Here is a 113472-nt window from a genome sequence, read left to right as displayed (position 1 = left end):
GGAGTTACGGTGACCTCTTTTTCTTTCTCTGTGCTGTCCGGCCCGGACGGGTCTACCGTCACATCGCTCACCTCGGAGCTTTGGGACGGGAGGGGCGCATCCACCGGATTGGGTGTCTGGAACCGCTGCCCGATCAGCACCATCAGTATCACGCAGAGGGCAAGTCCCCCGGCGACAGCCAGCCACTTCTTCATTTTGGGATTCATATTTTTCATAAGAGCATCCTCCTATTTACCATATTTTGATAAGCCTCTTGTTATTTCACACCCTACCATGAACGTTTCCGGAAGTCTACTGTTATTATAGAAAACTTTTTGATAACAGTCAAAATTTAGGCGTGTATCCGGCGCTGGTCTTGACCTTGATGGTCATGGGCGGCAGCAGCTTCCCGCCAAAGGATACGGGAACCTCCAGCAGAATGGTGCTGTCCGCTTCAAAACGGGCGGAAGCTTGGTCACCCGATGCAAGAGGCGCGTTTCGGATGTCCACCTCCAGATTCCAGACCTTAAACTCCAGCTTGCCGTCCGGCGTGCGCTTTTCATGGTATCCGCTGCTATAAGAGAGTCCAAGGATGTTGTCCAGCCGGTCATAAATATCGCCGTAATCGAGACTTTCCTCGAAATCTCCGGCATAGGGCTGGTAAGCGCCCGAATAGCCCTCCCGCACACCGTGGTACACATCATCGTAATTCTCCACCACGGTGGAGATGACGGCGGCCTGCACTGCATCCCGCACACCCTGCGCCACAATCATCAGACGGAAGTATTCTGAAATGCCCGTGAAGATCATGACCAGCGACAGGGTAATTGCGATAATGAGAGGAAAGCCCGCACCGTCTTTTCTCCGTAAAATTTGCTTGATTTTATCCGTCATTTCCAGTAAACCTCGCTCTTTCCCGCCGCATCTGCTCTCAGCGTAATCGGGAACGAGCCGAAGCCGCCAAACAGCCCGATGTTGGTTTGGTAGGTGACCGTTACCGTGACTTCCTCATTGAGCTGGATTCTGCCGGTTTCAGACCATTCCACGCTGGGAGAAAGCCCTGTCTTTTCCCGCAGAAGCTGCTCACGGCGGCTGGTTTCGCTGCCCACCTGTCCGGCAATTTCGGCCTCCCGGATGAGCTCCGTGGCGAAGGTGTCCAGCTGCTGCTTTTGGATGTAGACGGGGAACACCTTCACGGCAAGGGCAATAACCAGCATGGCGCACAGCACCAGCACGGCCACGTCGATATAGCCCTCGCCGCGCTTGTTTTTCAGGATTTTTCTCAGCACATGGTCACCCCCCGCTCAAAGGGCCCCTGCTCCTGCCGGGGTTCCGGGTTGTGGTCACTTAAGATACGCCATGCGCCCTTGCTGAAATCAGCAGTGCAAATCTCCTGCTCCAGCAGTTCATCCGCGGGGACATCTCTGGCAAATTCAGCGCTGCCGGGGTTTCCTTTCACACTCTGGCCGGAGAGCAGAAGCTGTGCAGTTTCCGGCGTCAGGTACACATAACCGCCGGGCGTCATCATGTCAAACGCTGCGTTCGGGTGCGCTTCAATAAATTCCCGCACCGTGATTCTCACTTCCTCCGCAGAAACAGGCGCATATTCCGGGTCGAGGGTATACTCTGCTTCCGATTCGCCCTTGTCCCACAGCGTCCAAAGGGCATGGGTGAGTTCCTCGCTGAAATCCACGGTCTGCTCGGATATCCACTGATCCTTTACCACCTCCAGCGGGTTTTCGAAGCGCAGGAGGTATTCCATATAGTCAGCCGAATAGCTGCTGCCGGATAATTCTCCGTACACAAACTTCACAGCGGCAATTTCACTCGCCAGCTCTACCAGCTCAGAGGCCGGTTTCTGCTGCCATTCCTTTCGATACTGCGCCATGCCTCTGTCCAGCTTTTTCCGCAGAAGCGTCATCATTTCCTGTTCTGTCATCTGGTTTACACCTCCCTGTTAGAACATCCCGGAAAGGGATGTGATGATTTCATAGACAATAATCGCCATGTAGGTCATGAGAAAGCACATGAGCATGGCAAAGGAGAACACCCGGATTTTCGGCGGGATCTTCATGGCCTGCGCTTTCAGCCGCTGAAGCTCCAGCTGTTTCATATCGTGGGCCAGCATCTGAAAATACATCCCGCCGTCGTCCCCGCGCAGTACGCCGATCAGCCCTCTGGTAATATCCGAGAGCATGGGCGAATTGAACCTTGCCTCAAAGCGGGTTAACGCCGCCTCATAGCTGGAGGAACGCATATCCGCCGTGAGGATGTCCAGCTCCGCCGCAAAGTCCTCGCCTGCGTTTTTCTTGAAATTCTCCAGCATGGACAGCACATCCCGGCTGGCTTTCAACTCCTGAGTGACGGTCTCAACGAAACGGGGCAGCTCCTGTTCGATTTTTCCGCGCTTGGCTGCCAGCGCCTCGTCCGCCTTGCGGATTTCCTTGAAATAGACCAGCACGGCGGTAAACAGTACAATGGGCGCCAGCAATGGCAGAACCATCAGGCAGGGAATGATACACAGCCCGATAGCCGCCGCCTTCACAATAGCCGTTGCGGTGAACAGCTCCGGTGAGTCGGAAAGCCCCGCCGCCGACAGCACATTTGTCATCCGGCTTCTCTTGTACGCATCCATGCGGATATACCGGGAGAGCCGGACGGCGGCGTTCCGCAGCAGGGCATCGGTGGTTTTGGGCTTGGCCTTGGCCTGCTTTCCTGCTGACAGCATCGCCTTTTGGGTTGCAAGGGTGGGCAGATGCAGCAGATCGGCGGCAATGAAAAAGAGTCCCGCCGACAGGAGGACTCCAAATAAAAACAGATAGATTGTCATGGGTTCCTCCTTATCTTCGATATTCGATGGGCTGGGTGAGCTTGATCACAAACGCCGTGGAAATGAAAATCACGGCAGCGCAGATGGTCAGGATTACCTGCCCCAGCGGGGTATGCATCAGGGTGTGGTACCAGTCCTGATTCAAAAAATACAGGAGCGGAATGTTGCCTATGACAAGGACCACCATGGTGATGAATTCCTTTCTCGGTTCGAACACCATGGTTTCCAGCTCACCGTTGACCACCCGCATATCACTAAGCTTGCTGACAATAGGCGTCAGGGTGGTTTTCAGGCTGCGGTCGTGCTGACAGGCAATGAGGGCGTCGCACCATTCCTGAAACACCGTGTTGTCAATTCTCATTTTCACATCATGGAGCGCCGCCGTCACATCGGGGTCAACCAGCCGCACACGGGACACAAAGCTCTGAAATACCGACAGCACCGGCGGGTTCAGGTACGGGAGATTTTCCTCCACCGCCGTCAGAATGTCCTCGTTTCGGAGGTAGGCCGTGGTGATGATACTGAGCGCCGTTTCCAGCTCCGCCGCAATGTCCTTTTTGAAGTGGCTGGCCGTGAGCTTCACCCACCAGAACGGCAGGAGCATACAGCCCGCCGCCATGACAGGAACCAGAAAAAAGTTCGAGAGCATCACGGCCACGGACGCGCCCACGGCAAAGAACAGCAGGGACAAGGCACAGAGCATGGGAAAGCGTGCCGATCTGCCGGTGACCTTGAGGATAGACTGCACCTCGGCAAGCTCCCGGCGCAGATAGGATTTCTTTTTCCTGCGGATGGTTTCATTGACCTCATCCCGGAGGGCTTTGGGCTGATCAGTCAGCCTGCCGAAGATGGCGGTTGTAAACGCCATGGGTGTCAGCCCAAGCAAAATAAAAGAGCCTGCAATCATTCCAATGCAGGCGATTAACAGTACCGTCATCATGCGATTTGTGCCTCCTTTCTCCTCAGGCTCTCAATGACCGCCTGCGGCATACCGTTTTCCAGAAGCCGCTTGGCAAGGCTGTCCGAGATGGTATTGACTTGCTCGTGGTGCCCCTCAATGATGAATTTGCCGTCCTCCATGCGGTTTTCGGTGATGACATACTGGAACAGCGGGCGGAAACGCCTTGTGCCGTCGGGCAGGATTTCGCATTCCTGAATCTCCATCATGCGGCGCTGCTTGTTTTCCAGCTGCTTGCAGAACACCACAATGGGATAGGCTTCGGTGACATAGTCCATGAGGGTCGCATCGGACATATCCACGGCGCGCTTGCACAGGGACACCATGCGGCGATAGGTGGCTTCGCAGGAATTGGAGTGGATGGTGGTCAGCACCGCCACGCCGGTTCGGGCGGCCTCCTGCGCCGCGTTTGCCTCCGCGCCGCGCATCTCGCCCACCACGATGATGTCCGGGTTGAAACGGAGGGCATAGTCTAAAAGGTTGGTCTGGTCGATGCGCTGGCGGTCATTGTCGCTGTCACGAGTCAGGGTGTGGATGACCGAATTGACCACCTTTCCGTCCTTTTCTCTGACGAGAGCCAGCTCACGGGAGCCGTTTTCAATGGTATAGATTCTCTTGTTGTCCGGTACGGTGGTCAGCACCCAGCCTGCCACGGTGGTTTTACCGGAGCTGGTGGCGCCCGCCACGCAGACCGAGATGCCGTAACGGACACAAAGGGATAAAAAGTCCAGCATAGGGTCTGTCGCCGTGCCGCTTCGGACAAAGTCCTCTTTTTTCATGCTCTGCGGGTTTACGATACGGATGGAGGCCGCCACACCCACATCCTCGTCCACAATGGGGCTTTTCAAGACGGCAATACGGATATTTTTACTGAGATGCCCCAACACGATGGGGCTGACGTTATCCAAAACCATGCCGCTGATGTGGAGCATCCTTCGAATCACATTGACAGCGTGCTGGGGGCTTTCAAAGCGTTCCTCCAGCTTGACGGTGCGGCCGTCGGAATACTGCACCTCAATGTCTTTCCACGAATTGATGTCAATTTCCTCAATGCCGCTCCCGAAGATGTATTTGGTCAGAAATCCAAACTCCGCCATTTCGGTGTAGAGGGCGTCCGCCAGCTTGCCGCCGCTCATGCCGTTTACCGAGACACGGCGGTCCTGGACGTACTTGGTGATGTAGCGTTTGAGCTGCGCCTTGGCATCCTCGCCGCCTGCGGTGATGAGGGTGCTGTAATGTTCGGAGATGTACTCCTGCACCTCGGCAAGCACCGAGGAGAAATCCTTTCCCTCCGTTTCCGGGGTAAAGAACAGACCATGCGCACGCAGCGTGCGGTTGTCACGCAACGGCGCGGCTTCCTGCTCATCCGGCGGATTCAAAACATCCACATCGGAACCGAACTGCAAGTTTGCAAACCTCTCAGCCGTGGGTTCGGAGGTATTTCCGACTTCGGTGATCAGCTCTGGTTCTGTGGATAACGGATGACTGCCGTTTTTTTCTGTGCGTGCCGCCTTATTCTGAAATGCCGGTGCGCTTCGTTTTTTGCCCAACTTCATATGCCGAACACCTCCTTTTGGCGCGCGCAGCTTTTGCGAAAGCTGCATGGTTCGCTTTGCTCACAGTGCGCCTCACGGGTGGGAACCAGTTCCCCCCGTGTGCCCCCCATGCTCTCCGAGGGGGATTTGGAACGATAGCTTTTCATATACCAAATACCTCCCTTGTAATTTTTTCTATTTCCTTGCGGAATTGGCGGCTGTCCTTTAAGGACAAATCTGCCAGCAGATTCCCGGCAAGGTACTGTTCCTCCAGCTCCGGCGAGTGGGTCAGGGTAAAGGCTACGGAGCCCAGCGCCTGTCCGATCTGCTCCCCGGCCTGCCGGGGCTTCACGTTCCCGGCAACCTTGTACTGCTTCTCCGCATCCCATTTGGAATCCCGGAGCAATGGGAGCTGACTGGAAAGATAGCTTACGGATTTCAGATCGGCGTTTGCAAGGCGCAGGACGCTGTCGGCCTCCATGAGCGCCACGGCGGAAAGGATGTCGTTGGCGATATAGCTGCCGCAGTCCGCCACCACGAAAGGGGCGATTTTTCGCAGATTATCCAGAAGTTCTTGTGCCTGAGTCTGCTCATAGGGCGGGTAGGTGTACTCGTTCTCACCCTTTTTCATGCCGAGGACGGTGAGGTATTTGTGCTTTTTCAGCGTCACCAGATTGTGCTTGATGAGCGGCTCCGTCACATGGGCGGCGGCAAGAATACTGCCCAGCGAATGCTCGCCCTGAAGCTCCGAGGGCGGGCAGATGCAGGGCAGCATGGGGGCGGTCATATCGCAGAGAAGAAGCACCACGTTTTTCTTCCGGTCGGCAAGGTGCTTTGCAAGCTTCACGGCAGTGACGGTCTTTCCGCTGCCGGGGGAGCCCCAAACGGCAAGGATTCCTTCCTGCGGCTCCTGCTCCGGCGAGGCATCCTCCTTTGGCACTTGGCGGGTGAAGATGCCCTTTTTCTTAAAGTTCAGCATCACTGCACCTCGCTTTCCGCAGGCGCTTCGGATGCAGTGCTTTCCTCCGGTTCCTGAGATTCAGGAGCGCTGTCCTGCACCGGCTCCGCGGGATACAGTGCCGCAACGACCTTGTCCTGCGCCTCGATAAACTTGGCGCTGTTGGCGGGTGTGCCGCGGTAAACAAGGGACAGGTGGAGCTTGCCGTCCGATTCCAGCTCTGCCAGCACCTTGCTCTGTTCGGGGGATACCAGCAGGGTCACGGTTGCAGGAAGTTCTTTTTCATTCTCCGCCGAAGGCGAATCGGGTCCAGCGTCACGCTGGTTGGCGTCATAGCCGCTGCCTGCGGTGACGGCGATGACCTCCACATATTTCAGCTCGGCGGGGATCACGGTGGAGCCCTGCTTTTTGTAATCCGGGGCGATCACCGACACAATATCGCCGCTTTCCAGCTTGCCGGACAGTCCGTTGGCAAAGCTCTTGATGGTGACCGACATGGCCTGCTTGGTGCCGTCCAGGTTGTACAGGTAGGTATTTTCTGCCGCCGGGGTGTCGGATAGCTTGGTGTTTAAGATATAGTCACCAACGGAAAGATCGGCGGTGGCGTACTTGCCCACAACGGATTCGCTCTGGCGAAGAACATTTTCGGGCAGTCCGAAGCCGCCCACTTCCGCGGTCTGCACCATCTCCTTGGTGATTTCCTCGCCTGCCTTGATTTCCTTCACGACGCGGACGATTTCGGTTTTCTGGCTGACCGACTGGTTAAACAGCGGCGTCACGCCGAAGCAGATAAGCAGGGACAAAAGAATGCAGATCACTCCGACCACCGTGCGGTTTTTGAAAAGGCTCATAGATTTTTCCTCCTTGATTTCATGGTGATTTTAGAAACTGGAGCTGTATCTGCGGTGTTTCACTGCTTTCACAGCCTTGGGGATCAGGGCGGCGGCCAGCGTAACGGCGGCGATACCGGCAGCGACGAGGGCCTTTTTTCTGCTGATATGGATTTTTTTCATGAGACAATTCCTCCTAAAATTTTTGAAATGGTTACGGCAAGAAAGCCGAGGGACAAAAACGGCGCCATAGGCAGAGATGCCTGTGACGCTTTCTGCGGCTCCAGCTTGCGAAGCCGTCTGATGAGCTGGTTTATGAGATAAAAAAAGAGGGATGCCGTCAGGCCGAGCAGCAGCCCGGCCGTGCATCCCACAAAGCCCAGCACCATGCCTGCGGCGGCTGTGAGCTTGATATCCCCGCCACCGATGCCCTCCGGCTTGTACAGGGCGGCAAGCAGCAGGGGCAGTGCCGCAAGGACGCCTAAAAGATTGACGGGGCTGAAATCAATCAGCCCCGTCAGTGCAATCAGGAGGCAGATGCTGTCCGGGATAATCCGCTTGCGGAGATCCCACACAGAAGCCGCCAGCAGCAGACAGAAAAAAAGCACCGCCTGAAGGGTGCTATCAGCCTGCATAGTTGAACATTTCCTTAATGCGCTGCACAAGGGTGGGCAGCACCGTTTCCCCGAACAGAGCATACAGCCCCGCAAGGAGCAGAGCGCCCAAGACCACGGCAATCAGGATTTTGATGGCGGTGTCAATGTATCCGTCCCCGCGGCTGCCGGAAAGGACGCGGCGGGTTCTGGCGGCGGTCATGACCGCCTTGCTTTTCAGCTTGCAAATGAGATGCTTCATGGATGTTCCCCCTTATTCAAAGTGGTACGTCACCGAGTAGGTGATGTTGGATTTGTTGTACATGCACGAGTGGTTGGTATAATAATAAAACTCCAGCTGCGTGTATACGCCTGCGCCGAGGGTACGGGTGAAGGTGATGCCGTTGGAGGTGGTGCCGTAGTCCAGCTGATCCCACTGGCCGGTCAGCTTGTTGTAGCCGCGCACCCTGCCGAAGTCGGAGCCGCTGTGCCCGCTGACGGGCGGCACCGTAAAGGTGTATTCGGTGATGGTGGCGCCTTCGATGCCGTTTTCCATGATCACGGAATCCGGGCCTGTGAGCGTCATGCCACCGCCGCCGTTGGAATCCGCCACAAAGAAAACGATAGCGGCCCACGGGGACTCGGCGCCTGCGGAATCCACCGCCTTGACACGCACCACGTTCTTTCCGCGGGGGTAGGTCTGGGTTTCGGCGTTTCTGCCCTCCCAAATCAGGGTGACTGGGTCGCCGTCCGGGTCGGAGCTGGCTGCCGTGATGGTGACCGGCGTTCCCGGTGCCACACTGTTGCCGTTCGGCGTTCGGGTAATCATCGGCGCTGTCGGGGCGGAGTTTGCCACGGTAAAGGTCTTGGATACCCAATCGGAATACAGCCCGGTAGCATCTTTGGCGCGAACACGGACGGTGTGCGTGCCAACGGCATAGTAGCCGTCCGCCGCCTTGTTGTCCCATTCCAGTGTAGTGGGATCGCCATCCGAGTCAGAGGCTGTTGCGCTGATATTCACAAGGAATTTGCCGCTTTGGGCTGTACGGGTCGGAGTGGCAGTCAAGGTAACCGTAGGCGCGGAGCTGGTGATGGTGAAGGTCTTTTCCGTCCAAGGGGAATATGCTCCGGCAATGTCCTTGGCACGGACTTTTACGGTATGGGTGCCGGGCGCATAGTAGTTGTCTGCCGCCTTGTTATCCCATTCCAGCATGGTGGTATCGCCGTCCGCATCCGCTGCCTTTGCACTGATATTGACGAGGAATTTGCCATCTTTCACCGTGCGGGTCGGCTCGACAGTCAGGGTTACGGTGGGCGCGGCATTGGTCACGGTGAAGGTCTTTTCCGTCCATGGGGAATACGCCCCGGCGATATCCTTGGCACGAACTTTTACGGTATGGGTACCGGGCGCATAGTAGCCATCCGCCGCCTTGTTGTCCCATTCCAGCGTGGTGGCGTCACCGTCCGTATCCGCTGCCTTTGCACTGATATTGACGAGGAATTTGCCATCTTTCGCCGTGCGGGTCGGCTCGGCGGTCAGGATAACGGTTGGCGCGGCATTGGTCACGGTGAAGGTCTTTTCCGTCCACGCAGAATACGCCCCGGCAATGTCTTTGGCACGAACTTTTATGGTGTGAGTACCCGGCGCATAATAGCTGTCGGCCGCAGTATCCGCATACTCCAAGGTCACCGCATCCCCATCGGGGTCTGTGGCACTGGCGGTGATGTTCACAAGAAACTTGCCGGCCTTGGCGGTACGGGTGGGTACGGCTTCTACCACAGGGACATTCGGCGCGGTGTTGGTGACCGTGATGCGTTCCGAATGGGTGGTGACACGCGCTTCGCTGTCGGTGATAGAGGCGGTCAGGGTAAATGTGCCGGTGTCATGGATAGCGATTTTGCCGCCGTCATTGCCGAGGGTGCCCTGATACTGTGAGGGATTGCCGTCCTTTTGTAGTGTCCATACAACGGAATAGCTGCCGAGGTGCCGGACATCCTTTGCGGCAACTTCAAACTCCGTGCCGTAGTGAACAGCCTGCGGCATGGTAAATGCATATTGCACCACAGGGTGGATGCGAATGTTTTCGCTGTGGGAATATCTGCGTTTCAGGTAATCGGTCATGGCAGCGGTGAGAACATACTCGCCGTCGCCCTTAAAGGTAATCTTGCCGCCCTGGGGGGTGAGGCTGCCGTCAAACGCCTCGGAGAGCGGAATGCTCTTGCCGTCCTTGCTGACGGACCACTCCACCGGCAGAACCTGATTGTTGCCGTGGGTTCTGAGGTCGATGGCGGTATCGGTATAGGCAAATTCGGGAAGCTCAAAGCCGATGGTCAGCACAGGCAGAACCTCGCATTTGTCATGGCTTTCGTACAGAAATACACGGCCGGTTTCATCGGTGACTCTGGCTGCCAGCTCATAGACACCGGCCCGTTTGAAGCGGATCGTGCCGCCGCCGTTTGTGAGCGTTCCGTCCACATAGGTCGGCCAGTCCTGAAATCCGTAGGTGTTGTCCACCAGCCATTCGACGGTGAGGCCGTCCAAATCAGTGGTTTCGGTTTTGACCGCAATATCCGTATCGGTGTGAACATACTCCGGCAGGCTGTAGCTGACGGCAGGCACAGGATACACCTTGAAGCCCTGCTCGTAGCGGTAGGTTCTGCCACCGTCGTCGGTGAATTCCGCTTTCAGAACATAGCTGCCCTTGGCATGAAACTTCAGCTCACCGCCGCTGTTGCCCAGCGTACCCTCCACCGCATCGGTGAGGGATACTTCTTTTCCGTCACGGAGCAGCGTCCAATTTGCGGTATGGCTGCCGATTTCCCCGAACACTGCCTCCACCATCACGGTGCTGTCGGTGTGGAAGATTTCCGGCAGATAGAAGCCCGCCGAACCTACCGGGTAGACGGTAATATGGGCGGTATCGGAAAACACTCTGCCGGTATCGTCGGTGACAGAGGCGGTCAGCGCATACACACCTTTTTCCTTGAATCGGATGCTACCGTCAGCAGGATTTCCTTCGATCCATGTGTCGGTTTCGGCAGGCTCGCCGTTCCGGGTCAGGGTGTAGGCCACTGTGAGGCCGTCCGTTTCTTTTGTTTCTGTCTTGAGCGCCACGGTTTTATCCGTATGAGAAACGGTTGGGAGTGTCAGCTTGACCTCCGCTACCGGGTAGACCGTGATGCTATCCTGTGCGGTGATAACCTTGCCCAGCTCATCCGTAATCGAGGCGGTCAGCTTGTATACGCCCTTTTCCTTGAACAGCACCGTGCCGCCGGTGGAATCCAGCGTTCCGGTGAGAGCCGTTTCGATATCGACGGCAGTGCCATCCTTTTCGAGCGACCATACCACCGCATTGGTACCGAGGTTTTCGGTCATCAGCTTCACCGCCACGGATTTGTCGGTATGGGTGGTTTCGGGCAGAGCGAACGCCGCCGTCACAACCGGGTAGATGCTGATGGTCTGCTCATGGGTCACCGTGACGCCCCGGCTGTTTTTGGCCGTGGCAATCAGGGTGATGCTGCCGGTCTGCATAAATTTCACTTTACCGCCGTTGTGGTCAAGGGTACCGTCTGTCAGCTCTGAAAGCTCGGCAGGCAGATCGTTTTTCAGGGCTGACCATGTCAAATCGCTTACATACCGGCTTTCCGGCTTGATTTCAATTTCATCGGCAGTATACGCGGTTTTGGGCAGTGTAAATGAAAACTGCGGGGCGGGAACATAGGAAGAACCGCCACCGGAACTGCTGCCGCCAGAACTGCCCCCGCCGGAATTCCCATCGGAGGGCTTATCCTCCGGCTTGGTGGGAACAGTCGGCTTGGGCGGTTCTTCCTTCTTGATTTTTTCTTTGGCCTTTTCCGTATCCACCAGCATTTCAAAGGCTTCGGCGCGGGTGGCCTTTCCGTCCGGCTTGACCGTGCCGTCCGGGTAGCCGTCTACGATACCGTATTCCTTGCCGGTGCAGATGCTGGATTTGTCCGATTCGGAAAGCGTATCGTCGTCGGAAAAGCCGGTGACGCAGGAGCAGGAGGCGTCATGCTCGCCCTTGCCGATGGCACGCACCAGCATGCGGATCATCTCCATGCGGGTGATGGGCTGATCCGGTAAAAACTTCGTGCCGAAATCGTCCTTTTGGATGATTCCCGCAATAATGAGCGCCTCAACATCCTGCTCCGACCAATGTCCGGCAATGTCGGTGAAGCGAAGGGTGACCTCGCTTTCCTCCGGCTCCGGCAGCTCCATGGTTCTGGCAACCAAGGCGGCGAATTCCCCTCTGGTGATGATTTCATCCGGGTGCGCCAGCCCGTCGGGGTAGCCGCTGATGACGCCTTTTTCCGTCAGGATCTGAATGGCTTCCTCCGCCCAATGCCCCTTGGCATCCTCAAAATACCGGTTTACCGCATAGGCGCTGCCCGCAAGCAGGGAAAGCACAAGGCAGACAGTGAGGGCAAGGCACAGCGGCCGTTTCATTTTCTTATTCATAAGCGCCTCCTACATTCCGCCCATGACGGGCTGACCTTGCTCCTGCTGGGCGGAGGATTCCTGTTTCTGCGCGGCGGTCTGCCCCTGGGTCAGCGTCTGCTGATAAGCGCCGAGGACCGCCTTGTCAAACTCTGCCTTGGCCTCCTTGGTGCAGGGAAAGCAGATATCCTTGTACTCGCCGTTTCCGGCCTTATAGCTTGGCATGGAGATAAACAGCCCTTTAGAGCCCTCCATAATTTTGATGCCCCGCACGGCAAAATCGCCGTAGACATTGACCGAGGCGGTGGCCTTGCAGCTGCCCTCCGGACGGATGGAGTGGATTTTCACATCGTACTTGGGTGCGGCCGGTGTCGTGTTCTTAGGCATGGTTTTTTCCTCCTTCACAAGATTTCCGGCACAGTTAACCGGCGTAGTTGAACATCTCCTTGATGCGCTCGGTCAGGGTGGGGAGCACCGTTTCCCCGAACAGGGCATACAGCCCCGCGAGGAGCAAAGCGCCCAAAACCACTGCAATCAGGATTTTGATCGCGGTGTCAATGTAGCCGTCCCCGGCATTCCCTGCGAGAATGGAGCGGCTTTTCACAGCAGCCGCACCGAGCTTGTTCTTCAGCTTGCAAAATAGACTTTTCATTTTGGCCTCCTTCATAAAATGAGGGCATGAAAAAAACAGCTTCTGGCTGTCTACATGCTCATGCCCATGGTTTGGGTTTGCTCCGGTTCCCCGAAGCTGATTTGTTGAAATCCGAAGCGGTCACAGTAGTGGAATTCGCTGCCCTCTGCGTCATACAGCTCCACCACATCGGACATGGACAGGGAGTGTCCGTCATAGCCAGGCGGGTGATTCACGTTGCACCTTGTGTAGATGGCTTCGAGATCGTTGGTGTCAAGCTGCCCGTCATAGGCGACCCGGTAATGCTCCCGGGACGGCTCTCCAAACTGCCGCACCGTTTCCTCATAAGAGATAAACTTCCTATACACATCCGTTTCCGGCTTCAGCTGCCAGACGCGCACATTTTTCAGCGGTGCGGCGGACTCATTCATGCCGCCCATTCGTTCCCCCGCGGCAAGCCGTTCCATCACGCCGTCCGTCCACTGCGGGGTCAGGCTGCGGCTTTTGAGCCATGCGGTCAGCTCGTCATTTTGAAAGATGCTGTCCACCACCGCTTTTTCTTTTTCTGTATATCCGGCCGGGTTTCCGTAGTAGGAAATGAGGCCGTTCTTCAGGGTGATTCCCGGCATATGCTCACCTCCCGGATTGTGTGTTGGGAATCCAAGACAGGTTAGTTGCCGTAGATGATGCTGTCCAGCATAATCAGCTCATCCAGCTCCGCAAGGCACACGCCGCTTTGGGCCAGCACGGCGAGAATACCGGGCGGCACATCGGTAATATCCTGCTGGATATCGGCCTCCACCACCGTGATTTCGCCGCTGTCCTCGTCCGTATAGGCTTCCAGCTTGGCGTCGGCGGGGATACCCGCTTCCTCCAGCAGATAGCCGGGGATGCGGACAGTCTGGCTTTCATCCAGCAGATCATGGCAGAGAGAGCAAGCGGAAACGCATCCGGCAGGGCAGTCATCTGCGCAGCCCTCGCCGCAGTTGTCGCACAGTCCGCAGGCGGAGGCGAGAACGACGGTCAGATCGGCGGCAAGGGCGCTGAGACTCTGGATGGCGTTCGCCACCTCCAGCGCCGTCATTTTGTCCTTCATAAATACAAGGGCGTTCTGTCCGGCATGAAGCTCCAGCGTATCCTTGTCGGTGAAGCCGGACCGTTCACAGGCATCGGCCGGTAGGCCGATTTGGGGCATTTGATTCTTTTTCATAAAAAAGGGTTCCTCCAATCAAGTATTAATTTTGTTTTTCACGCAAGGCTGTGCCAAGGGCGCTTTTTCTACTCCATGAAGCCTCCTTCCCCAAACAGATTCAGCTGTGATGGGGCGTTTTTCTCACGCTCATGCAGATCGTAGTTGGCAATGAGGATTTCAGGAAACTGCGCCCCATTGTCATAACGCTGCTTGATGTTGTTAATGCGGGTAAAGGCTTCCGTCTGGATGCCCGGTGCGTCATAGAGGCTGCGGATAAATTCACAGTCGTTGTAGGACAGCAGAAATTTGCCGCCGATCTGCAGCAGGGCATCCCGCAGGCGGATATGGTCTTTTTCCGTGAAGCCGTCCTCGCCCACGTTTTTGTAATAGCTTTCGGTTTCAAAATACGGCGGGTCGCAGTAGAAAAAGCTGACAGGGCGGTCATACTGCCCGATGAGCTTCTCAAAGTCCTTGTTTTCGATGACCACCTTGGCAAGCCGCCGGTGGGCTTGCTCGATGAGAGGGAAATTGCTGCGGATATCATGGGGCTGGCTACCGTAGCTGGTCAGCCCCGAGGCATAGCTGTAACGGATGAGCTGGTAAAACCATGCCGCCCTTTGCACATCGGATGCGGGGCTGTCACGGGCGAGGGCGTTTTTCACAAGCTCGAAATCCGCGCGGGAGTTGAGGCAGTAGGCAAGCGCCGCCATTAGCTCCTGCGGCTTCTCCCGCACACAGCGGTAGAGGTTCACCAGCAGACCGTTGAAGTCATTGTAGACCTCAAAATCGTTGCCGGGCAGCTTGTGGAAAAGCACCCAGCCGCCTCCGCCGAACACCTCAATGTACCGCTCATAATAGAGGGGAAACAGGGTGACAATCAGCTCACGCAAGGATTTCTTGCCGCCGATCCAGGACATGAAGCTGTTCAGGAGTCATCACCTCCTTCCAGCGGCAGACGTATCTGCGTATCGTCAAAGGCTGCAAGGGAACGCCGAAGGCCGGTGATGGCAGCACTGATTCCGCTGATGCGGTTTCTCATATGCCGGATGGTCAGGCGTACCTCGGCTTCGGTTTTCGCGTAAAAGTACCCGTTCTGGTCGCTGGCAATGGGAACACCCTCCCGGCGCAGGGCATTGACCTGATCCCGCAGCTCCTTGCCGGAAACGTGGAAGGTACATTCCAGCTCACGGCTGATGACCGCGTTTTCCGCACCGCGGTGATACCGGCGCAGATGCTCTGCAAGCTGTTCTTTCTGCATGGGTCCTCCTTTCCGGCCGTTTCCCCAGAAAGGCAAAAAAGGGCGCAAAAAAACAGGGCCGCCTCCTGTTGGGGAAACGGCCCTGTTTTAATGTGGGGTCTAAAAAAGCGCAGGCGTCTCTGCCTGCGCTACTTGATTACGCCAAGCTCTCTTAACACTGCCACGCAGTCCTTGGCGCCCTGAATGTACAGATGCTTTTGAAACGTTACCTCTAAATCCGAATTTTGACTCAGATAATACTCAATTCTGTCTTTTATACCTTGACTGATTTCAAAGCTGTTCTGGATGCTGTCACTGAGCGAAATTAGTTCCTGTGCCAGTTTCTCCGCCTGAGGGTCTGATTCACGCAGGGCGGAATATACAAGCTGAAACCGCTCCGCCAGAGCCATATCCAGCAAGTCCATGAGCTTCTCATCCATCTTCTTCGCCTCCCTTCAGCACAACACAATGCCACAGCTTCATGAGAATAGCTATACCAAAACCCAACAAAGATTTGCTATTTCATTTCCATGCCAAGACTCTGTCCGGGGCGGTTGAGGCATTGGTCCACCGTCATGCCGTTCTGCGGCTCCAGCAGCCCGTATTCGGTTTCGGCAGTGGCACGCTGCTCCAAAAGATACCGCCCGTAGTTATCCAGATTACAGAACAGGCTCAGTCCGTTATCACCTGCCAAAGAAAGCATTCGCTGGATTTCCACTTTTGCGTACTCAGCGGGAGAGGCAGTATCAGTCAAAAGCTCAAATTCCTCTGTCATAAACGCAAGGTCAAGGGCTTCTTCCAAAGATATATCACCGGGAGCTTCCGCCAGCATTGCCTTGTAGGTCAGCAGATGGTTGTCCGTTTCAAGCTGCCGGAGCTGCTCTGCCAGCTCATTCACCAGCCCATAGCAGTCGCCCTCAGATGCATACAGAACGTCGCTGATTTTTTCAGTGAGGCTTGGCGCCATGCAGTCCTCCGCCGAAAATGCACATTCCTCCGGGGAGGCGGCTCCGACAGCATCAACCGCCTGCAAAAGCGCCGCATCCCCGGCAGGGAGCTTGAGGAAGACAACCGTTTCGTTGTCATAGGCGGGATCATTAAAATGCCCCTTGGTTACTTGGAGAAGCACGGCATAATCCGGCTTGTCAAGGGTTCTGGTATCGACGCTGTGGTATTCGGAGGCAATCTCGCCGTTCTGCACTACATAGCCATGGGGCGTGAACACGCCGCCCTCACCCTCGCGCATCTCTCTGCCGATTTTGGCGAAGTCCAGATATTCGTAGACTTCATCCGATACCCTTTCCAGTGCCGGTACAAAATCATTATCCGCATAAAATTTGCCGAGAGACGGATCGTCATGAGCTTCATAGGCAATCTGGCAATGCTCGGTGCTGTGTGTCATATTGATGAGCCGCTCCACTGATATGGGAGCGTATTGAGTCTGAACGGCATCCATCATCACCATGCCCTCGAAGCAGTCCAGTTCCCATGCACTTAGGGAAGACAGCCGCTGGGCGAGGTGATTCAGCTCATACAGATTGATATCGGGGGCGATAAATTGCGGCAGATAGTCCAGCTTGCAGCTTAAAACCTCCGCGGAATAGACGGTATCTCCGGTAATTCTTGCTTTTTCCAACGCATCCGCCAGCTCATAGGGTGTGGCGGGGAGTGCGATTTGTGCCGACGGATTTGCACCGGAAGGGTTCCACCGGCTGAGTTCTACTTCAAAGATTTTTCCTTTATCCAAGTGTCATTCCTCCCATCTTCACGCCTGACTCATCTGGATTGGATAATTCGGATGCGAGAGTGATTTTGTGCTCATCACAGAAGTCTGCGAGAGTCAGGGACTCACCGAGGAAATTGATGTTGTCCCGCAGCCTGCGGAAACCCTCCTTGGAGATAGTGACCGGCTCCGGTGTCAAAACGGCTCCGGCGTGGTTAACGGTAACCTTATTTTCTATGCTCACCGGCCTGCCTGGATCATAGTCGGAGCCGCGCAAATCGTAGCAGTAAAAGCCCACCGGCACCGTGGTTCGGTCGATGCGGGAATTGGTGAAAAGTGCTGGCTTTCCAAACAATTCTATGTGTTCATATTCTTCTTTTCTGGCGTTAACGCTCATTTGAATACCTCCCTGTAAATATTGGTTTGTGATTACACAAAAACAGCTCCGTCGCACCACTTTTTCATGGCGTTATACAGCAGCAGTACCTTGATTTGATCGGATACCTCTTTGTTAAATCAGTTTCCATGTTTCATCTTGCACCTTCCTTGCGTTTTGCAGTTTTTTGCATATCCGTTCTAAGGCAATCTCCCTCAGCGCTGTAGCAGATGAAGCCGTGGGACGGGTATGGGCAGCCGCCACAGCTTTGAAATGGACCGCATGGCCGTTCAGCCGGGGGTATTCTACCTACAGTGGAGAGATTGTTTGAATCGTAGCAGGCGGTTTGTTTATTTCTTTTATAGTGTACCAGCATGACCTTTCCTTTCCAGAAAACAAAAAAGCCGGAGAATAAAAGTGCATTCCTGCACTCCGATTCTCCGGCCTTCTAATGCTTTCAAATTTAATGTGATTTTGGTGTATATATAAAAAAAGGGCGCTAACTTTATCGGCTTTCATTCAGCCTTAAAAATCGGAGCCCTTTTTGATTTCAGCTTGTTCATCTGATTGTATTTTGAGTGGCGCCCTTTTTCATTTCGCTCTGTACTAAAAAGGGCGCTGCTCATGAATGTTTTTACTTGTAGGTTTGAGTCCTGTCAGAGTGAAGCTTTTACCCCAATAAATCTACGAAAAAAGAGCTTCCACTTTTCATCGTGGAAGCTCTTGAAAGGCTTGGATTTACTGGCTTTGTAAGCAATAAATCTTTTTTACCTTTTGTTTTTGGTCCGAGTGGCGAGACTTGAACTCAATTAAAACGTAGGTGTATAGCGGAGTCTCGTATACACGCCACACTTATGCCACAGCACCCTCATTCCTGGCCGGGAGATGAGGGTGCTTCTTTACTTAAATTAATCAGCCCATAAATCCTGCATCATACTCTGAATTTTCTTTCGTCTTTCAGTAGTTTCTTCGGTATCTATCAATACCGATATTATGTCGCCCTCTTTTGCCTCGGAAGGTAAAGCAGAAATTGGAATATTAACAAAACTTCTATTCTCCAGCTCAACTACAGCAAAATTTTCCTCAAAACGATCAATTGTATACTTCATATAATCTCCTTACTTCTACGGATTGCATACGGAACAAGGACTATATCCTTGAGACTGCGCATCGCTTAAAGATATAGCTATTTTACTTTTTTTCAGGTATCTGCAACCTCCTGTATGATACTTTCCTCCGGTTTTTGTTATATATACTGTATAGCTTTTGTTTTCCGTTGCCGGCGCGGTTACTTCGGGAGCTTTTTCCACAGGGGCTGTTTTTTGCGGCGCAACGGCTGCCGCGACAGGAGCTGAAGACGGGGGAGCCTGCTCTTTAATGCTAGACGACTTTTTGTTTACAGTGATTGTTTTTGAGTCAGATGTAAATATTATAGTGCCGTCTTTATCAGTGCGGTATATTGTTGCACCGATTTTTTCAAGTTTTGCTAATGCAGCAGCGGTAGGGTGGCCATATGAATTATCTTTTCCAACTTCGATAACCGCATATTTAGGATTAACCCTGTTGAGAAATTCTTGTGATGTTGATGTTTTACTGCCATGGTGGCCTACCTTTAGCACATCAGACTTTACATCAGCAGTTATTTGCTTTTCAGATTCTACCCCCGCATCACCGGTAAATAAAAACTTACTATCACCATAAGTCAGCATAGTAACCGCTGAATACTGGTTAAGATCATCGCCGGTAACGTTTACAGGGGCAATTATATCAATATTGAGATTTCCAGCCTTTAAAATATTTACTCCGTACTTTGCTGTATTGATCTTTAGACCTTTTTTCTGGATTGATTTAAGTAAATCTTCAAAAGTCCTGGTATTGGAAGATGCTTTGGGCATATAAACTTTTCCGATATCAACGCCATTTACGACTGTTGCCATGCCGCCAATATGGTCTGCGTGCGGATGCGTCGCGATTAAATAATCAATCTTGCTGTACCCAAGGCCTTTTATGTAGTCTACTATTTGCTTGCCGTTATCCGGATTACCGGCATCGATTAGCATCGTCTGGCCATTTGGGAGCTCCAAAAACTCAGAATCACCTTGTCCAACATCGATATAGTGTACGTTGAGCTTTGCACCTTCCTTTGGTGCTGGGGTGGGCTGCTCCACCGGTGTTGCTGGCACGCCGCTTGTGGACACTAATTTCTTGTCTGCCTGTGAACTAACTACTGATATAGAGCTTGATACAGATGAAGTCGCTAGAGTACTAGCGCCCGTTGCATCTGGTACCGCAGGTGTGACGGCGCTATAAATGAGTAATGGTATTACTGCAGCAGATATTTGAACCCATTTATTACTGCTAAATTTGAATCTTTCGTGCAAGTTATTGCTTATTGCTGGATTGAGAAGTACTGCTGGCACAATAAAAAATACTGCTGCCCATGACGTTGAAAACATAATAAAAGTACTTAAAAAGAAAAACACTGATAAAATCCATAATAGAACATTGAATCCTTTTCTTTTCATATTCTTCCCTCCTTATTACAGAATAACCAATATTAACCAATCATTCAATATGTTTTGCTAATTTTATTCAATTTATAAGAATATTCCCGCATCATATTAAAGATGCGGGAACACTTTACTCATTTTTTTCTTTTTTAACTTCTTCGTGTAACAACTCAAGTTTTTGGTACATTAGAATCTGATTCTTAATAATAGTATTGAGGTTATAATTTATTTGCTCGAGTAACAGATTTAGATTGTCCATGACAATTACTCCTTTTCTTTTATATTACCATACAACTTATTTCGTAATATATATTCGTGAAAAGGTTTTACATTTCTTGTTATTAAACCATGTAAGCGGATAATAGAATCTTATTTTTATTTGTTAAAAAGTTAAAATTTGCACTAGTTTGTACGATAAATAATTATATAAGAAATTATTAGAAGTTGGGAAGTTGTTTTATTGAAAGATTCTTCAAATATAGAACAAATTTTATCAAAAATTAATAAATGCTTCGAGTCTGCTTATCTGAATTATAAGAATAATATATGTCCATATGATGAAGTATTTAGTGTAATAAAACCTTATAAAGATAGTCCTATATTAAACGATATACTTATAGCAATACAGGAAAAAATCGAATATAATGAGAATGTAGTATCATATGAAAAGTCCTTATGGTCAATCATGTTTATGATTTTGCCTATATACATTTCCTTAGGTACCCTTATAAATGGGTTCAATCAAAGATATGCACTTATTTATATCCTTTTCGAATTATTATTATTTCTTATAATTTTGATATTGTTTATATGTGCTTTTAAAGCGGGAAGAAAAATGCTGAAAGCTAAAAGTTTTTATCAAATGGTTTATAACATTCTTACTCAGCCTGAGTGCATAAGTTCTACTGATCCTACTAAAATAAAAGTAGCACAATATAAAAATGGTAAAAATAAACATAGAGTAAGTATCAGAAAAATATTACCATAACAAAAAGACCGTTCTGTATTTTTACAGAGCGGTCTTTTTTACCTTAATTTACTTAATTAAACGGATAATTACTGTTATCCAAAATAGACTGTGTAATTGCAGTTAAGTCCTTATCATCTATTACACCGTCAGGAATAACATCTGTATCGAACCGTGTAGTATCGGTTTGGTCTGCTTGCAATCCGTAGTAATAAGCGTCAATACCTAAGTCTAAAAGGGTGTATTCTCCAGTGCGGTTGACATCTTTATTGGCCTCAACTTCAATAGTATCTTCACCGCAATTTTCCTCTGCAACATCCATTTCCAGAACGTCGTTATCGGCGATTCGTCCCTTCGTAATATCTACTTTTCCGATTCCCACAGACTTTGCTCTAAACGTGAGCTCAATCAAATCTTTGTCTCCGGTTGCACCGCTATCTTTTCCTAAGTGAGCGACAATGAATCTCACGGAGCCAGGCGTCGAAGTATCTTCTTTATAGATTTTTAGGACCTCTTTCGCAGAGGCTCCCAAATATTCAAATCGTTCCGCATCATAGTCGATTTTAATATCCTCTGCGTAGATGTTGCTGACGTTGTGAATAGCAACAGTCGTTGTAAACCGATTGCCTACTTTTACTTTGTTTGAGGAGGCGGTAACGGTGAGAGTGGGTGAATTTCGAGACACATTATATGCTTCAACTGAAGATAGATTGCCTGACGAATTACGACCACCAATTATGTATACTGTATTGGAAATTATTTCAGTTTGAAAATAATATCTTGCAACGTTAATTGGTGCTTTTGGAGTCCAAGTTTGTAAAATAGAGTCATATTCTTCAACTGAAGACAAATATCCATTACCGAGACCACCACCAATTGCTAAAACTTTATCGTTAATATTTGCTGTTCCTAAATGATATCTTGAGGTGGACATTTCTGAAATACTTTCCCATTTATTATTTCCTATCAAATATTTAAAAACGGACTTTTCCCCACCACCAAAGCAGTAAATATCACCATCAATAATTTCCGAACGGAAGCCCGACCTACTATCAGCCATAGGTGCTATTGCAGTCCACACATTGTTTTGTATGTCATAAGATTCCGAGAGTGAAGAATTAGCACCCCCACCCAGAACATATATTTTATTGTCAATAATCTCCGACTGAAAATTAGATCGGGCAGATAACATAGATGCTTTCTGTACCCAAGTATCTGAAACCGGATCGTATAATTCTACTGACGATAACTTATCACCATTAGTTCCGCCAATAGCATATATCTTTCCGTTCATTACAACAGTTTGAAAATTATTTCTAGCAGTATTTAAAGGGGCTTTTGCAGCCCAAGTATTGGTAGCAGGATCATACATTTCTACAGACGCTAACCTGCCTTCATTATTGCTTCCTCCAATAACATATATTTTACCATTGATTACTTCTGTGCAAAAGTCCATTCTAGAATTTTTCATAGAAGCCACTATTGTCCACTTATCTGATTGAGGGTCATATTTTTCAATTGAATTAAGAGCTCCTACAGTATTACTTGCCCCACCAATAGCATAAATATATCCATTTATAACTTCCGTACAAAATGAGTATCTGGGTGTACTCATCGAGGCTTTTAATTCCCATTTTTCTCCACTCTGCTCCGCAAATGCAAAGGGTATAACGGATGACATTAGTGTTAATATCAATAAAAACACTAAGCCTCTTTTCATATTTAATTTCATTTCTATTTCTCCATTCTTTTCATAGAGCATTAATGCTTTTAGTTAAATATAAACAATTGTTCCATATTTATATCGGTCTGTATTGTTGATAATTTAGCATAAAATAAGAATCCCCCGCTAGAAGATTTCTTCTGGCGGGGGATAGTCATCTTTATTCGGTTTTTTCAGCTTTGCTCTTAATCGCAGCAAAAGCATCTTTCACCTGCTCTGGCATTGGAACACCCATGATGCCAAAGTTTTCTATGATGCTGAATCCCTCATTTGCGATAAAGAACAGAATCACGGCTGTGCGCAGATACCCGCCGGTATTGGCTACGGTGTCGAGCTGCACTGCAACGTACACAATCAGCAGCACACTGAATTTGCGAAGCAGTCCCTTAAGACTGGCATTGCTTTCAAAGGTGCCGTCTGCGGTCTTTTGACTCTTATGCCAAACCAAGGCAATCAGGACACCCAGAAGGTAATCTACGGCCATGATACCGATTAAAAATTGCAGGCTATCGTCCCAGCCGCCCAAAGCAGATAAAATAGCGGCGCCGGCCGCGGAAATTGCGGTCAGCGCCGAAAAGTACATAGATTTTGCTGATAGAAGCATTATGTTATCCTCCTCACAATACATTAAAATTGCACTGCTGCGTTACACCGTCGGCAGTTACTTTGATATGTGCGTGCCTTGCAATCGGCTCTGGAGGCAAGCTCTGTACATCAATCAGCCAGCCGCGACCTTTAGAGTCTTTGTACGGCTCAGATACCGCTATTACATCTCGCCCGGTTGTGTCCACGTTAGGCTTGTCCTTGCACTTTGCAAGTACTGTGTATTTGTCCCCAGCTGCCATGTCTTTGTTGCTAGTGTCGAGTGTTAGGCCAGTAACTGCAGGCAGTTGGGTATTATGCGAGGTAAAATCTTTTAAACAGTAATTGAGGTCAACCCGCGTACTAAGTCCCGGAAGATTCCCGTCGCTCGAATACTGCCACATATCATAATTGCCTGCGTATGTCACTTTGCTATTATACTGTGCTAGCCAGAATGTCCACTTGGAGAGCTGCTGCATATCGAGTCGGTTGACCGCCCAATCCTTATTTGCGTACACTCCGGCAATAAAACCCGCAGCGGAGATACGCTCGCAGAAGATACGGCAGATATCTGTTGCAGCCTGCTTGCTAATTCCGCCGCGTTTTGCTTTGTAGGCGTCGGCATCTTCCATATCAATGTACACGGGATATGTGGGCTTTAAACCCTTAAGTAATCGTAAGGCATGTGCCGCCTCGCTCTCTGCATCCGCAGTTGACATAGCATAGCTGTACAGGTACACCCCCCACGGGATGCCCAGCCGAATGCACTCGGCTACATTCCGCGCCCATTGCTTGTCGTCTTGACTAACCATATCACTGCCATACCCGCAGCGTAGGATGGCAAAATTAATCTTACTCTTGAGCTTGTCCCAATCAGCGCGCCCGTTGGCGTTGCTAACGTCTATACCTTTAAGCAATATAATCCTCCTTGGCTTGTGGATTCATGAGATTCTCAAGTTCCTGCTCCGTTGCTTGAGCCAGCACAACATAGTGTCTAGTCTCTTGCCCGATAATTCCCCCTGTTTCCATGTCTGTTATGCTTACAACTTTTGTATCAACGGCAATACGTAATACATATCGCTCATATAAAAACCACTCATCAGCAGCAGACAAGGAAAAGGAGATTAAATTATTAATATTTGATGTAATTAAATCCAATTCCTCCAATGTAATACTACCTTCTACCATTTGAAATTCAATTACATCCCGAAAGGCTTCTTCGTACCATTTTCTTTCTCCATTGGCTACGGCTAATTGCAACACCTCACCATTTGCTAACACCATTTGTTGTGACATAATTATCCTCCTTATACTTGTATATAATCATTCTTGAGGTATATCCATTTATTAAACAAATAGATATCGCCTGCACCGAATGAAACATCAATATATCCGTCAGTTTTATTAGAAGTTACTATTTCGGCATAAAGCACCAGCCTGATCTGTGAGATATAGGTTAGAGCAGCAGCAGTGGTATTCATGTCTGCAAAATTAAAAGATATTCTTCCGCTGCCGCTGTCAGCATCAGTGCCTAAAAACAGGGTTTTGTTCCCTGCCATTGCATTTGTGTTACCGTTAAACACCAAATAAGCCGCAGCACCTCTATTGGTTACTTTTAATTTATCGTATACAAAGTCTAGCCAGAGCAAAGCATTACCAGTTAAATTTGATTTTAAAATGGGTTCTTTGAAGTCAATGAACAGATTAAAAACAGCGTTGGTAGAATACGGATAGATTACATTAGCGTGCATTCTGCCCGATGCGTTATCTGCCAGCGAAAAGGTAGAGCCTGCCCAATCAGAGCTGGTACTATGAGAAACTGACATGCTGTACTCTATTCCACCAGAGAAAATCTTCCTGTTTGCACCTCCAGAAACAGTATAAGCTTCTTTAATCTTTCGATTTATTCCACTGTTCGGAATATATAGTTCTTTGATTTTGCGGTTCGCACCCCCGCTAGGTATCCACAATTCAGGCATATCAATATACCCCGTGAATTGTCCCAGTAGGCAAAACTCCGCTTGGCGCAGAGGAACTTACTACGAGCTTTGGGATTGTTATTGATACTGAAGCCGAACCGGTATATGTTGTACTCGCCCCGCCGTTACCCACGCCAATCGTTAATGCGCGCATTGTACCTTTGCCTGTAAAGGTAAGCTGTGTCTCTTCATCATTCAACCTAACTCCGCTCACCCAGCAGCCCGCCTTAAACAACTCACCGGGAAGTGGCTCTCCATTTTGCAGCACCGCCGTCACTGGTTGTCCGTTGACCGTCCAAGTGTCGCCATTGGCAACCGTCGCAGTAGCTAAAAACGAGAGGTTTTTTGCACCGTCTGGAATATTAAGGTTGTTTACCGTGCCGGTGCGGGTGTGTAGGGCGGTAGAAACAGAACTCTCAGCGATGCCATTTGCAATACGCTCTTCCAGGTCGTTCATGCTTTCTTCAGCAAAGGGGTCACCTGTTACGGTCACGTTGCCCTCCGCTCGTACCACGTCATAGGTGTTTTCAATACCAGTCGGTTCCAAACGGCGCCGATTCGGAAATTCGGACAGTCTGTTTTTCCAGACCTTTTTTTGATATGCCATATTTCAAATCACTCCAATCATTTGCCCGGCGTAAGGCTCACCGGAATACATAACAGCTCGCCTGTTATCCTCATAAATGGTGTATAGGTCATGCAGAATGCGTTCAATATCGTTTGCCTTGTGATATTCATTCACAGGATTCTGCGGGGTAGAGGGTGTTGTCTGATACACAAAATAAGCTGTTTTTAGGGTGTTGAGGTTTGAGAGTATTCTCTCAAATTCACATGGTGCTGGAAAATCAGTGCGATTCCAAGCCCGGGTACTAATCGCCACCTCAAAAATACCAGCCAGATATTTACAATCCTGTTCAATGCGGTTTAAATCGTCTGCGTTGTAGTGTCCTTTTACTGTTCTGCCGTCAATATCTGCTTGGGTGCGGCCGTAAACTGGCGTAATCCACATTACAGCACCCCCATATTCTGGCCGGTATAAAGTTCGCCCGTATGATATGCCATTACGATATCCAGACCGTTTCCGATGAAGGTCGCACTAGCCACAAAGCCCCCAGTCAGGTCAATATCCATCATTTCAATGGTGTCCATCGTGTATCCGTTGCCGTCCGTATGCTGGAGTGCAACCTTTTCTCCTGCACGCTCACGCTCTAAAATGATGGGCGCAGTCGTCTGGTAGCGGAGCTGATAATAATCATAAAGCCGCTGTGCAATCATCGGAGCATTCGTACCGGAAATGAGCGTGGCGGCTTCAAATTTAATCGTATTGCGTGCGGCTCCGGCAGGGAGTTTTTCAGTAGCGCGCAGGCAGATTATAGGATGGTCTTCATACTTTTTGCCGGTAATTGTGATTTCTCCGTCTGCATCTACGGATACGACCACATAATTGGCGTGCTGCTCGACGATGGTCCCGCCGGTAATGGCCAGCTCTGCACATGCCGCATCAAACTGGATTTCATGTTGGCCGGTTGCAAGTGTGCCTTGAAATATCTGCTCCGCATCGGATTTGAGTACATAATTATGCGCTGTGAGCGACACGTCCGAGATGTAGGACAGCAACTTGACGTTACCGCCGGAAAACTTCCGGGAACGAGGGATAAGGTTGTTATAGGTGGACGGCTGGGAGTAAATGCGTATTGTGCTGCCACGGCTGTCGTCAACGATGGCACCTGCCGCAAATGCTACCTGTTGCAAAGCAGTTCGGTGTTTGGCAATCGGTAGCCAGCCAGAGAGAGGTGTATTGCGGATTATGTCCTCGACGATGTAATCTGTCCAGCCAGCCGAATCCATAATTGCGTCGATAATGTTGCCAGCGGGTTCGTTTACATAAACTCTCCCGAGTTTGAAATCGGTCTTATCCAGTTCACCTACGCTCGCATTTGCGGTAAACTGTCCAGTCGACGCATCGGCGCTCTGCCAAGTGGCCAAGCGATATGTTCCCATTTGCACAGGTCCAGTGTCGAGAAAATGCCTAATGTGCACCTTTTGCCCCTGCTGAAAGAGCTTGAATACTCCCTGTGGATTCATGAGGTTGAAATCATCTGTGGGGCTGTGCAGCGTGAAATTTGCCATGTTGATGGACAGTGTATTGGAAATCAGGTCGACTTCCTCGGTGATTTTTGCGCTGACAACATCGGTATCTGAATAAGTAAGGAAGGTGCCATAATCGATGGCGTGCAGCTTGATATACCGGTAAGGCTTCGCGGTGCATTTAAAGGTAATAATGAGCTTCCCAAAATTTTCGACCGGACACTCGCAAAAGTAGTCCAAGGCGTCCGGCTGAAAATCCTTACTTATCATCAAGATACCATCGAGGGCCAACCACTGGATATTAAGCACGGCGGGGAAGTCAGGCAGAAAGTGAAGCGTTAGGCCTGCACTGGTATGCTGTTCGGTGAAAGAAATTTTCAAGGTTGGCGGATTCTCAAAATAGCCGCCTGCACCGGACATGCTCTGACTCCAATATCCAAAATTCATACCGGCAGGAGAGTCAGGGAACAACGGTTTGCTGCCGTCCAACAGAAAGAAGTTTTCTTCCAAGGTTGCATAATCCGGTACGGTCAAATCGTCACGCTTGAGCTGGACGGTATCCGCGAAAGGCTGAATGTCAGACGCTACAGGAGTGCTGTCAGCCTTTGCGGTTACGTCAATTAAATCCAGTGTAATTTCTGTGTACTCCAAGCAATCACTTCCTTATGACGGTTTCCGTGCTGGCGCCTTGGCGGTGAAGTTCACGGTAAGATTCTTCCAATAATTTTCACTGCCTTGTTGTGTCAACATTTCGTCTCCAACATTTGCGAAATAGGCCGTGAAAGTGTAGTTCCCTGATTCGTCTGGCACGACCACCGTGTGAAATTCTACCGGCTCCGTAAGCTTATCCCACAGCTTTTGGTATACCTTTTTTCCAACGGCGGTGCTACGAGCAAGTTTGAGCTGATAATTTAAATACACACCGATTAGCTTACGCTGCAGGTTACCGTCCTCTGTACGCTTTGCATACTTATCTAAAAATTCGGCGGTGCGCTTCAGGCTGACGATAGGGATATCAAATTTTACTTCGTCGATTATAATCATTAGCGACCGCCTCCTGTTGCAAATGCAGGTCCTGTCCTGCGATTTTCCTGTTCTACTTCAAACTTGACCCAGCGAATGAATCCAGTATCATCACCTGAAGCAATAACATTAACTTGTGGCTGAATATTGAGCTTGTCAATTTCACTTGCTACAATGCTGCGAATCAAGTCTGCTGGGGCTTCAATGTTCGTACCACTGCGCTGGTCTCCAAGGATGGCCGCAAACTCGGCGCGCGGAGGAATGACCGCACCAGTAGCAAGACGAGGGATAGCTACTTTGCCGACTGTTGGAATATTAAAGCCAAACTTAATGCCGCCGATTTTGGGTATTTCTTTCGGGACATCGATATGGATACTATTCAACGCCTCAATAATTTTATTGACACCGCCAATAAAGCTATTCACAAACCCCTCAACCATTCCAATCATAGCGTTAATGGAGCCCTTGAAGCCTTTTTCTATGGGATCAATTACATGTTCAGAAAACCACTTGGAAACATTCTGCCATACTCCGGAGATTGACTTCCAAGCGTTCCCTGCTGCAGTGGAGATTCCTGTCCACAAGCCAGCAAAAAACTTGCTGATGGGCTGTACGACGTTGGTATTAAACCACACGCTTGCAACAGCCCACGCGTTTTTAATCCAGTCCCATGCGGCAGCACCAGCAGATTTGACCTGGTCCCAGTGAGTGACGAGCAGGTATACAATAGCAATCAGTGCTGCAATTGCAGCCACGACAAGCGTGATGGGTGAGGTAAGCACAGCCAGTGCAGCGTTAAAGAGCCACGTCGCTGCCGTAGCGGCAACAGTGGCCGCTTGAGATGCCCATGTCGCAATAGTGTCGGCCGCTTTTGCAGCAGTTGTAATGACCCACTCAGCAGCCTGTTTTACCAGTGCGCCGGTGGTATTGACAAGACTGACAAAAAAGTCTTTTGCGTATAATCCTGCAAGATAAATGGTTTCTACCTTGTCCGCGGCTTTTGCACCCGTGACTGCCCACAAGCCTTCTTTCATCTTTCCGAGGATTCCGACCACGCCGCCAGCGTTTGTGACAAACGCTAATAGGTCTGCCACCTTCCACGCTGCGAAAAACAGTCCAACTGTTACAGTCATGTCTTGCACGAGTCCTTGATTTTTGTTGATCCAATCTGATATGCCCAGCAAAGCGTTTTTAATATCTGTCAGTACTGCAACGATAACACCGCCGGTCCATTCGGCGAGAGTTTTTAGAAAATTGTCAAATAGCCAGAGCACTCCGGGCTTTAAGGCATCAATAATGCTGTTTAGTACATCAATTGCCGCCGCCAGACCCTCCAAGAACAGCGGAACCACGTTGTTTGCCGTCCATGTTCCCAGCGGTACGAGGACGTTAGTCCAGAACCACAATAACCCTTTGCCTACATTTATTGCAAACGGCGCCAGCGCTATCCAAAGGTTACGCAGAGACGCATTGATATTGCCCCAGTTGATTTTTGACATGCCGTCACGCATAGCATTTATAAAACCAGGCAATCCCGTGCCAAGCGTCCAGCGTCCAACCGGTACCAAGAATGTGTTGTAAAAATCCTGCAGGGCTGCCCATGAAAAACTGCCAAGCCGCTGAAATTCACCCCACACCCCCGTAAGGGCAACCTTTGTCGGGATAAGTGCTGTATTTAGGTCTGCAAAAATCCCCTTGATGGTATCCGCTGCAGCTTGCACAGATGGACTGACAGTAACACCTGTGCCAATCTCCTGCACACCGATGGGGTCTATCGCTGCACCGCCGGGAACGTCCGGAGTAGAGGCATCTGACGCCGAACTGCCGGACGCTGTGTCCTGCTGCAGAACATTTAATTCATCAAATCCCGCAAGCGCCCCATCCGCAGCCTTACCAGCCTTTTTAGTCGCGTCGGCAAGCTTGTTCTGTGCCTTCGCTGCGTCATTTGAGGATGTGGCGATATTAGTGGCCGTATTGGCAACCGCTTGCTGCTGTGATGCCTGACGACCAAACAGTGCCGTTGTAACCTGTGCGAAAAGGTTTGCCACACGGGTAAGGGCTGAGATGATAGCGTTCAGACCGGGGAGCACGGCGCTGGCTATCGGGATTAAGGCTTTGCCGACCGCAACCTTCAGGTTATTAAAATTAAAGCCTAGCTGTTGGACTTGCCCGGAATAATTACCGGTAAGTTTTGCGGCATCGCCCACCTGAAAGCGGGTTTCTTCCATGATACCGAGATATTCCGCTTGGATTTTCTGCTGTTTTGTAAGGTTGTTGGTAGTTACGCCGATACTCTTGGCGTAGTCCTCCCACATCTTAGCAACGTTTTTCGTGACGCCAGCATTATCGACCAGGATTGAGTTTTCGTTTTTCAGACCTTCCGTCGCCGTGGAAACCGCATCGCCGAGGGAATAACTGGCCTGCCGTCCGAATGCAGCGGAATCCTTTAATGCCTGTAAGGTGTCCTGAATCTGCGGGTCGGTGTAACCGCGGGACGCCAGATTTTTGTACGCTGTGATGGCGTTCGTGGCCGGAATTAGGCCGTCGGCCGTGTACTGCTGAATGAATTTTTGAGCCTCTTTAAAGCTGCGTCCTTGCCCCTCAAGAATACTTTGCAATCCCAATAAAGCATTAGAAAGTTCAGTGGCAGCACTTACCGAAGACTTGCCAAAATTAACAATTGAGGCAATACCAAAGGCGATACCGACAGCCGCAGCAAGTTTTTTTAAGGAAGCAGTGATTCCGTCCAGACCGTTGCTGATGCCCTTAATTCCTTGGTTAAATCCAGCGCTGTCTATTTTGGTATTAATATTAATGCTGCCATCGTAGCCCATTGCCAAAGCGTATCACCTACCTTTACAAATAAAACAGCCCGAGCGTCACTGCCCGAGCTGTGCCATAAAATTATTGATTGTCGCCTGTTCTTCCGTGGTGTAAATCTCCGGCAGGTCAACAACTTCCCGCATAGAGTAGTACCACTCTTTTTCTTCTTTGGTGAGTTTACCTTTTGCTTTTTGCTTGCGTAGGTAAATCAGCCGACTGAAAAAGCATTCTTCCGGCAAATCCAGAAACATATAGGAAAAGCGCCACCAGTGTAAATCTGCTGAGGATAGGTCTATGTGATAGGCTTGTTCAATGGCTGCCATGATGTACCGCGCATCTTGTGACCAGCTGTAATACCGGGTGCTGTCTTCATCACCGGAGTCATTGCCAGTGGATTCTTGCCCGCAATTCAGAAACTTCACGGCCAGCTCGGAGGCGCGACGAGCATCCGGCGGAACAATGGGGTATAGTAGCTGTAACATAACGGTTTGCTTTTCAAATCCGGTTAATTCGGGGTCTTCGAATGCCGTCATAATTTGCAAACAAGTGCGGTAATCAGTGTTTAGTTCGTATTCCTGCCCGCCGATTTCCACAGCGGTCGGTAGGCCGTCGATTAGGACGTTCATTTCAGCACGTTCCGGTAGGACGCAGGCGGTGCGGTATACTTGCTAACCTGCTTTTCCCGCGCTTTCTGCACAAATGGCGTAATTCCCTCGAAAAACTGCTCGAACATATCCAGTGTATTAGCCTCGCCAAAAGCAGCCTGACTGGTTCCGGCTCCAAATACATTATCAATCTTTTCCCGTAGAAAGGCAGAGGTTTCACGCAGCAGGCCGAGAGCGCTTCCGAGATTTTTCGGAATGTCGAACGCACCCACCTCGGTGTTCTCCTGCAAAGCCTCTGCTTTCTGCCGGTACTCTTTTTCTTTTTCCTCAAATTCTCCCAATAAGTTATAGAAGCGTTCGACAAAGGAAATGTCGGTGGGATTAAAAGTAATCACCCGGTTTGTGTCGTCGTTAATGCACAAACGTATTTCTCCGGTATTAATGTGCAAACTTTGCATTATTCTCCACCTCCGGATACGGTAGCCGTAAAGGTTTTTGTGGTTGGGTCAAAAGTTCCAATAACCGGGTCCCCGACCATGTTCACGGTGTAGTTGATTTCGACCGATTTACCGCCATCGCCACCAAAGTCATCAACCTGAATAGATACAGTGTTTTTCTCTGCGGGATACTTTCCGCCTACGGGCGTTTCATACAGGTCTACCATAACAATATCGGTACGAGCGGCATCAAGCACCGCACGCTTTTTACGGAGGCCATTTACATAGTCAAACACCGGGTCGCCTAAGATTGCGGTCTGTTGAGTAGGAATGGTGGGTTTGTAGCTTTCTACATCGGTAGTGCCGCTATCTTGGCTTACATAGGTTTCATCGGAGGTTTCAGGGTTATAATCCACTTTATGGCTGGTAATGCCTTCGCCCATTAGAGCGTAAGTAGCAGTTTCTTTTGGGGTTGTATTCAAGAAGATTGCAAATAGCGATCTTTTGATTTTTCCTGCCATGTATATCATCCTTTCGTTTGGGTGTAAGTCATCTTACAAATAATCTGGTATATTGCGGTCTGGTCGTTTTCGTCGCGCTGGTAAAGGTAGCCCCACGAGGTCGCTTCAATGGATTCTGCTATCTTTTTTGTTCCGAGGTCCGGCAGAGTATCATTGTCCGACTGGTCCTCAAGCCAGTCGGCAAAATCTTCATAAAATCCAGTGTTAGCGATTCGGGTAATATCATCGATGGACGCCTCGCGAGAAAGCAACATGAAAGGAAACTCACGCGTTTTATTCCCGGCTAAATCCTGCGATAGAATACGGGTGCCGGGCAGAGTGTCGATGCTGTAGTTGACTGCGCTGGGCTCCAGCCCATCAACGTGCAAACCTGCGAAAGCATTGAGAGCGGGGCAGGTGGCAATGAAGTTTTGTAAAGATTCAATGATGCTCATTTGCCGCCACCTCCTGCAATTCTTTTTGCGCCGTTTATAATCTGCGTGCTGTGAACCGCTCTCATACGCTCGAACCAGAACGCTCCTCGCCGGGGATCATATGGCCGGGAGTTCGCAGTGTTATAATACCGATTTCGAGCATAAGGGGCAATCCAGCTAACATGACCACTACCGACTACAGTACCAAGCTGGCCAGACTTAATCAGCATGCTAGACCGTATAGGGATAAGTGGGGTGGAGAGGCGCAGTACCTCACTGTCAACGTACTGCTGAGCGCGAGAATACTGCCCCGGCCATTTGTTTTTAAAACTTGTACTCCATACAAGCCTTGCTTTACCGGCTTTCGTGACAATGATTTCCCCGCGCGGGGTCTTAATCTCAGGACCATCCATCATTTCCCACCCACTTCCCAGTGTTTCAGTCCGCCGTAGTCAAATGTGGCCACGCTTGTGATGGTCAAAGCATCGTAATTCTGTGTCAGTTCGGCAATCGAACCGCCGGGGGCCGGAATAAAAGGACATTCACCTTTTACAATAAAGTCCTTGGCCTTGGCTTGCATCGTCCATAAACCGGCAGGTGCTGTCTGATAGTCTGCGGGCAGCTTATATACTACGCCACCGGAATCAACATCAAGCGGAATGAATACCTGCACGCTATCCACGGCAGCCGAGCCGCTCTTATTGACGTTCTTTGACTTGGTATCTTCCCAGAGGACGCCGCGCAGGACGGTACGATTGTACCCGGCCTTGGTGTAGTTGTAGAGCGTCACTGTGTGAGGCCAGATCATCGGTAGCGCCCCCCAACTGACCGGTCCATCAGACCGGTAAAAATTAGGTAATTCGCCGCGGTGTCAGACATTGCAGAATTGAGCGCTTCTCGGATGACGCCGGGATCCTGATAAGCCACGCTCCAGTTTCCGACGGTTTCACTTTTTATACCCACTGCTGAAATGGCTTTTTGCTGGGTCTGCTCATGCGTCTTGATACTTTCCGCTACCGCGCACACTGCCATCTTCACTGCATCAGTTACCTGCCAGCCTTGATTTAACCGGTTATAGGTCAGCTGATCGATAAAGAGGGACGCCTTCCGAGCCAGGGCGGGGAAGGCGTCCTCATCGATTGCAGACCCGTGAAATACATTGCCGTAATACTCAAAGTCTGCGTATGTCATAGCTGCTCCTTACTGCACGATGGGTAGCGTGATATCTTGCGATACTGCTGTATTGGTGACTGTTACTGTTACACTTTGGCTCGCAAACCCAGATTTTTTAATTACCGCGGGATAAGTACCAGGGCGCAGGTGAAATACCGCTACGCCGTTAGCATTTGTAGTTTTACGTGCTCCATTTACGTCAATTCGTGCGCCTACTACCGCTTCTGGAGTCTCTTTGTTATCCTCTACAGTGAAAGTTACAGCATAATCAGTAGCAGGAGTAGCAGTCTCAATATACGCAAAAGGTACGTTAGTACGACCATCGTTCATGCGGGTTGCAGGGTTAGGCAGAGCCCAGCCAAGGCGCATCACCACACGAATTGCAATCATATCCTGCTGAGCAAGGTTATAAACAATTTCTTTCGTAACTGGGTCTTGAATTACGCCTTGGTCTAGGATTTTAACGGTAATGTCCTGCCGAATGGAGTAAACTGCTTGATTCCATGCTCCGGCAACCATCTGCGCTACAGATTGGTCGAAGCTGCCGTTTTGAGGGAACGTCATCGGAGAGCCATCCAGCGCGTATGGTGTAGAACCTTTCATATCAGTTACAAACAGAGGACGTCCGTCATTGTCTTTAAGTCCGCGTAGAGCGGCACGGGTTTTCATTGAAGCCAGAATGCCGTTTACCATGTAACCAGAATCTTCGACCTTTGCAATCAGACCTTCAGTGCCCATAATACTGTCATAAGTAATACCGCCCGAAACGTTGTTTCCTGCCTGACGAGCTAGGGTAATGATGTCAGACTGCCATTCAACAGGGCGGTTTATACCAAAAGCAATAGCTTGGTCTGCTCTTAACCCCATGGCCTCGTGGATTCTGGGAGTGGTTTCTCCAATGATATCAAAAGATGCGTCATCCAGTACTGCTTCTGGAATCGGCACGATAACGGCCAACTCGGCGGCAGTTAAATATACATTGTCCCAAGCCTGTTGGCTGGTCTGCTTTGTACCTGTATCCCCGTTTACCCAGTAGGCCATAGGCAGCATATCCAAAACTGGGATTTTGGTTTGCTTGCTGGTCATGTTAGGTAGCTTACGCATCATAGACAGGACGGCTGACTGTTTTGGTACATCCTGAAATATGGTGTTTACAAGTTGCTCACGAATAAGAGCCTCGGCTTTTTCTCTACTAATAATATTAGGCATTGTTTAATCTTCCTTTCGTCCAAATAATTCTCTAAGAGCGCTGTTAGCAGCGTCCTTACCTGTGTCTGTGCCAGGTTTTACACCGGGAGTAGAAGCGGAAAATATAGGCGGTTTTTCATCGCTCTCGAAAAGAAACCCTTTTTCGGTTTTGAGCGTTTCAAGCTGTTCTTTCAGTCCGAGAATCGACTCTCCATCCAGCCTCATTGCGTCGGTTTTAAGATGAGCTTTGACCGATACGGCGTCACGCACCTTGGCGGCTTTCAAAGCATCATTTAGTGTATAATCAAATTTCAGTGCATCGAGTTGCTTCTGTGCGGTCTGCTGGGCGGCGTCGGCTTTGGTTTTCCAGTCGGGATCATATCCGGCTAGTTTTCCATTAGCTTCGCCAAGCTGTGTCTTAAGCCCGTCTCGTTCGGTAGTAAGAGTGCTAACGCTGTTTTGCAGTTTGGTAAGTTCTTTGCCGTGCATTTCAAACACCTTTGTAGCCTGTTCCTCACTAAGACCGAGAGCGGTCAATTCCTCTGTTTTCATACTTTCTCCATACAGCTAAGCGTTTTAGGTGGTCGCTGTCACCCGCCGCCATGCAGATATAGGCCGGCATGGTAGGCCAATTTGGGTATAAAAATAGCACCCATGAAAATTCACAGGCGCTAAGATTATGAAATAGGTATAAGAAAACCGCCGGCACAATAGCACAGGCGGTTTAGATATTGAAGTTGTCATAAAACTTATCAATGATAGATTCATATATTCGGCCGGATTCTTTAGGACCGTCATCACCATACTCATAGGGAAATTCATCAGCGATTTTCTCATGAATCTCAATTAATTCATTGTCCGAATAATCGTGGTCAGAATCAAATAATATTCCGATTTCTTGCAGCTCTCTCAGCTCTTCATCGGTGAAAAGCTTGCTTATATTTTTCAAGACGTACCTCCTTCTTTCAGCTTCTTTGCAGTTTTAGTTCCGGTAGGCCACACAGTAATCAATTTCCCAGTTTCGGTATTGATAACCACCGTGGCGCGTTCGCCCTTAAACTGTTGACTCTTATCTGCTCTTATTTTACCTGTTTTTAACGGGCTTATCAAGGCGTCGCTTACATCTTTTTCGACTACACCTCTTGATATCATACGAGCGCTAAGATGTGGAGATACTGTGCCAACGCTAACGCCTGTCGAGGTTTTGATACAGGACAAAGATAAGGAAAGAGATTCGATTCTTTTATTCGCCCACACCGCTTTTTGTGCTTGACTGCGACTAAATCCAAGCACCTGCTCGCGCTCACCTTGCCGAAGCATACCGGTCTGGTCGAGAAAATCTTCCATCTGTGATTTATGCTGGGATAGCTTCACCGATGTAGCTTGAAAACGTTCAGTCAAGGCATTTTTCAGTTCCTCGCTATCGGAGCTTTTGATTCCGGCATCATACCCAGCCAGTTCACGCTTGGTGGCTCTAATTTGGCGTTCCATGGCTCGTTGCATCTGGGTCGCATCGTAATACTTGATGGTTTCGCCATTGTACTGGACGCTCTGGCTTTCATATTCTTGCAGCGTTTTACGAGGATAAGCTGACGATGAAATGCCCTCGAAAAAAGGAAAGAAGCTGTGTCGGCAGTTCCATCCGCAGAGACCCTCTCCTGAACCGTAGCCAGTAGATTCAACAAAATCAGGATAGTCTTTGTTCTTGCCTGACCGGCTAAAAACCTGGCCTTGCCACGCTTGATGCTCCGGCCGAGCTCCGGGGTGTGCTGTTGTTTCCACTAGATCGCATCCCATGTCGTCAGCGTAGCGTTCGGAGATTTGTGCAGCCGTCTGCGTGACTCCGGTCAGCGTTGCCCGACGAATCGCTACGTCCAATTTATCGCGGTGACCAGTAGGGTAAAGCACCTCTGCGCCAGATTCAGCTGCAGAGCGTACAGCGTTTCGGATAGCGGTTACATAATCAAAAGCACCGCTCTCCACTTGCATTTCCGCAAGGGTAACGGCGTTGATGTATGATTGCTGGGTTGCAACAGCGGTGGTCATGGAGAGGTTTTTTAGGTGGCCGGCAGTTTTTTGTATTCCTGCTTGTAAGACCTGCATGGCTCCCAGTGACTGGCGCAAGGGCGGGGGAGAAAGCCCAGCGGCTTGATAGATTCCCCGGTCAATTTCTAAGGCCTGAATCCCAGCATCTTCAAACAGCACTCGTACCTGCTGGTCGCTGGCGTCGGTCATTTGTGAGACAGCGCGAATAATATCATCCAGCAGCAGGCCGGATTCTTGGAGCCTTTGAATCTGCCAGTCAGCTGTAGCAGAAACGCCGCCAGTCTTTACCAAGCGGCGCACAATGTCACGGGTGATGGTTTCATCCAGCTTTGAGTAGAGTTCAAGTAAATCATCAGCAGCATAGTCAAAGTAATCAGGTGGGAGCATTAGGCATCACGCTCCCCGAATCCAAACGGATTACTGAGATTTGCTTGCTGTTCTGCCGCGATAGCCTTTGCGTCCTCCTCGGAATATCCCTCGAATTCGACTAGGTATCGCCAGAATGGGAACTTGCCGGACGCAACATACTGCCAAAACATCTGCTTACGCTGCGCTGGGTCATTGACCACACTGTCATCCCAGTCATACGCTGTCGTGTACGTCCCCTGCGGGGCGATATTGTACAGCGTGGTGAGCTTGTCCATCGCATACAGCAAATCATCTATGGCACTCTGGAGTGCTTTTTGCAAATCGTGAACCGTAGAATAGCTGCGCTGCCGGCTGGCTGTAATCTCCGTGGCGGTTTTGGCAACATCTTGTGGGTCGGACAAAGTTCCGTAAGCAAGTCCGCAGGCAAATTCAATGCGCTGCAGAATGGTGTTAAGTCCGGCGCGGTAGCTTGCGTCTCGGAGCTGCGGGGCAAATATCTGGTAGAAGTTTTGGTCTTTGCTTGGCACATTCCGGCGCCGATAGAGCCGCTTTTGTAGCTTCGGAACCGTGATTTCACCGTCCAATTTGTGTTCCAACAGGTCCTCTGCCACGTCCACAGCCATCTGGCCACCGTCAAACTCCCACAGATACTTTCCATATTGTTCATCGGCGTCGCGGATTAGGTAAGCAGCCTCTGCATACACTGAAACACCGAGAGGGCTATGTCTGTCCTGACGATTGGCTTGTGGAATACGGAAATATGCAAATAAAGGCCGGTCAACATTGGATATGTTGGCCTCCGGTTCCAGATCCGCCCATTCGGGGACACTCGCAAGCTCAACCGGGGAGCCCAAAGAGAAGCTACTACGACTTGCAAACGCTTTGTTAGTAATGATATGAACGCCTGCGCTATACTCGTGATGCTCTGCACGGGTATAAATTACACCCTTACGCTTGATCTGCTGCACGAAGATAGCACCAGTCATACGGTTGCTTGTATCAAATGTGGTAGGGAAGAAGGCATCTCCCTGTACCATATCAACGCAAAGCCCTTGCTGTGTCACATAAGGCTTGAACACCGCACCGCCCAGTGCGCAAGCCAATTCTGTATGCTGCCGGATAGAATTGAGGAACGGTGACAGTTGCTGCTGCAAAAAGGTTGCTCTGGCGCTCCCAGATAAGGAGACCTGCATTTCCAGCGTAACCAGCCGGGCAAACTCGGAGGCAATCGCTGCGGGTAAACGCAAACTGTGAATATCCTTTCCGCACCATGGGCCGCCGTCCTCGTACATTTGGGCCCACAGTGCAATCGCGGTGCTCATTTTATCAGAGATTACGATATCTGCATTGTCACTTTGACCGAACGCCTGCGATAGCATGGAGCGCAGCCACTTTAATAGCTTTTCGAACAATTTTTCACCTCCAGTCAGCCCATCTGAATTCACGGGCTAGAACGGTATAACAAAAATAGCGCAGAGCATCCATCGCGTGGTCATTTTCTTTCAGTACGGTATCACTGTTCTTTTTCTCATCCCACCGATAAAGACCAAATTCGCGAATAGTGTCTTTGCAGGATTCGTGGACTTTCAGCATACCTGCGTTGAGTAGGGTAGCAGTTACGCGGATACCGTCCAGCACAGCGTTGCCAGCCTCCCATACACGGAAATTCCCGTGTCGGCGAATTGTCTCAATGAATGATGCAGCGGACGGGTCAACGATTACCCGGCGAATGTAGTAGCCTCGCGTTAACTCTTCCAGCGCGTTGTAATGCTCCTCATCCGTTTTCTGTCGGCCCTCTTTGCGACTATCAAAATAAGATTCGCGAAGCATAATAGCCTCTTTCCCACGAATGCACCAGAGCTGCATAGCGGTTGGGTTAACCGTACCATAGTCGATACTGACATAAAATTGACCGTCCATTCCAGCGGTTGTGCCGCGCAGAATGAAGCGGTCGGGGCTATCGGTAAACATTGGGTAAACACGGCCTTCTGCCACTACCCAGAGACCACGAATATATCGGTCGTAGAACACACCGATATATTGCTTACGATAGCGCTCTTTGATTTCTTCTGACAAAGAAAGGTTATCGTCCATTGTAAAATGCAGGTATAAAATTTTGCGGGTCCTGCACTTTTTAATCCAGTTAGTGTAAAACCAATGTTGCGGCCCTTGCGGGTTACAGTTGAACCAGAACTTGGAGCCAGTCACAGAGCAGCGCGCCGTCGCTTGGTTAACAAACGATTCAGGCATCAAGGCGACTTCATCGAACAAGACGCCAGCTAAAGTAATGCCCTGTATTAAGTCCTGTGACCTTTCGTCCTTACCGCCAAACTGGTAAAAGTAGTTGATTACATTGCCCCTGCGAACAACCATAAGATTTTCAGAACGTCGGTCTTGTACTGTATATCCTCGGGATTTAAGCATCAATTTAAGCCAAAACATAACGTTTCGACGTAAGCTGCCTATTGTCTTACCGGCAATAGCAAAGTTTTGACCGTCAAAGCTGTTCATTGCCCACATGACAAACGATAAGGACATGCAGACAGTCTTACCAGAACGAATGGACCCGTCTGCTATGATACCCTCTGATTCCTTTACGGGGCTGCTAGGGCACCACCAAGTAAGCACCATTTTTTGTTTTATAGAAAACGGCTTAAATTGGAAAAATCCTTGGCTTACCTGCTGCCGTAGTTTGGCAACGTTATCAGACAAGGACTTTTTCAGTTTCGCGATACCCTCGTCAATCTTCTTCCACATTGTCGGGCGCTCTCCAATCCGGGTCGGAGTTATCACCATCTACCCATATTGTTTCAGCTTGACTATCCATTGCAGTATTGAACCCATCGTCTGGTATAGTCTGTTCGCCTGTTTCCTTTATGGAGGCTTGCGCTTTCAGTAGATCAATTTCTAGCCTGCGTTGGTCGTATTCACGACGGTGACGGTCAGAAGGATTCGCCTCAAAGTAATTTCCAAGCCATTCAAGCGCCTTCATACGGTCGGCAAGCTTCACACTGGCACCGTCCTTGCCTTGCTTTACTTCAGACAGGAGAGTGCCGTCAACCTCAAACGACTCCTTGAAACGCACCTCGTTGATTTCTTTTGTTAAGGCAATCTTTGCATCGCTGCCTGGCACAGGAATCTGAATAGGCCCGAATGGCCCCATAACCGGAACCAAAGCGCGGCCGAATTCTAAAAAGTCAGTGATGTCCGCAAAGGCGATGTGCATGTATTTTTCGACCACATCTTCAACAGAGGCGAGCAGGGCAGCGGAGCGGATTTCTTTAAGCCGGGTGATTTCGGCGCGGATACTGTGTTTTACTAGGGCGCGTGGCCCTTCTGCATTTGCAGTCTCATAGCTGCACCCATACGCTTTTTTATAGGCCATCGTAGCATTAAAAGTTTTGGAATAATACAGACAAAATGCCTTTTGTGCGTCAGTCAGTTCGTTGTTATCTTCAACAGCTTTAACCGTCTTAATATCAGCAAGTGCTGTGTTGCAACGCTCTTTTGCAACGTTGCGTTGCGTTGCAGCATTATCGCCCCAGCCCCCACGGCTTTTCCAGCTGCGTACGGTACCCGGGGATACGCCTAAAAGCTCGGCAATTTCAGACGGGGTTTTGCCCTCTTGGTAAAGGGCCTTTGCTTGTTCCATTAATTCTATTCTTGGCACACCTGTCCTCACCTCGTTTCTCATATAAACACCTTGGCAGCATGCAGTACGGCACACCCGCCTTGTGGTAATCGTTCCATGGGCAATTGATGCACTTCATGCTGCACCTCCAAAAAATGGGTATAAAAAGACGCCCCGTGAAAGGCGCTTAAACTTAGATTTGATTTTCAACTCTTTCCACCGCATTTCGGTAATACTGCTTATCCCACTCAAACCCGGTATAATCGCGCCCAGAGTTAATACATGCAACTGCCGTTGTACCACTGCCCATACAGTTATCTAGCACCAGATCACCCGGATTGGTGTATGTTCGGATGAGGTATTCAAATAAAGCAACTGGCTTTTGCGTTGGATGAAGACCTCTCTCGCATTTTACATCCAGTAGCTGGCGTGGATAATGTACAACACAGGTTTCTGTATCGCGAGACAAGCTGCCGTCTGCTGCATAAACAAAATCTCCGTGTGCTGGTGCCTTTTTCCCTCGCTGAATAATAGGCTTATCCAGTACAATGATTCCTTGCGGGTTGTATGTGGGTAAATGCTTGTAGAAAACACAAACTTCTTCCACGCACCGCAGCGGCTGCCTCTTAGCGTTTGCAAACCCAGTTATCATGTTTTTGCTCCAATACCAGCAATACCGGAATAGCTTCGGTTGGCTACTGATTAATCTTGTGGTAAATGGCTGGCAAGCTGTTAAGACAATAGCTCCATTGTCCTTGATGATGCGTAGGTACTGCTGCCACAGCTGGTCAAATGGAAGCAAGCTATCCCATCTGCAGTCCGTTATACCATAAGGCAAATCACAAAGTATCATATCGATACTTTTATCGGGATACATGCTCATACCGGCTAAGCAATCCATATTAAATATTTTATTGATGTAGTCCATACGGCTCCTTTCATAGGACCCGCACAAAGGTATGAAAAAACGCCCGGCTATGTGCCAAGCGTTTGATACAAAATTCCCATAATATTATTTTACAGGATACAATCCGGAATTACCGGAATTTAATAAATATTTTTCAATCTTTTTCCTTGGGGTTCCTTCGTCACGACACCCAATACGGTAAGCTACTTGGGGCCATGTTAGCCCTTGTATGTAGTACAGAGTGATAATCTGACGAATCTTGCTGTCCTCAATACTTTCGATAAATCGGTCAAGCTTGTCGTATTCCTCTTGGCGCCGGCGCTCACGTTCAGCAATTGCCAACTTGATTTTTTGAAGTCGGGCATCTTCATCGTGAAATGCAGCGGTTTCGGTAGGAGAAACTCCACAAACCGTAACGCTGTGCTTTTGGTATGGCGGGTATTTGCTTGATGCCTCAACACAGTTTGGCGTTTTCATACTGCGCATATTGTTTCGAATTACTGCGCGCTGCTCTTTTAGTAGTTGTATCTCACGCTTTAAATCGCGCAGCTGGGATAGTTCTTTTTTGGTCATCCCCGACGCCCCCTTAATAACCAAGATTCACATTGTTTAAAAGTTTCAAATTCTTCAGTCCACGCATCACCAGTGGAGTTGTCTATTCCTATAAATTTACTTCCATCGATACACCAAAATAGGCCTCTAGGCGAATACCTAGCTATGATTTTTGAAGCTTCTTGTTTACTTACATTGGTAATTAGATTATTAGTCGCTACATCCATTCTCTGCAATGATAAAATGCACCAGTCAAGATTCAACCCAAACACTGGCCCATATAGCACATACGACACATACCGTGTAAGCTCCCGGCCTGTGTATCCGCTTTCCAGCGTCCATTCCTGCAGCACCAGCATATCGCCAGGATGGTAATCACGGTCGTTTCGACGCAGCTCGAATGTTTTAGTGCCGAATTCCACGTCCTTGAAATACTCCGGCAGAATTTTAAGATAATGGGTCATAACCTTTCCCTCCCATCCAATATCCTCATAATCTTTTTGCACCTCTCGCAATCACCTTGCTCAACCTCTTTTGATAAGCCTCCAAGCTTTACCTGTGCTTGGCAGGTGTCCTTAAATATCTCATGCAATCGTATTGCCTTATCGTATTCAGATAGCAGCTCGTGCTTCTCTGACTGTGCCTGCTCCCGGGTAATCGTCCCGGCTCGGTAGCTGGAGTACAGACACCGGAACGACATGTAAAGGAATTGCTCGGGCTGAGTAAGGCCAACAGGGAGAGTGTCGTTGTGCATTGCGGAGCGTTCAATATCTACCGGCGTCATAGTGCAAGATACCATTCCAAAACTCGAACAGCTGATTCCCACCCATGGCATACCTCACAGAAATAGCCTTGTTCCCGGAGCTCTCCGAGCCACCAGTCTTGCTCAATCGACGTACGCCCGGTGTCGTCCTTCATCTCAATGCGCAGACCATGATATTTGCCGCGCGCGACAGGGAGGTCGAGGTCTGGTATTCCAGGCTTTACACCCTGTTGCTTCATGTGCGCTGCCTCTATCTTGTCACGCTTACCGCCGTTCGGAACATGGTGGAGCAATTTCAGGCAAGGCCATTTTGAGCGAATAGAAGGCTGTGCAGCCCATTTAAATACGCAGGTTTGATGTTGCGCTTCGGTCATGATTCTTCCCTCCAATACTCAACAAAAGCAACTGTTTTACCAGTTCCATGGTTTTTATCACGGCCTTGCCGTACGGTATACCCATTCCGGGCAAGGATGACAATCACGGACTCGCGGTCATCTGGTTTTGTAATATGAATACGTTCTTTGCTCATGCTGACCGCCTCCCGCCACTCATAACACGGTTCAAAATCTGACTGGCCTGCAGCTTTGTCAGCCCTGCCGGGTCAAATCCTTTGCACCGGCGCTGGATTAGCTGGAGCTGTTTATCACTGGCGGGAGCTTTTCCCCAATGCTTGGCCTTTTCAAGATTCCAGATATATTCCTGGTCTTTGTAATTTGTAGTCAGCTTAATGTACGCAAAATCCAGAGCGCTTTGCATCGGCATCAGGCGGCCATTGAAAAGAACGCGCCCCAATTCATCTTGGCAGGGAATTGCTATCTTCTCGCGATTCATCAAGCTACATACCATAGAGCCGTCAGGCATCTTAAAGAAGTTCACGCCATGGGTGTTATATTTCTGCTCCTGTGCCCACAGGTCAACAATCTGAATGTTCTTAATCCAGCTCTCCGGGCAATCTGCAGCACACTCTATCTTCTCGGGCAGTTCAAAGAGTAGACCATCCATTTCAGATAGTCGGCGTTCAGGCACATCTTTCAGGTCGATTCCGAGTAGTGAAGGTGCAGTGCAAAGAGAAGCTTTACCGGATACACCAACGCAATCAATCAGATTGAGCCGTTCTTTACCAGGATATAACCTCAAGCCACGTCCAACCATCTGTGTGTATAAACTATCTGATTGTGTGGGCCGCGCTACAATTACCGTTTCTACACGGGGAATATCGGTTCCCTCGGTAAATACCATGCAGTTAACAATACACGGGATTTTCCCGTCAGTGAACGCCTGAATAATGCTTGCTCGGTCTTTTGTTTCGCCAGTCACCACCACAGCACCCGGTATCTTCGCAGCGATATCATTCGCATGCTGAACCGACACAGCAAATACCAGAGTAGCACCGGATGCCATAGTGCGATATGTTTCTGCAATGGCGTCCGCGGTACCGTCCATTGCTTTTTCGAGCTCACGCGGAGCGTAATCACCACCGCGGGAATGTACACCTCTTAGGTCATATCCGATATTCACCCGCCGGCAATAGATGTCGGAGAGGTAACCGTTTTTGATACCCCATTTCAAATCGCGTTGGAAAATGATGTCGCTGTACACATCGTTCAACTTGGCATTATCCGAGCGATTCGGCGTAGCAGTGAAGCCGAGAAGTAGACGCGGAGTAAAGTAATCAAATATTCTGCGGTATGTTCTCGCAGCGCTGTGGTGAGCTTCATCGCACACGATAATATCGAATTCATCCGGTGAAAATCGTTCCAGGCGGTGCGTCATGGTTTGAACCGATGCGGAAACAACCTCGTCCATCGGTGAAGCATGATTACCTGCCATTTCTACGCCGGTCAGGCAATCGAAATATTTCAACGGCTGCCGTACCAACTCTTCGCGGTGCGAGAGGATTAGCATTTTGCCTTTCCGCTGGATATTTGCAAATGTAACAGTCTTTCCGAGTCCCGTTGCCATCTGAATGAGATATGCTCCGGGACCTATGTTATTGATGATATCAGTGCATTCGTGCTGATAATCACGTAGTTTAATTTCTTTCAAAGATTTATAACCTCCTTATGTGGGAATTTTATTGTCTTGTGGGACAGCGTGGGACAGCCTGTCCCACAAAAAAATCTAGTATTTATGCGGTTTTGCAGTGCATTGTGGGACTGTGGGACAGATTTGCACATTTTCTCTTACGCGAGAGAAGTGTGTACTCTATTCCTATTAATTCAGGGTATATACACTTTATATATAGGGATGTGTTTTTGCGTCCCACTTGTCCCACAGTCCCACACACTAGTATTTATGCGGGTTTGCGGGGTGTTATCGTGTGGGACGTGTCCCACAAAATCAAAGCGTATCATCATCAAACGACAGATCGTCGGCGGCAGTAACGGAATCTTGTGCGCCATCAATCAGCGGCATTTTAAGAGCTACACACTCCACATTTACGCCGTTGATGCGCTTTCCTCGGGTATTGTTGCGACCTCTGATAAGGATTAAATTGTTTTCACGTAAAAAGCTCAGGAGCGCCGTTGAAGAAAATCCGGCATCCTCTACCGCACGTCGAAATGTGGAATTGATGATATAAGCAATATCTCGTCCGGTCCGCACGGAGCCGACCGTTTCTTCCTCGATTGTTCCGTACACATCGCCTTGTTTGGCATCCATGCTAAACTTGTTGCTGTTCTGTGCCACCCAGTCGCACATATACTGATAACCGCGGCTGCCACTTGATACCGCAGCCCGCGAAGCAAGAAATTTGGAGAGGTCTTCTACAGTTAGGGCGTGATCATCTTGAAAGAGCCATTTCGTCGCAAGCCAATCCGCAGTTATGATGACTGCTGCGGCCATGGCTTGTTTTTCTGTGGTATCGTTCTCAGTAAATTTCTTAAAATACTCTTTGTACAGCTGCGCGGCAAGCTCGGTGTTTGCGTCATTCTCATACAGTTTCAAAACAAAATCCCGCCCTGCATGGCCGTAATTCTTTTTGACGATGCTGCTTACGGTATGACCATCCTCAATGATTTTATCCGCAGATTTACATTCTATCTCAATAACACGATTCACAGCGCCTGCGCCAGCTCCCGCACTCGTGATAGGCGTTTCTCCCGTCGTAAGGATGGTGTTGGCCCATGTGGGAGTTCGCTCCACACCTCCGGTCTTGGTGCCTCTGGTGCGGCCTACACCCTCGGCCAGCGAGTAGACATCGAACATCAGCTTTCCGCGCGAATCCCGAGCGAGCTGCAGCTCATCAACCATTAAAGGCAAATTGTTTAAGAACGACGCTAGTTTTTCGCGGCCGACCACAGTACTGTTGAAAGTTTGTATGTACCGGCCCATTTCAGGGTTTCCCCAAACGGACGCGGCCAGCATAAGTGCGACGGTTTTACCGGTACCGGACTCGCCGCCCCACAGATGAACAAAGAATGGGAGTGCGCCGGTTGGAGCGACCAGGGCAGATGCAAATGAGGCGGCCAGCACAATGCGAGCCATAACTGTTCCGCAGCGAATCTGCTGAGCCAAGGTAAGCCAAGTCTTTTGGCTACCTGCACTTTTGATACTATCAAACGTTGCGCGGAAATTTGCGTCACCGTCGAAAATTAGACCATCAACATAAGGGGAGAAGCCCTCTCCATCGATGTATCCCAGACGGGAGACGCTCTTTTTCTCTGGGATTTTGTCATAGTTGAGATTCTCAACATCAGAAATATACTTGACTAGAGCTTTTGCATTTTCACTTGTCACGGCGACACCTTGATCTGCAAGGGCTAAGATGCTGTTATTGCTGGCAAGGGTCTTTTTATCTGCAATTAGCTCCCGCCATCGCTTTCCCTTGGAATAAGCAATCTTGAGTTTTTCGGCGCCGGTATCAATATTGACGAGTCGTTCCACCGGCATAATCGGATGGCAGCAGGCGACCTCTTCGCCGAACGGCCCATTTTTTGATACTCCGAGGTCGTCTGCTTGCCACTCACCGGCATCAAGCTCAATCGGTTGATTCTGAAAGTTAGTGCTGTTCTCGACGTAGATTTCTGACGAGCTGCGCTTTAAGCTTTTCACATACTCATTAAAAAGCTTTTTGAAATTCAATACTCCAACTTGACGGGCTTGAATCGACATAATGGTCAACTGACGTTCCATCTGGAATGGGTTTTCATGATAGGAGTAAACCTCTTCATATGGAGCAGTGCTTTCGAAATATTCCTCTTGGGTGTATTTTGGCGGGGGTGCGGCGAGTCTTGATTTGTCTTGCTTATCCGTGCCTGTCACCTCCAATGATTTTGAATAAAATAGTAATTGTCTAAGTAATCCAATCTCCCCAGCAGTGCCGCGTATTCGCCCCACAACGGGCTGTTTGGCGTCGGCTTCTGCATAGAGCGAATCAGGTACGCCTCACGGCATTTTGCGTCATATTCGGCGCGGTAGGCGTCGAGAGCCGCCTGCTTCTCTCGCTGTTCCCGAACCCACCGGTCAACCTCGCGCCGGTCAGGCTTTTCGGTGGACAGCCCCAGCCGAAAATCATTGTCCAACCGGATAGCGGCCTGCCGGACGTTGAGGTGAAACAGTTTGGCCACAAAGTCAATTACTGAACCACCTGCATCACAAACAAAGCAGTGCCAGCCACGGGAGCCAGGATAGACTTTTAAAGATGGGTGCGAATCGCTATGGAAAGGGCAGAGCATCACACCGTGCTTTATTTCAAACCCGTATTGTTCTGCAACGGCCTGCATGGGGACAGTTTCTTTAATTTGTGAAAAAATGTCACCATACATGGCTTAGAAAGGTAAATCATCGTCCGTGGGAATCTCTTCAAATTCTCCCGGACCAGGGTTGACGTTCGGTGCTGGACCGGTGGCGGGTTGATAACTGCGCGTGGGGCTATCGGTACTATCCGATTTGTTTCCGCAAAAACTCACCTTGTCCGCGACGATTTCAAAAGCCTTGCGTTTGTTTCCATCCTTGTCCTGATACATGCGAGTTTGAATTGAGCCCTGAACTGCAATTAGCTGTCCTTTGCGGAAGTATTTGCAGATGAACTCGGCGGAAGAACGCCATGCGACGATATCGATAAAATCCGCCTGACGCTCAGCGCCGGTCTTTTGATAGTCACGGTCAACCGCAATCGTAAAGCTAGTGACGGCTATGTCGCTGGATGTGTGCCGCAGCTCAGGGTCTGCAACCAGGCGCCCCATAAGTACCGATGCGTTTAGCATGAGGAGGCCTCCTGATACTCAACAATCTCACTCAACACAGCCGTTTCTGCGCAATAGTCGCATTCTTCGCACCGCTCTGGTTCAATCTCCCCGCACTTAATAGCGGCGAATCGGGGCGCTTCGTGCTTTACAATATCCAAACAATAATCAAGACGTTCAGGAACAATCTGGCCAATTTGCAGCCGGGTTGTTTTTTGTTTTGTAGCTGCCGCAATCATAAATGGCAGTATGTCGCCAGTGTTCTGCCGGACAATTTCACGGTAAATTGCGCCTTGGTAGTCATAACCCCAGTTCTGCCAATACGGAACACGGCGGCCTTCTGTGGGATTCCAGGTTGTTTCAAAATCTTTCATGATTTTCTGGTCAACAATCGCCTTGCTGGGGTGATAGCTGTCAATTTTAATTTTAAACGGCACGCCAGCGATTTCGCCAGTCATAATGACCTGCTTCTCTCCTGCCATATAGCGCATCATCATAGGGTCGCGCTCAATGCGCTGTATGATCTGCTCCGCTTGTACATATTCGGATTTCAACCCGCCGTCCTTTTTAAACAGTGCCGGGTGTTGTGCCTTAAATAAATCAAGCGTTCCCTCAAAATAAGCGTCAACGTAGGAGCCGACGAGTAGCGCCGTGGTTTCTTCCTGCCGGTATTCGCCGCGGATTTCGGCGAGCGCGGCAGCCGGGCAAGCTAAAAAAGTTTTGAACTGCGATGCTCCCATGTAGGCGAGCTGGTTTTCGGGGGCGAAGTAGTTTTCAGCGGTCAGAATCATATCAGCTCACCGTCCTTTTCAGCTGGGGCAAGAGGGTCAGCAATTACGCGTTTATCCGGCTGAATGTCGTCCATTTCTCCCTCAACATATACGCCCATAAGCCTTTCAGGGCAATGCACACGGGCGAAGAAAGCGGATGCACGGTAAGCAAGCATCAATTCCGGCATATTACGCCACTTGGCATTTGACGTCCAGCCCTCGGCCTTTGCCATCTGCATACTTACCTCGACGCCCTGAACCAATTCCCCGTTTGAAATGCGTACAGCCTCAACATGGCAAGCGCGATTTTCTGCGCCAATGGTACCGGTGTAAACGGGGCGAACGTCGCGAAACTTCCCGCAGCCTTGAATTAGGCTCATGCAGGCTTGCCCACTCCACGATGGTTTCCCTTTGACAACATACAGATTCTGCATGACCATTAGTGGGGAAACGCCCATGCGGTTTGCCATATCAATAGCGACCATGCAATCCTCTGGTTTGCCGCGGTAGTTGTCGGGCACAATAGAAGTCTTAGCGAAGGCTGCCGCTGCACGGGCGAGTTGGTTAAAGGATTCTTTATCGGTAAAGGCACTCAAAGCACCAGATTGTGTGATAGGGGCCAATTCATCCATTTGGATTCCTCCTTAAAATCTCGGCGGCGGAGTGAGCCGCCGCCGTTCGTTTTCTCTTACGCCAAAATGATTACATCTTCCGGCAAACTGCTCTTCAGGAAATCCTTGATTTCGAGAATCGCCTCATTCTTCCAAGCTGCACCGTCCGCTTCAAATAAAGCTGCCGTTACGCCATAACGTTCATCCTTGCGAACGCGGAATACAAATGCACTCTCAGGCTGCTCAATCTCCGTGAATGTACGGAAGGGGCGCAGGTCTACCGGATTTGGTACAATGGCGCTTACCGCGAGCGATACACCGCTGTTTGCAACAACCTTCTGCGTTACGCCATCGTCCTTCTGCTGGACACTTGTGTCATCCTTAACGGAGCTGATAAATTTCAGCAATTTTGCCGTGTTATCATCCTGAACAAACATAGCCTGAAGGTTAATGATGAACTGCTCTGTGCTCATAAACTGTCCGAACTGAAATTTACAACCGTCAATGCTGGCAGAAATCAACGAATCACGCATCTTGTCAGCATTCAGTTCCTTGTATAACTTCACGCAACCGTGACCCACAACATGCACGATAAACTTACCAGCGCCCTGCAACGCTTCGGCATCCGCTTGACTTGTTATGTAGTCGACAACAGATGTGAGGGTACTGGTGTTAAGAGCAGAAGCTGTAACGGTCTGTGGCAAAGCATCCATATGCCTATCTACAAACTTCCGCCCGGCATAATCAATCTCATGGGGTGCAGCGTTATCCAAAATTCCGTTCAAAAAATCTCTTGTCATATCCATAATAGAAATCTCCTCTTTAATTTAATTAAGCGTTTTTAACGATACGTAGGGCGGGCGGTTCGGCTTGTTCGCTTCCGTCGATGGAGCGCTGGCCGGGAACCTGTGGAACCATTTCATAAGCCGCGGCATCTTCACCCTCACCAGTGAGGAACAGGGTGGTCGTGACCGGGTTGGTTGGTTCCAGCTTGGATTTTGCTACCACATTCACGCTGATTTGCTGGCGCTCGGTATCCGGGGTAAACTCTACCGTCAGAGTGAGCGTGCGCTTCTTGGTGGGGCTGGTGTTGACGTCCTGAATATTTTCAATGACTTTCGCCATTTCATAGTCAGCACGTTCCATGATGGCACCGCGCGCCATTTCGAGGATAGATTTCTGATTTTCCATATTAATTTTCCTCCTTAATTTCGATACTCATAATTTGGCCAAGGAAATTCATTCCCTCTCGCGAAACTTGATAGGCCTTGGGATTTTTGCCGCAACCTTGCGGAAAATCTTGCTTTGTTGCAAGCCCTTGCTCAACGAGATTATCCCAGTCGGAGTCATCATTTGCGGTAGTGAAATAATTTCGCCAGGCTGTGTATTTGCGGTGCTTCGTGCCAGTAGCTCTATCGTTCCTGAAACCGATGCAGTGTTTCATGTCATCAATCTGGATGGACGTGACAGTATAACTTTTCATAACTCCGTCACCTGCAATTCGTCATCAGACTCAAACGGATTAGGCGGCTCAAGATGGTCACGCATCCTTTCGGCAAAATCAAGGCCGTAATCGTCAGGCATCATCCCGCAGCCTCCATTTCCTCCAAATGAGCCCGCATTTCCATAATCTCGCGGTCAATATTGGCTCGCTTCTCGTTGTACCGCTTGTCGATTAGCTCGATGTGAGACAAATCAATAAATCGGCATTCCTTGAGCATGGCTATGGTGGTGAGCTGCTCGTCCCGCACCTGATTGCGCCGTGCGGTGAGGTTCTCAATTGCTCGCTTTATGTTATCTTGCATCTTGACAAATCCTCTCTTTCAGATTAGTATTTTGGTATAGTTATTTTCTAATGCGCCGCTTCCTGACTGCAATCAGGGGCGGTTTTTCCTTTGTTCAGGGCATTTTCAGTTATTTGAAATCCCGCTTTGACTTGCTTCTTAAGCTGGCGAATCTGAATCTGCTGTACCAGCGCTACTAAAGCAAGCGCTGCAAAGGATGCTGCTAGAGCTGTTGTAATAGGCATGGGCTAGTCCTCCTTTCACGGCGATCTGCCGAATTTATATTTTGTACTGAGATCACGATTTGTGCGACCGGGGCGGTTTTCCCAACTGCCATTTTTGCTCTTAGTTTCAGAGATCTTAAACCAGTTGTCGGCAAGGTAAATTGTGCCTTTGTGCTTCTCGGCAGTTGAGGAGTAAGCGATCACGCCAGTGATCTGCGGGTAATGCTTGCGTATGTACTTACGAGCCATACCGAGCGCACGGCTTTCCACGAAACGGTCGGTGTCGTTAATAAAGTACATCCGCGAAAGCTCTAAAATATGTTGCTGGTCAATCTTCGGGCTGGTTGGTCTACACCACATCATGGCACCGATACGCCGCCGTTGGATATCATCTAAAAATTCCAGTCGAAGCACAGCACCCGCAGGTGTGGAATGTAGATAGTGGTTTTCTTTTATCCAACGGTCAATTTCGATTGTGCGAACTTCTCGCAGTAAGATTCTTTTCACTTCCTTTCCACCACCCCACCCCACTCACGCACCCATGCGATACCACGCAGAGAGCGCAGCGTTTCGGTTTTTATGGACCTTATCGTGCATCTTCTTACCGTTGCCGAGTTTGACAAGCAATTGAGCAGTGCCGTCAAGCTTGTCTGTGATTGAGGCTGTGCAACCGTAGCTGTCCTTGTGATATGTTTTCATTTGATTAACTCCTTTCTGCTCCTGTAGGGCTTGTCCTGATGCCGCCTGCAGCAGGTGCAGGTGGCGGTTATGCAAACACCCTCGCTATCTGCTCTGCGGTGATGAATGTGCCACACAAACCTCTGCGGTAAAGTGTTTTGGTTGAAACCCCAATAATTTGAGCGGCTTCGTGCTGACTGTACACCAGCTTGTCCGGGAAAAGCTGGTCGGCTCTTGCTCGGATGCGCTCTAGCGTATCACGGTATAGTTCTTTTTCGCGAGGCACTATAATCACCTTCCTTTCTTGTAAATATTTCCTCTCTGGGGTAAGATGGTGGTGAGAGGAGGTGATGTAAATGTATATCCAAGCTACAATAAATTGCGAATGCGGTTGTATCTTTCAAATCGAATTTCAAGAAGGCAAAGAAGCCCCGGTTTGCCCCCAGTGTGAAAAACAGATGAGCGAACAATCGTGGAAAGCTCTGCGCGAAGTGATGGCCGGATTTGGCGATTTCAACCATCATATTTTGAAATGGAACTCTGAGCACAAAGAACCAAGAATGCAAGTCCCGGCGCTCACTGTGTGTACTCAGAAAGATTCAGTTTAGCGAGATGTAAGGTTTCGAGAGTGTGGCAAAATACATCTAAGGCTGTCAAAGGCATTAAATCAATGTTGTGGTCCTTCAGCACGGCGGTAATGGCATCTACCGCACCGTCAAGACGGTCCTCACCGTTGAGCGCTTGAGACAGCCTTTCTTTTTCTCTAAGATAGCGCTGAGCGTCCATCTTTTTCACCTGCTTTCTAATGATTCACTGTCCCTTAAATTGGACAGCTATTTTCCACCCTCTTGAAATAGAGGAAAGGGATGGTATACTGGGATTAAGAAACTCTCCCGAGCAGCCAATCGGTAGAAACCCCAAAATAATCAGCTACTTTTTCCAGCCGTTCTACGCTTGGCGATGCGATCTCCCATTTTCGTACTGTGCCGTTTCCAAATTCGAGTTTTCTCTCAAGATGTGCAAACGTAATATTGTTTTTCTTACAAAGATTTTTTACATTTTCGTACAGCATCGAAAAATCACCTCCAATATTAGATTATTTGCTATTGACACAGATTAGGAATTATGCTATTCTATAGGCATAGAAATTCCCTAATGGTCAGAATAAGATGATTTAGATAGCGTGGAAGCGGTCGTCATCTCATTCTGTTTGCTCTTGTCTTTAGCTTGTAAGCTAATATTAGCATGGACGCTAATTAAAGTCAATAGCAAATTTGCGAATTTCTAAAATATTTTTAAGGCGGTTCGCTGAGATGCTAGTTGATAAAATAAAAAAACTTTGTGATGAGCGAGGAGAGACTTTAGCTTCATTGGAAAGAGAACTAGGCTTCGGAAATGGTACAATTCGAAGATGGGATGTTACTGTTCCGTCTGGAGATAAGCTGACAAAAGTCGCTGATTTCTTTTCTGTTTCTATTGACTTTTTACTTAATAGAGAACAAAAAGAAATGCCCGTCCTTACAAAAGAGGACGAGCGTGATATCAAAAATAAAATTGATGAAATTATGGTAATGATGGAAAGGCAAAAAGGATTAATGTTTGATGGCGATCCTTTAACGCCGGAAGCTTTAGATAGTATTCGTAGCGCAATGGAGCTTGGTATGGCTGCCGCTAAAGCAAAAAATAAGAAAAAATAGCAAAAGGAAATTTCGCATGAACGAAATGGAAATTGTGAATAACTTAATTAAAAAATACTCAACAAATAACCCTTATGAAATATGTGACTGTCTGGATTATATTATTATGCAGGTTCCCCTTGTAGGGGTGCGGGGTTTCTATCAGTTCTATGATGGGCAAGACATCGTTTATCTTGATAGCGGATTACCGGATCAGGTGAAAAAGTTTGTTTGTGCGCATGAGCTGGGTCACTCACTGATGCATAAGGATATTAATGCCATATTTCTTGATACGCGTACATATCTCAAGGCAGGACGTTATGAGCGACAGGCGAACCAATTCGCAATTAATTTATTGTACCCTCACGATTCTGATTTTGATGATTATAGAGATTTAACCATTCAACAAACCGCAAGGTGCCTAAATGTAAGCGAAGACTTAGTAGAGTACCGGCTTAAAGAAATTAAAAGGCTAACAGAGCAATAAAAAAAGCCCCACACACTACTGCAAATAGCATGCGGGGCAAGGTGGAGGCTCCTGGGATAAGAAACTCTCCGAAGATATTGTAACATGTTGGAATAATATGTCAATTAGGAGGGGCTCTATGGAAGCATCGATTAAGGGTCTTTTTAAGACTATAACAGTGACAGAAAGATCAATTGCATTTTCGAAAAATAGTGGAAAACCCTTGTTAGAAATTCCGCTTTCTCAGGTGACAAATTTCATTTTAGTAGAGGGTACAACCTTTAAATACGGTTATTTTACCGTTTGTACATCTGACGGAAGGGGCTATGGGGTTAACCATGGAAAAGTGGCTTCGGACGGAAATAGCATTGCTTTTAATTCTGCTTACAATGACCAGTTTAGGATTTTATACTCGAGACTTCAAAACGAGATTGAATTAAAGACTCTTGACGATTTGATGCCACAAGCAATATCGAGTTCAAACAATGCTGGTTTATGTGCGGTTACCGAAGCTTCGGCCTTATGTGGTCACCCCATAAAAATATGTTTGAACTGTGGGGATAAGCTTCTTGAGCAAGCCCGGCAATGCCCTAAATGCGGAGAAAAAGGTGGCGGTCTTCGAGTTGTAGATTCAGAAGACATAAATCAGATACAAGCTATTCAAATGGCTGCAAAGCATGAGAATAAAAAAGGATTTTGGCAGCGCACAATCGAAGAGGGCCGTGAAATAAACCGTCAGAAAGAGGCAGCAAAGATGGCTCAACCTAAACCGCTTTCTAAAAAAGATCGCATCAAAGAAAACAAGGCGAACGCGGTGGCCTGCTGCCCGAAGTGTGGGTCGGCTTCTCTGAGTGCAAATAAGAAAGGCTTCGGAGTAGGGAAGGCGGCAGTGGGCGTATTTACGGTTGGTGTCCTAGGTGCGGCCGCTGGCGGCATCGGCTCGGGCAAGGTAGTAGTCACTTGCCTCAACTGTGGTCATCGCTGGAAAGTTTAACTAAAAAACCGCCCGATCCTGTTGGCGCAGGAACGAGCGGCAGATCGGCCGGGGCCGATACGTATAACACAAATATATTGTACCAACCTCCCGGCCAAAAATCAAGTAGCCGGGCATTTTTATGCCCGGAAGGAGGATGTTACATTGGCAAGAAGAAAAATAACAGATGGATTGCGCCAAAAGCCAGATGGCCGTTGGGAACTATCCGAAACAATTAATGGAAAACGTCGATGGTTTACGTCGCACGATCCTGCAGAGGTTTGGGAAAAACGGGACGCTGCCCTGAAAGAGTCAGTGTTAGAAAGGGAAGAAAAGGATGATGGGCCGCTATTTGTAACAGTTGCAGATGCTTACGAAGAGGTTGTCTGCAAGATGAAGAACGGTACACAGAAGTCTTATCTACCCGCAATAAAGCGGGCAAAAGACTGGTTTGCTGATAAGCGAATGCGGGAAATAGAGCCTTATATGATCGCGCAGTTTCTCCAATCTCTGTCGGGAATGGCAAAAACAACAGTGTCAAATCAGAAGACTGTTGTTAATGCGATATTTCAAACTTGGATTGACAGCCCTGTGTGGCGCGGGGATTACAATCCTTCAGAGCTTACCAAAATGCCTCGCGGTTTAAAAAAGGGCCGACGGCAACCGCCAACTGAAGAACAGGTTGAAATTGTCAAAAGGCATTACATGGACCCCGACGCACTTCCGGCAGTTTTATATCTTTGTACAGGTGAGCGTAGGGGAGAGGCTTGCGCAATCCAGCTTCGGGACATAGATTTTGAACACAACATAATTAAAATTACAAAAGCGGTAGAACATATAAATAACAAACCTCATATTACCGTTACAAAAACGGACGCTGGAGTTCGGGAACTGCCGTTACTGGCGATGTTGAAAAAAGCACTGGAACCACTGCGGAGTCTTCCTCCGGAAACGTTTATACTCGGCAGATCACAGAAGCCTCTTACCGCTTCACAGTATCATCGACGATGGACTGCTTTTTGGAGAAAGCACGGTATGGCTCATACAATTATTCGTGAGCAGAAAAGGATTCGTAAGGGTAAGGAATACACCTACCATGCAACTGACTGGGTGGCTGACGTTTGCGCGCATCAATTTCGACACGAATATGTTTGCATGCTCTGCATGGCTGACGTGCCAGAGGAGATTGCGATTCAACTGGTTGGGCACGCTAATATTAAAATGATACACGAGGTATACATGGCTCTAAAACCACAAATGATTGCAAGTACTCGCGCCAAGCTGAATTTGCTGTTAGCAGAAAATGACCCCGCCACCAATCCGCCACATTTCGCCACATAAAAATGCCTTTTTCCGTCCATTTTTGACTTTGCGAGTCTTTACTAAAAACAAAGAAAAACCGCATGAACACTGATTTTTTCAGCATTCATGCGGTTAAAAAGCTGGTCCGAGTGGCGAGACTTGAACTCACGGCCTCTTGACCCCCAGTCAAGCGCGCTACCAACTGCGCCACACCCGGAATTGCAACGTGGATTATTCTAACACATTTGTAGAGAAAAGGCAATCCCTTTTTTGAAAAATTACGAAGTTTTTGTAATATAACGTTTTGTCTAGGATGGTAAGCTTGATTTTTACGATTTTGGAGTCTAAGATGAAAAGAAAAGCTATGTGGAGGAAAAAAGAAGTGACGAAGATAGAGCAATTCCAGCAGATGATTGACGAGAGCAGCCGTATTGTGTTTTTTGGCGGTGCAGGTGTTTCTACGGAAAGCGGCATTCCGGATTTTCGCAGTGTAGACGGGCTATATAACCAGTCGTTTCGTTACCCGCCGGAGCAGATGCTTAGCCACACCTTTTTCGTAAAACACACCACAGATTTTTTTGATTTTTACCGTAAAAAGATGCTCTGCCTGGATGCAAAACCAAACGCGGCGCACCGTAAGCTCGCAGAGCTGGAGAATTGCGGTAAACTGTTAGCCGTTGTTACACAAAATATTGATGGCTTGCACCAAAAGGCAGGGAGCAAACAGGTATATGAACTGCACGGTTCGGTACACCGTAACTATTGCCGAAAGTGCCAAACAGAATATGATGCAGAATTTATCCTGAACAGCAAAGGCATTCCCTGTTGTACATGTGGCGGTATAATTAAACCTGACGTTGTTTTATATGAAGAAGGGCTCGATGAAGATGTTGTGAACGGTGCGGTACGCGCCATTCGCAATGCAGACATGCTTATCATTGGTGGAACATCGCTTGCGGTATACCCGGCGGCAGGGCTTATTCATTCCTTTTCCGGTAGTCGATTAGTGGTGATAAATCAGTCGCCAACCTCTGCTGACTCCAACGCCACTCTCATGCTAAATCAACCAATTGGGGAAGTATTGGAGCAGGTTGTCGTTCGGTAAAATAAATATCGAAAAAAGCATATTTTTGGTTGACATAATCTTCCTGTTGCTTTAAGATTAGAATAGAAACAGGAAGGAGATCTAAAAATCAAATGAGACTAAAAAAAGGTCCGAAATTAAAAAATGCAAGAAGAAAGATTGTTTCTGCAACTGCGGTTATGCTGGCAGTTGTTCAAATGTCTGCAACGGCATCCGCAGCAGTACCGGTATTTGGTCAGCTAAGTTTAACGAATTTAGTGGCAACCTCATTAATGAGCGATTATACCAGAACGGTTGCTCCCGGATTGGTAGAAACAAGATTCACTTATACAAATCTAAATAGCAAAATCAATGAATGCTTTATGCTGGAATATGACCCAACTGCGGCACAAATCGATATTACGGTTGGCACTCCGGATGATGCTTCTTATGCCAGTGGTTACCGCTCTGCGACTGTACGAGCACAGGCTGCAGCAGCAATGGCGAAGGGAAAACCCGTAGTGGCTGCCATTAATGGTGATATGTATAGCATGAAAACCAATCAGCCATGGGGTGTAGTCGTAAAAGATGGTGTTGAGTTGCAAGGTACCGTTTCCTCCCGTGCATATCGTTGGAATTTTTTTGGAATAAAAAAGAATGGAACGCCAATCATCGATTCCAATGAAAATTACATAAAGCACAAAGATGAATTGCAAAATGCCATTGGTCTATACGATACGCTTCTAGTCAAAGACGGAAATGTGGTAGTGCAAAAGGATGAAGACCAGAGAACCTTTTCCCCTCGGCTTGGTGTGGGTATCCGCGCAAACGGCACACTGTTCTTTATTATGGTGGATGGTCGCCAGTCGCAATACTCTACAGGAGCAACACTAAAAGAGTTTGCACAGCTTATGAAAGACATGGGCGCAGTGCAAGCAGGCAATATGGATGCCGGTGGCTCCGCTACACTGCTCAGCCGCACCATGGGTTCTAGTACTCTAGTGCTGCGCAATAAGCCCTCAGACGGCAAGGAGCGCCCCGTACCGAACTCATTGTTGTTTGTAACGAAAACACATTCGATGTAATTATCAAAATAATAAAATAGAACTCCTTTCTTTAAAAGCGGATCTTCATCCAACTGATTAAGAAAGGAGTTCTTTGTTTTTTGCTATTCTTTTTAGCTGGCAGATTTCATCTCCAGCCGAAGTTTATCGCTAATCATTGCAATGAACTCGCTATTGGTAGGCTTTCCACGCGTATTGTGAATCGTATACCCAAAATAGGAATTCAGGATGTCGATATCGCCTCTGTCCCAGGCTACCTCAATGGCATGGCGGATTGCCCGCTCAACACGAGAGGGTGTTGTTTCATAGCGCTTTGCTACACTGGGGTACAGCTGCTTTGTTACTGCGTTTATAATGTCTGGAGTTTGTACAGCCATGATTATAGAATCTCGCAGATAATGGTACCCTTTAATGTGAGCTGGTACGCCGATCTGATGAAGAATTTCTGTAACCTGGATTTCGAGGGATGGCTTGCCTTTTTGTGCCGGTACCGAAGCCTGTTCCGATTTGGGGGCGATACTGCCGCATATTTTCAGTATTCGTTGTGCTAATTCCTTTGCGTCAAATGGGGCAATTACAAAATATGCAGCTCCGGAAAGCATTACCTCACGCTCCAGCGTGGGGCTGCTGAATGTAGACATGACGATGAAGGAAGGCGCCTTAGAGGCGTACTTTTTTCGGATCCCATGAATAACTCCGATCGCATCCAGTCGGGGCATGAACAGGTCTAGAAGAACAACGTCGGGTTGTTCGAGATCAATATGATCCAAAACCCGGAGTCCATCCTTCGGAGAATAGACGACATCAATACCCGCAACTTCAAAATCATGAGAATAGCTTCGAGCAAATTCGTCAGTGTCATTAGAAATCAGCAGTTTTAAATGTTTTTCCATGAACATATCCCCCTGTTTTTTAATTTACAGGCTTATAATACCATATATTGGCATTTATGGCAATAGCTTACACAATATTTTTTGCACGAATTTAGTAATTATATTTCAAAATATAAAAATATTTCGTGTTAAGATGCACTTTTTAGTCTCTCTAAATTTGTTTTTTCGGAGATTTCCATCATATTTTCTGCTAATATCCCATAACCTCGCGTGGGATCATTCACAAATACATGCGTAACTGCACCTACTAATTTGCCATTTTGCACAATAGGACTTCCACTCATTCCTTGCACAATTCCTCCTGTTTTACTTAAAAGAGCGGGGTCTGTTACTTTTACAACCAGATTTTTTGTTTTTGTACCATCTTGATAGTTAATTGAGTCGATTTCAATCGCATAAGCTTTTGGGTTGGCACCATCTACCGTGGTGTAAATTTGCGCAGGTCCTGTTTTTACTTCCTGTTTTGTGGCAAGGGGGAGTGCCTCAGCTGCAACAGGGGAAGAATTTAAGGTACCATACACACCACCTTCTGAGTTTGCTTCTAACTGACCTACGGGAACATCGTTGTTAAAATATCCTCTTAATTCACCGGCACGTCCCTTTTGGCCTTTTACAATACCGCTGATGGTTACAGAAACAACATCGCCATTGCGAAGTGGCATAAGCTCATTGGTATCTACATCGCAAATACCGTGTCCAAGTCCACCAAATGACCCGGTTGCGGGGTCATAGAATGTGACAGTACCAATTCCGGCTGTGCTGTCTCGTACCCATAAGCCACCTTTATAGCTTTTGTCTACATCGGATAAAATAGGATTTAGAGTTGCATTTAGAGTTTCTTCATTACGCTTAATGGTCATATTGATGGGATTACCATTGCTGCTTTCAATTAGTTTTGCTACCTGATTATTTTGCGTAACCTTTTTACCGTTTATTTCGGTGATAATATCCCCAACTTTTACTCCTGCTACTGCAGCGGGGTTTACCATCTTACCGTCGCTTTCAATATCAGCAACACCGACCACCATAACGCCATTTGTAAATAATTTGATGCCGAAAGGAGTTCCGCAAGGCACCAAAAGCTTTTCTTTTACTACCTTTACATTGACTGTTTTTACGGGAATCATATCAAACAACATCAATTGTGCTTGGTAGTTTTGATTTGCGGATTTCAAAGAAGATGCAGTAATATCATTGGTATTTGCCGCATCTGCAATGCTAATGCCGGTTTGGTTAATTCGCAGCTTCGTACCTGCTGTAACGCGGTATTGATCCGGCAGGGAGTAGTGGTAATACCCCACTGCGGAGCCTGCAATTAAGGTTAATACGGTAAGCAAACCGGTTAATCGTTGAAAAAATTTTTTTCCTTTTTTCAAACATTCACCTCCTTCCGCATTTAATCTGTGTCAATTCGGAGGCTTTTATGTTGTCAATTCCACATTTTTTTGGTTTTTGATGGAAAAATAATTTCCGGAGCTAATACGGTAATGATTTATGCCAGAAATTTAATAAAATGGCTGAATTTTAGAAGTAATAAGCATTATAGCGCTTCTTACGCTTATTCAAAAATGGAAAGCATTTTTTTTAGTGCTATTATCCTAATGTTCATTTACCAATTCTTTATTGGTATAGTGTACTTCTATATTCGCATGTAACGCTTTTCTATTTGAAAATCCATAATAGTATCTCCAAAACTAATTGGAACTATCTTAAAATAAAAACGCTGTAATTTTTTTATTCAAATTGCAATAAAAAAGCCGCCGCTATTGCGGCAGCCCTTTATGGTTTATTTGAATAGAGACATCGGGTCAATTAACTTACCAGACTGTTTTACTTCTAAATGCAAATGTGGTTTTTCTACGGATTCAATTGGCACAACGTTTATCGAACCAATTTTTTGCCCAGCGTCAATCGAATCTCCCTTTTTCACGAGGAAGGTATCACCCAGACCGCAGTAGTAAGCTGTAACATTATCGCTGTGCTGTATCACAACAACATTACCAAGGTTACCGTCTGCGTATAAATCCGTTACCTTACCGGCGTCAATTGCCTTTACGGGGTCACCAATTTTAGAAATAAAATCGGTGCCATTGTGTACGCGCCAGTCGAGCATGGTGTCGGAATATATGGGGTTGTCTCCGCTATAATTTTTGGTCACAGTTTCACCAACTGGGAAAACGTAAGACTCCGGCTTAGCAGCGGTTGCTTTTGCGGGCTGTTCCTTTTGGGGATTGTTTTTGCCCGGTGCCTGAGACGAAGCGGCCGGTTTGGAAGAAGACGGAGCTACGGACTGAGGCTGGCTGGATTCGAGCTGAGGAGCCTCCTCTGGCTTACTGCTGGCATATACGCCGGATTGGGTACGACCGGTAGGCGAAGTAGAGTACGAAGACGTATCCTGTGGGTTCGCATATTTCACTACACTGTCATACGTTGTCCATGCGGCAACACCAACGGCTACCAGGCATACACCCAGCGCGACATAAAAACCCTTGTTGCTTTTCTTTGGGGATTGATTTTCTGATTTAAAATGCAGACTGCTCATCTAATTAGCACCTCCGCAGATATTTTGACCAGAAAAAACACCAAATATGCCGCTCAATAGAAATCTACACGGAAAATATAAAAAAGATTTTCATAACATAACTTAAAAGCGAAGAAAATCAAAGAATAATAATTAAAAAAGGAATGAAAAAAATTGCTTTTCATTATATTAAGAGAAAATTTTAATTTTGCTACTATTATTAATATTTTTTCACACGAATAAACAGCAGATTTTTAAATAGATAAAATCAAATAAATTTGCTCTTTCATATACATTTTTTCAAGGTTTTGAAATAAGAAAAGAAAAAAGACCGAATCCAATTGATTCGGTCTTTTTTCGTTAGCTTGAGGGGTATATTGAGGAGGGTAGAACTTTGTATTCGGATGGTGCGGCTCCATCGTTTGAATACACTCATATTATAAGTTGAATTCACTTTTCAGTTGTTAATATGCTATGAATATTCTTTTAACTTTTGCTCTCATGTTATTTTGCATTAAAAATAAGTGAAAATGCACGTTAAAACAAAAAAAGTGTGAAATTTTCACAAACATTTGTTTGCAATATAAAACACACTGTGGTATGATAAAATAGAATTGGAATACCTGGGAGGAAATGGCATGAAAGGACTCAGCAGCAGCCAAAAAAAGATTTATGAATACTTAAAAGATAGAGCACAGTATGGCCTGCCGCCATCGGTAAGGGAGATTTGCAAAGCCACCGGACTGAAATCAACCTCCACCGTACATTTGCACCTGAAAACGCTGGAAGAATTGGGCTACATTCGGCGTGAAGCCGGGCTTAACCGGGCAATTCATATTGAGGGGGCAGAGCAGGTTAGCCGAGTGCCAATTTTGGGCCGAGTGACCGCTGGAGTGCCAATACTTGCACTAGAAGAGGTTGAGGGCTATTTGCCGCTCGTTGGCCACCGCTACCCTGAAAAAGAACTATTTGCACTGCGTGTGCAAGGCGACAGTATGAAAAATGCCGGTATTTTAGATGGCGACTATATAATTGCACACCGGCAAGAAACCGCAGAGAATGGACAAATCGTTGTTGCGCTTATTGATGATGAGGCAACTGTAAAGAGAATTTTCTTTGAGCAGGAGTACGTTCGTCTCCAGCCGGAAAACCCTGCGTTTTCACCCATTTTTTCGCAAAGTGCTATGGTACTTGGTCGCGTGATTTCTGTTTATCGCTATTATTAATTTTAGATTATAAAAGTGCTTTAAATTAGGATAATTGCAAAGCGAAAAAAGGGGAAAGAGTAAGTTATGGTGGGCAAAGGCGATATTGTGGTTTTTGGCTCGTATCCACAAAACAGCGAAATCATTTCAGAAAAAGAATCCATTGAATGGCTTGTATTAGATAAAAAAGACGATAAAATTCTTTGCGTTAGTAAATATTTGCTCGATTGCAGACCATACCATGAGAGGCTCGAAGAAATAACATGGGAAAAAAGCACCTTACGCAAGTGGTTGAATGAAGTATTTGTGCTCGTTGCTTTTACAGCGGAAGAGCGAATGAGAATTTTGCTTTCTAATGTGGAAAATCCTACGCAACACACACTAGACCGTATTTTCTTATTAAGCTATGATGAAGCCGAGGAATTTTTAGATTTAGAACACCGGGCGGCCAAAACAACCGCGTATAGCAGGGCTCAAGGCGCATGGCTACTACAAGAGGATGGCGCTAATACGGAGCTGAAAGAGAATGGTACTTGGTGGCTGCGTTATTACGGAGAGGCGAGTGGGGAATCCGAGGGAGAGTTTGACTTCATGAGCTGTGTGAATTATGATGGCGTGGTTGAACCGGCTGCAGAGTCTGTAAATGTTAGCTCCTGCTGTGTACGGCCTGCTGTGTGGTTCACTGAATATTAGAACACCCTTTATAGTATGTTTTAAAATGATGGAATAATATTTGGTCTACAAAGAGCCACAGAACAAAAAGTTCTGTGGCTCTTTTATAAGTAAAACCATTTATTTCATCTATTATTAATAAAATAGGTGATTACTGTACAGTTGGATCTATTTTTTTGACAGCGACGGCAACCCGCTTTTTCTTTTGGCACTCCGGGCATTTTCCGTAGATGGTTAGGCTATGACGCTCAATTTCAAAACCGGTTGCTTTTGCAAGCCGCATCTCCAAGGGTGAGAGGGGACAGTCATCAAGTTTGATTTTTTTACTGCATCCGGTGCAAATTAAGTAATGGTCGTGACCTTCTGCCAGAGCATAGCGAATGATTCCATCCTCAAAATTTATCTTTTGTAAAATACCAGCGGAGCTAAATCGCTCTAAATTGCGGTATACAGTGGAAAGAGCTAATTGGGAGAAGGACGGCTTTAGCAGAACGAAAATATCCTCTGCCGAAACGGGGTCCCGGCTTTTTTCCATAAATCGCAGGATTGCCTCCCGCTGCTTTGTGTTTTTTAGTTCTGCCATGTGGGTTCCTCCTTATAAAACAAAGGGGGCTCGCCCCTCTCAATAAATTAATCATAGCTCGGAATTTGAAAAATTGCAAGCATACGCATATTCACTAATGAGAACTTTTCGTGTATAATAAGTGCGGATTAAGATATAGACCAATTTACTTTTAAAAGTCACTTTCGGAGCCATTCATTTTTTTTCGAAAAGGTATGAGATAGAAAAAGAACGAATTTAAAAGCGTAAATTGGATCGGTTGGAGGCTTTCTTTTTTGGAAAAAATATATTTAGATAACGCAGCCACCACCCGCGTTTGCGAGTCGGCGGTGGAACGTATGCTGTATGTGATGACCGAGGCATATGGTAACCCTTCATCACTACACTCGATGGGGTTTGAAGCGGAGCGCGAAATGACGGCTGCTCGTGAGGCGATTGCGGGTAGCCTTTCGGTTAGTCCTGCGGAGGTATATTTTACCTCCGGCGGAACAGAAGCGAACAATATAGCTCTGTTTGGTGCAGTGAAGCGCAACGGTCGCCGTGGAAAACATATTGTAACCACAGCAGTCGAGCACCCCTCTGTGCTGCGTGTAATGGAGCAGCTGGAGCAGGAGGGCTATGCGGTAGATTACTTGATGCCGAATTCCTCTGGGCGAATTTCTGCGGAGCAGGTGGAACAAGCGATAACCAGCGATACTATTTTGGTTAGCATGATGATGGTAAATAATGAGACGGGTGTTTATATGCCGGTGGAAGCCGCGGCAAATGCGATTCGCCGCAGTAAATCTTCAGCGCTATTGCATGTGGATGCAGTACAAGCCTATGGTAAGCTGCCCATAAAACCCGCTCGTATGGGGATTGATTTAATGTCGGTCTCTTCCCACAAAATTCACGGTCCAAAGGGTGCGGGCGCTTTGTATATAGCTGGGCAGAGGAGCTTTCCAGCCAGAACCTTTGGCGGCGGGCAGGAAAAAGGAGTTCGCCCCGGTACCGAGCCTCTGCCGGCAATTGCGGGCTTTGGTGCGGCCGTGCGTGCTATGCCAAACCACAAAGAACTGAAGGCTCATTTTGAGGGGCTGAGAGCAGCACTGCGTGAGCAGCTCTCCCAACTGAATGAAGTTGTTATTCATTCCCCGGAGGATGCAATGCCTTATGTGCTCAGTTTTTCCGTTCCTGGTATAAAAGCAGAAACATTGCTGCATTTTCTAGCATCCCAAAACATATTTGTGTCGAGCGGCTCTGCGTGCTCAAAAGCGAAGCCCAGCCATGTGTTAACAGCAATGGGTCTTGCTCCGGCTCTGGTGGAATCCTCTTTGCGGGCGAGCTTTTCTCGCTTTACCACATTGGATGAAATCAATGCTTTTGCTGCTGTTTTAAAGCAGGGCATGGAGCAATTGGTGAAAAAATCGTAAGGAGATTATATGAAAGAAATTATTTTAATTAAATTGGGCGAGTTGGTGCTCAAAGGGTTGAATCGTAAAAATTTTGAAGCATCTCTCGTTCGAAATATTCGCCATCGTATTCATAAACTTGGGAATTTTGATATTCGCGTTGCGCAGTCTACCATCACAATTGCTCCCAAAGAGGATGAAGATTTAGATGAGGTTGCGGAGAAAATCGGTAAGATTTTCGGTATTGCAGCGTATTCCCGCGCGTGTGTGGCAGAAAAAAAGATGGAATCCATTCTTTCAGTATGCGGCGAGTATCTTTCGGACGATTTGAATCGTGTTAAAACATTTAAAGTGGAAAGCAAACGCTCTGATAAAAGCTTTCCCCTAAAATCCCCTGAAATTTCTGCCGAGGTTGGGGCATATATAATGGAGAAGTTTTCCCACCTAACGGTGGATGTGCATAACCCGGAATTGGTGGTAACCGTAGAGGTTCGAGATTTTGGTGCATACATTCACGGAAGCTCCATTCCGGGCGCAGGCGGAATCCCTGTAGGAACCGGCGGGCGCGCGGCTTTACTGATTTCAGGTGGAATCGACAGCCCGGTTGCCGCATGGTGCATGGCAAAACGCGGCGTAGAGCTTTTCCCGGTGCATTTTGCAAGCCCGCCTTATACCAGTGAACGTGCCGAGCAAAAGGTAGTGGATTTGCTGACAAAGGTAAGCGACTACTCTGGTCGCATGGTGCTTCGCATTGTACCCTTTACGCGTATTCAAGAAGAGATTTTGGCAAAGTGCCCGGAAGAGCTGTTTACCATTATCATGCGTCGTTTTATGATGCGTATTGCAGAACGCATTGCGGTTGATAATAGTTGCGAAGCCCTCATTACCGGTGAAAGCCTTGGGCAGGTAGCGAGCCAGACGATGCGTGCCATCGCCTGTACAGAAGCAGCAGTCGATATGCCGGTGTTCCGTCCGCTCATTGGAATGGACAAAACGGAGATTATTGCAATCTCCCGCAGAATTGATACCTTTGAAATCTCGATTCAGCCGTTTGAAGATTGCTGCACGGTATTTACACCCAAGCACCCGAGAACCAAGCCCAACCTGTATTTTGTAGAGCAGGCAGAGGAAAAGCTGGATATTGAAGCGCTGGTGGAAGATTGCATTTCAAATGTAAGATTAACGAAAATAGGATATTATCATTCAGCAGAATAAGGAGATGCCAAATCAATGAAAGCAGAAATCATATCTGTAGGTACCGAGCTGCTGCTCGGGCAAGTGATTAACACCGATGCTTCCTATGTAGCTCGCGCTTTGTCTGAGCTGGGAATCGATATGATGTTTTCTTGCACCGTAGGCGACAACAACGGTCGTTTAAAAGAAGCACTCACCAATGCACTTGAACGCAGTGATCTTGTCATTACCACCGGAGGGCTTGGCCCCACAGAGGATGACCTGACCAAGGAAGCTATTGCAGAATGTGCCGGAGTACCGCTCGTACTGCACGAAGAAAGTATGGAGCGGCTCAAAGAGCATTTTGTAGGACGATATATGGGGCAAAACCAAATCAAACAGGCGATGCTGCCAAAGGGTGCTACTGTTTTGCTCAATGACCGTGGAACGGCACCTGGCTGTGCGGTAGAGACAAAGGACGGGAAAATTATTATGATGTTCCCCGGCCCTCCTTCCGAGCTGGTACCTATGCTGCACAATTATGGGATCCCCTATTTGATGGAGCGTGAGAATGCGAGCATCTTTTCAATGAATGTGCACGTATTCGGTCAGGGTGAGGGTGCAGTCGCAGAATTGCTTTCTGACATGACGGATGCCTCGAACCCTACGGTTGCAACCTACGCCAAAGAGGGCGAAATGTATGTACGTGTAACGGCTAAGGCAGAAAACGCGCAAAAGGCGGAAGAAATGTGTCGTCCGGTTGCAGAGCAAATCCGTGAGCGAATTGGCGACTGCGTGTATGGTATTAATGTCGACTGCTTAGAGCAGCTTATCGTCAATCTGTTAAGTGAACGAAAATTAACAATTGCAACAGCGGAATCTTGCTCCGGCGGTCTTTTGGCAAAGCGTATTACGGATATTCCGGGTTCCTCCAGCATATTTGAAATGGGAGCGGTTACCTATGCAAACCGCATTAAGACGTTACTGTTGGATGTACCGGAGGAGATGCTGGAAAAGCATGGCGCAGTAAGCGAAGAGGTTGCCGCCGCAATGGCGCAAGGAATTCGTGAAAAATCCGGAAGTGACATCGGCATCGGTATTACCGGTATTGCCGGGCCGGATGGCGGCACAGAAGAAAAGCCGGTTGGTCTTATTTATGTTGGATTAAGCGATAAAAAAGGGACAGTGGTGCGGAAAGTAAAAGTGTTCAGCCAGCGCCGTCCCCGCAATTATTACCGTAATACAGCGGCATCTTTTGCTCTCGATATGGTTCGCCGCCGCTTGGAGGAGCTACCTTTATGATGGATATTCGAGCGCCGTTAAAGGCTGTGGAGGCAGTGAGAAAAGGGGTTCGCGGTAACCTGCGCCACCTTTCACCGCTTCCCTTTGTACCGGAAAAGCCCCGCTACCCAGCCGGGCTTTCCCGTAAGCCTTTGCCGCGCTCTACACCAGAGGCACAGGGCGTGTCTTCGGTGTATTTGGAGCGGTTTCTTCACGAACTGGATGCTTGCTCCGAAATTAAATTGCACAGCATAGCGGTACTTCGCCATGGGAAGCTGATACTGCAGGCAAATTGGCGCCCTTACTCCGGAATTTATGCGCAAATGGTGTATTCTTTGTCAAAATCCGTAACCGCAATGGCGGTAGGCATGGCGGTGGAAGAAGGGCTGTTTTCGCTGGATGACCGGATTGCAGAGCTGTTCCCCGATAAAGTGCCGCCACCGCCGTTTCGCAGTAATCGGGTTGGGAAAATCACAGTGCGCCACTTACTAAATATGACCTCTGGTATTCGGCTCAATGAGGGAAATAGTGTATTTGAACGTGACTGGATAAAAGCGTACTTTGCCTCTGATTGTGCTTACGAGCCGGGAGAAAAGTTTACGTACAACAGCATGAATTCTTACGTTCTAAGTGCGCTGATTCAAAAGAAGACGGGTGAGGGATTAACCGATTATCTGCTACCACGCCTATTTGACCCACTGGGGATTGACCATGTTGTGTGGGAGCGCTGCCCTATGGGAATTGAAAAGGGCGGCTGGGGCTTGTTCCTGCGGCCGGAAGATATGGCGAAGCTGGGTCAGCTCTATTTGCAAAAGGGATTGTGGACGGTTGATGGTGAATCACGCCGTTTGCTTTCCGAACAATGGATTGCTGAGTCGACCGATATGGGGATACGTACCTCCATGGGCGAGCACCAGACGGCTTACGGTTACCATTTATGGGAGTTCCCAATACCGGGAGCGTATCAATTTAATGGTGTGTTTGGCCAGTATGTCGTGGTCATCCCTCAAATTGATGTGGTAATCGCCATCACAAGCGGCAGCCATGGCCTTTTCGTAGATAAGAGTGCTGAAATTATTCAAAAGTATTTTGGCAGCGATGAGGCGTTCTCAGAAACACCCTTGCCGGAAAATTTGCGTGCATTGCGCTCTTTAAAAAAGACACAGGCGTCACTTTCTCTTTTTCCAGATACAGTTCCGTTACAACGGCGCCGCACGTTCGTAGAACGTTTGGAGCACAAGCTTTTCCCGCAGCGTTCCGTGCCGCAGCTTAGTTCGGACGCCAAGTGGATAAACGGCCGCAGCTATAAGCTCGAGAACCCGTACGGTTCGATTCTGCCGTTTATTTTCTCTGTGGAAAAAGACAGCTTTCTCCCTGCGATTCAGCGAGTATCGTTTGCATTTGCTCCTGATTTTTGCACGATTGAGTTTTCAGATGGAGAGGAAAAGCAGACCATACGAGCGGGCCTAGATGGGGAGCCAAGGCGCTGTGTGCTAAACGTAAACGATGAGATATATGTAACGGGTAACTTGGCACGCTTAACACGCGATGAAGAGGGCAGGCCGGTATTAAAGCTTTATATCTCGTTTCTGGAAACGCCAAATACCCGTGTGATGAAGTTTATTTTTAGCGGAGATCGAATTTTAGTGCGCTTTCAAGAGATTCCATCGGTTGATAATGCCGCAAAACTTCTTGCGGATTTATTGGGAAACTCGGGCGGCAATATAGAGAAAATGCTTTCAGAACGCCTTGGCGGAGAACGTGTTCCCGGCTACCTGCGGCGTATTGCTGTACCAAAGGCCAGCGGTAAGCTGGATTTAGAGGCTTCTGATAATGAATGAATAGAAACTAATAAAAAAGAGATACAGTTTACTGTATCTCTTTTTTATTAGTTTCTATATTATTAAAAATAAATATAGGTAATTTGACACCATATAAGATGTGCATTATAATTAATCGTAAGAAGCTCTATTTGTGAATCGTTTAAATTATGTAGGAGGTGGATTTTTGAGCATTAGTAAAAAATCATTACAGGATGTTTCGTCAAAGCTTTACCACAAAGCAATCCCGTTACCCATCTATTTGATGATTGTTTTATTGCTTCTCTGCGTATCCGTTGGCATGATGAACCAATTAGATGAGATCATGCCCTCCGGTAGGTTATTTGGTATGTATCAATCTCAGCCACCTACGAGTGTGTATTATAATGCTCGATTTTTTCACAATGAATTCAAGATTGAAAGACTTACAGAAAAAAATTTCAGTAAAAAAGAGCTTGTATTGGAAGGTCGTTATGAGCATTTGAGAGAAAATCTCTATTTACTTAAGCCCGAAGACCCTACCCAAAATGTGCTAGTCGTTTTAGGCAAGCGCAACTTTTATTTTTACGATTCAAAGACAGATAGTATCCCACATTTTTATTAGCCATCAAAGCGTTAGCCTAGATTCTAGCAGGAGGTTGGTATGGATAGAAAAGCAATGCGAGAACGATTTAGGCGTTTTTGTCAGAAAACAGTTTCTTTTCCAGTCCTTATGATTACGGTTCTTTTATTCTTAGGCTTGTTTGTTGGAATGATGAACAAGATAGACCAAAATACACCCTCGGATTCGATTGATGGCCAATACCAATCGAAAGCTTCTTTATCCGATTCTTATACCGCCAGTTTCCATGGAGATAAGTTTCAAGTAAAAAGGTTGGAATCTGCGGTAGAGGGAGAAAACAGAGAAAAGCTTTTGTTAGAGGGAACCTATGAGCATGTAGAAGAAAATCTTTATTTTCTCAAGGCGAGCGACCAGACGCAGAACGCAATTGTTGTTTTAGGCAAAAACTCCTTTTACTTTTACGATGTAGAAAAAGGAACCGAAGTTCAACTTTACCGGCATTAAAAAAGAGGTGCGTTCCAATTTTGGAACGCACCTCTTCTATATGGAAGTAATTAATCTACAATAATGCTTTCGCCTGTCATTTCTGGTGGCTGGGGCAGGCCTAGAATCTTGAGCATGGTGGGAGCAATATCTGCCAGCTTGCCGTTTTCACGCAGCTTGCAGGGGTAGCCCACAACACAGAACGGAACTGGGTTTGTGGTATGAGCGGTAAAGGGGGAACCGTCCGGCTCATACATTTTTTCGGCATTGCCGTGGTCGGCAGTGATTATGGCTGTGCCGTGCATGCGCTCAATCGCCTCGATGACGCGGCCTACGCAGGTATCTACAGCTTCCACTGCGGCTTTTGCGGCATCAAATACGCCGGTATGGCCTACCATATCGCAATTGGCAAAGTTTAAGATAATGACGTCGTACTCGCCGCTGTCAATCTTCTCAACCAAAGCATCCGTAACGGAATACGCGCTCATCTCCGGCTGTAAGTCATACGTAGCAACTGCAGGGGATTTAATGAGTACACGGTCTTCTCCGGGGTATACCGTCTCCACACCGCCGTTAAAGAAGAACGTGACATGTGCATACTTCTCCGTTTCGGCTATGCGAAGCTGGGTCATGCCCAAATCGGACAGGTATTCACCCAGTGTGTTTTTCAGGCTCTGCGGGTGGAAGGCTACGTCTACATTTGGCATGGTCGCGTCATACTGTGTCATGCAAACGTAGGTGAGAGGGAAGAAACCGTTGGCACGCTCGAAGCCGGTAAAATCCGGGTCGACAAATGCACGGGTCAGCTCCCTTGCACGGTCTGGGCGGAAGTTAAAGAAAACCACAGAGTCATTGGCAGAAACGCGGCCTTCGGGTCCACAAACTATGGGTAAAACAAATTCATCGGTTATGCCGTCTTCATACGACTTAGCAACGGAAGCTACGGGGTCGGTGCTTTGAACACCCTCGCCCATTACCATTGCGTTGTATGCTTTCGAGACGCGCTCCCAGCGGTTGTCTCGATCCATTGCGTAGTAGCGGCCTGCCACGGTTGCAATTTTGCCCACACCGATTTCTTGCATCTTCGCCACGCAATCCTCAACAAAGGCTTTACCAGAGGAAGGGGGAACGTCGCGGCCATCCAGCAGGGCGTGAACATAAACTTCCGTTAGACCGTGCTGTTTCGCGAGCTCCAATATCGCATACATATGGCTGTTGTGGCTGTGCACGCCACCATCGGAGAGCAGGCCAATGAGGTGGAGGGCAGTGCCCTTTGCTTTTGCAGCAGCTACGGCTTTAATAAGAGCGGGGTTTTTAAAGAAATCGCCGTCTTCAATTTCTTTCGAAATACGGGTCAGCTCCTGGTATACAATGCGCCCAGCACCAATGTTGGTGTGGCCAACCTCAGAGTTGCCCATCTGCCCGTTCGGCAGGCCAACATTAAGGCCGGATGCCCCAATTTGTGTAATAGGGTTCTCACGGAAAAGACGATCCAGATTCGGCTTTTTCGCCGCCATAATGGCGTTGCCGTATTCAGGGGCGTAGCCGAATCCATCTAAAATCATTAAAATCAAAGGTTTTTTCATGAAAGGTTCTCCTTTGCGATACAGTTGAGGGATTAGCCCTCAGTGGCAGCGCGGATAATCTCCGCAAAGTCTGCGGCTTTGAGTGAGGCACCGCCAATTAGGCCGCCGTCTACATCCGTTTGAGCAAGCAGCTCATCGGCATTTTTGGCGTTCATGGAGCCGCCATATTGAATGGTAAAAGCCTCGGCGGCTTGTTGGTCGTACAGAGCGGCAATCACCTTGCGGATTGCCCCGCAAACCTCACCCGCTTGTTCGGCGGTTGCGGTGCGCCCTGTGCCGATTGCCCAAATGGGCTCGTAAGCGATGATGACGCGAGAGAGCTCTTCTTTGGTTACGCCCAACAGCGCAATCTTAGTTTGCAGAGCAACAAGCTCTTCGGTAATTCCCTGCTCACGCTGTTCAAGGGTTTCACCTACGCACAGAATAACGGTAAGACCTGCGTTGAGTGCGGCACGAATACGTTTGTTAACGGTTTCATCGGTCTCGCCAAAATAGGTGCGGCGCTCACTGTGGCCGATAATCACATAAGTAACGCCGATGGAGGTAAGCATGTTAGCGGCAATTTCACCGGTATATGCGCCGCTTTCCTCCCAATGGCAGTTCTGTGCGCCAATTTTAATGTTGGTGCCTTTTGCTGCTTCTAACGCCGCAGGAAGATCAAGGAACGGTACGCATGCGACTACATCGCATTTTGCATTCGCAACCAACGGCGCTACTTCACCTAATAAGATTTTTGTCTCTTCCGGGTTTTTGTTCATCTTCCAGTTGCCGGCAATTACGGCTTTTCTTAGTTCTTTATTCATAGGAGGGTTCATCCTTTCTATCTGTTAGGAGCAGCACCAAGAAATGGGTTGCTCCGGTGAAGAAAAGGGCAGACGTACCGCCTGCCCTTTTGCATCCTTAGTTTTTATCGTTCAGGCAGGCAATGCCGGGCAGCTCTAATCCCTCAAGAAATTCCAGAGAAGCGCCGCCGCCGGTGGAGATGTGAGTCATTTTATCGGCAAAGCCAAGCTGCTCCACAGCCGCTGCAGAATCGCCACCGCCAATAATCGAAATTGCGCCGCTTTCGGCCACTGCTTTAGCAACAGCTTCGGTACCGGCTGCAAAGTTTTTCCACTCGCTAACACCCATCGGTCCATTCCATACTACGGTACCGGAGCCAACTAAAGCAGAGGTGAACAATACCTGTGTTTTCGGCCCAATATCAAGACCCATCCAGCCGTCTGGAATCTGGTCGGAATCCGACACCTTGTGGTCGGCATTTTCATCGTATTTATCGGCAACCACGTTGTCGAGCGGAATGAGGAATTTTACATTTTTCTCTTTTGCCTTTGCCATCATTTCCTGTGCCAGCTCCAGCTTGTCATCCTCGCAGATGGAGGTGCCAATGGAGTAGCCCAGTGCCTTCATGAAGGTGTAAGCCATACCGCCGCCAATGATGAGCGTGTCGACTTTATCGAGCAAATTGCTGATAACACCAATTTTATCGGATACCTTTGCGCCGCCCAGAATAGAAACAAAGGGGCGCTTGGGGTTCGCAAGAGCGCCACCCATAACGGTAATTTCTTTCTGAATCAAATAGCCGCATACAGCAGGCAGGTAAGCTGCCACGCCAGCGGTGGAGGCATGTGCGCGGTGTGCGGTACCAAACGCATCATTTACATAAATTTCAGCCAAAGACGCCAACGCCTTTGAGAATTCCGGGTCGTTCTTTTCTTCTTCCTTATGGAAGCGCACATTTTCCAGAAGAGCCACTTCGCCTTCCTTTAAAGAAGCGCAAATTGCTTTGGCGCTGTCGCCAATTACATCTTTCGCCATCTGCACGGGCTGGCCGAGTACCTTAGAAAGGTATTCCGCAACGGGTGCCAAAGAATATTTAGGGTTAAATTCTCCCTTCGGGCGACCCAAGTGAGAGCAAAGGATGACTTTCGCGTGGTGGTCAATCAGATAACGAATGGTTCTGAGAGCCTCATCAATACGCTTGGGGTCTGAGATCTTTCCTTCGCCGTCAAAAGGAACGTTAAAGTCACAGCGGACCAAAACGCGTTTGCCCGCTACGTCAATATCTTCCACACTCTTTTTGTTCAGATAGTTCATATGCTGCACTCCTTATTTTATAGAAATGGATACTTCATGGTTAACGTAGGCTGTAATGTTAAGAATAATCGCTGTACGCGAGTTCTTTTCAAAGTAGCAAATGTGATTTTGTGATTTTAAATGTATGGGAGTACTATTGTTAAATAATTAATTATCTCATACTATTTTATAATATAATTCATTTCTTTTCAAGTACGTGAGGTTTTTTTATATTCGATTATAGCATATCGCACAAAATTACCACTCAAAGCTTCGTGGCTGACCAACCTGGTTTAAACGGGGATAATCCCATTGACGAAGCACCTCATAAACGCCTATTGCCACAGCGTTGGAAAGGTTGAGGCTGCGTGCTTCTTCTAGCATGGGAATGCGCACAACGGAATCGGGATTTTCTTGCAAGAGAGCTTCTGGCAAGCCGGCAGTCTCTTTGCCGAACACAAGGTAGCTGTTGTCTGGGTAGGTTGCCTGCGAATGGTTGCGAGGCGCTTTCGTTGAAAAATAGAAAAAATGCCCGGTATTTTGTTTGAAGAAATCGGACAAATTATCATAGTAGCGAATATCGAGCAAATGCCAGTAATCTAGCCCGGCACGCTTTAGTTTTTTATCGTCAATGGTAAAGCCCATTGGCCCAACTAAGTGCAGGGTAGCTCCGGTAGCGGCACAGGTACGCGCCACATTGCCCGTGTTCTGGGGAATCTCGGGTTCTACCATCACAATATTTAGGGTTGCCATGTTTTGGATAATCCTTTCGCGTATAGTTTGGGAATTATTGTCGTTTACCATACCAATCATAATGCAAGCAGGAGAAAAAGTCTATTGCCAAAACAACAAAAAAATCAAAAAAATACAAAGAATACCGCGAATGGGAGCCGGTTTCTTCTTATTTATATAGAAAGAGTAAGAAGTTAGTATTGTAAGATAGATGTCAATAATTGCGTATTGAAATGGTTTTGCCATAATCTTTCTGATTATCTATGGAGTGTGGAGGGAATAAATAATGTTGGGTCTGAAAATGATCTACACCATATGGAGGGTATGCGAAATGTATAATGAAACAAAAGGATTTATGAAGGGTATTAGTGCAGGGCTGGCAGCCGGCATGGCTATTGCCAGTGTGGGCAGCAAAGCAATGAAAGGCAACCGTCAAATTAAGCGCACAGCCAATAAGGCAATGCGTAAAGTAAATGGCGTGCTGGACAACATGGAGTATATGTTCAAATAAACACGGCCCGGGCACGGCTGCCGTAAAACGGATGCGGAACTTCCGCTTTGTTTTACGGCAGCTTTCTTTTTGCAGAAAATCGGAAAAAACCGCCATGTTTCCCTTGCCAAAGAAACGTGCATCAGATAAACTAATTTTATGTAACATAAATCGGTTTCGATTTTTATTGCAGCTACTACAAAACAAAATGTAAAATCGATGGATTCAGTTTTAAAAATATGATGATCTGGCATTGGGAGGTTTCGAGCCATGCAGGTTTCGGAGCAAGAGATACTTACAATTTATTATAAAGGTTACAGTGCCCTCGCCTCACTGCACGGGGCGCTGTACCACGCCCGAAAGACTTTTTTTGAGGACAGCGGGTTACATAAGAAAAAAGAACGACTTTCTTATTTAGAGGATGGCATGATGGTACAGGTGCGCTACGCCCTATCTTCGGGTAGCTTTGTTTGGGAAAAACACGGTGACCGCCGCCTGCTGGAGCAGGTAAGTTCTACGCCGGGCGGGTGGGTGCTTTCTTATTTTGATGAAAGCGGTTCGCTCCGAAGCAGAATCCAATGGAATAAGGAGCACCATTTTGAGCAGGCGGAATTCTTTGCACCGGATGGCTCGGTACAAGAGGTTCTCTCTGCTTCCACGGAGCAGCCGGGTACGCTTACGCTCACACGCAAACAGCAAAACGGGGAAGAGAGCCATACCGTGCTGGTTGCTTGCCCCATCTTTATGGGAACCGCAGAACAGGCAAGGATTGATTCGGAGGTAGGAGAGCCGAAGGTGATTGCCGCCCGGCTCGACGGCGATGTTTGCTATTGCTCGCAGGAGGAATACCAAAAGCGCACCGAGCTGCAGGAGAGGCTGAAAAGCGGAGCAATCTCATTGATACCCATTTTTAAACCGGACAAGCCCGCTTCTGCTCTTCCTACTATAGAGGAAAAGAAAAACGAAAAAAAGAAGCTTTTAAATCCTGTTGCAAATCCGGTACCGCAAATAGGCGTAGCAGATTTAATGGAGCAGATACGAAAAATGGAAGAGGGCTTGGGCATCCGCCATGGGGAAATATGCAGGAATTCTCAATTGATGCAGGATTTACCAAAAAAAGATTCCACCCAGCCGGATGTTCCAGAAGCACAATGCAATCCTTGGGAAGAAGCGACTCCAGAGCAAGCGGAGAAAACACCTCCGGTTCGCTATACGGTGGCAAAGCGTGGGTTCGATGGAGCCGTGCGCGCGCCGGGGCTGTCTGCTCCCGTAGCACCGGAATTACCGGAGGCGGCGGAGGAAATCCCACGGGCGGTGCACCACATTGTCATCAGCCAAACGGAGCACTACCTATATTACGGCGAGCTGCTGGGCGGCGAGCGCCACGGCAGGGGCAGAACCGAAATGCCGGGCGGCAATACCGCCTATGAGGGAACGTATTCTCGTGGCAAGCGGGATGGCTTTGGCGCTTTCTATTATAGAACAGGGCGTTTGTGCTATGCCGGTTCTTGGCGTAACAATCTTCGGGACGGTGCGGGTGTGGGCTTTCGACCAGACGGCAGCGGCCTGTATGCCGGTATGTGGCAGGAGGACCGCCCCGGTGTCTCTGGCGCAGTGCTGGGAGCGGATGGTGCTGTGTGCTATGCAGGTGCGCTCCAAGATGGACAGCGCCATGGTGTGGGGGTCAGCTTTCGCAGAAAGGATGGCACTCTGCTGGTAGCTCGCTGGCAAAACGGCGTACCCAGCGGCGAGGTAACGCTGTTTGATGCAAACGGCTGCATCTGTTATTCTGGCGAGTGGAAAAACGGAGTGCGCCATGGGGCGGGTACCTCTTATACCCCGAACGGACAAATTGAATTTTCGGGCAATTGGCAGAACGGACGACCGGTTTGTGGCGAATGAGAATATGAGAGCCTGCCTATAAAACAGCTTGTACCAAAAAAATACCATGCAGCGCTTGGAAAGAAAAAAGACAGAAAAATGTAATAATTCATAAATTGTTAACAATCAGTCTATGAATTGGACATAACTGAATTTGCCATGGAAAATACTGAGAAACCTAGGCGTACCAAGGCTTCGCGGGGTGTTAAAATTTAAAAAAAAGGCAAAAATGTCCTTGACATTCTGTCCGCTATCCCGTATAATTCAACTAAACATATAAACGGTGTGGCTGTAAGTTTCTTACGAAACGTGGTTACTTCCGTTTGTTCTGGGGGGCGAAACCCAGAGCTGCCATGTATGTTTACGTTTCATAAGCACAACGCAAATACGCACAACAACAAAAAACGATATTTTTAAGGAGGACTAAAAAGGATGAACAAAACCAAAAGCAAAGTTTTGTCTCTGATTCTGGCATCTGCCATGATCGTTTCAAGCTTTTCATCCCTGAACTTTGCATCCGCTGCTTCTACTAGAGAGACTGGTACATTAAAGAATGTTGCTGGTTTGAACGGTGACGATGAGTTGTTCTTGGCCAGTTCCGACGATTCTTCAATCACCAAGATTAAATTGGCCGATTTGATTGGCAACCCCAGCATCGAGACCTATGATCGTGAAGATGCAGGTACTGCTGATTACGACAGCTACAATCATGTTTCTGGTGATAAGCTAGTTACCATCAATAAAGATGGCGAGCTGACCTTGAAAAAAGGTGCTTCCGGTAAAGAAGTTATCAACCTTACCTACAAGGTAGAGGACTATGATCGCGATGATAAGGAAGTTACCGTAAAGGCTTCTAAGCAAATTACAGTTTACTCTAATGTGGAAAATGAAGTTTTCTTGGGTGAAGCTAATGCAATTACCGGCAGTAGCAAGGATGAAAAACCCGGTGACATTTCTACTGCAGCAGTAAATGAGCGTTATCTGGATTTAGAAGCATACTATGCTGTATCTACTGGCAGCAATAGAGTTGCTGAGTACCGTAAAGCCGATGGCTTAACAGCAAACTACCTGTCTGATGTTAAGGGCACAGTAACTAAAGCACAAACAGCTCTTGAGAGAGTTGTAAAAAGCAAGGGAACACCTGTAGCAGCAGCGAGTGCAACTTCTGGCACAGACTACAGATCAGGTGCTATTATGCCCAACTTGGCTGACGGTGAAGACTTCTACGTCGCTACAGTAAAGACAGGCTCAGAAAAGTACAGCTGGACTAAGGTTACAGAGACTGACACCAAAGCTGTTAAAGAAGAATTGGTTAACAACAAGGCTTCTAAAGCATTTACTAATGTAGTTGTTGCCAAAGAAGCTGATACGACTAAAACTGCGACTGGTGAGGCAGTAGCAAAAGATGCTGCTATGCCTACTTTGACTGAGGGTAACAAATACTTTGAGGTTACAGGTAGTGTTGCTCCTTACACATGGACAGAACTGAAGTCTGGCACAGACTTTGAAGCAGTTAACAAAAAAGTAGCTGCAGTTGCTTTGTACTCCACTACCAAGACTGGTGGCACTACACCTTCAGAGGAAACTGCTACTAACGTAGCAGCTGATGCAGACCTGGATTTCGCAACGAATGATTATTATATTTCTTCTGTTAAGTCTGCTGAATACGAGTGGAATAAATTGACTGCTGGTACTCAATACAAGGCTGCTCAGGATACCAAAAAGGTTAACTCTTCTCTCGAACTGAAGGGCGACAAAATCTTCAGCGAGAAGGAAGTTTTGATTGCTGGTTTGGATAATGAAGAGGCTCCTGGTGCTACCAACGTTATTCGTTTGAAGACAAAGTTTGTTAAAGAAACTTCCTCTAAGGATGCTGACTTGGCAAAAACTGGTACTGATACACTTAAGATTAAGCTCGGAACCGTAACAGCAGACGGTTTTGACATTGATAAGTCTACCTCAAATATTAAGGTAGAGGTTGCCAAGAAGTGGAATGCAGACGTTGATCTGACAACAGGTGTGGCAGATGTTTCAAACGATTGGGATATCTTCAAGAAGAATGGCAAAACCTACATTGCCAAAAAAGACTTCGATTACGAAGATAAAGATACTTGGAAGGATCACAAGGACGAGGCTGAGTCTGTAGGTTCTTACAATGAGATCTTCTCTGAGCACAACATCAAGGTTCTTGGTGGTTCCGTAGACACCTTGAAGGTTCCTGGTGATAAGACTGTTACCGTTGAAGATGGTACTGTTGGCGATATTAAAGCTGGTGCAGTAGACATTTCTGGCGGTACTGTTGGAACTATTAAAGATAAGGCTGAAAACATTACTATTTCTGATGGTAAAGTGAAAGCTATTGACGCCAAAAATGCTGTTCTGAGCATTACTGGTGGTTCTGTTAGCGGCAACGTAGTTGCTTCCAGCATCGAGATCGATTCCGATGATGACGATGTTGCTACCGCAATTAACGGCAATGTTACTGCAACAGGTAACGTGAAAGATACCTCTGATAACGATGAAGCATCTATTGCTATCGATTGCAGCAGTGATAATTCTGTTAAAGTAACTGGTACCATTAAGAATGAAGCTGCTAAGGGCACAATCGAAATTAGTGGTGAAAATGTAGCTTTGGGCGTTGTTGATGGCGATTATGCTAGCAGCATTACTTTCAAAGACTTCACCGGTACCATTAAGGGCATCGCTGGTGCAAGTGAGCAGACCGTTTCTTTGGAAGGCGAATCCAAATTCGCTCTGACAAATAAGCTGGTTGCTGATACTGTAGATATTGAAGAAGATTCAAGACTGCAGGTTACAGAAGCTCGCATTGGCAGCATTGAGGGTGAAGGCCGTTTTGCATTCCCCGCTGATAAGCTGTTTGTAGAAGATGGCATCGATGGCGATACCACTCTGGAAATCACTGATGGTTTGGTTGCAGGCGCAACTGCACTTCAGGCATTTGAAGGTGCTGTTGCTGGTTCCGATGTAACTGGCTTGGGCTTCGATTTGGAGACTAAGAGCGCTAACAAGACCACTGATAAACTCATCATCAAAAATGTGAGATTTGCTGGTCCTAAGTTTGACAAGACCGATTTGACAATTGCTAAGGGTCAGTCTACAACTGTCGCTATTTCTAACTACCCGAATGGCACAGCTCTTCCTGCTGGAACTTCCATTGCTTACGATGTAGATGTAAATGATGATTATGTTTCTGTAACTCAGGAAGGCAATGTTCTTACCATTAAAGCTCTAGACTTCAACGCAGACCGCACTGTTGACAACAAGGGTACCATTACCGCTTCTGTTGTTGATGCAGACGGCAACGTTTTGGAAGACTATTCTGAGGCTACTTTGAATGTAAATGTTATTGCAAAGCCCCAGTCCGCTGTGACTTTGGATACCACTAAGCCTGTTGCTATTGGCACTGGCGCAGTGTACCAGTACATTGCAAAATCCTCTACTTCTGCAGTTATGACTGCTGCTTCTTCCGACACTCAGGTTGCAACTGTTGAGCTCTTCAACGCTGCTGATGCTCGTGGCTACAAGTTCCAGATTAAGGCTCTTGCTGTTGGTACCGCTACCATCACTACAACTGATGCAAACGGCGCTTCCGCTACCTTGACTGTGAACGTTTCCAAGGTTAACGGCACACTGAAGGCTGACACAACTTCCTACACCTTTGCTCCTGGCAAAGCATACGATGTGAAATTCTCCACCACCGGCACAACTGCTGTTCCGGTTGTTACCGTAAATGGTAAGGTTGTTTCCATCGCTCCCCGCGGCAATGGCGTTTACAGAGTAACCGCTCAGAACCCCGGCACTGCTTATGTAGTTGCTAAGGTTGGCGATACCCGCGTATCCGTTAAGTTTGTTGTTGCTAATGGCGCAGCATCTGCCGGTGTAAAGGGTAACAACGTTTCTAACTTGAAGTAAGTAACATTACTCTTGAGTTCGAAGTGAAGTAAATAATTACTGTTAGCTGTATTTGCGTTGCGGCGGTTTGGATTTCATCTTCCAGACCGCCGCTTTGTGCGTGTTAACGCGAAATGTGCCAAATTAAGGGGGCTGCCATACGGCAGCCCCCTTTCGTGCGTTCTATTTTACTAGTGTTGCGCCGGGGTAATACCAAGCAAGGATTTGCTGGTAGTTGGAGCCGTGTTCCGCCATGTATTCGGCACCCGCTTGGCTCATCCCGACCCCATGCCCGTAGCCTTTTACCGTAAAAGTGAATTTCTCTTTTGCATAGGTAACCGTGTAATTTGCTGATCGCAAGCCGAATGCAGTTCGAACCTCACCACCCTTTACGGTCTTGCCGGCGAGTGCTTGAGTTATCACTGAGCCGGAAGAGGTTCTCTCAGCTTTGCCAAACCATTTCGTGGGGTCACCATTTAAAGAGATACCCCATTGCTTTTGCGATGCCTGCTGCACCTGCTGCGGCGCTAATGTAACGGTGGTGTTATAACCACTGGCGTAAACATCTCCCGGGCTTGCAACGGGTACTAGATAGCTGTAATCGCCGCCCCAAATATCCTTTGCCGCCTCCGTATTGCCGGATGAAATGGCATAGTAGGTTGCGCAGATCAATTGCCCGTCGCTCTTTAGCGTTTGCCCGTATACGGCATCGGCAACCTGTCCCAATGATTTGTAATAAGTATCAAAATTCTTGCCCCAGCGCTTCTGCATTTCCTCTTTGGTGGTGTAAAGCTTCCAGCCGGAGATGTCTGCTGAAAAGTCTGCCCCTTTCAGGGCGGCATCTGGCTTCTCCTTTTGCTGTGCGCGCAGGCGGCCATAATAGGTGTATGCACTTACCGCCTGCGCCTTGAGAGCCTCTACCGGGCTCTCAGGAGACATCTCCGTTGCTACGGCGCCGTACAGGAATTCTTTGTCATCCACTGTGAGTACATTACCAGTGGATTCATCCAGAATCTTAAATACGGCGGCCGTTTGCGTGCTGGGTGGCGCCTGAGCCTCTGACTCGGGCGCTGAAGAACGGCTGCTCTCCGCACGGGATGGGGCAGGGGGAGCAGTGCCTTTATCTGGAACCTTTGCACCCAGAGCGATTAAGGGGATGATGAGGAGGAGGAGGAATAAGACCAAGCACCATGCAGTTTTGCCTTTCATACGGGCTCCTTTCCCCGCAATGCCGCCACTTGTATTGACTTTGCGGGACACGTGATATAAAATGATTGTTAGATTGAAAAGTGTGCCATAAACGGATGGAATCGCTGTGCGACCGCCGGGCTGAGAAGAAAGGGCCTTACTAGAATGATAAAAAAATTATGGATTGTATTTGCGGTCGCTTGTGTATTGGCGATACCGGTTCGCCTGTACCAATTAACCAATTTTGTAGACAGTAAGACGGGATTTTTTACGGATGGAGATGTAACGGCAGGAGTTGTTTCTGCCGCATTAATATTAGGCTGTACAGGCATTTTGCTTCTTGTGCGGCGAGAGAAACAAGTCACCTTTACCTTTGGGGATTTGTCCGGCTTTCCGGCAGTCATTTTCGGCGGGCTCAGCGGCGCCGCGTTGATGATATTTTCCCTCCGCCAGCTCATGCTGGTGGCGGGCGGGCGCGACAATTGGTACGACGACCCCACGCAGCAGCTCCCCATTTGGGTGCAGCACCCCGGGCTTTATGGTGCACTGGCATTGCTGGGCGCCTTGGCTGCAATCAATATTTTGGTGCTCACTTGGGGCTTGGCAGTAGGCAGAAATCCTTATACGGCCTTGCCTGTGGCTTCCCTTATCGTACCGCTTTGGTCTTGCCTTGATTTAACGGTGATGTTCGTTCGTTATACCGAGGTTGTGAACACGATTGAAAGCCTGTATTCCATGTTTATGGTAATCTTTTTGCTCCTATGCCTGTTTGCGCAATCCCGTTTTTTAGCAGGTGTGGATGACCTTCGCAGCCGCAGACTGATGATTTCCTCCGGCATGTGTTACAGCTTGCTGGCACTTACTGTTACCGTGCCAAATCTTCTGATGTATGCGTTGGGCAAAGGCGAATTTTGCTCCATGAGTATGGAGAGCAGCGTTTTGTACTTGGTGATTGCATTGTTTTTACTTTCTCTGGGTGTAAAAATATCTGCTATGGGGAATGCTCTTGCAAGACACCAAGAGGCAAATTTAATTAGTTAATTTTTTCCCAAAGTCTTGTATTATTCCGGAAAATCATATAGAATAATGGAAAGACAAGGAAAGCTTTAAATCGATTAATAGGAGGTTGTACTATGTCTATTAAAATTGGCATCAACGGATTTGGCCGCATCGGCCGTTTGGTATTCCGTGCGGCGGTGGCTCAACCAGATGCATTCGAGATTGTTGGGATTAACGATCCCTTTATCGATCTGAATTACATGGTGTATATGGTAAAGTATGACACAATGCACGGCAGATTTGAGGGCGAAATCGGCACGAAAGATGGCAAGCTGATTGTAAACGGCAAAGCGATCAACGTTCATGCTGAGAAAGACCCCAAGAACATTCCGTGGGGTGCTGACGGCGCAGAATATGTTGTGGAATCCACCGGCGTATTCGCAACAAAAGAGAGTGCTTCCGCTCATATTGCCGCAGGTGCAAAGAAGGTTGTTATTTCTGCTCCTGCAAAGGATGAGACACCCACATTCGTGTGCGGCGTCAACCTCGATGTTTACACCTCCGATATGACAGTTGTTTCTAACGCATCCTGCACAACCAACTGTTTGGCTCCGCTGGTGAAGGTGATTAACGACAAGTTTGGTCTTGCAGAAGGCCTTATGACTACCGTTCACTCCACCACCGCTACCCAGAAGACGGTTGACGGCCCCTCCGCAAAAGACTGGAGAGGCGGCAGAGCAGCTGCTGGTAATATTATTCCTTCTTCCACTGGTGCTGCAAAGGCTGCAACCTTGGTTATCCCCGAGCTCAAAGGCCGCTTGACCGGTATGTCCTTCCGCGTTCCTACCTTGGATGTATCTGTGGTTGACTTGACCTGCCGTTTGGAGAAGGCTGCTACCTATGAAGAAATCTGTGCAGAAGTTAAGCGCGCCTCTGAAAACGAAATGAAGGGTATTCTGGGCTATACAGAGGATGCGGTTGTTTCCTCCGATTTCTTGGGCGACCCCCGCACCTCCATCTTCGATGCAGAAGCAGGCATCATGCTCAATTCCAACTTTGTTAAGTTGGTTTCTTGGTACGACAATGAGTGGGGCTACAGCAACAAGGTGCTCGATTTGATCAAGCACATGTTCAGTGTGGATCATAAATAAAAATGGCTGTCTAAAGCCGTTTTCTAATACTACAGCAAAATAGTAGTGATTGTATCGTGTTCTGCTTGGTGTGATAAAATCCGCTGAATTGAAACAACGATACAAAAATTAAACCGTTCCTTTTTCGCTTAGTTGTCTAATCGAAAAGGAGCGGTTTTTTATGTCATTAAAAGCATTCTACATAGATTGCGAAGAGGGGATATGCTTCCTGTGGCTTCTGGCAAAAACTTAAAATTTCTCTGAGAAAGCGATGTAAAGTAATTGCTGCCAACTTTTCCATGGTGGATAAACAGGACATTCTTAGACTCTATGTACTGAACGCGTATCTTCAGTGACACCAAAACAATTCTCAAGCTTTCTTGAGGATTGCTTTGGTGTCAGCTTTTTAAAGGAAAACTACTGGTTGTGTATATGCAAAGCTTATCGCAGTTTACAACTCCATAACATAACGATGATATAATAAAAGTTGGTGGTGATTATATGGCGAACATCTTGATTGTGGAAGATGAATTTACAATAAATGAATTGATTAAAAGAAACTTGCAGCTTGTGGGGCATACCTGTTTTTGTGTCTATGATGGAAAAGTTGCACTGGAAGAAATGCAAAAGGATAAATATGACCTCATTCTTTTGGATGTTATGCTCCCAGAGTTGGACGGATTTTCCCTCTTGGAGCAGGAAAACCGTACACCAACTATCTTTTTAACCGCAAAAGATAGTCTGGTCGATCGAATAAAGGGCTTTTCGCTTGGTGCGGATGATTACATTACGAAGCCCTTTGAAATGCTAGAATTGACTGCGCGCGTAGAAGCTGTTTTGCGGCGAACCAAAAAAGACACCAAAATATTTGAACTGGAAAATGTGCGTGTGGAATTTGATGGACATTTGGTTTACCGTAACCAACAAATGGTCGATTTAACGCCAAAAGAATATGAATTATTGGAAGTTTTAATTACGAACCGTAACATTGCTCTTTCGCGCGATAAGCTGTTGGAGCTGGTGTGGGAATATGATTTTGAGGGCGACTGCCGAACAGTAGATGTACATATACAGAAGCTCCGCAAGAAATTGGGTTGGGAAGATTGTATTAAAACAGTGTACAAGCTTGGGTACCGACTGGAGGTGCGGCCATGAAGCGGCGTACCTTTTTAATGACATTGCTGCTATTTCTCATTACCATTCATGTCGGCATCATGCTCATCGCGATTCACACTTACCGCGAAACAATGGGGCAGGCCAAAGAAAGCTCCTCTGCAGTGCATTATTACATTTCATCAGGGCTGCTTCGGGATATTACCGCTCTTGACAGCCGAGGCGTTGATTATAAACAGGGTATTGCCGACTTATCGCAGCCTTACGGAATTCTAGCAGAAAATCAAAAGGCAGGCATAGCCCTTTATGATAACAATACTCTGGTTTACTCAAGCCTTGATGGAGAAGGTGAGTCTGATCTTTCCGAGCTACTCCAAAACGGAGACCGTCGAATCACACTGAAAAAAAATGGTGACAGCTTGGCTGTTTGGGTAGCAGGCCGGTTGCCGGAGCCCTATAACAATTATGCGCTTGTTTATCGCTCAGATATTTTCAGTACCCTGCATGGATGGAACCGCATGAAAAACACGATGTTCGTAGTTGGACTAATTATTTCAGGATTTTTGGCAATCGGTTTGCAATTGCTTTTAAACAGGCTGTTCCAGCCATTAAGAGATATCTCCAATACATCCAAGCGGATTGCCGCAGGCGACTATGCAACTCGCCTTACCATAAAGGGAACAGACGAGCTGGCAGCCATGGCGCAAAGCTTTAACCAAATGGCTGACGAGATTCAACGGCAAATGCAAGAACTGGTTGCCACAGCGGAAAACAAACAACTTTTTATAGATAATTTTGCCCATGAACTAAAAACACCATTAACTACAATTTATGGATACGCCGAATATATACAGAGAGCTGCTATTTCAGACGATGAAAAACACTTTGCCTTGGAGTGCATCCTGTCGGAGAGCAGCCGAATGCAGACAATGGCCTATCAAATGATGGAGCTGGCAAATCTGCGAAGCGATCAAATTCACATGGAGCCTCTCTCGCTAGAAGATCTGTTTCAAAAGGTAAAGCAAGCCATGCTACTAAAAGCAATGGAAAAGAAAATTGACCTGCTGTTTTATTGTGAAATACCAAAGATTTATGGTGATGCGAACCTGTTGGAAAGCTTGCTCATCAATCTTATTGATAACGCGATTAAGGCTAGTAATCCGGGTAGCCCAATTATGGTAAAAGCCTTTGAATATGACGAAACACCGATGATTACCGTGGAGGATAAAGGGAAGGGTATCCCACAAAAGGCGCTCTCTCAAGTGACCCAGCCATATTACCGGGTGGAAAAGCATAGGCATCGTGTTGATGGCGGGGCGGGGCTGGGTTTGGCAATCTGTGAGCAGATTGTGGCGCGGCACAAAGCAAAATTGGCTCTTACCAGCAACCCCGGAACGGGAACAACAGCAACTATAACTTTTACAACTTTAACATAACCTGATGATAACTTGCCAATATCGCGGCTTTATTCTTATATTGTGGTGAAACACAATACAATTTAAGGAGATAGTATAATGAAATACGAAATTGGAAAAAGAAAAAACGGAGCTGCTAAGACTTTTCTTGCTACTGTTTTAATGCTCGGCGCTGTTACCGGAATATTTCAAGGTATGACCCAGGTTGCTGTAGCTGCTGAAAGCAGCAAAGTAACTACACTGGCAACGAATTACCCTGTTAGCGCCCGTACTACTACAACACCAGAACAAATTAAAAAGCAGGATGGATATGTAAAGCCTAACTACAACATCGTGAATAACGACCTTGAGTCCTACCGAAACAGTAAACCCACTGCTAACGATATTTCGCGCGACAAAGCCGCTGAAATTGGTGCAAAAGCACTTTGGTCTGTATTTAATCTTGACCTTACAGGAAAAACCATCGAAATGGGTTATAATGCTGCTCATGACACGGTTCGCGCAAAATGGTCGGGCGAATTTTGGGTAGATGGCAAAAAGGGGCCGGAGCACCCGGTGTACATCTTTACAATTGATGCCATCACAGGTGAGGTCTATGCGGCGAGTTATGGCAGAATTATTTCTGCAAAGGTCAATCTCGGGTATGATGCAAATCTCGCGAAAAACCCTACCGCAATGGAGAATATAGCCAAGCAATATGCGGAAAAGCTTAATGTGGTAGGTGGCGCTATAAAATCTGCTACCATTGCCTCGCAAGGATCTTCTTATAATGACCCCACAGTAAACTTCCGTATTGTGGGAGAAAACGGCCAACTTGCCATCATTGAATTATCGCGATATGACAAAGCACTTTTGGCTGTTAGCTACAATGATGACGTATTGGAACAGGATGCCACTATCAAGCAACTAGAAAAAGAGTTGGCAGAAATGGATAAAGCGCCGAAGGGTTCCGGTACTGCAGTGTTAGAATCGAAAAGCAAATAAACTGGCTACAAGCTTTAACGAAATACTCACATAATGGCGGTTTGTTTCCTTAGAAACTCTTAAAAGAAGAGGGTGTTTTACCGCCATATAACTTTTGTACAAAAATAGAACCGTTCCTTTTTTGCTTAGTTGTCTAAGCGAAAGGAGCGGTTTTTTATTTGGATAGAAGATTTATTAAGGAGATTTGCTTTTGTTATGGTAAATACGGCTTAGAATAAAGAGTTTTTTACTATTTTTGATACAAGTATACTGATGATTTTTCTTTTCCAATCTTGCTTACAAAATTAAAAATTTATATTATAATACGTGTAGGCATTGCATCAGAGTTTTGCGCACCCTATTATTTTCGATGTACTTGGAAGTGCCGGATAATCGATATAATTAATACAGGAGTGGTATTATGCAGGAATCTCATCCGTTATTTGGGGAACTGGAATATGATGACTATGAAGGTTACATAACGAAAACAGTCGTTGCGTTTTCAGGCCAAGAAAAAGAAATAGAGTTGGTAATATCGGAAACAAACGGAAATGGTGGAATTGAAAAAGAGCATTGCGAAGCATATGAAGCGATGCTTGCTAACTGGGACAATATAGTGCCGGATGTTTTACAGGCTATTATCGAATACCAAAATGAGCATTGGGACGATACCGATCACACACAGAGCTACCCAAAGTTTAAAACGGTTGAAGATGTGCTGGAAAATGTAGAGCTGATTAGTATTCGAATAGAAGCACAGCCTCACGAATATTTGGAGATAGAAGGTAGGTTTATTGTATTGCTTTTCAGTGCGGAGTGGGTTAATAACGACTACAGACTTTTAAGTGTTGCTCTAGTTAATGAAAAAGTAATTCATGTTACGGACCAAGATATTTAAGCAAAAGGTGATTTGAAATAGTAATCCTGTTATATACACCTAATTCAGGGAATGTGAACGGTGCATGTGCAAAAGCATATGCACCGTTTTTCTATCTATTCGTTTAGAGGCATTCAAAATAATAGTAACAAAGTTTGTGTTAATTATGGTGTTTTATTCGATGAAGAATAACGAAAAGTATGCCGCCCCTTGTATTTTCTAAAATCTGACAAGGGAATTCCGGTAAGATACAATAATGTGGTCTGAATTTCATTTGAACAATATCTCTAGATAAATAGAAAGGATTTCAGTATTTTGCTCTTTCAGTGAATGAAGTTAAAATAACAAATCACTTTACTCATTACATAAGCAATACGGCTGTAATTTGTAATATATAAACAAATTATCGAGATGACATATGAAGTTGTTTTAAGAATATTACTAAAACTATTGAATTTTTAAGGATTTATGGTATGATGAAAACAGAAAGCTCTGGAAGGAAGTGGATTCACATGTCATTCATAGCACAAAGCTCTAATTTACCTCTTTTTCTGTTTCATCAGGGTACAAATTATAGAGCTTATGAGTATATGGGCATGCACGAAGCGGAACAGGACGGGTCCCCCTGCATGGTATGCCGTGTATGGGCTCCGAACGCTCTTTCTGTTACCGTTGCAGGCGAGTTCAATGACTGGGATGCCGACGAGCATCCGTTGAAGAAAATCAGCCAGGGCGTTTGGGAGGGCACTTTGCCTTTTGTATTGCCCGAGTTTACCTCTTACAAATACTGTGTGGAGCAAGTGGATGGCACAAAAATATTTAAAAGTGACCCTTACGCATACCATTTTGAAAATGGGTTTGGGAATGCATCGAAATATTATTCTCTACCGCAATACCAGTGGAAGGATGCCGCGTGGAAGCGTAAGCAGGCACAAAAGCCGCATAGCAACCAGCCAGTAAATATTTATGAGCTTCATGCCGGTTCATGGCGCAAAAATGCGGATGAGAGTTCCTATACCTACCGCCAGCTTGCAGAAGAGCTGATTCCATATGTAGTTGAAATGGGTTACACGCATATAGAGCTGATGCCGTTGACCGAATACCCGTTTGAAGGCTCTTGGGGCTACCAGGTAACCGGTTATTTTGCTCCAACCTCTCGCTATGGAACACCAGCTGATTTTATGTATTTTGTTGATCAATGCCATCACGCAGGGATTGGTGTCATTCTGGACTGGGTTCCGGCACACTTCCCAAAAGATGAAAACGGCTTGGCCCGATTTGATGGTACTCCTTGTTACGAATATAAAGATCCCCAAAAGGGTGAGCATAAAGATTGGGGTACTTTGGTGTTCGACTACGGACGCAGTGAGGTCATCAGCTTTTTAACCTCCAGTGCCGTGTTTTGGCTGGAGCAGTACCACATTGATGGTATTCGAATGGATGCCGTAGCCTCGATGCTCTATCTCGATTACAGCCGCAAGGAGGGAGAGTGGCTCCCTAACGAAAAGGGTGGCCGTGAGAATCTGGAGGCAGTCACTTTTATTCAGAAGCTCAACGAAGTAGTGTTTGAGGTATCTCCTCATGTGATGATGATTGCGGAGGAATCTACCTCCTGGCCGCTTGTTTCCCGTCCCACTTATTGTGGCGGCTTGGGCTTTAATTATAAGTGGAATATGGGTTGGATGAACGATATGCTCCGGTATATGTCGCTTGACCCCATTTACCGCAGATACAATCACGATAATCTCACGTTTTCCTTTTTCTACGCCTTTTCTGAAAATTTTATCTTGCCCATCTCTCACGATGAAGTGGTGCATGGAAAATGCTCGCTAATTAATAAAATGCCCGGTTCCAATGAAGAAAAGCTTGCCGGTGTACGTGCATTTATGTGCTATATGATGGCACACCCGGGGAAAAAACTCATCTTTATGGGTACGGAGTTCTGCCAATTTGTAGAGTGGAACAATGAAAAGCAATTAGAGTGGTTCCTTTTGGAATATCCACTGCATCAGCAGGCGCAGGGCTTTTTTAAGGCACTCAATCACTTCTATTTGCAAACTCCTGCTTTGTGGCAAATTGATTTTTCTTGGGAAGGCTTCGCGTGGATTTCTAACGACGATTATACCCAAAGCGTGATTTCGTTCCGCCGAATCGACCAAGCTGGCAAAGAACTAATTGTTGTATGTAATTTTTTGCCCGTTCAAAGGGAAAACTACTGCATTGGTGTACCGTTTGACGGTATTTATGAAGAGGTGTTTTCTTCTGACCAAGCAGAATTTGGTGGCACGGGCATTTGCAATGGAGATTCCATTGCGGCTCATCCCATTCCTATGCACGGGTATGAGCAAAGCGTAAGCTTAACACTGCCGCCTATGTCTGTGTTCTATTTAAGGTGCAAGCGCCGCAGACCGAAGAAAAGCGGTGGGAAATTATTAAAAATGGATAGCAGCGAAACTAAATAGCGGCTCTTTTAAATATAAGCCAAGGAGGTAATTACGATGTTGCCAAAACAAGAAGTAGTGGCCATGCTGCTGGCGGGCGGGCAAGGTAGCCGTCTGGGGGTATTGACCAAAAATCTGGCAAAGCCAGCGGTACCTTACGGTGGTAAATACCGTATCATCGATTTTCCGCTTTCCAACTGTGTCAACTCGGGTATTGAAACAGTGGGTGTGCTTACACAGTACCAGCCTTTGGTGCTCAATGACTACATAGGCAGCGGCCAGCCGTGGGATTTAGACAGTATGGATGCTGGAGTTCATATGCTCGCACCGTACCAGCGTGGGCGTAAAGCAGACTGGTACAAGGGAACGGCGAATGCAATCTACCAGAACATTCCGTTTATTGAAAGATACCATCCTGATTACGTCGTGATTCTCTCTGGCGACCATATTTACAAAATGGATTATTCCAAAATGATTGCTTACCATAAGGAAAAGGAAGCAGACTGCACCATCGCACAGTTTGAGGTGCCATGGGAAGAGGCTTCTCGTTTTGGGATTCTTAACACAAGAGAAGATGGCTCTATTTATGAATTTGATGAGAAGCCAAAAAAGCCGAAAAGCAACAAAGCTTCGATGGGTATTTACGTTTTCTCTTGGAACAAGCTAAGAAAGTATTTGGAGCTTGATGAGGCTGAGCCAAAGTCCTCCAATGATTTTGGTAAGGATTTGCTGCCAGCAATGCTGGAAGCCGGCGAGAGAATGTACGCCTATGAGTTTACCGGCTACTGGAAGGATGTTGGTACCATAGAAAGCCTGTGGGAGTCGAACATGGATTTGCTCAACCCCCATACAGAGCTGGATTTGGGAGAACCATCTTGGCGAATTTATTCCCGTAACCCGGTGATGCCACCGCATTATTTGGCACCGGAGGCGAGCGTGCAGAACTCATTAATCGCAGAGGGCTGCAATGTGTACGGTGAGGTAGATTTTACGGTTTTATTTGCTGGAACGTATATCGCACCGGGTGCAGTGGTGCGAGATTCGATTATTATGCCGGGCAGCCGAATTGAAGAGGATGCCGTAGTGCAATACGCAATTGTATCTGAAAACGCCGTAATCGGTAAGGGTGCCGTGGTAGGAGCAAGACCCGAAGAAATGGATGACAAATCCAAATGGGGAGTTGCCGTAATCGGTGAAAGCTGTGTGATTAATCCGGGAGAAATTGTACCCGCAAAGGCAATGATTGATGCGGAGGAGGTGGCAAAATAATGCGCGGAAATAATGTAGTAGGGTTACTGTTTTCAAATGTACATGAAGAAAGAGTGCGCGAACTGACTGAAAAACGCGCAATGGCATCTGTTCCGTTTGGCGGGCGGTATCGTCTCATCGATTTCCCCCTTTCCAATATGGTGAACTGCGGCATTAATAAAGTGGGTGTAATGACCAAAAGCAATTATCAATCGCTGATGGATCACCTTGGCTCTGGCAAAGCGTGGGATTTATCCCGTAAGCGCGAGGGCTTATATATGCTACCGCCGTTCGGTGCACAAAGCTCCATTTCCAATAGCCGTATCGATTCACTTACAGCAGCGTTTCGCTTTCTTTCCAGCTCGAAAGAGGAATATGTTCTGCTTAGTGACTGCGACACAGTTGCCAATATCGACCTCAAAAAGGTAATAGCAGCACACATGGAAAAGCAGGCGGATATTACGATTGTTTACCGTTATGGGAAAATTCCACCAAAAATTTCGAGTGTAGGCGTATTGCAGCTTGACCCCGAATTCCGTGTGCGAGATATGCTCATTGACCCACGCATAGAGGGCGAGTGCAATTACAGCATGAATATCATTCTCATCGGCCGCCAATTGCTGATGAAGCTGGTGGAAGATTGTGTGAGCCGCAATTTATATGATTTTCCACGGGATTTACTGCAAAGAAACATACCGCATTACCGTGTGTATGCCCATGAGTTTACCGGGTTTATGCAGGTGATTTCGTCTATGAATTCTTATTTTGAAGCCAATATGGCACTCATGCTGCCGCAGGTACGCTCACAGCTTTTCTGCCCGGACCGCCCTATTTATACCAAGGTACGCGATGATATGCCCGCTCGCTATGGCCTTGGCTGCCATGTGTCAAATTCGCTCATTGCAGATGGCTGCCAGGTAGACGGCGAGGTTCATAATTGCGTGCTGTTCCGTGGCGTAAAAGTAGGCAAAGGCGCAAAGCTTGAAAATTGTGTAATCATGCAAGACAGCATCATTGGGCGAGACAGCCGCTTGAATTATGTTGTGATTGATAAAGATGTTGAAATAAAGCAAGAACGCACTCTCATGGGATTCCAGTCCTACCCGGTATTCATCAGTAAAGGAAGCACCGTATAATTGACAGGAGGCGTTGTGATGAAAGTATTATATTGTACCAGTGAAGCCCTGCCCTTTGCCGCTACCGGTGGTTTAGGAGATGTGGCGGGTTCCTTGCCGCAAGCATTGCGCCGCCGTCTCATCGGCTGCCGTGTAGTAATGCCGCTTTACGATGATATTCCGCAGGAGCTGCGTGACCAAATGCATTTTGTTACCAGCCTTTCGGTTCCGGTTGCATGGCGCCGGCAGTACTGCGGCGTGTTTGAGGCAAAAGCGGGCGGGGTGATTTATTACCTAATCGACAACCAGTATTATTTTAAACGCCCGGGTCTATACGGCCACTACGACGATGCAGAGCGGTTTGCCTTTTTATCGCGTGCGGCACTTGAAATGCTGCCGGCTATTGATTTTAAACCCGATATCATTCATAGCAACGATTGGCAAACGGCAATGGTTCCCGTGTATTTTCGTCTGTTTTATGCAAATAATCCTTGGTATGAGGGAATTAAGACGATTGTTACCATCCATAATATTCAGTACCAGGGCAAATACGGGAAGGAACTGATTCGCGATGTTTTGGGAGTTCCGGAATCCGCTGCTCAGCTATTAGAATACGATGATTGCGTCAATATGCTCAAAGGCGGTATTGAGTGCGCTAATTGGGTAACAACCGTTAGCCCTACCTACGCAAATGAAATACTCGATTCCTGGTTTGCTTATGGGCTCGAGGGAATTTTAAATTCTCGTTCCTGGAAGCTTTCCGGCATATTAAATGGAATAGACAACGTACATTACGACCCGGAGAACGACGCAACGCTTGCCGCACCTTTTAGTGCCGAAGACCCAACTGGCAAGGCAGAAAATAAGCGTGCTCTACAAGAGCAGCTTGGGCTTGCACAGGATGCAGGTGCACCGCTGGTGGGTATGGTATCACGGCTTGTGGCGCAAAAAGGGCTTGATTTGGTACGCGATTCGTTTGAGCGCATTATGCAAGAAACAGACGCACAGTTTGTTTTGCTTGGTACCGGCGAATATGAGTATGAATGCTTCTTCCGTGATATGCAGAGCCGTTACCCTGGTCGTGTATGTGCGTTTATTGGCTTTGCACCGGAGATTTCACGCCGAGTATATGCCGGGTGCGATATTTTCTTAATGCCCTCGAAGAGCGAGCCTTGCGGCCTTTCGCAAATGATTGCTCTGCGCTATGGTACAATTCCTGTGGTGCGTGAAACCGGTGGCCTCAAAGATTCCATTCAGGACAGCGGCGATGGCGAGGGAAATGGTTTTACATTCCAAACCTACGACAGTGGAGATATGGTTTATGCCTTATACCGCGCACTGGAGGGCTACGCGAATCAGGAAGGCTGGGATATTTTAGTGCGCCGTGCCATGGCATGCGACAACAGCTGGGGCCGTTCAGCCAATGAATACATTCGACTTTACAGGGAGCTGCTGAAACAGTGAGTAGAAAGCATTACACACCTCGATATTCCAAATATAAACGAAATCAATTTCCCGTGCTCCTGTTAGTAGGTCTTCTGCTAGCAGGGGCAGGGGCTTTTGCCCTATTTGGGCCGTTTTCTCCATTTAAGGTGAAAACACCCGTGCCTAGTATTTCAAAGCCTGTGGCGTCATCTTCGGCGCCGGAGTCTCAAGCATCCTCCATGGTGGCTTCGGAGGTTACTCCGCCTGTGATTGAGGGGAGCGGCATCTTTAAGGATGCTTACCCCAAGGCATCGCAAACTCTTGCGGGAATGTCTGTAAAAGAGAAAGTGGGACAAGTCTTTTTATTCCGTGCACCCACAACCGGAGACGTGCAAACGGTAACCGATTACCAGCCGGGAGGTTTTTTCCTCTCCGCAAACAGCTTTGAGAAGAAAACTCCTGAGCAGGTACGCGAGATGCTGCTAGGGTACCAACAAGCTAGTAAGGTGAAAATGGCACTAGCGGTAGACGAGGAGGGCGGCACTGTAACGCGGATAAGCCAATTTTCAGCATTGGCGCCTAAAAAGTTTCGCTCTTCGCAAGTGGTTTTTGCAAACGGCGGGTTTGACGGTGTTCGTCAGGACACCATCGATAAGGCCGATTTGTTGCTTTCTTATGGCATCAATGTGAATTTAGCCCCAGTGGCAGATGTCACCTTTGAGAAAAGCTCCTACATGTTTCCCCGTGCCTTTGGGCGCAATGGGACACGTACCGCCGAATATGTAAAAACGGTAGTAGAAGCTGCGAACAGCAAAAAGCTTTCCAGTACCCTAAAGCATTTTCCTGGGTACGGGAGTAATCCAGATACACACACCAGTGTGGTGACGGACAACCGCGATATGACAACCTTCAGAGACAGCGATTTTCTTCCCTTCCAAGCAGGAATTGAAGCCGGAGTGCCCTGCGTTCTGGTGTCGCACAATATTGTAACGGCGATGGATGGAGAAAATCCAGCGTCGCTTTCCAAAGAAGTTCATCGAATCCTGCGGGAGGAGTTAGGCTTTACCGGTGTAGTCATGTCGGACGACCTCTCTATGCAGGGATTGCGAGACAAGGCAGGGGAAAAAAGCGCCGCACCCACCGCCTTTTTGGCTGGGAACGATTTGCTTCTCTCTACCGATATTTCGGGTGATTTTGAAGCACTGTATGCCGCTGTGCAGAACGGAACCGTCACACAGGAGCGGCTGAATGAAAGTGTGCTTCGCATTTTGGCTTGGAAGTATTCCGTGGGAATTTTAAGCTAACAAAGCTTTTAAATGAGCTATGTAGACTAGGGAAAAGAGAGTGTGAATGAGTAAGTATAATCCTTTGTGGGAGCATTTAAAGAAAGATGGCCGCAGTCAATTTCGCCTAAGCTTTGATGAAATCAAAGAGGTTCTTGGTTTTGAAATTGACCATTCCTTTTTGAATTATAAAAAGGAAGCAAAAGACTATGGCTATCAGGTCGGGAAAATCTCGTTAAAAGAGAAGCATGTTTTATTTCAAAAAGTGGAAGAAGAACAATAATAGATATTTTATACAATAAGTATATATTTACGGTAATAATGTTAAAGAGTATACTGGGTATAACTGCCTGTAGAATCATTCATATGAAAATCCCCAAGGGTGAACCCTTGGGGATTTTTTGCAGCCTATTGAAATTTAAAACTTTGAAAGATAATATCAGCAAACTGTTCTATTGATACAAAAATATTTAACTTTAGTAAAAAATAGTTGACATTATTGTGATTTAGGATTAGTATATTAACAGAGTAAATGAATTAACTCCGTGAACTCACTGAAAGCAAGAAAAGGATGGCAAGCTAAAATGACAGGAGCAATTGGTAAAAATAATAGTGATTTAATTGAAATGAATCGCTCCGCTGTTGTGAAAATATTACAGCAGCAGGAGGTTTGTTCCCGGGCTGATATTGCCAGACAAACGGGCCTAACTCAAGCGGCTATTACCAAAATAGTAGCCTCGATGATGGAGATGGGTACTGTAGTTGAAGTGGGAATTATAACGGGCAGCGACAATCGCCGCTCCATTGGGCTACGCCTCAATGCAGATAAGCACCAAATCATTGGAGTGAAATTTGCAAGACAGATGTTTGCGGTTGGTGTGTTCGATATTTCAGGTAAAATATATACCCACACCGAAACGAAGTATCCTCTTGACGAAGAGCCCCAAAAGGTTCTTTCCGCCATGAAAAAGCAGATACACGAGATGCTGAACAAATATGAAAATGTAGTTTCCATTGGTCTTGCGGTTCCGGGGCCCTACCTAAGGGAAGAAGGCCGCATTGCAGTTGTTACGCAAATGTCTGTTTGGCACACGATTAATTTTATAGAAGAATTTAAAGAAGAGTTTCATAAGCCCGTTTTTATTGAGCACGATGCCAACGCAGGTGCGCTGGCGGAGTGGCTATTTGGAGGGCACACCCAGCCGCTGCACACACTGGCTTATTTTTTGGTGGGCGACGGTGTTGGTGCTGGAATTATTGAACGCGGTCGCCTTTTTCTGGGCGTGCAGGGCACCGCATGTGAAACCGGGCATATCAGTGTAGATGTTCACGGCCCGCGCTGTGAATGCGGTAACTATGGTTGTTTGGAAATGTATTGTTCGGCATCCGCTATCTTAAAGAAAATACAAGATCGATTACCCGAATGCCTTCCCAGTGAAAATCCAAAGTGTAGTGATGCCTGCCTTTCTCTTTTTGAGGCCGCTCGCGCAGGGAATCCAATCGCGCTGGATATTGTTCGCGAAACTGCAGAGTATATCGGCTATGGCTGCGTTACCCTGATTAATGCCTATAACCCAGACATTATTATTCTAGGCGACGCTGTTTCAAAGGGTGGGGATCTGCTTCTGCCGATTGTACAGGAAGTCGTAAGACAGCGTGTCATTCCAGAACTCCACACGAAGGTTCGAATTCAAATTTCTGACCTGAAGGTGGACCCAACGCTGTATGGTGCAGCGGCTACGGCAACGGATAAGGTACTGCAACTTCCAAGCCGATTTTCGGAAGCTGGAAGAAAGGAGCAAGAGACTTGATTCTTCCCGAAACTATGCAATATCAAATCGTTTTCTGCGATATTGACGGAACGCTATTAGATTCCAACCATTGTATTTCCTCGGGTACCAAACAAAAAATACAGGAACTCGATTCTGTCGGCATTCCTTTTATACTAATTTCGGCTCGAATGCCTTCGGCGATTTTTTCCGTGCAGCACGAGTTGGGAATAAAAGCACCCATTGTTTGCTACAGCGGCGCGCTGATTCTGGATGAGCACGGCAATTTCATCCATACACTTGGAATCGACCGGGAAAAAGCCATTCAAATCAATGACTTTGTGAAGAAAAATTACCGGCAAGTTTGTTGCAGTACGTATTGCAATAATTACTGGATTTCAGACAATATTCAGGATAAATGGATTGTGCAGGAACAGAGCATTACGGCTTGTGTTCCCAAAGAAGGAAAAATTCCCGAATTTGTTTCGCAAAAGGGGCAAGTACATAAGCTTTTGTGTATGGGGGAAGCGGGGGAGATAAAAGACCTTAGCCATGCACTAATAAAAGAGTTTTCGGGGTTTTCCGTTTACCGCTCTAAGGATACGTATTTAGAAATCATGAATGGAGCGATTTCAAAATCAAGAGCGGTAACGTGTCTTTGCAATTACTACGGGGTTCCCATTGAAACGGCCGTGTCCTTTGGCGACAATTTCAATGATTTAGATATGCTTCTTGCAACCGGTACTTGCTTTGCAATGGGTAATGCACCGGAAGAAGTAAAAAGGCAAGCACGAAATGTTACGTTGGACAATGACCATGAAGGAGTGCTTGAGGGACTAAAACAGTTGGACTTTGCGAAAAAACACATATGATATTAGCTTGCGACCGTGCAAGCGTATAGGGAGTGTGGTCATGGAACATCCTTTAATCCTACAGATGCAAGGTATTACCAAACTCTTCCCGGGCGTGCGTGCGCTCGACAATGTGACGCTGGAGGTACATAGAGGTGACGTTCACGCAATTTGCGGCGAAAATGGTGCGGGAAAGTCAACCTTAATGAAAGTCCTTTCCGGTGTGTATCCTCACGGCTCCTATGAAGGTAAGATTATTTATATGGGCAATGAAGTTGCTTTTAGGGACATTAAAGAATCGGAAAATGCCGGCATTGCAATTATTCACCAAGAGCTGACAATGATACCGGAGCTATCCATTACCGAAAACATCTTCATGGGAAATGAAATTGTAAAGCATGGGCTAATTGATTGGAATACGGCACGGCACCGCACCGTAGAGCTGTTGGAACGAGTGGGGCTGGCAGTGGAACCGGACACCCTCATTAAGCATTTGGGTGTTGGACAGCAGCAACTGATCGAAATTGCAAAAGCGCTTTCTAAAAACGTGAAGCTGCTGATTTTGGATGAACCAACCTCCGCGCTCAATGAAGCTGATTCGGAGAACTTATTCAATCTCATGCGAGATTTAAAAAGCAAGGACATCACCTGCATCATGATTTCGCACAAGCTCAACGAGATTGCAGAAATCTCGGATGCTGTTACCGTTATCCGAGACGGCCGAACGGTAGAAACCTATGCGGTAGAGGCGGGGCACGTTGATGAAGACCGTATTATTCGCTCCATGGTAGGGCGCTCCATTGAAAACCGCTATCCCGAGCACGAATCACATCCCGGGGAAGTCATCTTCGAGGTGTCGAACTGGACGGTCGATCACCCGAATATTCCGGGCTGTCAGGCTTGCAAGAATTCCAGTTTTTTTGTTCGAGCAGGGGAAGTGGTCGGCTTTGCCGGTTTGATGGGTGCGGGAAGAACCGAATTGATGCGTTCCATTTTTGGGCGAAATTATGGGGTGTACCTTGGCGGTACGATTAAAATTAGGGGAAAAGAAATTCACGTTCCCTCCGTAGCCTCCGCCATCCGTCAGGGCATCGCTTATGTTCCAGAAGACCGAAAAAACTTAGGGCTCAATCTGCTCGACAGTATTCGGAGCACGATAGTATCGGCGAATTTAAAGGGAATTTTGCAAGGACGCCTTTTAAATTTAGACAAAGAATTTCAGGTGGCAGAAGAATACCGCCACTCTTTAAATATTAAAACGTACAGTGTAAACAGCGGCGTGAGCACGTTATCTGGCGGAAATCAGCAAAAGGTTGTTCTTGGCAAGTGGATGTTTACCGAGCCGGATGTTTTGATTCTGGATGAACCCACCCGCGGAATTGATGTTGGCGCGAAGTACGAAATCTACCGCCTGATTCATAAACTTGCGGACGAGGGGAAGGCAGTCATCATTATTTCTTCGGAACTGCCCGAACTGCTTGGTATATCTGACAGAATCTACACCATTTTTGAGGGAAGCATCACGGGCGTGCTAGACCGGGCGGAGGCAAATCAGGAAAACCTGATGAGAATGATGACGAGTACCTCTGGGTCGGAATCGAACGCAGGAAAGGACAGTAGAATCTATGAAACATGTTAAGAAAGTATTTGGCGGCGGGCTGCGGCAGTACAGCATGGTAATTGCTTTAGTGGCGCTTACCCTTATTTTTAATATCACTTCGGGCGGGAGAATGATTACGTCTTCCAACTTTCAAAATTTAATCTCCGGCAACGCCTATGTGTTGGTATTGGCGATTGGAATGCTGATGGTCATTGTCATTGGGCAAATTGATTTGTCTGTGGGTTCGGTAGCCGGTTTTTGTGGCATGGTAATGGCACTCACGGCACGAGATTTGGGATTGCCTTGGTGGGCTGCGGTGCTGCTTAGCTTGGCAATTGGCGCTGCAATCGGTGCTTGGCAGGGATTCTGGCTCTCAAAGCTTGGAATTCCCGGTTTTATTACCACACTGGGTGGCATGATGATTTTTCGCGGTGGGGTTATCTGGATTTCAAAGTCGATTTCCGTACCGGCTCCGGCAGAACTGAAAGTAATCGGTGCAGGGTATTTGCCCGATTGGGGCCCTGCTTTCACGGGAATGAACAATTCCACGCTGCTGCTCGGAATTATTGCAGTTGCTGCTTACGCTTTTATGGAGCTTCGCAAGCGTGACCGCTTGTCAAAACTCACCGGAAAAGCAGAGGAACTGTGGCCGGTAGTGGTTCGCATTTGCCTCGTCGGCATTGTGATTGGTTACTTAACATGGATTTTTGGCACAGGTCGCCCCGGCACATCTTTCCCCGTACCGGGTCTGATTTTGGTAGTTCTGGTTATTATTTATCACATCATTACGGAGCGTACCCGCTTTGGCCGCCATATTTATGCAGTTGGTGGCAACAAAAGCTCGGCGGCTCTCTCCGGCGTGAATGTGCCCAAAACCTATTTTCTAACGATGCTCAATATGTCTATGCTGGCTGCATTGGCAGGAATTATGTTTGTAGGCCGCTCCACCGCGGCTGGCCCGTCAGATGGAACCGGATGGGAGCTGGATGCCATTGCATCGGTCTTTATCGGTGGCGCGGCTGTTTCGGGTGGTGTGGGTACCATTATGGCGACTATGGTTGGCGGTTTGGTGATGGCGGTTCTCAACTCCGGATTGATGCTGATGGGAATTGGAGCTGACCGCACACAGGTGATTAAAGGTCTTGTATTGCTCGCCGCAGTTGCATTCGATGTTTTCAATAAACAACAGGGTCGCGCGTCCATTATCGGAAGGCTGTTCCCCACAAAGGAAAGCACCCCCAAGGAAGGTAACCCTGCTGATAGCAGTTCTTAAGAGACTGATGGCCGGGCCTTACATATTAGTCGAAGGACTTAAAACAGGAGGTTAGTATGAAAAAGAAAAAAAGCTTATCCCTGTTCCTCGTGGCATCCTTTATTATGGCAGCACTCACCGGCTGTGGCGGCACAGCTACCAACACCAGCTCTGCGGCATCCGCAGCACCGTCCGCCGCAGCTTCCGGTGAAAAGGGTTTTGCAGCCGATGCAACCATCGGCGTAGCACTTCCTTGGCTTGGAACGCAAAACTGGGCGGAAGCAGACAAAATGTTCAAGGAACAATTGGAGGCTGCCGGTTTTAAGGCAATCGTTCAGCATGCCGACAACAAGGTTCCCCAACAGCAGCAGCAAATTGAGTCCATGATTCAGAACGGCGCCAAGGTAATCGTTGTTGGTCCTGTTGATGGTTCTCAACTCGGCGCAGTTTTGGAAGAAGCAAGCGCAGCTGGCATCAGCATAATTGGTTACGACCGTCTGCTTGAAAACACAACCGGCGTCGACGGAGTCGTACAGTTCGGCAGCATCAAAACCGGTGAGCTGCAAGGCCAGGCTTTGCTGGATGGCTTAGCGGCTCAGAAGGGCAAAGGCCCCTATAATATTGAACTATTTGGTGGCGGCCCTGCTGACCCCAACGCTCCGAACTTCTTTAAGGGCGCTATGAAAGTGCTCCAGCCCAAGATTGATGACGGCACCTTAGTTGTTGTCTCCGGCCAGAAAGACTTTACCCAGTGCGCTACTATGGATTGGGATAATTCCAAAGCACAGGCTCGTATGGATTCCCTGCTTTCCGGCTTCTACTCCGGTAAAGAAATCCACGGTGTTCTCTCTCCCAATGATGGTATTGCTCGTGCCATTATTACCGCATCCGAGCAGGCTGGGCAGAAAATCCCCGTTGTTTCGGGTCTTGATGCGGAAAACGAGTCTGTTCAGTGGATTTGGTCTGGCAAACAGTATTCTACCGTTGCCAAGCCGACCGATGTTCTGGTAGGGAAAACAGTTGAAATTATTAAGGGATTGCAGGCCGGTAAGGGAATGCTCGCTCCTGATACAACCGTAAACAACGGCAAAAAGGACGTTGGCGTTTACGAGCTTGCTCCTGTTGTAGTTACAAAAGCAAATGCGAAAGAGGCGTTTGCAAAGGATGCCGGACGTATGGCACTCCTGAAATAAAAGTGTAAAATAGAGAAATATCTTCATGACTTTTTAATCTAATTAGAAATACTGTTTTTCTCTTTTGTGAAGGGACGGTGAGGGATGATTCCTTTGCCGTCCGATTCGCAAAAGCACATATTTGAGGAAAGCATTTCAATCCGATTTTAATGGAGTGTTACAAGAGTCGGCTTTGTATGCAGAACTTGTACAGCTCAAAAGAGAATGGTATAGAATTGAAATTTATACTTCTTTTGTGTTAAAATAAGACAACAGTATTGAATAGGTGATTCATATTCATGAAGCTTGCCGGAAGTTATCGCAAATAGGGTTGTTTCGAGCGATGAAAGCAGGTTTTAGAGTTGGAATTAAGGTGTAATAATCTTGGCGCTGCGAAGTGCCTGCTGTCATTTTTGAGGAGCTCTACTATAATTATTTCGGGAGTGATTGAATGTTCGATATTGTCGCATTGGGTGAACTGCTAATTGATTTTACATACCATGGCAGAAGTGAAAACGGTATGCGCCTTTTTGAGCAAAACCCGGGCGGAGCGCCTGCAAACGTGTTGTGTGCTGCCTCTAACTTAGGCCTGAAAACATCATTTATTGGTAAAGTGGGTAATGATATGCACGGCGAGTATCTCCGCAAGGTGCTGGAAGAAAAAGGCGTGGATACCAGCGGGCTAATTAGCGCAGAGGATGTGTTTACCACGCTAGCCTTTGTGGAACTGTCTGAAACAGGGGAGCGTAAATTTTCCTTTTCACGGAAGCCGGGAGCAGATACCTGTTTGTTGGCAAGTGAAGTAAAGCGCGAGTTAACAGAAGCTTGCAAAATTTTTCACTTTGGCTCCCTATCCCTAACAAATGAACCTTCGCGTTCTGCCACAATAGAAGCGGTGAAATCTGCGAAAAAGGCAGGAGCGATTATTTCTTATGACCCCAACTATCGTGCACCACTGTGGAACAGCGAAAGGGAAGCCGCTGAAATAATGCAAAGTGTTCTACAATATGCAGACATTGTAAAAATTAGTGATGAGGAAGTTGGGCTGATTACAGGGGAATCTTCTCCCGAAGCTGCCGCCAAACATCTTTTTCAGAAGGGAATTTCCTGCGCGGTAGTGACGCTTGGTAGCAATGGTGCTTATACCGCAGTGAAAGGTGTATCCGCTCTTGTTTCTGTTCCCGATGTTCCAGTGGTGGATACCACTGGTGCCGGGGATGCTTTCTGGGGTGGTTTTCTCTATCAGCTTGCGGTAAGCGGGCTTCGCCCCAATGAGCTTCATGAAGAACAACTCCAAGAGTTTACTAAGTTTGCCAATTCGGTTGCCACACTGTGTGTTCAAAAGCGCGGGGGAATCCCTGCAATGCCCACAATCCATATGGTTAAGGATTTTTTGAACCGAAAAGAGGGATGAAGATGAAACGCAGTGAAATTAACAAGGCGTTGGCAGAAATGGAAGCGTTCGTAAAGGAATACCGCTTTGCTCTGCCGCCTTTCTGTTCTTTTACACCAGAGGACTGGAAAACCAAGGGCAGTGATTATGACGAAATTCGGGATAATATGCTGGGGTGGGATATAACAGACTACGGTTTGGGTGACTTTAGCAAAGTCGGGTTTTCACTGATTACCATTCGCAACGGCAACTTAGCAAAGAAAAATCAATATACTAAGACCTATGCTGAAAAGCTGCTCTATTTACGGGATGGTCAATATTCGCCCATGCACTTCCATTGGAATAAGATGGAAGACATTATCAACCGCGGTGGCGGCAATGTGTTGATTCGCGTCTACAACTCCACTCCCAGTGAAGAATTGGATGAGACAGGAGAAGTTTGTGTTCATATGGATGGCCGAGAATTTACGGTTCCCGCAGGAACACAGGTGCGCCTGACGCCGGGTGAGAGCATCAGTATACAGCCATATTTGTACCACGACTTTACCGTAGAGAAAGGTACGGGGCCGGTACTGTTGGGCGAAGTAAGCCAATGTAATGATGACAATACCGATAACCGTTTTCTAAAACCCGTTGGTCGATTCCCCGCCATTGAGGAAGACGAGCCGCCCTTCCGTTTGCTCTGCAACGAGTACCCGGGGCCGTAATTTGTATCGGGAAATGAGCGGTGTCTGGTACGATATTGTGATAATAGTTAAAAAAGCCTGATTTTCAACTACCGCAGGGTAAGTTGAAATCAGGCTTTATTTATTTACTATATTTTTTAATAAATGAGTTTGTAGCATCTTATTCCTTGCCATAGAAAGCTCCAACTTTTAATTAGCCGCAGAAGGTTGCATCTGTATGAAAAGGAAGTGTATAATGATATATTATACGAATAATACTGAATTTCGCACCTTTGCATTCTTAATATCCTAAGTATTGACTTGATCACATAATTCAGTTACAGTGTTAATAACCCAAAAATAGATTATCTCTTTTTAAGAATAATCACTATGTTGCCTTACCATTCATCTGAAAGATATCCTTTGGCAACCAGATTAGAAAAAACGCCTCGAAACCTATATTACTGGAACGTTTTAAAATGTTGAGGAAGATAACCAAATATTAATTCATTAAAAAAGAAGAAGCAACTACTTTTAGAAAGTAACGCGACTTCTCCTCAACACTTGAAAAAGATATGAATGGTACAAAATATGTATTGTTTTTTGGGCTTTATCATACGAACTATTTTTCTAAGTTTCTAACACCCATACGTGATTCTGCGCTTTGCACCAAATGGAATAAAGAGCCGGCAAACAGAGGGTATTGCTCTTGGAGCAATTCGGGAGAGAGCAAAGGAGCTTGTTCCTTTTTTAATCCTTTTTCCTGTTCTAAATCTTCACCGCTTGCAACATATTCTGCATTTGCCTGTGCAATGGAGAGTGCTGCATCGGAAAGACCTTTGTCTAAACCGTGTGGCGCTACAAACATGCCTTGTGGGTTTTTGGGGTTAGCCGAATAAATAATACGAAATGCTTTATAAACAGATAGAGTCAAAATGGCAGATATCTCTGTGGTAAGTGCCTTGTTCCCACATTTTTGTAGCTGGCTGAAGATAATATTCAACGAGTTCGCAAGCAGCTTTTTATTTAGTACCGGCAGTAAGCTGCCTTTCATCACATTTTCTTTTCCAACAGTATCCGGCTCGGGGATATCCTCTACGGTAAGGGTTGCTCCGCTGCGGTCTGGGGTGCGCCCCAACAAATAATCGCAGGACACATTGTAAAAATCGGCGGCACGCACCACAAAATCGAGTCCGCATTCGCGGATGCCTTTTTCGTAGTGAGAAAGCAGAGCCTGCGAAACGCCAAGCTCTTCCGCCACCTTTTTTTGACTATAACCCTGCTCTTTCCGCAGTAAAGTCATGATTCTGGAAAAATTACTGTTCATTGCCGGAAAACCCCCGTCGAAATTTGTATCTCTTTAACGTATTGTAAAGTATATAACAAATACAACGGATTGTAAACCGCTAGATGTCGTAGCAAGAAGTAAAAAAGGAGCAATATCTTATGAAGTCATATCTTATCCACGTAATTCGCCATGGAGTTACCGAAGCAAATGCCCTTGGCCAGTATGTAGGGCGAACCGATTCCCCTCTTTCGGAACAAGGAATTGAGCAATTAATGCAGATGAAAGAGCAGCAGGATTACCCAGCTGTTCAGGCATATTACAGCAGTCCTCTTGCACGCTGTGTGCAGACGATGCAAATCTTATACCCAGAGGCGCAACCCAAGCTGATTGAGGACCTTCGCGAGTGCGATTTTGGTGATTGGGAGGGCAAAACGGCCAAAGAACTGGAGAACAACCCCGAGTTCCTGCGCTGGATTGAGAGTGGTCAGCAGGCGGCACCCCCAAACGGAGAAGACAGCAAAGCATTTATATCGCGTGTTTGCACCGCGTTTGAAAAGTTGGTGGAGGAACTGCTTAGCTCAGGCACGACAAGCGCTGCGGTGGTAATGCACGGCGGTGTTATGATGGCACTGCTTTCTGCCTATGGCTTACCCCGTGCTTCTGCTTATGAGTGGATGACTGAGCCGGGCTGCGGCTACACTCTGCGCATTACTCCTGGACTATGGATGCGCTCTATGGTTGCAGAGGTAATTGCCACCATTCCCAATGGCGATCAGGGTACTCTTCGTGAGCATACCGTTATCGATTTGGCAAGAGAAGCGGCAAACCGTGCCTATGGAAAAGAAGAGCATTCCGAAAATTAATGGTTGACAAAACGAAAACTGCCTCATATAATAATATCAATTTCATAGACCATTTGGTCCCCCAAAGACTTTGAAGGGAATAAGACATTTGGCAATGCAGTCAGAGAGCCGGCGGTTGGTGCGAGCCGGTGCGGAGCCCAGTGTGAATAGCTCATCCCGGAGTCGCCGGCCTGAAGAACGTTTTGTAAGGCCGGACGCAATAGGCAGCGTTAACAGCCGGAGCCTTGTTAGAGGCTTTATAAGGGTATTCTGCGAAAGCAGATTACCAAATCAGGGTGGTACCGCGGGTTTGTCTTACACAAATTCGCCCCTGACTCAGCATTTAGCTGAGTCAGGGGCTTTTTTTGTTATCTAGCCAATTTACAATGGGGAATTTAGCAAATGGTGAAGTAATTAGATTCATGTTTAAAAGGAGAGATCAATTATGGTAACAGGCTTCCAAAAGTATATCCCCTTTCAGCCGGTTCGGCTGCCTGACCGTCAATGGCCCGAAAAATCCATTGACAAAGCGCCCGTATGGTGCAGCGTAGACCTACGCGACGGCAACCAGGCGCTGGTAACTCCCATGAATTTGGATGAAAAGCTTTTGTTCTTCCAAACCCTTGTAGACATTGGCTTTAAAGAGATAGAAGTAGGCTTTCCCTCTGCTTCTGAAACGGAATATGAGATGCTTCGTGCCCTCATTGACCAAGACCGAATTCCGGATGACGTTACCATACAGGTTTTGGTGCAGGCTCGGCCACATCTGATTCACAAAACCTTCGAGGCAATTTCAGGCGCAAAGAATGTGATTATTCACCTGTACAACTCCACATCTACCTTACAGCGCAAGGTCGTTTTCAATACAGACATGGACGGAATTATCGATATTGCGGTAAATGGCGCGAAACTGGTTCGCGAGCTGACGGAAGAAGAGGTGGAAAGGAGCGGCGCAAACGTTCGCTTTGAATACTCACCGGAGAGCTTTACCGGCACGGAGATGGATAACGCCATCCGCATTTGCGAAAGAGTGCTTGATGAGCTGAATGCTACACCGGAGAATAAAGTAATTCTCAACTTGCCCAATACCGTGGAGGGCAGCACCCCCAATTGCTATGCAGACCAAATTGAATACTTCTGCCGGAATATAAAGGGACGTGACCGTGCGATTATCAGCATTCATCCCCATAACGACCGTGGCTGTGCGGTAGCTGCTACGGAGCTGGGGATGATGGCGGGCGCCGAGCGTGTAGAGGGAACTATTTTTGGCAATGGCGAACGTACCGGCAATGCAGATATTATGGTGGTTGCCATGAACATGTATACGCAGGGGATTGACCCGCAGCTGAACTTCTCAGAGATGAATGAAATTCGCAAGGTGTACGAGAGCTGTACCAAAATGGTGGTTCACGAAAGACACCCATACGCGGGTGAGTTGGTATTTACGGCGTTCTCTGGGTCACATCAGGATGCCATTAAAAAAGGTGTGGACTATATGGAGAAGAGTCGCTCGCCGCTGTGGCAGGTTCCTTACCTGCCGATCGACCCCGCAGACGTGGGGCGCGAGTACGAGCCAATCATCCGCATCAACAGCCAGTCGGGCAAGGGTGGAGCGGCATTCATTATGCAGCAGATGTTTGGCTACAACCTGCCAAAAGAAATGTACCCCGAATTTGGTATGGTGGTGCAAACCGCTTGCGACAACCTCGGGCGCGAGCTTCAACCGCAAGAGATTTACGATTTGTTCCAGAAGGAATATATTCAAATCCGCTATCCCTACAACCTCAAAAGCTACCGGCTGTATGAAGAAAATGAGGCAGATGGAGAAACCATCGTTCACTTTGAAGGCGTTCTGCGCTTCCACCATGAAGACCACAAGATTAGCGGCGTAGGTAACGGCCCAATCGATGCGTTCTTTAAGGCATTGGGCGGTGTTGGGATTCAGAATTACCGCTTTGTATCGTACCATGAGCATGCGGTTTCTAAAGGTGCAGACTCTAAGGCGCTCTCTTATATTCAAATGACAACACCCGATTACAAAACCGTGTTCGGCGTTGGTTTGGATAACAACATCAGTCTGGCATCCATTAAGGGTATTGTATGTGCCATTAACCGTGCACAGCTTTCCACTGCCAGCAATAACTTCTAAAGTGACGTTTGTTCCCCTGCATTTCGCAGGGGAACAAAGCTCTACCTCATAGTGATAAAAAGAATGGAAGCGTTAAGGAGGAACACAGATGCAGAATTATCGCATTGCCGTACTCAAGGGTGACGGAATCGGGCCGGAAATTGTGGAGCAGGCACAGAGGGTGTTGGATTGTGCCGCACAAAAATTTGAATTTACCGTAGCATATACGCCTGCACTGCTTGGTGGCTGTGCCATCGACGCAACAGGAACGGCTTTGCCGCAAGAGACCATTGATACCTGCAAAGCATCCGATGCCGTTTTGCTCGGAGCGGTGGGCGGTCCTAAATGGGATGTACTGCCCGGTAATCAGCGGCCGGAGACCGGCCTTTTAGGAATTCGCAAGGCACTTGGGCTATTTGCCAACCTGCGGCCTGCGGTTATTTTTGAGCCGCTTCGGGGAGCTTCCCCCATCCGGCCGGACATCATTGGTTCCTCACTCGATATTATGGTCGTGCGTGAGCTCACGGGTGGCATCTATTTTGGGGAGCGTGGAACAAAGCAGGTAGATGGGGTAGAGGCTGCCTACGATACCGAAATGTACAGTGTTCCTGAAATTGAGCGCATAGCCCGTGTGGGCTTCGACATGGCTCGCAAGAGAAATGGCCGTCTGTGCAGTGTGGATAAAGCAAACGTGCTCGATTCCTCCCGCCTGTGGCGCAAAACAGTAACCCGAATCGGTGAGGAGGAATACCCAGATGTAGCGCTGAGCCATATGTATGTGGATAATTGCGCAATGCAGCTGGTGCGAAATCCTGGTCAGTTCGATGTGATTGTGACCTCAAACCTGTTTGGGGATATTCTGTCAGACGAGGCATCCATGATTAGCGGCTCCATCGGAATGCTGGCCTCCGCCAGCTTGGGAGCGGAAAACCCGGGCATGTATGAGCCAATTCACGGTTCTGCACCAGACATTACCGGGCAGGGTATCGCAAACCCTCTGGCAACCATTCTCTCCGTGGCGATGATGCTTCGCTATTCCCTCAATCAGCCGCAGGCAGCCTCCGCAATTGAAGCGGCGGTAGACGCCGCCCTGCGCCAAGCTCGCACACCGGACTTAAAGGAAGAAGGGCTAAAAACCGTAAGCTGCGAGGAGATGGGAACGCTTGTCTGCGAACTGCTGTGAAAAAGGGGCAGGCTTTGGGGAGGAGAATCCGGATTTGCCGGATCTTAGCTTTCAGAGGGGGCTGAAAGACGGCCTGCCAATTTGCCTTGGGTACCTTTCGGTATCGTTCGCATTCGGGATGACGGTGGCTCAAAGCGGGATGCCAGTTTGGGTTGCAATCTTTATTTCCATTACCAATCTAACTTCCGCCGGGCAGTTTGCAGGGTTTGACCTGATTATGCACGGCGCAAGGTACCTTGAAATTGCCATTACTACCTTGGTAATTAACCTGCGGTATTTTTTAATGTCGCTTTCTCTTTCCCAAAAGATAGACAGCGGGATGACGACCCTTCAGCGGCTTGTACTTTCGTTTGGCATTACGGATGAAATTTTTGCCGTAGCCATTCAGCAGCCGGGAATGGTAGGGGCACGGTATCTTTCCGGTTTAATTACCACACCGCTGATAGGCTGGACGATGGGTACCTTTTTAGGCGCTGCCGCAACAGGCTTTCTACCGGAAAGCCTGCGGACCGCCTTGGGGATTATGATTTACGGAATGTTCATTGCAATTATCATACCGCCGGTGCGCGTGTCGCGACCGGTGGCAACCGTGGTGGTGCTCTCTGCTGTTTTAAGCTGCATATTCCGCTATGTACCGCTTTTTCATGATCTTTCCTCTGGCTGGGCTACCATTTTATGTACGCTGATTGCTTGCACGTTTACCGCACAGCGTTACCCGGTAAGCTGCCCGGAAAGCGAGGGTGCTCAATGAATACAGCTTATATAATCACCTGTGTTTTGCTGATGGCAGGGGTAACGTATTTTATACGAATGCTGCCAATGGCGGTATTCCGGCAAAGACTTGAAAATCGCTTTTTACGTTCCTTTCTGGCTTATGTTCCTTATGCGGTGCTCTCTGCTATGACCTTTCCGCAGATTTTATATTCGGCGGGTGGTACGGCGGCATCCGCAGCGGGGCTTATGGCAGCACTCTTTTTGGCGTTTCGAGGCAAAGGACTTTTAGTGGTTGCACTTGGCGCAGCTGCGGCAGCACTGCTTATGCAGCAGCTACTATTACTGTAAGTTTTATAAAATGAAACAATCAGGAAAGGCTTTTGCTGTATGCAGAAGCCTCTTTTCTTTATATATACCCGCAGGAAACTTCGCTTTTGTTTTCCTAGAATATATGGTAAAATACTATTAATTTAGATATTTAAAGAGTTTTGCGTTTGAGCGCAAGGCTTCTGCTGGCGCAGGGCTTTGCCCCTCGTGCCATATTCATTCGCTCTTGAATCAGAAAGTATTTACTTTCTTCGTGGGAGAAGTTTTGCGCTTTGACGCAAGGTAATCTGCTGGCGCAGGGCTTTGCCCCTCGTGCCGGGGCGGGCACAACCTTTCACGAAAGGGTGAAAGGTTGCAAAGGCCTTCCAAGGGGAGAGTATCGATTCTCTCCCCTTGGATCCCCTCTCAACGACCAAAGGCTCTGCCTTTGGAATCCGGGTGAGCTCCCGCTCT

The 113472-nt window shown here is 47.6% G+C and carries 125 protein-coding genes, 1 tRNA gene and 1 other annotated feature (1 of these 127 only partly in view); of the genes, 43 read left to right on the top strand and 83 right to left on the bottom strand.

The window, feature by feature from the left end; translation table 11 throughout:
* From E7L17_RS11090 to E7L17_RS10970, 25 genes are all read right to left on the bottom strand, one after another.
* Positions 1–215 carry the 5' end (the start) of a DUF6550 family protein gene (locus E7L17_RS11090; RefSeq protein ID WP_316323291.1) on the bottom strand. 343 nt of this gene lie to the left of the window's left edge, so only the first 215 of its 558 coding nucleotides appear in the window; it begins with the start codon at positions 213–215; its stop codon lies beyond the left edge, outside the window.
* Positions 216–324: 109 nt separating this feature from the next.
* The gene (locus tag E7L17_RS11085) at positions 325–873 is read right to left on the bottom strand and encodes a hypothetical protein (RefSeq protein ID WP_018214012.1); all 549 of its coding nucleotides are present in this window, start codon (positions 871–873) and stop codon (positions 325–327) included.
* The gene (locus E7L17_RS11080) at positions 870–1265 is read right to left on the bottom strand and encodes a DUF4320 family protein (protein ID WP_172642072.1); all 396 of its coding nucleotides are present in this window, start codon (positions 1263–1265) and stop codon (positions 870–872) included. Before E7L17_RS11080 ends, E7L17_RS11085 begins: the two co-directional genes overlap by 4 nt.
* Positions 1262–1918 carry a hypothetical protein gene (locus E7L17_RS11075; protein WP_026184157.1) on the bottom strand — a complete coding sequence of 219 codons (657 nt, stop codon included), beginning with the start codon at positions 1916–1918 and terminating at the stop codon, positions 1262–1264. Before E7L17_RS11075 ends, E7L17_RS11080 begins: the two co-directional genes overlap by 4 nt.
* A gap of 18 nt (positions 1919–1936) precedes the next feature.
* Positions 1937–2809: a hypothetical protein gene (locus E7L17_RS11070; RefSeq protein ID WP_018214014.1), complete on the bottom strand. Its 873-nt coding sequence runs from the start codon at positions 2807–2809 to the stop codon at positions 1937–1939.
* Between the two features lie 10 nt (positions 2810–2819).
* Positions 2820–3749, bottom strand: coding sequence for a type II secretion system F family protein (locus tag E7L17_RS11065; RefSeq protein WP_018214015.1), 930 nt, complete (start codon positions 3747–3749; stop codon positions 2820–2822).
* The gene (locus E7L17_RS11060; RefSeq protein WP_042436449.1) at positions 3746–5323 is read right to left on the bottom strand and encodes a type II/IV secretion system ATPase subunit; all 1578 of its coding nucleotides are present in this window, start codon (positions 5321–5323) and stop codon (positions 3746–3748) included. The genes E7L17_RS11065 and E7L17_RS11060 overlap by 4 nt, the downstream gene beginning before the upstream one ends.
* Entirely contained in the window at positions 5320–5469 is a 150-nt protein-coding gene (locus tag E7L17_RS11055; RefSeq protein WP_018214017.1) for a hypothetical protein, read from the bottom strand. The genes E7L17_RS11060 and E7L17_RS11055 overlap by 4 nt, the downstream gene beginning before the upstream one ends.
* Complete coding sequence (locus E7L17_RS11050; protein WP_018214018.1) at positions 5466–6281, bottom strand: ATPase AAA; 816 nt, start codon at positions 6279–6281, stop codon at positions 5466–5468. The genes E7L17_RS11055 and E7L17_RS11050 overlap by 4 nt, the downstream gene beginning before the upstream one ends.
* Positions 6281–7111 carry a Flp pilus assembly protein CpaB gene (gene cpaB, locus E7L17_RS11045; protein ID WP_018214019.1) on the bottom strand — a complete coding sequence of 277 codons (831 nt, stop codon included), beginning with the start codon at positions 7109–7111 and terminating at the stop codon, positions 6281–6283. The genes E7L17_RS11050 and cpaB overlap by 1 nt, the downstream gene beginning before the upstream one ends.
* Positions 7112–7141: 30 nt before the next feature.
* Entirely contained in the window at positions 7142–7273 is a 132-nt protein-coding gene (locus E7L17_RS11040; protein ID WP_018214020.1) for a hypothetical protein, read from the bottom strand.
* Complete coding sequence (locus tag E7L17_RS11035) at positions 7270–7725, bottom strand: A24 family peptidase (protein WP_018214021.1); 456 nt, start codon at positions 7723–7725, stop codon at positions 7270–7272. The genes E7L17_RS11040 and E7L17_RS11035 overlap by 4 nt, the downstream gene beginning before the upstream one ends.
* A complete protein-coding gene (locus tag E7L17_RS11030) occupies positions 7715–7945 on the bottom strand; it encodes a DUF6133 family protein (protein ID WP_018214022.1) in 231 nt (76 codons plus the stop codon). Before E7L17_RS11030 ends, E7L17_RS11035 begins: the two co-directional genes overlap by 11 nt.
* 12 nt (positions 7946–7957) lie before the next feature.
* Positions 7958–12163 (bottom strand): S-layer homology domain-containing protein, encoded by a 4206-nt coding sequence (locus E7L17_RS11025; RefSeq protein WP_018214023.1) that lies wholly within the window; start codon positions 12161–12163, stop codon positions 7958–7960.
* 9 nt (positions 12164–12172) lie between these two features.
* A complete protein-coding gene (locus E7L17_RS11020) occupies positions 12173–12529 on the bottom strand; it encodes a SpoVG family protein (protein WP_018214024.1) in 357 nt (118 codons plus the stop codon).
* A 34-nt stretch (positions 12530–12563) separates the two neighbouring features.
* The gene (locus tag E7L17_RS11015; protein ID WP_018214025.1) at positions 12564–12794 is read right to left on the bottom strand and encodes a DUF6133 family protein; all 231 of its coding nucleotides are present in this window, start codon (positions 12792–12794) and stop codon (positions 12564–12566) included.
* A 50-nt stretch (positions 12795–12844) separates the two neighbouring features.
* Positions 12845–13402 (bottom strand): YodL domain-containing protein, encoded by a 558-nt coding sequence (locus tag E7L17_RS11010; RefSeq protein ID WP_018214026.1) that lies wholly within the window; start codon positions 13400–13402, stop codon positions 12845–12847.
* 41 nt (positions 13403–13443) lie between these two features.
* Positions 13444–13983 (bottom strand): hypothetical protein, encoded by a 540-nt coding sequence (locus tag E7L17_RS11005; protein WP_018214027.1) that lies wholly within the window; start codon positions 13981–13983, stop codon positions 13444–13446.
* A gap of 68 nt (positions 13984–14051) precedes the next feature.
* Positions 14052–14882, bottom strand: coding sequence for a DNA adenine methylase (locus tag E7L17_RS11000; RefSeq protein WP_316323290.1), 831 nt, complete (start codon positions 14880–14882; stop codon positions 14052–14054).
* Positions 14883–14890: 8 nt separating this feature from the next.
* A complete protein-coding gene (locus E7L17_RS10995; RefSeq protein ID WP_026184158.1) occupies positions 14891–15223 on the bottom strand; it encodes a hypothetical protein in 333 nt (110 codons plus the stop codon).
* 128 nt (positions 15224–15351) lie between these two features.
* Positions 15352–15642, bottom strand: coding sequence for a hypothetical protein (locus tag E7L17_RS10990; RefSeq protein WP_018214030.1), 291 nt, complete (start codon positions 15640–15642; stop codon positions 15352–15354).
* Between the two features lie 77 nt (positions 15643–15719).
* Positions 15720–16949: an antirestriction protein ArdA gene (locus E7L17_RS10985; RefSeq protein WP_018214031.1), complete on the bottom strand. Its 1230-nt coding sequence runs from the start codon at positions 16947–16949 to the stop codon at positions 15720–15722.
* Positions 16942–17322, bottom strand: a complete 381-nt coding sequence (locus E7L17_RS10980) for an LPD28 domain-containing protein (RefSeq protein WP_018214032.1) — start codon at positions 17320–17322, stop codon at positions 16942–16944. Before E7L17_RS10980 ends, E7L17_RS10985 begins: the two co-directional genes overlap by 8 nt.
* An 887-nt stretch (positions 17323–18209) precedes the next feature.
* Positions 18210–18410, bottom strand: a complete 201-nt coding sequence (locus E7L17_RS10975) for a DUF3006 domain-containing protein (protein ID WP_316323289.1) — start codon at positions 18408–18410, stop codon at positions 18210–18212.
* Between the two features lie 15 nt (positions 18411–18425).
* Positions 18426–19826 (bottom strand): ComEC/Rec2 family competence protein, encoded by a 1401-nt coding sequence (locus tag E7L17_RS10970; RefSeq protein ID WP_316323288.1) that lies wholly within the window; start codon positions 19824–19826, stop codon positions 18426–18428.
* A gap of 445 nt (positions 19827–20271) precedes the next feature.
* On the opposite strand from E7L17_RS10970, the gene E7L17_RS10965 reads away from it, so the two are divergent.
* Positions 20272–20799, top strand: a complete 528-nt coding sequence (locus tag E7L17_RS10965) for a hypothetical protein (protein WP_316323287.1) — start codon at positions 20272–20274, stop codon at positions 20797–20799.
* Positions 20800–20851: 52 nt separating this feature from the next.
* Here E7L17_RS10965 and E7L17_RS10960 read toward each other — a convergent pair whose 3' ends face one another.
* From E7L17_RS10960 to E7L17_RS10745, 44 genes are all read right to left on the bottom strand, one after another.
* Positions 20852–22510 (bottom strand): kelch repeat-containing protein, encoded by a 1659-nt coding sequence (locus tag E7L17_RS10960; protein WP_316323286.1) that lies wholly within the window; start codon positions 22508–22510, stop codon positions 20852–20854.
* A 151-nt stretch (positions 22511–22661) separates the two neighbouring features.
* A complete protein-coding gene (locus tag E7L17_RS10955; protein ID WP_316323285.1) occupies positions 22662–23105 on the bottom strand; it encodes a phage holin family protein in 444 nt (147 codons plus the stop codon).
* A gap of 13 nt (positions 23106–23118) precedes the next feature.
* Positions 23119–24000: a glycoside hydrolase family 25 protein gene (locus E7L17_RS10950; RefSeq protein WP_316323284.1), complete on the bottom strand. Its 882-nt coding sequence runs from the start codon at positions 23998–24000 to the stop codon at positions 23119–23121.
* Positions 23993–24379 (bottom strand): hypothetical protein, encoded by a 387-nt coding sequence (locus E7L17_RS10945; protein WP_316323283.1) that lies wholly within the window; start codon positions 24377–24379, stop codon positions 23993–23995. Before E7L17_RS10945 ends, E7L17_RS10950 begins: the two co-directional genes overlap by 8 nt.
* 11 nt (positions 24380–24390) lie before the next feature.
* The gene (locus E7L17_RS10940) at positions 24391–25062 is read right to left on the bottom strand and encodes a hypothetical protein (RefSeq protein WP_316323282.1); all 672 of its coding nucleotides are present in this window, start codon (positions 25060–25062) and stop codon (positions 24391–24393) included.
* A gap of 1 nt (position 25063) precedes the next feature.
* A complete protein-coding gene (locus E7L17_RS10935) occupies positions 25064–25669 on the bottom strand; it encodes a hypothetical protein (protein WP_316323281.1) in 606 nt (201 codons plus the stop codon).
* Between the two features lie 3 nt (positions 25670–25672).
* Positions 25673–26071, bottom strand: coding sequence for a hypothetical protein (locus E7L17_RS10930; RefSeq protein WP_316323280.1), 399 nt, complete (start codon positions 26069–26071; stop codon positions 25673–25675).
* A complete protein-coding gene (locus tag E7L17_RS10925) occupies positions 26071–27801 on the bottom strand; it encodes a hypothetical protein (protein WP_316323279.1) in 1731 nt (576 codons plus the stop codon). Before E7L17_RS10925 ends, E7L17_RS10930 begins: the two co-directional genes overlap by 1 nt.
* A 12-nt stretch (positions 27802–27813) precedes the next feature.
* Entirely contained in the window at positions 27814–28194 is a 381-nt protein-coding gene (locus E7L17_RS10920; RefSeq protein ID WP_316323278.1) for a hypothetical protein, read from the bottom strand.
* Positions 28194–31013, bottom strand: a complete 2820-nt coding sequence (locus E7L17_RS10915) for a hypothetical protein (RefSeq protein WP_316323277.1) — start codon at positions 31011–31013, stop codon at positions 28194–28196. Before E7L17_RS10915 ends, E7L17_RS10920 begins: the two co-directional genes overlap by 1 nt.
* Positions 31014–31052: 39 nt before the next feature.
* A complete protein-coding gene (locus E7L17_RS10910) occupies positions 31053–31622 on the bottom strand; it encodes a bacteriophage Gp15 family protein (protein ID WP_316323276.1) in 570 nt (189 codons plus the stop codon).
* Positions 31619–32059: a hypothetical protein gene (locus E7L17_RS10905; RefSeq protein ID WP_316323275.1), complete on the bottom strand. Its 441-nt coding sequence runs from the start codon at positions 32057–32059 to the stop codon at positions 31619–31621. Before E7L17_RS10905 ends, E7L17_RS10910 begins: the two co-directional genes overlap by 4 nt.
* The gene (locus E7L17_RS10900) at positions 32059–32559 is read right to left on the bottom strand and encodes a phage tail tube protein (RefSeq protein ID WP_085832859.1); all 501 of its coding nucleotides are present in this window, start codon (positions 32557–32559) and stop codon (positions 32059–32061) included. The genes E7L17_RS10905 and E7L17_RS10900 overlap by 1 nt, the downstream gene beginning before the upstream one ends.
* 5 nt (positions 32560–32564) lie before the next feature.
* On the bottom strand, positions 32565–32993 hold the full coding sequence (locus tag E7L17_RS10895) for a chloramphenicol resistance protein (RefSeq protein ID WP_316323274.1): 429 nt from the start codon (positions 32991–32993) through the stop codon (positions 32565–32567).
* A complete protein-coding gene (locus tag E7L17_RS10890) occupies positions 32990–33388 on the bottom strand; it encodes a hypothetical protein (protein ID WP_316323273.1) in 399 nt (132 codons plus the stop codon). Before E7L17_RS10890 ends, E7L17_RS10895 begins: the two co-directional genes overlap by 4 nt.
* Entirely contained in the window at positions 33385–33780 is a 396-nt protein-coding gene (locus E7L17_RS10885; protein WP_316323272.1) for a hypothetical protein, read from the bottom strand. The genes E7L17_RS10890 and E7L17_RS10885 overlap by 4 nt, the downstream gene beginning before the upstream one ends.
* Positions 33777–34163: a hypothetical protein gene (locus tag E7L17_RS10880; protein ID WP_316323271.1), complete on the bottom strand. Its 387-nt coding sequence runs from the start codon at positions 34161–34163 to the stop codon at positions 33777–33779. Before E7L17_RS10880 ends, E7L17_RS10885 begins: the two co-directional genes overlap by 4 nt.
* A gap of 9 nt (positions 34164–34172) precedes the next feature.
* Positions 34173–35354 carry a phage major capsid protein gene (locus tag E7L17_RS10875; protein ID WP_316323270.1) on the bottom strand — a complete coding sequence of 394 codons (1182 nt, stop codon included), beginning with the start codon at positions 35352–35354 and terminating at the stop codon, positions 34173–34175.
* A gap of 3 nt (positions 35355–35357) precedes the next feature.
* Complete coding sequence (locus E7L17_RS10870; protein WP_316323269.1) at positions 35358–35885, bottom strand: phage scaffolding protein; 528 nt, start codon at positions 35883–35885, stop codon at positions 35358–35360.
* 172 nt (positions 35886–36057) lie between these two features.
* On the bottom strand, positions 36058–36282 hold the full coding sequence (locus E7L17_RS10865) for a hypothetical protein (RefSeq protein WP_316323268.1): 225 nt from the start codon (positions 36280–36282) through the stop codon (positions 36058–36060).
* Positions 36279–37766 carry a phage minor capsid protein gene (locus E7L17_RS10860; protein ID WP_316323267.1) on the bottom strand — a complete coding sequence of 496 codons (1488 nt, stop codon included), beginning with the start codon at positions 37764–37766 and terminating at the stop codon, positions 36279–36281. The genes E7L17_RS10865 and E7L17_RS10860 overlap by 4 nt, the downstream gene beginning before the upstream one ends.
* Entirely contained in the window at positions 37766–39160 is a 1395-nt protein-coding gene (locus tag E7L17_RS10855) for a capsid protein (RefSeq protein ID WP_316323266.1), read from the bottom strand. The genes E7L17_RS10860 and E7L17_RS10855 overlap by 1 nt, the downstream gene beginning before the upstream one ends.
* Before the next feature lie 4 nt (positions 39161–39164).
* Positions 39165–40505, bottom strand: a complete 1341-nt coding sequence (locus tag E7L17_RS10850) for a PBSX family phage terminase large subunit (RefSeq protein WP_316323265.1) — start codon at positions 40503–40505, stop codon at positions 39165–39167.
* Positions 40489–41418, bottom strand: coding sequence for a terminase small subunit (locus tag E7L17_RS10845; RefSeq protein ID WP_316323264.1), 930 nt, complete (start codon positions 41416–41418; stop codon positions 40489–40491). Before E7L17_RS10845 ends, E7L17_RS10850 begins: the two co-directional genes overlap by 17 nt.
* A 154-nt stretch (positions 41419–41572) precedes the next feature.
* Entirely contained in the window at positions 41573–42307 is a 735-nt protein-coding gene (locus E7L17_RS10840) for a site-specific DNA-methyltransferase (protein ID WP_316323263.1), read from the bottom strand.
* 84 nt (positions 42308–42391) lie between these two features.
* On the bottom strand, positions 42392–42859 hold the full coding sequence (locus E7L17_RS10835) for a hypothetical protein (protein ID WP_316323262.1): 468 nt from the start codon (positions 42857–42859) through the stop codon (positions 42392–42394).
* Positions 42856–43302, bottom strand: coding sequence for an ASCH/PUA domain-containing protein (locus E7L17_RS10830; protein WP_316323261.1), 447 nt, complete (start codon positions 43300–43302; stop codon positions 42856–42858). Before E7L17_RS10830 ends, E7L17_RS10835 begins: the two co-directional genes overlap by 4 nt.
* Positions 43299–43664: a hypothetical protein gene (locus E7L17_RS10825; protein WP_316323260.1), complete on the bottom strand. Its 366-nt coding sequence runs from the start codon at positions 43662–43664 to the stop codon at positions 43299–43301. Before E7L17_RS10825 ends, E7L17_RS10830 begins: the two co-directional genes overlap by 4 nt.
* Entirely contained in the window at positions 43619–43975 is a 357-nt protein-coding gene (locus E7L17_RS10820; protein WP_316323259.1) for a VRR-NUC domain-containing protein, read from the bottom strand. The genes E7L17_RS10825 and E7L17_RS10820 overlap by 46 nt, the downstream gene beginning before the upstream one ends.
* Positions 43972–44130: a hypothetical protein gene (locus E7L17_RS10815; RefSeq protein ID WP_316323258.1), complete on the bottom strand. Its 159-nt coding sequence runs from the start codon at positions 44128–44130 to the stop codon at positions 43972–43974. The genes E7L17_RS10820 and E7L17_RS10815 overlap by 4 nt, the downstream gene beginning before the upstream one ends.
* Positions 44127–45647 carry a DEAD/DEAH box helicase gene (locus E7L17_RS10810; protein ID WP_316323257.1) on the bottom strand — a complete coding sequence of 507 codons (1521 nt, stop codon included), beginning with the start codon at positions 45645–45647 and terminating at the stop codon, positions 44127–44129. Before E7L17_RS10810 ends, E7L17_RS10815 begins: the two co-directional genes overlap by 4 nt.
* 294 nt (positions 45648–45941) lie before the next feature.
* The gene (locus E7L17_RS10805; RefSeq protein ID WP_316323256.1) at positions 45942–47864 is read right to left on the bottom strand and encodes a DUF927 domain-containing protein; all 1923 of its coding nucleotides are present in this window, start codon (positions 47862–47864) and stop codon (positions 45942–45944) included.
* Positions 47861–48367, bottom strand: a complete 507-nt coding sequence (locus tag E7L17_RS10800) for a CHC2 zinc finger domain-containing protein (protein ID WP_316323255.1) — start codon at positions 48365–48367, stop codon at positions 47861–47863. Before E7L17_RS10800 ends, E7L17_RS10805 begins: the two co-directional genes overlap by 4 nt.
* Before the next feature lie 3 nt (positions 48368–48370).
* On the bottom strand, positions 48371–48808 hold the full coding sequence (locus E7L17_RS10795) for a single-stranded DNA-binding protein (RefSeq protein ID WP_316323254.1): 438 nt from the start codon (positions 48806–48808) through the stop codon (positions 48371–48373).
* Positions 48802–49578: a PD-(D/E)XK nuclease-like domain-containing protein gene (locus E7L17_RS10790; protein ID WP_316323253.1), complete on the bottom strand. Its 777-nt coding sequence runs from the start codon at positions 49576–49578 to the stop codon at positions 48802–48804. The genes E7L17_RS10795 and E7L17_RS10790 overlap by 7 nt, the downstream gene beginning before the upstream one ends.
* Positions 49575–50189, bottom strand: coding sequence for a recombinase RecT (locus tag E7L17_RS10785; RefSeq protein WP_316323252.1), 615 nt, complete (start codon positions 50187–50189; stop codon positions 49575–49577). Before E7L17_RS10785 ends, E7L17_RS10790 begins: the two co-directional genes overlap by 4 nt.
* A 56-nt stretch (positions 50190–50245) precedes the next feature.
* Positions 50246–50974: a hypothetical protein gene (locus tag E7L17_RS10780; RefSeq protein ID WP_316323251.1), complete on the bottom strand. Its 729-nt coding sequence runs from the start codon at positions 50972–50974 to the stop codon at positions 50246–50248.
* Between the two features lie 25 nt (positions 50975–50999).
* Positions 51000–51359: a hypothetical protein gene (locus E7L17_RS10775; protein ID WP_316323250.1), complete on the bottom strand. Its 360-nt coding sequence runs from the start codon at positions 51357–51359 to the stop codon at positions 51000–51002.
* Position 51360: 1 nt separating this feature from the next.
* Positions 51361–51651 (bottom strand): hypothetical protein, encoded by a 291-nt coding sequence (locus E7L17_RS10770; RefSeq protein WP_316323249.1) that lies wholly within the window; start codon positions 51649–51651, stop codon positions 51361–51363.
* Positions 51652–51751: 100 nt separating this feature from the next.
* Positions 51752–51973, bottom strand: a complete 222-nt coding sequence (locus E7L17_RS10765) for a hypothetical protein (RefSeq protein WP_316323248.1) — start codon at positions 51971–51973, stop codon at positions 51752–51754.
* A 47-nt stretch (positions 51974–52020) separates the two neighbouring features.
* A complete protein-coding gene (locus E7L17_RS10760; RefSeq protein WP_316323247.1) occupies positions 52021–52197 on the bottom strand; it encodes a hypothetical protein in 177 nt (58 codons plus the stop codon).
* Positions 52198–52212: 15 nt separating this feature from the next.
* The gene (locus E7L17_RS10755; RefSeq protein ID WP_316323246.1) at positions 52213–52683 is read right to left on the bottom strand and encodes a hypothetical protein; all 471 of its coding nucleotides are present in this window, start codon (positions 52681–52683) and stop codon (positions 52213–52215) included.
* Between the two features lie 24 nt (positions 52684–52707).
* A complete protein-coding gene (locus E7L17_RS10750; protein WP_316323245.1) occupies positions 52708–52875 on the bottom strand; it encodes a hypothetical protein in 168 nt (55 codons plus the stop codon).
* A gap of 67 nt (positions 52876–52942) precedes the next feature.
* Entirely contained in the window at positions 52943–53140 is a 198-nt protein-coding gene (locus tag E7L17_RS10745; RefSeq protein ID WP_316323244.1) for a hypothetical protein, read from the bottom strand.
* Between the two features lie 70 nt (positions 53141–53210).
* Here E7L17_RS10745 and E7L17_RS10740 point away from each other — a divergent pair, with 70 nt between their 5' ends.
* Positions 53211–53462, top strand: coding sequence for a hypothetical protein (locus tag E7L17_RS10740; protein WP_316323243.1), 252 nt, complete (start codon positions 53211–53213; stop codon positions 53460–53462).
* Here E7L17_RS10740 and E7L17_RS10735 read toward each other — a convergent pair.
* Both E7L17_RS10735 and E7L17_RS10730 read right to left on the bottom strand, forming a co-directional pair.
* The gene (locus tag E7L17_RS10735; RefSeq protein WP_316323242.1) at positions 53431–53640 is read right to left on the bottom strand and encodes a hypothetical protein; all 210 of its coding nucleotides are present in this window, start codon (positions 53638–53640) and stop codon (positions 53431–53433) included. The two genes, E7L17_RS10740 and E7L17_RS10735, sit on opposite strands and share 32 nt — an antisense overlap.
* A 94-nt stretch (positions 53641–53734) precedes the next feature.
* Complete coding sequence (locus tag E7L17_RS10730; protein WP_316323241.1) at positions 53735–53926, bottom strand: helix-turn-helix transcriptional regulator; 192 nt, start codon at positions 53924–53926, stop codon at positions 53735–53737.
* 241 nt (positions 53927–54167) lie between these two features.
* Between E7L17_RS10730 and E7L17_RS10725 the strand changes: the two genes are divergently transcribed.
* From E7L17_RS10725 to E7L17_RS10710, 4 genes are all read left to right on the top strand, one after another.
* Complete coding sequence (locus E7L17_RS10725) at positions 54168–54551, top strand: helix-turn-helix transcriptional regulator (RefSeq protein ID WP_316323240.1); 384 nt, start codon at positions 54168–54170, stop codon at positions 54549–54551.
* 16 nt (positions 54552–54567) lie between these two features.
* Positions 54568–55017: an ImmA/IrrE family metallo-endopeptidase gene (locus E7L17_RS10720; protein ID WP_316323239.1), complete on the top strand. Its 450-nt coding sequence runs from the start codon at positions 54568–54570 to the stop codon at positions 55015–55017.
* A 118-nt stretch (positions 55018–55135) separates the two neighbouring features.
* Positions 55136–55990 carry a hypothetical protein gene (locus E7L17_RS10715; RefSeq protein WP_316323238.1) on the top strand — a complete coding sequence of 285 codons (855 nt, stop codon included), beginning with the start codon at positions 55136–55138 and terminating at the stop codon, positions 55988–55990.
* Positions 55991–56134: 144 nt separating this feature from the next.
* Positions 56135–57310, top strand: coding sequence for a tyrosine-type recombinase/integrase (locus tag E7L17_RS10710; RefSeq protein ID WP_316323237.1), 1176 nt, complete (start codon positions 56135–56137; stop codon positions 57308–57310).
* 102 nt (positions 57311–57412) lie between these two features.
* On the opposite strand, the gene E7L17_RS10705 is transcribed toward E7L17_RS10710, so the two are convergent.
* A tRNA-Pro gene (locus tag E7L17_RS10705) sits at positions 57413–57488 on the bottom strand.
* Positions 57489–57653: 165 nt separating this feature from the next.
* Here E7L17_RS10705 and E7L17_RS10700 point away from each other — a divergent pair.
* On the top strand, positions 57654–58376 hold the full coding sequence (locus tag E7L17_RS10700; protein ID WP_410470661.1) for an NAD-dependent protein deacylase: 723 nt from the start codon (positions 57654–57656) through the stop codon (positions 58374–58376).
* 92 nt (positions 58377–58468) lie between these two features.
* A complete protein-coding gene (locus E7L17_RS10695) occupies positions 58469–59419 on the top strand; it encodes a phosphodiester glycosidase family protein (RefSeq protein ID WP_316323236.1) in 951 nt (316 codons plus the stop codon).
* Between the two features lie 92 nt (positions 59420–59511).
* Here the strand turns inward: E7L17_RS10695 and spo0A are convergent, their stop codons facing one another.
* The 3 genes from spo0A to E7L17_RS10680 form a co-directional block, all read right to left on the bottom strand.
* Positions 59512–60291: a sporulation transcription factor Spo0A gene (gene spo0A, locus E7L17_RS10690; protein ID WP_085834123.1), complete on the bottom strand. Its 780-nt coding sequence runs from the start codon at positions 60289–60291 to the stop codon at positions 59512–59514.
* Between the two features lie 128 nt (positions 60292–60419).
* A complete protein-coding gene (gene spoIVB, locus E7L17_RS10685) occupies positions 60420–61667 on the bottom strand; it encodes a SpoIVB peptidase (RefSeq protein ID WP_316323235.1) in 1248 nt (415 codons plus the stop codon).
* Between the two features lie 410 nt (positions 61668–62077).
* Positions 62078–62833: a M23 family metallopeptidase gene (locus tag E7L17_RS10680; RefSeq protein ID WP_316323234.1), complete on the bottom strand. Its 756-nt coding sequence runs from the start codon at positions 62831–62833 to the stop codon at positions 62078–62080.
* A 617-nt stretch (positions 62834–63450) separates the two neighbouring features.
* On the opposite strand from E7L17_RS10680, the gene lexA reads away from it, so the two are divergent.
* Together lexA and E7L17_RS10670 are read left to right on the top strand one after the other, a co-directional pair.
* Positions 63451–64038, top strand: coding sequence for a transcriptional repressor LexA (gene lexA, locus E7L17_RS10675; protein WP_316323233.1), 588 nt, complete (start codon positions 63451–63453; stop codon positions 64036–64038).
* Positions 64039–64104: 66 nt separating this feature from the next.
* Complete coding sequence (locus E7L17_RS10670) at positions 64105–64710, top strand: DUF6273 domain-containing protein (RefSeq protein ID WP_316323232.1); 606 nt, start codon at positions 64105–64107, stop codon at positions 64708–64710.
* Between the two features lie 130 nt (positions 64711–64840).
* On the opposite strand, the gene E7L17_RS10665 is transcribed toward E7L17_RS10670, so the two are convergent.
* A complete protein-coding gene (locus tag E7L17_RS10665) occupies positions 64841–65272 on the bottom strand; it encodes a Fur family transcriptional regulator (RefSeq protein ID WP_316323231.1) in 432 nt (143 codons plus the stop codon).
* Positions 65273–65526: 254 nt separating this feature from the next.
* Between E7L17_RS10665 and E7L17_RS10660 the strand changes: the two genes are divergently transcribed.
* From E7L17_RS10660 to E7L17_RS10635, 6 genes are all read left to right on the top strand, one after another.
* The gene (locus tag E7L17_RS10660; RefSeq protein WP_316323230.1) at positions 65527–66663 is read left to right on the top strand and encodes a cysteine desulfurase family protein; all 1137 of its coding nucleotides are present in this window, start codon (positions 65527–65529) and stop codon (positions 66661–66663) included.
* A 9-nt stretch (positions 66664–66672) separates the two neighbouring features.
* Positions 66673–67857, top strand: coding sequence for a tRNA uracil 4-sulfurtransferase ThiI (thiI, locus tag E7L17_RS10655; RefSeq protein WP_316323229.1), 1185 nt, complete (start codon positions 66673–66675; stop codon positions 67855–67857).
* A 15-nt stretch (positions 67858–67872) separates the two neighbouring features.
* Positions 67873–69117: a competence/damage-inducible protein A gene (locus E7L17_RS10650; protein WP_316323228.1), complete on the top strand. Its 1245-nt coding sequence runs from the start codon at positions 67873–67875 to the stop codon at positions 69115–69117.
* Complete coding sequence (locus E7L17_RS10645; RefSeq protein ID WP_316323227.1) at positions 69114–70937, top strand: serine hydrolase; 1824 nt, start codon at positions 69114–69116, stop codon at positions 70935–70937. Before E7L17_RS10650 ends, E7L17_RS10645 begins: the two co-directional genes overlap by 4 nt.
* Before the next feature lie 166 nt (positions 70938–71103).
* Positions 71104–71520: a hypothetical protein gene (locus tag E7L17_RS10640; protein WP_316323226.1), complete on the top strand. Its 417-nt coding sequence runs from the start codon at positions 71104–71106 to the stop codon at positions 71518–71520.
* A gap of 39 nt (positions 71521–71559) precedes the next feature.
* On the top strand, positions 71560–71982 hold the full coding sequence (locus tag E7L17_RS10635) for a hypothetical protein (protein ID WP_316323225.1): 423 nt from the start codon (positions 71560–71562) through the stop codon (positions 71980–71982).
* Positions 71983–72032: 50 nt separating this feature from the next.
* On the opposite strand, the gene gpmI is transcribed toward E7L17_RS10635, so the two are convergent.
* From gpmI to trmL, 4 genes are all read right to left on the bottom strand, one after another.
* Positions 72033–73547 (bottom strand): 2,3-bisphosphoglycerate-independent phosphoglycerate mutase, encoded by a 1515-nt coding sequence (gpmI, locus tag E7L17_RS10630; protein ID WP_316323224.1) that lies wholly within the window; start codon positions 73545–73547, stop codon positions 72033–72035.
* A 32-nt stretch (positions 73548–73579) separates the two neighbouring features.
* Positions 73580–74350, bottom strand: coding sequence for a triose-phosphate isomerase (gene tpiA / locus E7L17_RS10625; protein WP_316323223.1), 771 nt, complete (start codon positions 74348–74350; stop codon positions 73580–73582).
* 97 nt (positions 74351–74447) lie between these two features.
* Positions 74448–75644: a phosphoglycerate kinase gene (locus E7L17_RS10620; RefSeq protein ID WP_316323222.1), complete on the bottom strand. Its 1197-nt coding sequence runs from the start codon at positions 75642–75644 to the stop codon at positions 74448–74450.
* 237 nt (positions 75645–75881) lie between these two features.
* Positions 75882–76376 (bottom strand): tRNA (uridine(34)/cytosine(34)/5-carboxymethylaminomethyluridine(34)-2'-O)-methyltransferase TrmL, encoded by a 495-nt coding sequence (gene trmL, locus E7L17_RS10615; protein ID WP_316323221.1) that lies wholly within the window; start codon positions 76374–76376, stop codon positions 75882–75884.
* A 310-nt stretch (positions 76377–76686) separates the two neighbouring features.
* On the opposite strand from trmL, the gene E7L17_RS10610 reads away from it, so the two are divergent.
* The 3 genes from E7L17_RS10610 (at position 76687) to E7L17_RS10600 (ending at position 82659) form a co-directional block, all read left to right on the top strand.
* Entirely contained in the window at positions 76687–76866 is a 180-nt protein-coding gene (locus E7L17_RS10610) for a hypothetical protein (RefSeq protein ID WP_316323220.1), read from the top strand.
* Between the two features lie 249 nt (positions 76867–77115).
* Complete coding sequence (locus E7L17_RS10605) at positions 77116–78747, top strand: membrane-binding protein (RefSeq protein WP_316323219.1); 1632 nt, start codon at positions 77116–77118, stop codon at positions 78745–78747.
* A gap of 411 nt (positions 78748–79158) precedes the next feature.
* Positions 79159–82659, top strand: a complete 3501-nt coding sequence (locus E7L17_RS10600) for a hypothetical protein (protein ID WP_316323218.1) — start codon at positions 79159–79161, stop codon at positions 82657–82659.
* A gap of 162 nt (positions 82660–82821) precedes the next feature.
* On the opposite strand, the gene spoIID is transcribed toward E7L17_RS10600, so the two are convergent.
* Positions 82822–83847 (bottom strand): stage II sporulation protein D, encoded by a 1026-nt coding sequence (gene spoIID, locus E7L17_RS10595; protein WP_316323217.1) that lies wholly within the window; start codon positions 83845–83847, stop codon positions 82822–82824.
* 144 nt (positions 83848–83991) lie between these two features.
* On the opposite strand from spoIID, the gene E7L17_RS10590 reads away from it, so the two are divergent.
* From E7L17_RS10590 to E7L17_RS10500, 19 genes are all read left to right on the top strand, one after another.
* Entirely contained in the window at positions 83992–84867 is an 876-nt protein-coding gene (locus tag E7L17_RS10590) for a hypothetical protein (protein ID WP_316323216.1), read from the top strand.
* A gap of 92 nt (positions 84868–84959) precedes the next feature.
* Complete coding sequence (gap, locus tag E7L17_RS10585) at positions 84960–85976, top strand: type I glyceraldehyde-3-phosphate dehydrogenase (RefSeq protein ID WP_316323215.1); 1017 nt, start codon at positions 84960–84962, stop codon at positions 85974–85976.
* 480 nt (positions 85977–86456) lie between these two features.
* A complete protein-coding gene (locus tag E7L17_RS10580; protein ID WP_316323214.1) occupies positions 86457–87110 on the top strand; it encodes a response regulator transcription factor in 654 nt (217 codons plus the stop codon).
* Positions 87107–88504 (top strand): HAMP domain-containing sensor histidine kinase, encoded by a 1398-nt coding sequence (locus E7L17_RS10575; RefSeq protein ID WP_316323213.1) that lies wholly within the window; start codon positions 87107–87109, stop codon positions 88502–88504. The genes E7L17_RS10580 and E7L17_RS10575 overlap by 4 nt, the downstream gene beginning before the upstream one ends.
* A 78-nt stretch (positions 88505–88582) precedes the next feature.
* Positions 88583–89467, top strand: a complete 885-nt coding sequence (locus tag E7L17_RS10570; RefSeq protein WP_316323212.1) for a hypothetical protein — start codon at positions 88583–88585, stop codon at positions 89465–89467.
* A 400-nt stretch (positions 89468–89867) separates the two neighbouring features.
* Complete coding sequence (locus E7L17_RS10565; RefSeq protein WP_316323211.1) at positions 89868–90344, top strand: DUF6985 domain-containing protein; 477 nt, start codon at positions 89868–89870, stop codon at positions 90342–90344.
* Between the two features lie 491 nt (positions 90345–90835).
* A complete protein-coding gene (gene glgB, locus E7L17_RS10560; RefSeq protein ID WP_316323210.1) occupies positions 90836–92785 on the top strand; it encodes a 1,4-alpha-glucan branching protein GlgB in 1950 nt (649 codons plus the stop codon).
* Positions 92786–92821: 36 nt separating this feature from the next.
* Positions 92822–94033, top strand: coding sequence for a glucose-1-phosphate adenylyltransferase (locus tag E7L17_RS10555; protein WP_316323209.1), 1212 nt, complete (start codon positions 92822–92824; stop codon positions 94031–94033).
* Positions 94033–95148 (top strand): glucose-1-phosphate adenylyltransferase subunit GlgD, encoded by a 1116-nt coding sequence (gene glgD, locus E7L17_RS10550; RefSeq protein ID WP_316323208.1) that lies wholly within the window; start codon positions 94033–94035, stop codon positions 95146–95148. The genes E7L17_RS10555 and glgD overlap by 1 nt, the downstream gene beginning before the upstream one ends.
* Positions 95149–95166: 18 nt before the next feature.
* Positions 95167–96591, top strand: a complete 1425-nt coding sequence (gene glgA, locus E7L17_RS10545) for a glycogen synthase GlgA (protein ID WP_316323207.1) — start codon at positions 95167–95169, stop codon at positions 96589–96591.
* A complete protein-coding gene (locus E7L17_RS10540; protein ID WP_316323206.1) occupies positions 96588–97856 on the top strand; it encodes a glycoside hydrolase family 3 protein in 1269 nt (422 codons plus the stop codon). Before glgA ends, E7L17_RS10540 begins: the two co-directional genes overlap by 4 nt.
* 46 nt (positions 97857–97902) lie before the next feature.
* A complete protein-coding gene (locus tag E7L17_RS10535) occupies positions 97903–98118 on the top strand; it encodes a hypothetical protein (RefSeq protein ID WP_316323205.1) in 216 nt (71 codons plus the stop codon).
* 301 nt (positions 98119–98419) lie between these two features.
* A complete protein-coding gene (locus tag E7L17_RS10530) occupies positions 98420–99646 on the top strand; it encodes an ROK family protein (RefSeq protein ID WP_316323204.1) in 1227 nt (408 codons plus the stop codon).
* Positions 99643–100476, top strand: coding sequence for a Cof-type HAD-IIB family hydrolase (locus tag E7L17_RS10525; protein WP_316323203.1), 834 nt, complete (start codon positions 99643–99645; stop codon positions 100474–100476). Before E7L17_RS10530 ends, E7L17_RS10525 begins: the two co-directional genes overlap by 4 nt.
* A 40-nt stretch (positions 100477–100516) precedes the next feature.
* Positions 100517–102094 (top strand): sugar ABC transporter ATP-binding protein, encoded by a 1578-nt coding sequence (locus tag E7L17_RS10520; protein ID WP_316323202.1) that lies wholly within the window; start codon positions 100517–100519, stop codon positions 102092–102094.
* On the top strand, positions 102081–103328 hold the full coding sequence (locus E7L17_RS10515; RefSeq protein WP_316323201.1) for an ABC transporter permease subunit: 1248 nt from the start codon (positions 102081–102083) through the stop codon (positions 103326–103328). The genes E7L17_RS10520 and E7L17_RS10515 overlap by 14 nt, the downstream gene beginning before the upstream one ends.
* 56 nt (positions 103329–103384) lie before the next feature.
* Positions 103385–104500: a sugar-binding protein gene (locus E7L17_RS10510; RefSeq protein WP_316323200.1), complete on the top strand. Its 1116-nt coding sequence runs from the start codon at positions 103385–103387 to the stop codon at positions 104498–104500.
* A gap of 430 nt (positions 104501–104930) precedes the next feature.
* On the top strand, positions 104931–105893 hold the full coding sequence (locus E7L17_RS10505; RefSeq protein WP_316323199.1) for a carbohydrate kinase: 963 nt from the start codon (positions 104931–104933) through the stop codon (positions 105891–105893).
* 2 nt (positions 105894–105895) lie between these two features.
* Positions 105896–106579 carry a D-lyxose/D-mannose family sugar isomerase gene (locus E7L17_RS10500; protein WP_316323198.1) on the top strand — a complete coding sequence of 228 codons (684 nt, stop codon included), beginning with the start codon at positions 105896–105898 and terminating at the stop codon, positions 106577–106579.
* A 580-nt stretch (positions 106580–107159) separates the two neighbouring features.
* Here E7L17_RS10500 and E7L17_RS10495 read toward each other — a convergent pair.
* On the bottom strand, positions 107160–107864 hold the full coding sequence (locus E7L17_RS10495) for a helix-turn-helix transcriptional regulator (RefSeq protein ID WP_316323197.1): 705 nt from the start codon (positions 107862–107864) through the stop codon (positions 107160–107162).
* Between the two features lie 119 nt (positions 107865–107983).
* Here E7L17_RS10495 and E7L17_RS10490 point away from each other — a divergent pair, with 119 nt between their 5' ends.
* From E7L17_RS10490 to E7L17_RS10470, 5 genes are all read left to right on the top strand, one after another.
* Complete coding sequence (locus tag E7L17_RS10490) at positions 107984–108688, top strand: histidine phosphatase family protein (protein WP_316323196.1); 705 nt, start codon at positions 107984–107986, stop codon at positions 108686–108688.
* 61 nt (positions 108689–108749) lie between these two features.
* Positions 108750–109003: a binding site (T-box leader), on the top strand.
* Positions 109004–109112: 109 nt separating this feature from the next.
* The gene (gene leuA, locus E7L17_RS10485) at positions 109113–110816 is read left to right on the top strand and encodes a 2-isopropylmalate synthase (protein WP_316323195.1); all 1704 of its coding nucleotides are present in this window, start codon (positions 109113–109115) and stop codon (positions 110814–110816) included.
* Positions 110817–110904: 88 nt separating this feature from the next.
* Positions 110905–111978 (top strand): 3-isopropylmalate dehydrogenase, encoded by a 1074-nt coding sequence (gene leuB / locus E7L17_RS10480; protein ID WP_316323194.1) that lies wholly within the window; start codon positions 110905–110907, stop codon positions 111976–111978.
* Positions 111959–112729 (top strand): AzlC family ABC transporter permease, encoded by a 771-nt coding sequence (locus E7L17_RS10475; RefSeq protein WP_316323193.1) that lies wholly within the window; start codon positions 111959–111961, stop codon positions 112727–112729. Before leuB ends, E7L17_RS10475 begins: the two co-directional genes overlap by 20 nt.
* Entirely contained in the window at positions 112726–113040 is a 315-nt protein-coding gene (locus E7L17_RS10470; RefSeq protein ID WP_316323192.1) for an AzlD domain-containing protein, read from the top strand. The genes E7L17_RS10475 and E7L17_RS10470 overlap by 4 nt, the downstream gene beginning before the upstream one ends.
* A gap of 221 nt (positions 113041–113261) precedes the next feature.
* On the opposite strand, the gene E7L17_RS10465 is transcribed toward E7L17_RS10470, so the two are convergent.
* On the bottom strand, positions 113262–113472 hold a 211-nt coding region (locus E7L17_RS10465; protein ID WP_316323191.1), incomplete at its 5' end, for a hypothetical protein.

Source organism: Clostridium sp. (genome assembly GCF_032576335.1).
In the GTDB taxonomy this organism is placed as follows: domain Bacteria; phylum Bacillota; class Clostridia; order Oscillospirales; family Acutalibacteraceae; genus Faecalispora.
The sequence above is the reverse complement of the archived record's forward strand: the minus strand, read 5'-3'. Positions and strand labels throughout refer to the sequence as shown.

What these genes read in the sequence shown, in the direction of transcription:
- E7L17_RS10875 (WP_316323270.1), bottom strand. Translation starts at nt 35,354, where the DNA reads ATGCCTAATATTATTAGTAGAGAAAAAGCCGAGGCTCTTATTCGTGAG.
- E7L17_RS10980 (WP_018214032.1), bottom strand. Translation starts at nt 17,322, where the DNA reads ATGAGCGTTAACGCCAGAAAAGAAGAATATGAACACATAGAATTGTTT.
- E7L17_RS10590 (WP_316323216.1), top strand. Translation starts at nt 83,992, where the DNA reads ATGATAAAAAAATTATGGATTGTATTTGCGGTCGCTTGTGTATTGGCG.
- E7L17_RS10795 (WP_316323254.1), bottom strand. Translation starts at nt 48,808, where the DNA reads ATGCTAAACGCATCGGTACTTATGGGGCGCCTGGTTGCAGACCCTGAG.
- E7L17_RS10940 (WP_316323282.1), bottom strand. Translation starts at nt 25,062, where the DNA reads ATGCCTGAATTGTGGATACCTAGCGGGGGTGCGAACCGCAAAATCAAA.
- E7L17_RS10880 (WP_316323271.1), bottom strand. Translation starts at nt 34,163, where the DNA reads ATGACATACGCAGACTTTGAGTATTACGGCAATGTATTTCACGGGTCT.
- E7L17_RS10930 (WP_316323280.1), bottom strand. Translation starts at nt 26,071, where the DNA reads ATGTGGATTACGCCAGTTTACGGCCGCACCCAAGCAGATATTGACGGC.
- E7L17_RS10740 (WP_316323243.1), top strand. Translation starts at nt 53,211, where the DNA reads ATGTATATCCAAGCTACAATAAATTGCGAATGCGGTTGTATCTTTCAA.
- E7L17_RS10695 (WP_316323236.1), top strand. Translation starts at nt 58,469, where the DNA reads ATGAGACTAAAAAAAGGTCCGAAATTAAAAAATGCAAGAAGAAAGATT.
- E7L17_RS11015 (WP_018214025.1), bottom strand. Translation starts at nt 12,794, where the DNA reads ATGAAAAGTCTATTTTGCAAGCTGAAGAACAAGCTCGGTGCGGCTGCT.
- E7L17_RS11025 (WP_018214023.1), bottom strand. Translation starts at nt 12,163, where the DNA reads ATGAATAAGAAAATGAAACGGCCGCTGTGCCTTGCCCTCACTGTCTGC.
- E7L17_RS11060 (WP_042436449.1), bottom strand. Translation starts at nt 5,323, where the DNA reads ATGAAGTTGGGCAAAAAACGAAGCGCACCGGCATTTCAGAATAAGGCG.
- E7L17_RS11000 (WP_316323290.1), bottom strand. Translation starts at nt 14,882, where the DNA reads ATGTCCTGGATCGGCGGCAAGAAATCCTTGCGTGAGCTGATTGTCACC.
- E7L17_RS10515 (WP_316323201.1), top strand. Translation starts at nt 102,081, where the DNA reads ATGAAACATGTTAAGAAAGTATTTGGCGGCGGGCTGCGGCAGTACAGC.
- E7L17_RS10510 (WP_316323200.1), top strand. Translation starts at nt 103,385, where the DNA reads ATGAAAAAGAAAAAAAGCTTATCCCTGTTCCTCGTGGCATCCTTTATT.
- E7L17_RS10780 (WP_316323251.1), bottom strand. Translation starts at nt 50,974, where the DNA reads ATGGATATGACAAGAGATTTTTTGAACGGAATTTTGGATAACGCTGCA.
- E7L17_RS11030 (WP_018214022.1), bottom strand. Translation starts at nt 7,945, where the DNA reads ATGAAGCATCTCATTTGCAAGCTGAAAAGCAAGGCGGTCATGACCGCC.
- E7L17_RS10500 (WP_316323198.1), top strand. Translation starts at nt 105,896, where the DNA reads ATGAAACGCAGTGAAATTAACAAGGCGTTGGCAGAAATGGAAGCGTTC.
- E7L17_RS10905 (WP_316323275.1), bottom strand. Translation starts at nt 32,059, where the DNA reads ATGCAAAGTTTGCACATTAATACCGGAGAAATACGTTTGTGCATTAAC.
- E7L17_RS10735 (WP_316323242.1), bottom strand. Translation starts at nt 53,640, where the DNA reads ATGGACGCTCAGCGCTATCTTAGAGAAAAAGAAAGGCTGTCTCAAGCG.
- leuA (WP_316323195.1), top strand. Translation starts at nt 109,113, where the DNA reads ATGGTAACAGGCTTCCAAAAGTATATCCCCTTTCAGCCGGTTCGGCTG.
- E7L17_RS10580 (WP_316323214.1), top strand. Translation starts at nt 86,457, where the DNA reads ATGGCGAACATCTTGATTGTGGAAGATGAATTTACAATAAATGAATTG.
- E7L17_RS10490 (WP_316323196.1), top strand. Translation starts at nt 107,984, where the DNA reads ATGAAGTCATATCTTATCCACGTAATTCGCCATGGAGTTACCGAAGCA.
- E7L17_RS10650 (WP_316323228.1), top strand. Translation starts at nt 67,873, where the DNA reads ATGAAAGCAGAAATCATATCTGTAGGTACCGAGCTGCTGCTCGGGCAA.
- E7L17_RS10840 (WP_316323263.1), bottom strand. Translation starts at nt 42,307, where the DNA reads ATGGACTACATCAATAAAATATTTAATATGGATTGCTTAGCCGGTATG.
- E7L17_RS10645 (WP_316323227.1), top strand. Translation starts at nt 69,114, where the DNA reads ATGATGGATATTCGAGCGCCGTTAAAGGCTGTGGAGGCAGTGAGAAAA.
- E7L17_RS10870 (WP_316323269.1), bottom strand. Translation starts at nt 35,885, where the DNA reads ATGAAAACAGAGGAATTGACCGCTCTCGGTCTTAGTGAGGAACAGGCT.
- spo0A (WP_085834123.1), bottom strand. Translation starts at nt 60,291, where the DNA reads ATGGAAAAACATTTAAAACTGCTGATTTCTAATGACACTGACGAATTT.
- E7L17_RS10955 (WP_316323285.1), bottom strand. Translation starts at nt 23,105, where the DNA reads ATGCTTCTATCAGCAAAATCTATGTACTTTTCGGCGCTGACCGCAATT.
- E7L17_RS10750 (WP_316323245.1), bottom strand. Translation starts at nt 52,875, where the DNA reads ATGAAAACATATCACAAGGACAGCTACGGTTGCACAGCCTCAATCACA.
- E7L17_RS11010 (WP_018214026.1), bottom strand. Translation starts at nt 13,402, where the DNA reads ATGCCGGGAATCACCCTGAAGAACGGCCTCATTTCCTACTACGGAAAC.
- gap (WP_316323215.1), top strand. Translation starts at nt 84,960, where the DNA reads ATGTCTATTAAAATTGGCATCAACGGATTTGGCCGCATCGGCCGTTTG.
- E7L17_RS10635 (WP_316323225.1), top strand. Translation starts at nt 71,560, where the DNA reads ATGGATAGAAAAGCAATGCGAGAACGATTTAGGCGTTTTTGTCAGAAA.
- E7L17_RS10600 (WP_316323218.1), top strand. Translation starts at nt 79,159, where the DNA reads ATGAACAAAACCAAAAGCAAAGTTTTGTCTCTGATTCTGGCATCTGCC.
- E7L17_RS10495 (WP_316323197.1), bottom strand. Translation starts at nt 107,864, where the DNA reads ATGAACAGTAATTTTTCCAGAATCATGACTTTACTGCGGAAAGAGCAG.
- E7L17_RS10555 (WP_316323209.1), top strand. Translation starts at nt 92,822, where the DNA reads ATGTTGCCAAAACAAGAAGTAGTGGCCATGCTGCTGGCGGGCGGGCAA.
- glgA (WP_316323207.1), top strand. Translation starts at nt 95,167, where the DNA reads ATGAAAGTATTATATTGTACCAGTGAAGCCCTGCCCTTTGCCGCTACC.
- tpiA (WP_316323223.1), bottom strand. Translation starts at nt 74,350, where the DNA reads ATGAATAAAGAACTAAGAAAAGCCGTAATTGCCGGCAACTGGAAGATG.
- E7L17_RS10900 (WP_085832859.1), bottom strand. Translation starts at nt 32,559, where the DNA reads ATGGCAGGAAAAATCAAAAGATCGCTATTTGCAATCTTCTTGAATACA.
- gpmI (WP_316323224.1), bottom strand. Translation starts at nt 73,547, where the DNA reads ATGAAAAAACCTTTGATTTTAATGATTTTAGATGGATTCGGCTACGCC.
- E7L17_RS10535 (WP_316323205.1), top strand. Translation starts at nt 97,903, where the DNA reads ATGAGTAAGTATAATCCTTTGTGGGAGCATTTAAAGAAAGATGGCCGC.
- E7L17_RS10575 (WP_316323213.1), top strand. Translation starts at nt 87,107, where the DNA reads ATGAAGCGGCGTACCTTTTTAATGACATTGCTGCTATTTCTCATTACC.
- E7L17_RS10885 (WP_316323272.1), bottom strand. Translation starts at nt 33,780, where the DNA reads ATGATCTGGCCTCACACAGTGACGCTCTACAACTACACCAAGGCCGGG.
- E7L17_RS10775 (WP_316323250.1), bottom strand. Translation starts at nt 51,359, where the DNA reads ATGGAAAATCAGAAATCTATCCTCGAAATGGCGCGCGGTGCCATCATG.
- cpaB (WP_018214019.1), bottom strand. Translation starts at nt 7,111, where the DNA reads ATGAGCCTTTTCAAAAACCGCACGGTGGTCGGAGTGATCTGCATTCTT.
- glgD (WP_316323208.1), top strand. Translation starts at nt 94,033, where the DNA reads ATGCGCGGAAATAATGTAGTAGGGTTACTGTTTTCAAATGTACATGAA.
- leuB (WP_316323194.1), top strand. Translation starts at nt 110,905, where the DNA reads ATGCAGAATTATCGCATTGCCGTACTCAAGGGTGACGGAATCGGGCCG.
- glgB (WP_316323210.1), top strand. Translation starts at nt 90,836, where the DNA reads ATGTCATTCATAGCACAAAGCTCTAATTTACCTCTTTTTCTGTTTCAT.
- E7L17_RS10530 (WP_316323204.1), top strand. Translation starts at nt 98,420, where the DNA reads ATGACAGGAGCAATTGGTAAAAATAATAGTGATTTAATTGAAATGAAT.
- E7L17_RS10730 (WP_316323241.1), bottom strand. Translation starts at nt 53,926, where the DNA reads ATGCTGTACGAAAATGTAAAAAATCTTTGTAAGAAAAACAATATTACG.
- E7L17_RS10765 (WP_316323248.1), bottom strand. Translation starts at nt 51,973, where the DNA reads ATGCAAGATAACATAAAGCGAGCAATTGAGAACCTCACCGCACGGCGC.
- E7L17_RS10680 (WP_316323234.1), bottom strand. Translation starts at nt 62,833, where the DNA reads ATGAGCAGTCTGCATTTTAAATCAGAAAATCAATCCCCAAAGAAAAGC.
- E7L17_RS10815 (WP_316323258.1), bottom strand. Translation starts at nt 44,130, where the DNA reads ATGAGCAAAGAACGTATTCATATTACAAAACCAGATGACCGCGAGTCC.
- E7L17_RS11005 (WP_018214027.1), bottom strand. Translation starts at nt 13,983, where the DNA reads ATGAAAAAGAATCAAATGCCCCAAATCGGCCTACCGGCCGATGCCTGT.
- E7L17_RS10970 (WP_316323288.1), bottom strand. Translation starts at nt 19,826, where the DNA reads ATGAAAAGAAAAGGATTCAATGTTCTATTATGGATTTTATCAGTGTTT.
- E7L17_RS10920 (WP_316323278.1), bottom strand. Translation starts at nt 28,194, where the DNA reads ATGATTATAATCGACGAAGTAAAATTTGATATCCCTATCGTCAGCCTG.
- E7L17_RS10910 (WP_316323276.1), bottom strand. Translation starts at nt 31,622, where the DNA reads ATGAACGTCCTAATCGACGGCCTACCGACCGCTGTGGAAATCGGCGGG.
- trmL (WP_316323221.1), bottom strand. Translation starts at nt 76,376, where the DNA reads ATGGCAACCCTAAATATTGTGATGGTAGAACCCGAGATTCCCCAGAAC.
- E7L17_RS10770 (WP_316323249.1), bottom strand. Translation starts at nt 51,651, where the DNA reads ATGAAAAGTTATACTGTCACGTCCATCCAGATTGATGACATGAAACAC.
- E7L17_RS10790 (WP_316323253.1), bottom strand. Translation starts at nt 49,578, where the DNA reads ATGATTCTGACCGCTGAAAACTACTTCGCCCCCGAAAACCAGCTCGCC.
- E7L17_RS10565 (WP_316323211.1), top strand. Translation starts at nt 89,868, where the DNA reads ATGCAGGAATCTCATCCGTTATTTGGGGAACTGGAATATGATGACTAT.
- E7L17_RS11040 (WP_018214020.1), bottom strand. Translation starts at nt 7,273, where the DNA reads ATGAAAAAAATCCATATCAGCAGAAAAAAGGCCCTCGTCGCTGCCGGT.
- E7L17_RS10860 (WP_316323267.1), bottom strand. Translation starts at nt 37,766, where the DNA reads ATGCTCCCACCTGATTACTTTGACTATGCTGCTGATGATTTACTTGAA.
- E7L17_RS10785 (WP_316323252.1), bottom strand. Translation starts at nt 50,189, where the DNA reads ATGGATGAATTGGCCCCTATCACACAATCTGGTGCTTTGAGTGCCTTT.
- spoIID (WP_316323217.1), bottom strand. Translation starts at nt 83,847, where the DNA reads ATGAAAGGCAAAACTGCATGGTGCTTGGTCTTATTCCTCCTCCTCCTC.
- E7L17_RS10470 (WP_316323192.1), top strand. Translation starts at nt 112,726, where the DNA reads ATGAATACAGCTTATATAATCACCTGTGTTTTGCTGATGGCAGGGGTA.
- E7L17_RS10570 (WP_316323212.1), top strand. Translation starts at nt 88,583, where the DNA reads ATGAAATACGAAATTGGAAAAAGAAAAAACGGAGCTGCTAAGACTTTT.
- E7L17_RS11085 (WP_018214012.1), bottom strand. Translation starts at nt 873, where the DNA reads ATGACGGATAAAATCAAGCAAATTTTACGGAGAAAAGACGGTGCGGGC.
- E7L17_RS11050 (WP_018214018.1), bottom strand. Translation starts at nt 6,281, where the DNA reads ATGCTGAACTTTAAGAAAAAGGGCATCTTCACCCGCCAAGTGCCAAAG.
- E7L17_RS10620 (WP_316323222.1), bottom strand. Translation starts at nt 75,644, where the DNA reads ATGAACTATCTGAACAAAAAGAGTGTGGAAGATATTGACGTAGCGGGC.
- E7L17_RS10605 (WP_316323219.1), top strand. Translation starts at nt 77,116, where the DNA reads ATGCAGGTTTCGGAGCAAGAGATACTTACAATTTATTATAAAGGTTAC.
- E7L17_RS10760 (WP_316323247.1), bottom strand. Translation starts at nt 52,197, where the DNA reads ATGCCTATTACAACAGCTCTAGCAGCATCCTTTGCAGCGCTTGCTTTA.
- E7L17_RS11065 (WP_018214015.1), bottom strand. Translation starts at nt 3,749, where the DNA reads ATGATGACGGTACTGTTAATCGCCTGCATTGGAATGATTGCAGGCTCT.
- E7L17_RS10945 (WP_316323283.1), bottom strand. Translation starts at nt 24,379, where the DNA reads ATGTCACAACAAATGGTGTTAGCAAATGGTGAGGTGTTGCAATTAGCC.
- thiI (WP_316323229.1), top strand. Translation starts at nt 66,673, where the DNA reads ATGAAAGAAATTATTTTAATTAAATTGGGCGAGTTGGTGCTCAAAGGG.
- E7L17_RS10895 (WP_316323274.1), bottom strand. Translation starts at nt 32,993, where the DNA reads ATGAGCATCATTGAATCTTTACAAAACTTCATTGCCACCTGCCCCGCT.
- E7L17_RS10665 (WP_316323231.1), bottom strand. Translation starts at nt 65,272, where the DNA reads ATGGCAGAACTAAAAAACACAAAGCAGCGGGAGGCAATCCTGCGATTT.
- E7L17_RS10670 (WP_316323232.1), top strand. Translation starts at nt 64,105, where the DNA reads ATGGTGGGCAAAGGCGATATTGTGGTTTTTGGCTCGTATCCACAAAAC.
- E7L17_RS10800 (WP_316323255.1), bottom strand. Translation starts at nt 48,367, where the DNA reads ATGTATGGTGACATTTTTTCACAAATTAAAGAAACTGTCCCCATGCAG.
- E7L17_RS10975 (WP_316323289.1), bottom strand. Translation starts at nt 18,410, where the DNA reads ATGAAGTATACAATTGATCGTTTTGAGGAAAATTTTGCTGTAGTTGAG.
- E7L17_RS10890 (WP_316323273.1), bottom strand. Translation starts at nt 33,388, where the DNA reads ATGATGGATGGTCCTGAGATTAAGACCCCGCGCGGGGAAATCATTGTC.
- E7L17_RS11035 (WP_018214021.1), bottom strand. Translation starts at nt 7,725, where the DNA reads ATGCAGGCTGATAGCACCCTTCAGGCGGTGCTTTTTTTCTGTCTGCTG.
- E7L17_RS11055 (WP_018214017.1), bottom strand. Translation starts at nt 5,469, where the DNA reads ATGAAAAGCTATCGTTCCAAATCCCCCTCGGAGAGCATGGGGGGCACA.
- lexA (WP_316323233.1), top strand. Translation starts at nt 63,451, where the DNA reads ATGAAAGGACTCAGCAGCAGCCAAAAAAAGATTTATGAATACTTAAAA.
- E7L17_RS10850 (WP_316323265.1), bottom strand. Translation starts at nt 40,505, where the DNA reads ATGTGGAAGAAGATTGACGAGGGTATCGCGAAACTGAAAAAGTCCTTG.
- E7L17_RS10990 (WP_018214030.1), bottom strand. Translation starts at nt 15,642, where the DNA reads ATGGATGAGAAGCTCATGGACTTGCTGGATATGGCTCTGGCGGAGCGG.
- E7L17_RS10720 (WP_316323239.1), top strand. Translation starts at nt 54,568, where the DNA reads ATGAACGAAATGGAAATTGTGAATAACTTAATTAAAAAATACTCAACA.
- E7L17_RS10995 (WP_026184158.1), bottom strand. Translation starts at nt 15,223, where the DNA reads ATGCAGAAAGAACAGCTTGCAGAGCATCTGCGCCGGTATCACCGCGGT.
- E7L17_RS11075 (WP_026184157.1), bottom strand. Translation starts at nt 1,918, where the DNA reads ATGACAGAACAGGAAATGATGACGCTTCTGCGGAAAAAGCTGGACAGA.
- E7L17_RS10505 (WP_316323199.1), top strand. Translation starts at nt 104,931, where the DNA reads ATGTTCGATATTGTCGCATTGGGTGAACTGCTAATTGATTTTACATAC.
- E7L17_RS11070 (WP_018214014.1), bottom strand. Translation starts at nt 2,809, where the DNA reads ATGACAATCTATCTGTTTTTATTTGGAGTCCTCCTGTCGGCGGGACTC.
- E7L17_RS10830 (WP_316323261.1), bottom strand. Translation starts at nt 43,302, where the DNA reads ATGACCCATTATCTTAAAATTCTGCCGGAGTATTTCAAGGACGTGGAA.
- E7L17_RS10835 (WP_316323262.1), bottom strand. Translation starts at nt 42,859, where the DNA reads ATGACCAAAAAAGAACTATCCCAGCTGCGCGATTTAAAGCGTGAGATA.
- E7L17_RS10520 (WP_316323202.1), top strand. Translation starts at nt 100,517, where the DNA reads ATGGAACATCCTTTAATCCTACAGATGCAAGGTATTACCAAACTCTTC.
- E7L17_RS10960 (WP_316323286.1), bottom strand. Translation starts at nt 22,510, where the DNA reads ATGAAATTAAATATGAAAAGAGGCTTAGTGTTTTTATTGATATTAACA.
- E7L17_RS10820 (WP_316323259.1), bottom strand. Translation starts at nt 43,975, where the DNA reads ATGACCGAAGCGCAACATCAAACCTGCGTATTTAAATGGGCTGCACAG.
- E7L17_RS11020 (WP_018214024.1), bottom strand. Translation starts at nt 12,529, where the DNA reads ATGCCTAAGAACACGACACCGGCCGCACCCAAGTACGATGTGAAAATC.
- E7L17_RS10935 (WP_316323281.1), bottom strand. Translation starts at nt 25,669, where the DNA reads ATGGCATATCAAAAAAAGGTCTGGAAAAACAGACTGTCCGAATTTCCG.
- E7L17_RS10725 (WP_316323240.1), top strand. Translation starts at nt 54,168, where the DNA reads ATGCTAGTTGATAAAATAAAAAAACTTTGTGATGAGCGAGGAGAGACT.
- E7L17_RS10610 (WP_316323220.1), top strand. Translation starts at nt 76,687, where the DNA reads ATGTATAATGAAACAAAAGGATTTATGAAGGGTATTAGTGCAGGGCTG.
- E7L17_RS10715 (WP_316323238.1), top strand. Translation starts at nt 55,136, where the DNA reads ATGGAAGCATCGATTAAGGGTCTTTTTAAGACTATAACAGTGACAGAA.